Origin of the sequence: Desulfitobacterium sp. THU1 (genome assembly GCF_038181555.1) — a bacterium.
Classification (GTDB): Bacteria; Bacillota; Desulfitobacteriia; order Desulfitobacteriales; family Desulfitobacteriaceae; genus Desulfitobacterium.
Map to the genome: position 1 here is coordinate 1 of NZ_JBBWUA010000010.1, position 110493 is coordinate 110493.

93 protein-coding genes, 2 tRNA genes, 2 pseudogenes and 2 riboswitches are annotated in these 110493 nt (G+C 44.5%); of the genes and pseudogenes, 65 read left to right on the forward strand and 32 right to left on the reverse strand.

All coding sequences use genetic code 11. The features are described from left to right. Positions 1–132 precede the first annotated feature (132 nt). Positions 133–645, forward strand: a pseudogene (locus AAC978_RS09765) (HD-GYP domain-containing protein); the annotation flags it as partial. Between the two features lie 110 nt (positions 646–755). Here the strand turns inward: AAC978_RS09765 and AAC978_RS09770 are convergent. Further along, the gene (locus tag AAC978_RS09770; RefSeq protein ID WP_445900299.1) at positions 756–2855 is read right to left on the reverse strand and encodes a thioredoxin domain-containing protein; all 2100 of its coding nucleotides are present in this window, start codon (positions 2853–2855) and stop codon (positions 756–758) included. A 310-nt stretch (positions 2856–3165) separates the two neighbouring features. Between AAC978_RS09770 and AAC978_RS09775 the strand changes: the two genes are divergently transcribed. Together AAC978_RS09775 and AAC978_RS09780 are read left to right on the forward strand one after the other, a co-directional pair. Beyond that, a complete protein-coding gene (locus AAC978_RS09775) occupies positions 3166–3462 on the forward strand; it encodes a zinc-ribbon domain containing protein (RefSeq protein WP_341547851.1) in 297 nt (98 codons plus the stop codon). A gap of 191 nt (positions 3463–3653) precedes the next feature. After that, positions 3654–5486 (forward strand): ASKHA domain-containing protein, encoded by a 1833-nt coding sequence (locus AAC978_RS09780; RefSeq protein WP_341547852.1) that lies wholly within the window; start codon positions 3654–3656, stop codon positions 5484–5486. A gap of 110 nt (positions 5487–5596) precedes the next feature. On the opposite strand, the gene AAC978_RS09785 is transcribed toward AAC978_RS09780, so the two are convergent. Beyond that, entirely contained in the window at positions 5597–6286 is a 690-nt protein-coding gene (locus AAC978_RS09785; protein ID WP_341547853.1) for a TerC family protein, read from the reverse strand. A 494-nt stretch (positions 6287–6780) separates the two neighbouring features. On the opposite strand from AAC978_RS09785, the gene AAC978_RS09790 reads away from it, so the two are divergent. The 4 genes from AAC978_RS09790 (at position 6781) to AAC978_RS09805 (ending at position 11711) form a co-directional block, all read left to right on the forward strand. Next, positions 6781–7920: a glycerate kinase gene (locus AAC978_RS09790; protein WP_341547854.1), complete on the forward strand. Its 1140-nt coding sequence runs from the start codon at positions 6781–6783 to the stop codon at positions 7918–7920. A gap of 435 nt (positions 7921–8355) precedes the next feature. Further along, on the forward strand, positions 8356–9777 hold the full coding sequence (locus AAC978_RS09795; protein WP_445900297.1) for a GGDEF domain-containing protein: 1422 nt from the start codon (positions 8356–8358) through the stop codon (positions 9775–9777). Between the two features lie 135 nt (positions 9778–9912). Next, entirely contained in the window at positions 9913–10434 is a 522-nt protein-coding gene (gene lepB / locus AAC978_RS09800; protein ID WP_341547856.1) for a signal peptidase I, read from the forward strand. A 101-nt stretch (positions 10435–10535) separates the two neighbouring features. Then, on the forward strand, positions 10536–11711 hold the full coding sequence (locus AAC978_RS09805) for an aminotransferase-like domain-containing protein (protein WP_341547857.1): 1176 nt from the start codon (positions 10536–10538) through the stop codon (positions 11709–11711). Positions 11712–11797: 86 nt separating this feature from the next. Here the strand turns inward: AAC978_RS09805 and cobS are convergent, their stop codons facing one another. The 3 genes from cobS to cobT form a co-directional block, all read right to left on the reverse strand. After that, positions 11798–12550, reverse strand: coding sequence for an adenosylcobinamide-GDP ribazoletransferase (gene cobS / locus AAC978_RS09810; RefSeq protein ID WP_341547858.1), 753 nt, complete (start codon positions 12548–12550; stop codon positions 11798–11800). 3 nt (positions 12551–12553) lie between these two features. Then, on the reverse strand, positions 12554–13168 hold the full coding sequence (cobU, locus tag AAC978_RS09815; RefSeq protein WP_341547859.1) for a bifunctional adenosylcobinamide kinase/adenosylcobinamide-phosphate guanylyltransferase: 615 nt from the start codon (positions 13166–13168) through the stop codon (positions 12554–12556). A 64-nt stretch (positions 13169–13232) separates the two neighbouring features. Further along, the gene (gene cobT / locus AAC978_RS09820) at positions 13233–14384 is read right to left on the reverse strand and encodes a nicotinate-nucleotide--dimethylbenzimidazole phosphoribosyltransferase (RefSeq protein ID WP_341547860.1); all 1152 of its coding nucleotides are present in this window, start codon (positions 14382–14384) and stop codon (positions 13233–13235) included. A 100-nt stretch (positions 14385–14484) separates the two neighbouring features. After that, positions 14485–14662, reverse strand: a riboswitch (cobalamin riboswitch). Positions 14663–14824: 162 nt separating this feature from the next. On the opposite strand from cobT, the gene AAC978_RS09825 reads away from it, so the two are divergent. From AAC978_RS09825 to AAC978_RS09865, 9 genes are all read left to right on the forward strand, one after another. Next, positions 14825–16174 (forward strand): ATP-binding protein, encoded by a 1350-nt coding sequence (locus AAC978_RS09825; protein ID WP_445900300.1) that lies wholly within the window; start codon positions 14825–14827, stop codon positions 16172–16174. 216 nt (positions 16175–16390) lie between these two features. Continuing rightward, positions 16391–17491 carry a GerAB/ArcD/ProY family transporter gene (locus tag AAC978_RS09830; RefSeq protein ID WP_341547862.1) on the forward strand — a complete coding sequence of 367 codons (1101 nt, stop codon included), beginning with the start codon at positions 16391–16393 and terminating at the stop codon, positions 17489–17491. 2 nt (positions 17492–17493) lie between these two features. Continuing rightward, entirely contained in the window at positions 17494–19014 is a 1521-nt protein-coding gene (locus AAC978_RS09835; RefSeq protein ID WP_341547863.1) for a spore germination protein, read from the forward strand. Positions 19015–19035: 21 nt separating this feature from the next. Next, complete coding sequence (locus tag AAC978_RS09840) at positions 19036–20190, forward strand: Ger(x)C family spore germination protein (protein ID WP_341547864.1); 1155 nt, start codon at positions 19036–19038, stop codon at positions 20188–20190. A 100-nt stretch (positions 20191–20290) separates the two neighbouring features. Further along, positions 20291–21400, forward strand: coding sequence for a ParM/StbA family protein (locus AAC978_RS09845; protein WP_341547865.1), 1110 nt, complete (start codon positions 20291–20293; stop codon positions 21398–21400). Beyond that, entirely contained in the window at positions 21397–22074 is a 678-nt protein-coding gene (locus tag AAC978_RS09850) for a hypothetical protein (RefSeq protein ID WP_341547866.1), read from the forward strand. Before AAC978_RS09845 ends, AAC978_RS09850 begins: the two co-directional genes overlap by 4 nt. 130 nt (positions 22075–22204) lie before the next feature. Continuing rightward, complete coding sequence (locus tag AAC978_RS09855) at positions 22205–22576, forward strand: hypothetical protein (RefSeq protein ID WP_341547867.1); 372 nt, start codon at positions 22205–22207, stop codon at positions 22574–22576. Positions 22577–22646: 70 nt separating this feature from the next. Continuing rightward, positions 22647–23972: a hemolysin family protein gene (locus tag AAC978_RS09860; RefSeq protein ID WP_341547868.1), complete on the forward strand. Its 1326-nt coding sequence runs from the start codon at positions 22647–22649 to the stop codon at positions 23970–23972. 52 nt (positions 23973–24024) lie between these two features. After that, a complete protein-coding gene (locus tag AAC978_RS09865) occupies positions 24025–24882 on the forward strand; it encodes a zinc metalloprotease HtpX (RefSeq protein WP_341547869.1) in 858 nt (285 codons plus the stop codon). 83 nt (positions 24883–24965) lie between these two features. Here the strand turns inward: AAC978_RS09865 and AAC978_RS09870 are convergent, their stop codons facing one another. Together AAC978_RS09870 and AAC978_RS09875 are read right to left on the reverse strand one after the other, a co-directional pair. Beyond that, positions 24966–26123 carry a UxaA family hydrolase gene (locus AAC978_RS09870; protein WP_341547870.1) on the reverse strand — a complete coding sequence of 386 codons (1158 nt, stop codon included), beginning with the start codon at positions 26121–26123 and terminating at the stop codon, positions 24966–24968. A gap of 4 nt (positions 26124–26127) precedes the next feature. Continuing rightward, a complete protein-coding gene (locus AAC978_RS09875; protein WP_341547871.1) occupies positions 26128–26433 on the reverse strand; it encodes a UxaA family hydrolase in 306 nt (101 codons plus the stop codon). Positions 26434–26715: 282 nt separating this feature from the next. Here AAC978_RS09875 and AAC978_RS09880 point away from each other — a divergent pair, with 282 nt between their 5' ends. The 6 genes from AAC978_RS09880 (at position 26716) to AAC978_RS09905 (ending at position 32554) form a co-directional block, all read left to right on the forward strand. After that, positions 26716–27414, forward strand: coding sequence for a DUF421 domain-containing protein (locus tag AAC978_RS09880; RefSeq protein WP_341547872.1), 699 nt, complete (start codon positions 26716–26718; stop codon positions 27412–27414). Between the two features lie 36 nt (positions 27415–27450). Beyond that, positions 27451–27840 (forward strand): DUF4363 family protein, encoded by a 390-nt coding sequence (locus AAC978_RS09885; protein ID WP_341547873.1) that lies wholly within the window; start codon positions 27451–27453, stop codon positions 27838–27840. Positions 27841–28186: 346 nt separating this feature from the next. Further along, a complete protein-coding gene (locus tag AAC978_RS09890) occupies positions 28187–29146 on the forward strand; it encodes a hydrogenase small subunit (RefSeq protein ID WP_341547874.1) in 960 nt (319 codons plus the stop codon). Then, a complete protein-coding gene (locus tag AAC978_RS09895; RefSeq protein WP_341547875.1) occupies positions 29147–30700 on the forward strand; it encodes a nickel-dependent hydrogenase large subunit in 1554 nt (517 codons plus the stop codon). It abuts the gene before it with no gap. A 138-nt stretch (positions 30701–30838) separates the two neighbouring features. Further along, complete coding sequence (locus AAC978_RS09900; protein WP_341547876.1) at positions 30839–31696, forward strand: C-GCAxxG-C-C family protein; 858 nt, start codon at positions 30839–30841, stop codon at positions 31694–31696. Positions 31697–31969: 273 nt separating this feature from the next. Then, positions 31970–32554, forward strand: a complete 585-nt coding sequence (locus AAC978_RS09905; protein ID WP_341547877.1) for a hypothetical protein — start codon at positions 31970–31972, stop codon at positions 32552–32554. A 126-nt stretch (positions 32555–32680) separates the two neighbouring features. Here the strand turns inward: AAC978_RS09905 and AAC978_RS09910 are convergent, their stop codons facing one another. The 4 genes from AAC978_RS09910 to AAC978_RS09925 all read right to left on the reverse strand — a co-directional run bounded on the left by AAC978_RS09910 (position 32681) and on the right by AAC978_RS09925 (position 35769). Then, complete coding sequence (locus AAC978_RS09910; RefSeq protein WP_341547878.1) at positions 32681–33358, reverse strand: LutC/YkgG family protein; 678 nt, start codon at positions 33356–33358, stop codon at positions 32681–32683. Further along, on the reverse strand, positions 33358–34800 hold the full coding sequence (locus tag AAC978_RS09915; RefSeq protein WP_341547879.1) for a LutB/LldF family L-lactate oxidation iron-sulfur protein: 1443 nt from the start codon (positions 34798–34800) through the stop codon (positions 33358–33360). The genes AAC978_RS09910 and AAC978_RS09915 overlap by 1 nt, the downstream gene beginning before the upstream one ends. 2 nt (positions 34801–34802) lie before the next feature. Beyond that, positions 34803–35525 carry a (Fe-S)-binding protein gene (locus tag AAC978_RS09920; protein WP_341547880.1) on the reverse strand — a complete coding sequence of 241 codons (723 nt, stop codon included), beginning with the start codon at positions 35523–35525 and terminating at the stop codon, positions 34803–34805. 73 nt (positions 35526–35598) lie between these two features. After that, a complete protein-coding gene (locus AAC978_RS09925) occupies positions 35599–35769 on the reverse strand; it encodes a hypothetical protein (protein ID WP_341547881.1) in 171 nt (56 codons plus the stop codon). Between the two features lie 146 nt (positions 35770–35915). Here AAC978_RS09925 and AAC978_RS09930 point away from each other — a divergent pair, with 146 nt between their 5' ends. Further along, complete coding sequence (locus tag AAC978_RS09930; protein WP_341547935.1) at positions 35916–36116, forward strand: hypothetical protein; 201 nt, start codon at positions 35916–35918, stop codon at positions 36114–36116. A 169-nt stretch (positions 36117–36285) separates the two neighbouring features. Here AAC978_RS09930 and AAC978_RS09935 read toward each other — a convergent pair whose 3' ends face one another. Beyond that, positions 36286–36492 (reverse strand): alpha/beta-type small acid-soluble spore protein, encoded by a 207-nt coding sequence (locus AAC978_RS09935; protein ID WP_015262668.1) that lies wholly within the window; start codon positions 36490–36492, stop codon positions 36286–36288. Between the two features lie 191 nt (positions 36493–36683). Then, entirely contained in the window at positions 36684–37142 is a 459-nt protein-coding gene (locus AAC978_RS09940; RefSeq protein ID WP_341547882.1) for a YbjN domain-containing protein, read from the reverse strand. Positions 37143–37396: 254 nt separating this feature from the next. Here AAC978_RS09940 and AAC978_RS09945 point away from each other — a divergent pair, with 254 nt between their 5' ends. After that, positions 37397–38986: a peptide chain release factor 3 gene (locus AAC978_RS09945; protein WP_341547883.1), complete on the forward strand. Its 1590-nt coding sequence runs from the start codon at positions 37397–37399 to the stop codon at positions 38984–38986. Between the two features lie 156 nt (positions 38987–39142). Next, positions 39143–39685: a DUF2628 domain-containing protein gene (locus tag AAC978_RS09950; RefSeq protein WP_341547884.1), complete on the forward strand. Its 543-nt coding sequence runs from the start codon at positions 39143–39145 to the stop codon at positions 39683–39685. Positions 39686–39738: 53 nt separating this feature from the next. On the opposite strand, the gene AAC978_RS09955 is transcribed toward AAC978_RS09950, so the two are convergent. The 4 genes from AAC978_RS09955 to AAC978_RS09970 form a co-directional block, all read right to left on the reverse strand. Continuing rightward, positions 39739–40494: a C40 family peptidase gene (locus AAC978_RS09955; protein ID WP_341547885.1), complete on the reverse strand. Its 756-nt coding sequence runs from the start codon at positions 40492–40494 to the stop codon at positions 39739–39741. A 173-nt stretch (positions 40495–40667) separates the two neighbouring features. Next, complete coding sequence (locus AAC978_RS09960; protein ID WP_445900298.1) at positions 40668–41447, reverse strand: ABC transporter ATP-binding protein; 780 nt, start codon at positions 41445–41447, stop codon at positions 40668–40670. A gap of 1 nt (position 41448) precedes the next feature. Next, positions 41449–42489, reverse strand: a complete 1041-nt coding sequence (locus AAC978_RS09965; protein ID WP_341547886.1) for a FecCD family ABC transporter permease — start codon at positions 42487–42489, stop codon at positions 41449–41451. A gap of 104 nt (positions 42490–42593) precedes the next feature. Continuing rightward, the gene (locus AAC978_RS09970; RefSeq protein ID WP_341547887.1) at positions 42594–43559 is read right to left on the reverse strand and encodes an ABC transporter substrate-binding protein; all 966 of its coding nucleotides are present in this window, start codon (positions 43557–43559) and stop codon (positions 42594–42596) included. 151 nt (positions 43560–43710) lie between these two features. Next, a riboswitch (cobalamin riboswitch) is annotated at positions 43711–43853 on the reverse strand. A gap of 192 nt (positions 43854–44045) precedes the next feature. Between AAC978_RS09970 and AAC978_RS09975 the strand changes: the two genes are divergently transcribed. The 4 genes from AAC978_RS09975 to AAC978_RS09990 all read left to right on the forward strand — a co-directional run bounded on the left by AAC978_RS09975 (position 44046) and on the right by AAC978_RS09990 (position 47832). Further along, positions 44046–44345 (forward strand): phasin family protein, encoded by a 300-nt coding sequence (locus tag AAC978_RS09975; protein WP_341547888.1) that lies wholly within the window; start codon positions 44046–44048, stop codon positions 44343–44345. A 39-nt stretch (positions 44346–44384) separates the two neighbouring features. Next, a complete protein-coding gene (locus AAC978_RS09980; RefSeq protein WP_341547889.1) occupies positions 44385–46061 on the forward strand; it encodes an ABC1 kinase family protein in 1677 nt (558 codons plus the stop codon). Positions 46062–46148: 87 nt separating this feature from the next. Continuing rightward, entirely contained in the window at positions 46149–47237 is a 1089-nt protein-coding gene (locus AAC978_RS09985) for a GNAT family N-acetyltransferase (protein WP_341547890.1), read from the forward strand. Position 47238: 1 nt separating this feature from the next. After that, entirely contained in the window at positions 47239–47832 is a 594-nt protein-coding gene (locus tag AAC978_RS09990; protein WP_341547891.1) for a DNA-3-methyladenine glycosylase family protein, read from the forward strand. A gap of 192 nt (positions 47833–48024) precedes the next feature. Here the strand turns inward: AAC978_RS09990 and AAC978_RS09995 are convergent, their stop codons facing one another. Both AAC978_RS09995 and AAC978_RS10000 read right to left on the reverse strand, forming a co-directional pair. Continuing rightward, a complete protein-coding gene (locus AAC978_RS09995) occupies positions 48025–48258 on the reverse strand; it encodes a DUF2922 domain-containing protein (RefSeq protein ID WP_341547892.1) in 234 nt (77 codons plus the stop codon). A gap of 34 nt (positions 48259–48292) precedes the next feature. Continuing rightward, a complete protein-coding gene (locus tag AAC978_RS10000; RefSeq protein ID WP_341547893.1) occupies positions 48293–48517 on the reverse strand; it encodes a DUF1659 domain-containing protein in 225 nt (74 codons plus the stop codon). Between the two features lie 223 nt (positions 48518–48740). Here AAC978_RS10000 and AAC978_RS10005 point away from each other — a divergent pair, with 223 nt between their 5' ends. Further along, positions 48741–49625: a DUF3102 domain-containing protein gene (locus AAC978_RS10005; RefSeq protein WP_341547894.1), complete on the forward strand. Its 885-nt coding sequence runs from the start codon at positions 48741–48743 to the stop codon at positions 49623–49625. A 219-nt stretch (positions 49626–49844) separates the two neighbouring features. Here the strand turns inward: AAC978_RS10005 and AAC978_RS10015 are convergent, their stop codons facing one another. Continuing rightward, the gene (locus AAC978_RS10015) at positions 49845–50075 is read right to left on the reverse strand and encodes a hypothetical protein (protein ID WP_341547895.1); all 231 of its coding nucleotides are present in this window, start codon (positions 50073–50075) and stop codon (positions 49845–49847) included. Positions 50076–50232: 157 nt separating this feature from the next. Between AAC978_RS10015 and AAC978_RS10020 the strand changes: the two genes are divergently transcribed. After that, entirely contained in the window at positions 50233–50580 is a 348-nt protein-coding gene (locus AAC978_RS10020) for a DUF6954 family protein (protein WP_341547896.1), read from the forward strand. 85 nt (positions 50581–50665) lie between these two features. Beyond that, entirely contained in the window at positions 50666–52048 is a 1383-nt protein-coding gene (locus tag AAC978_RS10025) for an aspartate kinase (RefSeq protein ID WP_341547897.1), read from the forward strand. A gap of 86 nt (positions 52049–52134) precedes the next feature. Here the strand turns inward: AAC978_RS10025 and AAC978_RS10030 are convergent, their stop codons facing one another. Next, the gene (locus tag AAC978_RS10030) at positions 52135–53760 is read right to left on the reverse strand and encodes an FAD-binding protein (RefSeq protein ID WP_341547898.1); all 1626 of its coding nucleotides are present in this window, start codon (positions 53758–53760) and stop codon (positions 52135–52137) included. A gap of 177 nt (positions 53761–53937) precedes the next feature. On the opposite strand from AAC978_RS10030, the gene AAC978_RS10035 reads away from it, so the two are divergent. Beyond that, a complete protein-coding gene (locus AAC978_RS10035; protein WP_341547899.1) occupies positions 53938–54846 on the forward strand; it encodes a LysR family transcriptional regulator in 909 nt (302 codons plus the stop codon). A gap of 60 nt (positions 54847–54906) precedes the next feature. On the opposite strand, the gene AAC978_RS10040 is transcribed toward AAC978_RS10035, so the two are convergent. Then, positions 54907–56088: a THUMP domain-containing class I SAM-dependent RNA methyltransferase gene (locus AAC978_RS10040; protein WP_341547900.1), complete on the reverse strand. Its 1182-nt coding sequence runs from the start codon at positions 56086–56088 to the stop codon at positions 54907–54909. Between the two features lie 335 nt (positions 56089–56423). Between AAC978_RS10040 and AAC978_RS10045 the strand changes: the two genes are divergently transcribed. Together AAC978_RS10045 and AAC978_RS10050 are read left to right on the forward strand one after the other, a co-directional pair. Next, positions 56424–57080, forward strand: coding sequence for a lysostaphin resistance A-like protein (locus AAC978_RS10045; RefSeq protein WP_445900301.1), 657 nt, complete (start codon positions 56424–56426; stop codon positions 57078–57080). Between the two features lie 85 nt (positions 57081–57165). Then, the gene (locus AAC978_RS10050; RefSeq protein ID WP_341547902.1) at positions 57166–57441 is read left to right on the forward strand and encodes a hypothetical protein; all 276 of its coding nucleotides are present in this window, start codon (positions 57166–57168) and stop codon (positions 57439–57441) included. A gap of 192 nt (positions 57442–57633) precedes the next feature. Here AAC978_RS10050 and AAC978_RS10055 read toward each other — a convergent pair whose 3' ends face one another. After that, the gene (locus AAC978_RS10055) at positions 57634–57816 is read right to left on the reverse strand and encodes a DUF1540 domain-containing protein (protein WP_341547903.1); all 183 of its coding nucleotides are present in this window, start codon (positions 57814–57816) and stop codon (positions 57634–57636) included. Positions 57817–57946: 130 nt separating this feature from the next. Between AAC978_RS10055 and AAC978_RS10060 the strand changes: the two genes are divergently transcribed. The 5 genes from AAC978_RS10060 (at position 57947) to AAC978_RS10080 (ending at position 66003) form a co-directional block, all read left to right on the forward strand. Further along, positions 57947–60298 carry a type IA DNA topoisomerase gene (locus tag AAC978_RS10060; protein WP_341547904.1) on the forward strand — a complete coding sequence of 784 codons (2352 nt, stop codon included), beginning with the start codon at positions 57947–57949 and terminating at the stop codon, positions 60296–60298. Between the two features lie 135 nt (positions 60299–60433). Next, positions 60434–61138, forward strand: a complete 705-nt coding sequence (locus AAC978_RS10065) for a hypothetical protein (protein ID WP_341547905.1) — start codon at positions 60434–60436, stop codon at positions 61136–61138. Positions 61139–61256: 118 nt separating this feature from the next. Next, positions 61257–61820 (forward strand): TetR/AcrR family transcriptional regulator, encoded by a 564-nt coding sequence (locus AAC978_RS10070; RefSeq protein WP_341547906.1) that lies wholly within the window; start codon positions 61257–61259, stop codon positions 61818–61820. Further along, entirely contained in the window at positions 61821–62930 is a 1110-nt protein-coding gene (locus AAC978_RS10075) for an efflux RND transporter periplasmic adaptor subunit (protein ID WP_341547907.1), read from the forward strand. Next, positions 62920–66003, forward strand: a complete 3084-nt coding sequence (locus tag AAC978_RS10080; RefSeq protein WP_341547908.1) for an efflux RND transporter permease subunit — start codon at positions 62920–62922, stop codon at positions 66001–66003. Before AAC978_RS10075 ends, AAC978_RS10080 begins: the two co-directional genes overlap by 11 nt. Positions 66004–66034: 31 nt before the next feature. On the opposite strand, the gene rmuC is transcribed toward AAC978_RS10080, so the two are convergent. Then, positions 66035–67345 carry a DNA recombination protein RmuC gene (rmuC, locus tag AAC978_RS10085; protein ID WP_341547909.1) on the reverse strand — a complete coding sequence of 437 codons (1311 nt, stop codon included), beginning with the start codon at positions 67343–67345 and terminating at the stop codon, positions 66035–66037. Between the two features lie 164 nt (positions 67346–67509). On the opposite strand from rmuC, the gene htpG reads away from it, so the two are divergent. Beyond that, positions 67510–69351: a molecular chaperone HtpG gene (htpG, locus tag AAC978_RS10090; protein ID WP_341547910.1), complete on the forward strand. Its 1842-nt coding sequence runs from the start codon at positions 67510–67512 to the stop codon at positions 69349–69351. An 86-nt stretch (positions 69352–69437) separates the two neighbouring features. On the opposite strand, the gene AAC978_RS10095 is transcribed toward htpG, so the two are convergent. Continuing rightward, positions 69438–69782 (reverse strand): (2Fe-2S)-binding protein, encoded by a 345-nt coding sequence (locus AAC978_RS10095; RefSeq protein ID WP_341547911.1) that lies wholly within the window; start codon positions 69780–69782, stop codon positions 69438–69440. A 245-nt stretch (positions 69783–70027) separates the two neighbouring features. Between AAC978_RS10095 and AAC978_RS10100 the strand changes: the two genes are divergently transcribed. Next, positions 70028–72964 carry an FAD-binding and (Fe-S)-binding domain-containing protein gene (locus AAC978_RS10100; protein WP_341547936.1) on the forward strand — a complete coding sequence of 979 codons (2937 nt, stop codon included), beginning with the start codon at positions 70028–70030 and terminating at the stop codon, positions 72962–72964. Positions 72965–72997: 33 nt separating this feature from the next. Then, entirely contained in the window at positions 72998–74176 is a 1179-nt protein-coding gene (locus tag AAC978_RS10105; protein WP_341547912.1) for an MFS transporter, read from the forward strand. A gap of 151 nt (positions 74177–74327) precedes the next feature. Here the strand turns inward: AAC978_RS10105 and AAC978_RS16185 are convergent, their stop codons facing one another. After that, positions 74328–74411 carry a putative holin-like toxin gene (locus tag AAC978_RS16185; RefSeq protein WP_445900302.1) on the reverse strand — a complete coding sequence of 28 codons (84 nt, stop codon included), beginning with the start codon at positions 74409–74411 and terminating at the stop codon, positions 74328–74330. 201 nt (positions 74412–74612) lie between these two features. Between AAC978_RS16185 and AAC978_RS10110 the strand changes: the two genes are divergently transcribed. Continuing rightward, positions 74613–75431 carry a hypothetical protein gene (locus AAC978_RS10110; protein WP_341547913.1) on the forward strand — a complete coding sequence of 273 codons (819 nt, stop codon included), beginning with the start codon at positions 74613–74615 and terminating at the stop codon, positions 75429–75431. A gap of 281 nt (positions 75432–75712) precedes the next feature. Here the strand turns inward: AAC978_RS10110 and AAC978_RS10115 are convergent, their stop codons facing one another. Continuing rightward, positions 75713–77437 (reverse strand): GMC family oxidoreductase, encoded by a 1725-nt coding sequence (locus AAC978_RS10115; protein ID WP_341547914.1) that lies wholly within the window; start codon positions 77435–77437, stop codon positions 75713–75715. Positions 77438–78224: 787 nt separating this feature from the next. Here AAC978_RS10115 and AAC978_RS10120 point away from each other — a divergent pair. Beyond that, a complete protein-coding gene (locus AAC978_RS10120) occupies positions 78225–78413 on the forward strand; it encodes a hypothetical protein (RefSeq protein WP_341547915.1) in 189 nt (62 codons plus the stop codon). Between the two features lie 450 nt (positions 78414–78863). On the opposite strand, the gene pepT is transcribed toward AAC978_RS10120, so the two are convergent. Then, positions 78864–80096 carry a peptidase T gene (gene pepT, locus AAC978_RS10125; protein WP_341547916.1) on the reverse strand — a complete coding sequence of 411 codons (1233 nt, stop codon included), beginning with the start codon at positions 80094–80096 and terminating at the stop codon, positions 78864–78866. A 172-nt stretch (positions 80097–80268) separates the two neighbouring features. Here pepT and AAC978_RS10130 point away from each other — a divergent pair, with 172 nt between their 5' ends. The 9 genes from AAC978_RS10130 to AAC978_RS10170 all read left to right on the forward strand — a co-directional run bounded on the left by AAC978_RS10130 (position 80269) and on the right by AAC978_RS10170 (position 89255). Then, on the forward strand, positions 80269–82224 hold the full coding sequence (locus AAC978_RS10130) for an ABC-F family ATP-binding cassette domain-containing protein (RefSeq protein ID WP_341547917.1): 1956 nt from the start codon (positions 80269–80271) through the stop codon (positions 82222–82224). A gap of 102 nt (positions 82225–82326) precedes the next feature. After that, complete coding sequence (locus tag AAC978_RS10135; protein WP_341547918.1) at positions 82327–82479, forward strand: hypothetical protein; 153 nt, start codon at positions 82327–82329, stop codon at positions 82477–82479. Positions 82480–82492: 13 nt separating this feature from the next. Continuing rightward, positions 82493–83005, forward strand: coding sequence for a VUT family protein (locus AAC978_RS10140; RefSeq protein WP_341547919.1), 513 nt, complete (start codon positions 82493–82495; stop codon positions 83003–83005). 102 nt (positions 83006–83107) lie between these two features. Further along, positions 83108–83773 (forward strand): 7-cyano-7-deazaguanine synthase QueC, encoded by a 666-nt coding sequence (queC, locus tag AAC978_RS10145; protein WP_341547920.1) that lies wholly within the window; start codon positions 83108–83110, stop codon positions 83771–83773. Positions 83774–83922: 149 nt separating this feature from the next. Beyond that, positions 83923–84516 carry an HD domain-containing protein gene (locus AAC978_RS10150; protein WP_341547921.1) on the forward strand — a complete coding sequence of 198 codons (594 nt, stop codon included), beginning with the start codon at positions 83923–83925 and terminating at the stop codon, positions 84514–84516. Next, positions 84513–84947 (forward strand): YaiI/YqxD family protein, encoded by a 435-nt coding sequence (locus AAC978_RS10155; RefSeq protein WP_341547922.1) that lies wholly within the window; start codon positions 84513–84515, stop codon positions 84945–84947. Before AAC978_RS10150 ends, AAC978_RS10155 begins: the two co-directional genes overlap by 4 nt. Before the next feature lie 131 nt (positions 84948–85078). Next, the gene (locus tag AAC978_RS10160) at positions 85079–86590 is read left to right on the forward strand and encodes an IMP dehydrogenase (protein ID WP_341547923.1); all 1512 of its coding nucleotides are present in this window, start codon (positions 85079–85081) and stop codon (positions 86588–86590) included. A gap of 247 nt (positions 86591–86837) precedes the next feature. Continuing rightward, positions 86838–87176, forward strand: a complete 339-nt coding sequence (locus AAC978_RS10165; RefSeq protein WP_341547924.1) for a HesB/IscA family protein — start codon at positions 86838–86840, stop codon at positions 87174–87176. Positions 87177–87401: 225 nt separating this feature from the next. Next, a complete protein-coding gene (locus tag AAC978_RS10170) occupies positions 87402–89255 on the forward strand; it encodes an LTA synthase family protein (protein WP_341547925.1) in 1854 nt (617 codons plus the stop codon). 522 nt (positions 89256–89777) lie between these two features. On the opposite strand, the gene AAC978_RS10175 is transcribed toward AAC978_RS10170, so the two are convergent. Both AAC978_RS10175 and AAC978_RS10180 read right to left on the reverse strand, forming a co-directional pair. Then, the gene (locus tag AAC978_RS10175) at positions 89778–90302 is read right to left on the reverse strand and encodes a CarD family transcriptional regulator (protein ID WP_341547926.1); all 525 of its coding nucleotides are present in this window, start codon (positions 90300–90302) and stop codon (positions 89778–89780) included. A gap of 139 nt (positions 90303–90441) precedes the next feature. Further along, the gene (locus AAC978_RS10180; RefSeq protein ID WP_341547939.1) at positions 90442–90720 is read right to left on the reverse strand and encodes a hypothetical protein; all 279 of its coding nucleotides are present in this window, start codon (positions 90718–90720) and stop codon (positions 90442–90444) included. On the opposite strand from AAC978_RS10180, the gene glgB reads away from it, so the two are divergent. Genes glgB through AAC978_RS10215 form a run of 7 tightly spaced genes read left to right on the forward strand, consistent with a single transcriptional unit; the run spans position 90652 to position 104229 of the window. Continuing rightward, a complete protein-coding gene (gene glgB / locus AAC978_RS10185; RefSeq protein WP_341547937.1) occupies positions 90652–92502 on the forward strand; it encodes a 1,4-alpha-glucan branching protein GlgB in 1851 nt (616 codons plus the stop codon). The two genes, AAC978_RS10180 and glgB, sit on opposite strands and share 69 nt — an antisense overlap. 60 nt (positions 92503–92562) lie before the next feature. Continuing rightward, complete coding sequence (locus AAC978_RS10190; protein WP_341547927.1) at positions 92563–95010, forward strand: glycogen/starch/alpha-glucan phosphorylase; 2448 nt, start codon at positions 92563–92565, stop codon at positions 95008–95010. Positions 95011–95012: 2 nt separating this feature from the next. Next, positions 95013–96227, forward strand: a complete 1215-nt coding sequence (locus tag AAC978_RS10195; RefSeq protein WP_341547928.1) for a glucose-1-phosphate adenylyltransferase — start codon at positions 95013–95015, stop codon at positions 96225–96227. Beyond that, entirely contained in the window at positions 96224–97345 is a 1122-nt protein-coding gene (gene glgD, locus AAC978_RS10200; RefSeq protein WP_341547929.1) for a glucose-1-phosphate adenylyltransferase subunit GlgD, read from the forward strand. Before AAC978_RS10195 ends, glgD begins: the two co-directional genes overlap by 4 nt. A 12-nt stretch (positions 97346–97357) precedes the next feature. Then, the gene (glgA, locus tag AAC978_RS10205) at positions 97358–98767 is read left to right on the forward strand and encodes a glycogen synthase GlgA (RefSeq protein WP_341547930.1); all 1410 of its coding nucleotides are present in this window, start codon (positions 97358–97360) and stop codon (positions 98765–98767) included. 44 nt (positions 98768–98811) lie between these two features. Beyond that, the gene (gene malQ, locus AAC978_RS10210) at positions 98812–102561 is read left to right on the forward strand and encodes a 4-alpha-glucanotransferase (protein ID WP_341547938.1); all 3750 of its coding nucleotides are present in this window, start codon (positions 98812–98814) and stop codon (positions 102559–102561) included. A 12-nt stretch (positions 102562–102573) separates the two neighbouring features. Continuing rightward, entirely contained in the window at positions 102574–104229 is a 1656-nt protein-coding gene (locus tag AAC978_RS10215) for a glucose-6-phosphate isomerase (protein WP_341547931.1), read from the forward strand. Here AAC978_RS10215 and AAC978_RS10220 read toward each other — a convergent pair. Beyond that, the gene (locus AAC978_RS10220; RefSeq protein ID WP_341547932.1) at positions 104162–105241 is read right to left on the reverse strand and encodes a glucokinase; all 1080 of its coding nucleotides are present in this window, start codon (positions 105239–105241) and stop codon (positions 104162–104164) included. The two genes, AAC978_RS10215 and AAC978_RS10220, sit on opposite strands and share 68 nt — an antisense overlap. Before the next feature lie 123 nt (positions 105242–105364). Here AAC978_RS10220 and AAC978_RS10225 point away from each other — a divergent pair. Beyond that, positions 105365–107722 (forward strand): annotated as a pseudogene (locus AAC978_RS10225) (cyclic nucleotide-binding domain-containing protein). A gap of 16 nt (positions 107723–107738) precedes the next feature. Here the strand turns inward: AAC978_RS10225 and AAC978_RS10230 are convergent. Beyond that, positions 107739–109139 carry an MFS transporter gene (locus AAC978_RS10230; protein WP_341547933.1) on the reverse strand — a complete coding sequence of 467 codons (1401 nt, stop codon included), beginning with the start codon at positions 109137–109139 and terminating at the stop codon, positions 107739–107741. A gap of 201 nt (positions 109140–109340) precedes the next feature. On the opposite strand from AAC978_RS10230, the gene trmB reads away from it, so the two are divergent. From trmB to AAC978_RS10245, 3 genes are all read left to right on the forward strand, one after another. After that, on the forward strand, positions 109341–109979 hold the full coding sequence (gene trmB / locus AAC978_RS10235) for a tRNA (guanosine(46)-N7)-methyltransferase TrmB (RefSeq protein ID WP_341547934.1): 639 nt from the start codon (positions 109341–109343) through the stop codon (positions 109977–109979). Between the two features lie 125 nt (positions 109980–110104). Continuing rightward, positions 110105–110181 (forward strand) — tRNA-Arg (locus tag AAC978_RS10240). Between the two features lie 8 nt (positions 110182–110189). After that, a tRNA-Gly gene (locus AAC978_RS10245) sits at positions 110190–110263 on the forward strand. Positions 110264–110493 lie beyond the last annotated feature (230 nt).

Below are 110493 nucleotides of genomic sequence, written 5' to 3' on the forward strand. Positions count from 1 at the left end.
GCAGACGTTTGCTTTGCCATACCCAAATTCTCTGGATTAGGCATTTTATGCTAATTCTATCCTTGGTGAGCTAGTTTGATTAGTTAGGAATTCTATGAAAAAGCGAGAAATTTAAAGAAAATCATAAGATAATATAGGGAGGTTAAGAAACACGCAGAATATGGATTTGAGATTCTGCGCAAGAATAAAGATATCAATTTATTATCTGCCCACGTTGCCCTTCAACACCAAGAACGATGGGATGGTAGTGGCTATCCGCGAGGGTTAAAGGGTATGCAAATTCATGAATACGGACGTGTGGCTGCCATAGCAGATGTTTATGAGGCTTTAACCAGCAAAAGGGTCTATCGCGATGCTGTTCAGCCTTATGAAGCTTACGAATACGTTTTGGCCAATTCAAATAGACTCTTTGAACCCAGAGTCGTTCAGCATACTTTTTCCAAGTGTATTGCGCCGTACCCCACGGGTTCAGGTGTTCGACTCAGTAACGGATTTCGTGGTAATGTAGTTAAGCAAAACCAGCATCTTCCGACTCGCCCCCATGTGCGCATGACCCATGAAGGAGATATTCGCCTAATAGCTCCTATTGATTACGACTTAGCAGAGCATCCTTCTTTAATGATCGTTAGTGTTGAGAATAAGTAGGTTTTTAAGTTTAATGAAGAAGCAAAGCTAATTTAGCTTTGCTTCTTTTCGTTGGGAAGTTTATGTGGAGTATTATTCTTCGTTGCTTTTTTATCACATACTATTAAATGTCATGTGCTGAGCAATGAGGATAGTTCAGCTGCAGTGTGAACCGGTCTGTGACAGGAATGGTTTTGACAGACATAAGCAGTTGCTTGCTTGGAATCCTGAGGGTAATTCGTAAGCCAAGGAATGAGTTCGGTAAGGGTTCCTTCTTGGTAAAGAAGGATGGTATAGGGGCGGTATTCCGCAAAGATAAGTTCCTTCATTTTAGAGTGTTCGGCATGCTGTAGTGGTCCGGTGAGGACGATCTCCTGACTTTGGGCGAGGGCGTATTGAAGGGCTTGCAAAAATGCAGTATATCCTGCTGGATAAGTAGAAAGTGGGGACTTAAAGGCCATGAGTTGTTCATGTGCCCTTTTCTCCCAATGAGCATCACCTGTAAGACGTGCTAGGCGAATTAGGTTACAAGCGGATACTGAGTTGCCGGAGGGAATTGCCCCATCATAGATTTCTTTGGGGCGAATCAGCAACTCCTCTGCGTCATGGCCGGTTAAGAAGTAGCCCAGTTCCTCTGAATCTAAGAAAAGCTCATCCTGCGCTCTCTGCAGGCTTAGAGCAAAACCGAGGTAGTCCTTTTTTTCTGTAGCCAAATATAGCTCAATTAATCCCCAGATAAGAAAGGCATAATCATCGAGGTAGCCTAAGTGAGCGGAATCTCTATCGCGGTACCGAGCTAATAAACGTTGATCGGGGTATAAATTATTCATAATAAAACTTACTGCTCTCTGCGCGGCATCACTAAAGGTGGTATCGCCGAAGATTTGAGCACCTTTAGCCAGAGCGGCAATCATTAAGCCATTCCAAGAAGTAAGGATTTTATCATCCTTATGGGGATGAATCCTTTTCTCTCGTGCTTGGAAAAGAATCTGGCGAGCCTCTTCAAGCTGAAGTGAGAGTTCTTCGAGGGGAAGATTAAATTCCTCGGCTAAAGCCGCCCATTCAGTGTGAAGGAGGTTAGGGATGTTATGGCCTTCGAAGTTGCCATCTCGGGTAATGTCGTAAGCTCGACAATAAAGCTGGCCGGCTTCGGGTCCTAGGAGCTCGTGGATTTCTTGAGGAGTCCAGACATAAAATTTACCTTCTACCCCTTCGGAATCTGCATCCTCAGCAGAATAAAGCCCCCCTTCTGGAGCTGTCATATCCCGAAGGACATAAGCGAAAATCTCGCGGGCCGTTTGTTCATCTTGAGGGTCGTGGCGGACTTGATAGCTTTCCAGATAGGCAATAGCTAAGAGGGCATTATCATAGAGCATTTTTTCAAAGTGGGGAACTAGCCAATGACGATCAGTGCTGTAGCGAGCGAAGCCAAAACCGATATGATCATAGATCCCTCCCTGCCCCATAGCATCTAGGGTGTTGCGGACCATTTGAGCGGCTTGCTGGGCTTTCGGTTCCTGACCATGATCATGGGCATAGCGGAGAAGAAAAGTCAGATTGTGAGGCGTCGGGAATTTGGGCGCCTCCCTAAAGCCTCCATATTGAGAATCAAAGGATTTCTGGAAAGTTTGCATAGCTATTTCTATGATCTCTTTTGCCCAGGGTCTAAAGTCATCGTCTTGGGAAGAAATCATAGAGGGGGTAGGAGGTACCTTGCTGGCTATGACAGCAGTATAAATTGACTCTGCTGAATTATGGACCTTTTCTTCATCGGCTTTCCACAGTTCCCCAAGTTGATGCAAAATATCAACAATCCCGGGGCGGCCATAACGGCTTTCCTTCGGAAAATATGTACCCGCATAGAAGGGTTTTTGGTCAGGAGTCATGAGAATTGTCAAAGGCCATCCCCCGGAACCGGTAAGAGCCTGACAGAATTCCATATAGATATGATCGACATCCGGACGTTCCTCTCGATCCACTTTAATGGCAATAAAATAACGCTTAAGGAGATCGGCCACCTCATGATCCTCAAAGGATTCGCGTTCCATAACGTGACACCAATGGCAGGTGGAGTAGCCAATGCTTAGAAATATCGGTTTATTCTCTTTTTTTGCCTTGGCAAAGGCTTCCTGCCCCCACGGATACCAATCCACCGGATTATAAGCGTGTTGAAGTAAATAAGGAGATTTCTCGTTGACTAATCTATTGGCTTCTATATTCATGTTTCTCAGAAGGATCACCTCCACAAATAGCGTACTTTTATTATAACCTAAAAAAATTATTTAAAAGATATTATACTTAACGATATAGAGAGGATCCGCATTCGAGTCCATCCCAAGGTGGAATTTGTAGGACGATTATTAAAGTCTCCGTTACAAAGGATATTTCTTGTTGACTTTCTCTTAAATGACTGTTATGATAAACAAGTCCGTTCGAAAAATATTGGATTTGGTAAAACCTTCTTCTGTTGCCTAAAGCACTGGGAAGCAATGAAAATTCCTTTTGAGTGGCGGGTAATTTAAATGATGGAGGTTTTTTATTATGTACGAAGACAAAGTTATTACCTGTAAAGACTGTGGAGCAGAATTCGTATTCTCAGTTTCTGAGCAAGAATTCTACGCTGAAAAAGGTTTCACCAATGAACCTGGCCGTTGCCCTTCTTGCCGTGCAGCTAGAAAGCAACAAACTCGTGGTAATGGTGGATACCAACGCCAAGAACGCCAAATGTACCCTGCAGTTTGCGCTTCCTGTGGTGTAGATACCATGGTTCCTTTCCAACCTAGTGGCGACAAACCAGTATACTGCCGCGATTGCTTCACCCCACGCAGCCGTTACTAAGATCTAAGCAAGACCTTCTCAGATTTAACTCTGAGAGGGTCTTTTTTATTTGGTCCGAGGCACAAAGTCGTGAAAAGAAGATTTTGTCTTTATTTTGAGAATAGTTTAAAATAAACCTATGAAGCGTTTTGCTATTGTGTTAGATGGTTACGATAATTGAAATATGACAAAAGCTAAAGGAGGAGAGAGAAGTGGTGCAAGTTGCTTTTTTGCCGGGTCATACGAAAGTAGAGGTGCCCAAGGGGAGTACCATAATGCAAGCAGCTATCACAGCCGGTGTTCCCTTGGAAAGCACCTGCGGTGGGAGAGGGACCTGCGGAAAATGTAAGGTGCAAATCGATCCGGGAAAAGTTGATCCGGCACAAGATGTGGGGAAAAACTTTTTAAGCGACTCTGATAGGGAAGCGGGGTGGGTGTTAGCTTGCCGTGTCGCGGTATATGAGGATTTGGCTGTCAAGCTTAGTGAATCTAAAGATGCTCATCAAAGAAAGACTCAGCTCAATCAATTGATGGATGTTGAACTTGCTCCCGGAATCCAAAAGCTTTTTCTCCAATTAGCAAGGCCAACCGTAGAGGATCAGAGACCTGACTGGGATCGTCTTGTTGCCGCGTTACCTTCGCAAAGGATTTCCTTTAACCGGCGTATTGCCTCTCAGCTGCCGCAGGTGCTTCATCAAGCGAACTTCCAGGTGACAGCTGTTCTGGACGGAGATAAAGTATTAGCCGTGGAGCCAGGGGATACTACCTTGAGGAATTATGGCCTAGCCATCGATATTGGCACTACTACGACGGTAGTCTATTTAATGGATTTGCTTCAAGGAAAAGTCCTCGCCAGTGGTGCGGTGACCAATCCCCAACGAGCTTATGGAGCAGATGTTATCTCGAGGATCACCCATGCTGCTCGGGGTCCGGAACAGCTGCAGGAACTACAGATGTTGGTTATGGGAGGTTTGAATCAAATCATTGCTGAATTGTCTGCAAAAAGTCGCATAGGCAAAGAAGAGATTTATCAGGCTGTGGTCGTGGGAAATACCACCATGAGTCATCTGTTCTTGGGCATTGATCCAACTTATTTAGCTCCGGCACCCTTTATTCCTGTCTTCCGGCAAGAGGTCGAGGTTGAAGCAAGGGAATTGGGGTTGGATATTCTACAAACAGGGCATGTGGTTCTTTTGCCGAATGTTGCCGGGTATGTGGGAGCTGATACTGTCGGCGTGATGGTCGCCGCCAAGGTAGATCAATTGCCGGGATATACTCTAGCAATCGATATTGGTACCAACGGCGAGATCATACTTGCCGGTGGGAAGAGAATTTTAACCTGTTCGACTGCTGCCGGTCCGGCTTTTGAAGGAGCGGAGATTAAATATGGGATGAGAGCCGCGGATGGTGCCATTGAAAGGGTAACCATCAAGGATGATGTGGAATGTGCGGCCATCGGAGGGACTAAGCCCATTGGCATCTGTGGCTCGGGCCTGATTGATGCTATTGCCCAGATGGCTGAGTCGGGAGTCATCTATGCCAGCGGTCGAATCGTTAATAACCAAGATGATCTCGCCAAGCTTCCCCCGTTACTCCAACAGCGCATACGAAAAACTCCAGAAGGAAGCGAATTTGTGCTTGTCTGGGCGAAGGAGACAGGAATAGGTGAAGATATCGTACTAACTCAAAAAGATATACGCGAGATGCAGCTTGCGAAAGGTGCGATCCGTGCTGGCGTAAGTATTCTCATGAAAGAAATGGGGATCGGACTAGAGCAGTTGGATCGGGTACTATTGGCAGGGGCCTTCGGTAACTATATCAGTAAAGAAAGTGCCTTAGGCATCGGCCTGCTTCCCGATCTGCCGATTGAGAAGATTTCGGCTATTGGCAATGCGGCAGGTGATGGAGCTAAGATGGTTTTATTATCCCAAGCTGAACGGGTAAAGGCTACCGAATTTGCTAATCATGCTGAGCATCTGGAATTGTCCACACGCATTGATTTTCAGGAAGAGTTCATCGACGCTCTTTCTTTTGAACACCAGTAGAGCCATAGATCGCCTGAATGGTGCAATTTAAGTTGCATAGAAGTCAGATGCGTACAAGAAAAGGCAACCTCTCGGTTGCCTTTTTCGCATTCTTGGAAAGAGATATTATATTAAGCGGCGTTTTCGGTCGTATCCAAGGCTTTTTGCTTGCTTTTATTATGCCCAAGGAACAAAACTAAAGCAATGAGGACGGCGCTCAGACCCCATTCAATCCAGGCGCTCTCGCCGATGAGATTGACGACAAACTTTTCACCGGTCAGCATAGTGACGGCGGTGTGAGTGATGACTGCAGCTCCAAGAGGGATGATAATCGGAAAGCGGTTAATCGCCTTAATAACCAAGGTGCTTCCCCAGACTACGATCGGAATACTCACAAGTAAGCCGAAGATGACCAGTATGGGGTGACCATGAGCGGCTCCTGCCACCGCAAGAACATTGTCCAGACCCATTACGGCATCGGCAATAATAATGGTGCGAACAGCACCCCAGAAACTCGAAGCACTTTCTACATGTTCATCATGTTTTTCATCGGTGAGTAGCTTATAAGCCATCCACACCAAGAGCAGGCCCCCGGCAAACATCAGACCCGGGATTTTCAACAGATAGACAGCCACTAAGGTTGCTAGGGTACGAATTAGGATAGCTCCCCCGGTGCCGATTAATATGACTTTCTTTTGTTTATCTTTAGGTAGATTACGGGCTGCCATACCGATGACGATGGCATTATCCCCGCCTAAAACGAGGTCCATGAGGATGATGGCCAATAATGCCTGAAAAAACTCGGGACTGAATAGTTCCATTTTTTTCTTCCTTTCGCACTCAAAATATTTATCGTTTTCCTACGATTGGGGTATTATTGCATAAAAAAAGACCTTCTACCCTCCTTTGGGCAAAGGTCTTGCTTACAACAATGTTGTCAACAAAGCCGGGATTTTCATCCGTATTGACGACTTTGCTGTCCAGCTACTCCCCTTTGGACTATTACTGTTTTAGTATACCGTATAGAGTGCTTTAACGTCAATAAAAAATGATCTATAGAATATGAAGAAATCTAGATCAATGCCACCGATTCCTTAAAATTTGTTGCTGTATTTATTGTGTTTATTCACAATTTAGTTTAAAATTCGAATAAACAAAAGATGATGAGTAGAGCACAACATGATAAGTAGAACAGAAGAGATTAAATAGATCATGAGTTAATATGCGAAAGCTTGATTTTAGATTAGTTGTTTGAAATATGTTGTATAGTAATGGATGCTTTTTAATTAATAAGTTGTTATAGGAGAGAGATGTCATGCATGTACTTATTGCCGTAGATTCTTTTAAAGGAAGTCTAAGCAGTCAAAAGGCCGGGGAAGCAATAACCTTGGGTATTCAACGGGTCTTTCCGAAAGCAAGTACAGAGATTATCTCCATGGCTGATGGAGGTGAGGGAACCGTTGAGGCTATTGTGTACGCCACTAAGGGAGAAATATTAAAAGCCAAGGTCACTTCACCCTTGGGCGAGCCTCTTGATGCAATTCTTGGGAAGTTACCAGATGGCACCGTTGTCCTCGAAATGGCTTCAGCTTCAGGTTTGCCCTTGGTGCCACCAGAAAAAAGAAATCCCTTATTAACGTCAACAAGAGGTACCGGAGAGCTTATCCGAGCCGCCTTAGACTTGAATCCCAAAGAAATATTGATTGGTATTGGAGGAAGTGCCACAAATGACGGCGGTGCGGGTATGGCCCAAGCCTTAGGTGCGAGATTGCTAGATCGAGAAGGTCGGGAACTGATGCCGGGCGGAGGGGCTCTTGAGCATTTAGAGAAAATTGATATAACGGGCCTTGATTCACGTTTACAGACAACGAAGATTACTGTGATGTGCGATGTTGATAATCCCTTATGTGGCCCAAGAGGCGCTTCTGCCATATATGGTCCGCAAAAAGGGGCAGATCCGGAAATGGTTCAATATCTTGATCAAAATCTTGCTCGTTTTTCCCAAATTGTCCTGAAGGATCTGGGTATGGATTTAAAAGACGTCCCCGGTGCAGGTGCAGCCGGGGGACTTGGCATGGGTCTTCTCGCTTTTACCGGTGCGAAGCTAAAGACAGGTATTGAGGCCGTTCTCGATACGGTGGACTTCGACAATAAGCTTCAGGTCGCTGATCTAGTCATCACAGGTGAAGGGCGTATCGATGGACAGTCTATTTATGGTAAGGTACCCATGGGGGTGGCTAAACGAGCACACAGATCCGGTAAGCCTACCTTAGCTATCGTAGGCTCTATCGGGGCAGGATCGGAAGAACTCTATAACCATGGGCTGAGCTCGATTATTGCAATTGTCAATGGGCCTATGTCTCTTGAACAGTCAATGGAAAAAGCCTTTGAATTAACTGCGGACGCTACAGAACGAGGGTTTCGAATCTTACAGATTCCACTACGGTTTGATTAATGACTCAAGCTCGTGTTTGACCACTGCCTCTAGAAGGGCCAGGGGCGAAGTCTGGCTCAATCACTAGGAGGGGCGCTGCTAACTACTTGCAAAAAAGTAGTTGGGCGACGCTCCTCTTCTTGCGTTGAAAGATAAACAAATGATCATTCATCTTCACTTTTCATGTTAAGTACTAAGGAATCAAGTACTAAGTAATAAGACATTCAGATAGGAAAGATAGGAAAGAAATGTAGAATAGAAGGAGAATAGTGCAAGGTTAGTAAAATTTCCAAAAAAATTTGGAAAATTAGTTCTGAGGGGAATAGATGTGGTAAAATATCAGATGTACATATCATATTGAGCAAAGCCTCCAAATTTATTCAATTAGAAATTATCGCTTATGGAAAATCTATAGCTCAGAAAGTTCAATGCTCGTAGATGAAGGGTGAGGAGTCTGTGTTAGTAGAAAAAAATATGGCCAATGAATCCCTGATAATTGGTTCTTCTTATGCAGAGCCCTTCTTGACAACTATCCAAGAGATGAACCGTGAGGAGAACCTCTTGAGAGCCTTGAATCTCTTTACCCAGCGGAGTCTTGAGCTTTTTAAATGCAATATTGCGGCTATTTATCTGCTTAATCAAGGACGTTATCAATCTTTTTCAGTTGCCTATCGCGAGGATAAGCATCTCGACTCTTTGGAGTCACGGAGATTTCCTCAGGATTTTCCTATGATATCTACTCAAGTCAATTACTTGGATGATGAATGGGTTTTGCCACTTACTCATTTTGATAAAAACTTAGGTGCTTTGGTTCTTAGTGGCAACTATGCTCGGCCATCTGACCGGCGACTTGCTCTCTTTGTTGAAAAAGCGATCTCTATGATTTCTTCCTTCATTTTTGAAAGAAAGCTTAGAAGCGATTCCTTTGATCGGGAGCAGGCTTTGACACTGCTCTTACAAGGGACTGAAATTCTGGTCCGAACTGATTCGGAGGAACAGCTTCTGTCTGAAGCAGGAGAAATGGCTATGGAAATTCTGTTTCTACCCGGGGGTTTTTTCTTGTTGGAGGGAAGCGAAGGGAGTTGGGAGATCCGCTCACCTTTTGGGCGCCTAAGGCAAGCCATGGACTGGGATTGGCAGACATGGGTTAGGCAGTATATTTCCAAGGAAGAGTGCTGCCTGAGAAGTGCCACAGTACATTCTCTGGAAATTGAGGATAATCCTTTTCGGTGGGAAAAAGTTTGGATCTACCCTCTTCAGACCCATAGCGGAGTCGTGGGTGAACTTTGGCTTATGAATACCGAGGAGGATATCACCGACCAAAAGCGGGAAATTCTGGCTGCCTTTATACGTGTGATAGGGGTTGCCCTTGAGACAATTCGGCAGCGAGATGAGCTAGCACGTTTAGCGAATACCGACCGTTTGACAGGAATATTGAACCGTCAGGGATTTGAACAGCGTTTTCGTGAAGAAATGGCCAGCTCTTTACGAAGGAATTCAAACTTTCTCTTGCTGCTTCTTGATCTCGATATGTTTAAACAGCTCAACGATAGCCAGGGTCATCCGGTGGGGGACCTAGCCCTGAAAGAAATTGCTCAGAACTTACGGGCTGCAGTACGTGAACAGGATATTGTTGCTCGAACCGGTGGCGATGAATTTACCCTTGTTCTGACCGACATAGCGATGAGTGAAGAAGCATTGCACGTTATTGAGCGGATGAGAAAGAGCATGCATTTGGAGGAGTATGATTTAGGCGTGAGTATTGGCGTCGCTGAATTTCCCATGGAAGGCCAGACTTATGATGAATTATACCGTCTAGCGGATCAGAGACTTTACCGAGGCAAAAACTTGGGCAAAGGAAATATCATAACGGACTGACCCTCCAGACGGGGGGTCTTTTATTTGGGATGCCTTTCGTGTTATCCTATAACAGTATGGATTTTGAGATGGAATTAGATGATAACGTTCAGATCAAATGATTCTGTCAGCTAAACGAGCAGAGGGTGTGACTAAATGAAAAAATACGTACGCACGATTTTCGAATGGGGGATTTTGATTGTCATCGCTTGGGTTCTCTCCTTTGGTATCAGAACCTTTGTCCTTGACACGAGAATTGTTCCTACCGGTTCGATGCTTCCGACGATTCAACTACAAGATCGTTTAATATTTGATAAGCTTTTTTTTCGCTATGGTACATTGGAACGAGGGAATATCATCATGTTTACTGCTCCCGAGGGCTCCGGTGAGCACGATGACTTAGTAAAACGTATCATCGGCATGCCGGGGGAGACCTTAGAAGTTCGCGAGGGTAAAGTGTGGATAGATGGTCAGGCATTACTAGAACCTTATCTCAAGGAAGCTCCTAACTATGAGTATGGACCCATCGAAATTCCTGAAGATTCCTATTTGGTTTTTGGTGACAATCGTAATAACAGCAAGGACAGTCATGTCTGGGGCTTTGTTCCTATAGAAAATATCGAGGGACGAGTCTTGCTGCGTTATTGGCCTCTAGAGCAATGGGGTTCCTTAGATTAGATGTGAGCACAAACTTTGCTATAAATTGCCACATTTCAATGAAGTGATTTTCAATGAAATGATTTCTAAAGATATAATGATAAGAATGAAAGGTGAAAAAAATGAAGTATGCCAACTGGATGAAAAATGTAGGGGAAGGATTTATCGGGGAAATGCTAAGAGCAGCGCAAAATCCTGAGATGATTTCCTTTGCCGGAGGATTACCGGCCCTCGAACTTTTTCCAACCCATGAGCTTCAAGATGCATTTCAGCAGGTTTTTGAGGAGCAGGGTAGTTCTGCTTTGCAATACTCTCAGACTGCGGGATACCCTAAGCTAAGGGAATGGCTCGCCAGTCAACATCAAAGGAATGAAAGACCAGCACGTATCCAAGAAGTGATTATCACAACAGGTAGTCAGCAAGGATTAAGTCTCTTAGCCCAGACCTTTTTAGATCCGGGAGATACGGTATTCATGGAAACCCCCACGTATTTGGGTGCTATTCAAGCCTTTGAAGGCTTTCGCGCGAACTTCCAGATGATCCCCTGTGATGTGGAAGGTATTATTCCCAGTGAATTGGAGCGTGCCCTTCAGCATACCACGCCGAAGTTCCTTTATATTATACCGAATTACCAAAATCCTTCCGGAAAGGTTATGGGATTAGAGCGTAGAAAAGAGCTGCTCAAGGTGGCTCAGAAATATGATTTACTACTGATTGAAGATAATCCTTATGGCGAATTGCGTTATGAAGGTGAACCGCTTCCCCATCTTGCCGAACTGGGGGAAAATGTTGTCTATCTGGGAACCTTTTCAAAGGTATTAGCACCGGGACTGCGCGTCGGCTACGTACTTGCTGGCGAAGATATAATTATGCATCTGGAGCAGACCAAAGAGGGTGTGGATCTCCATAGCAATAATTTGACGCAAAGAGCAGTTTATGAGTATTTAAAGCAAGATCTTTTACCGGATCATATTCTCAAGCTACGTGAGGTGTATGATGTGCGTCGCAAGGCTATGGTAGAAGCTATCCATACCTATTTGGGAGAACAAATAGAGATGGTGGTTCCCTCAGGAGGACTTTTCCTTTGGGGCAAGCTCAGCGGAGTTCAGGATAGCTTTGCTTATGTAGAAGATATGATCAAACAAAATGTCCTCTACGTACCAGGGGCTTTGTTCTATGCTGATGGCCGGGTATCCAACGAGATGCGCCTTAACTATTCCTGCTCAACTCCTGAAGTCATTGAAGAAGGAATCAAGCGTCTTGCCAAAGGACTAAGCAAAGGACTAAGCAAAAGGTAAGCTATGTTCGATCCCTTAAAAAGATGCCCATCTGTGTTCGGCACATCGACTCAGGTGGGCATCTCTCGTTTAAGAAAAGTATTCCTTTAGGTGATAAAAGGAAAGGCACCCAGCAAGAAGAAAAGTTCGGACAGTTCAATGCTGGCTCCGTAAAGATCACCGGTCAGTCCGCCGAGCAGGCGTGAAACTTTACAGGTGAAGAAGAGGATGCCTAAAGTGGCTAAGACGAAACCGGCTATGCCTGACCAATGCAGAAAATAATAGGTTAGCAGTAGAAGCAAGAGACCTTGACCGAAGAAAACCCACTTGGTATTTCGGGAAGATTCATGAAACCCTTTACCCAGACCCTTTTCCCTAGCATAGGGGAAGAAATATACGCCGATAAGGAAAATCCAACGAGCGATGATGGGCATAAAAAGGACAAGGAAAAGGGCCGAAGCGGAACCGAGGGAACATAGCTCTACAAGCAAAGTGAATTTCAGTAGCAGGTAGGCTATGGCACCTAAGGCCCCGAAGGCACCCACATGGCTGTCCTTCATGATCTCCAGCATACGCTCCGGAGGACGGGCGGAAAGCAAGCCATCCATACTATCCATGAAACCATCCAGATGGATTCCCCCGGTTAAGATGAGTTCAAGGATGAGCACTAAAGCGGCAGTAATCAAAGGCGGGTAGAAGGGAAGCAGGAGTGTTAGAGATGCCCAAAGCACTCCTCCCACAATCAAGCCCACCAAAGGATAATAATGTTGGCTCAGAGTGAATTCTTCGGAGGTCACATTCGTCGGCTGGGGAAGAGGAATGCGCGTTAAAAAAGTCAGGGCGATCCATAATTTGCGCATGGCTTACTCCTCTTCTCTACGCAAGGAATCCAGCAGGGCCTGTCCGGCGGCTTTGATTTCTACGGGATACCCGGCAACCACAGAATAAACCTGGGATGCACTTCGACCTAAAACCTGATTGGCCCGACCGGCGAGATCTCGATATACTCGAGATAAGGGATTATCGGGAACGATACCATTGCCCACCTCATTGGTGACCATGATGACCTGTGGTGTAACCTCCTGTGCTAAGTCGGAGACGGTTTTCACTTGCTCCAGAATCCATAATTCTAATTCATGAAGGGTTTCCGTATATTCTCGCCCCTGGAGAACTTTTTCCTCAGGGTAGCGGGAGAGAAGGAGATTCGTCAACCATAGTGTGATGCAATCCACCAAAATGACACCCTTTTCTTGGCGATACCGTTCCAAGACTGCCGCAAGGGCCAGAGGTTCTTCGACCAAGGCCCAGTGGGAAGGTCGCTGATTCTGGTGTTTCTTGACGCGCAGAGCCATTTCTTCATCGTAGACTTGGGCGGTAGCAACATAGGTAACAGGCTGACGGGGATAGGCAGCAAGAAGCTCAGCAAAGCTACTCTTCCCGCTGCGGGCACCACCGGTAATAAGAACAAAATCCGACATAAATTACCTCCTAAGGCTTCAGCCTGCGTTAAAACAACGAGTGCGAAAGCAGTGCTTTCGTGGCTCAAGCCGGGTTTTCTTTATTGCTTACTCCTGCAGATTCAAAGGTAGCCATTTCTTCAAGAATATGGATGGAGGCATCCAAGAGATGGAAGGCAATCGCAGCTCCAGTGCCTTCGCCCAGTCTGAAGTCCAGGTGCATAATCGGTTTAAGCTCCAGTTGCTTCAGAGCAGCTACATGACCAATCTCCACCGAAGAATGAGACGGAATCAGGTAGAAACGAGCGGTGGGACAAATTGAGGTGGCGATGAGAGCGGCTGCTGTAGAAATTACCCCATCCAAAACGATAGGTACTTGGGAATGGGCAGCTTCAAGGATGGCTCCGGCTAGGGCGCCGATTTCCAGGCCGCCAATCTTACGGAGAACGTCTACGCCGTCCTGAGGATCCGGCTGATTAACTTGGATGGAACGGGTGATGACCTCTTGTTTGCGGATCAAGGCAGCATCATCGAGGCCGGTTCCGCGTCCGGTAACATCTTGGGCTGGTAGGCCGGTGAAGAAGGAAATAATCGCGGCACTGGGAGTAGTATTGCCGATCCCTACTTCGCCGGTAGCTAAGACTCGGAAACCGGAATCAATGGCCTGACGTGCGATTTTGGCACCTGTCAGCAAGGATTGCAGTGCCTCTTGACGACTCATGGCCGGTCCTTGAGCCATGTTATGGGTTCCGTTCATCACCCGATGACGCATAAGCTCCGGAGGGTCTAAGGGAAAAGCCATTCCTATATCGGTGCAGATAACCTCCGCCTTAGCATGACGTGAGAGCACATTGATACCGGCACCGCCGTTTAAGAAATTATAAAACATCTGGGGGGTGACTTCTTGAGGAAAAGCACTGACCCCTTCGGCCACGACTCCGTGATCCCCAGCCATAACCAGAACCGCTTTCTTCTCAATCTCCGGCCAGGGATTTCTTTGGATTCCACCTAAGCGTTTGGCGATCTCCTCTAATACTCCTAAGCTACCGAGGGGTTTGGTTAAGGAATCCAGACGTGCCTGCACAGCCTCCATAGCCTTTTCGTCTAGCCCTTGAATACCCTGGACTAGTTGCTTTAAGGCTGTTTCACATTCATCAAGTGTAGTCTCAGTCAAATTTTCACGAGCATAGACCTCATCTAGGAATAGTTTGTCTTGATTTAGTTCTGTTTTACTCATCTTTAATCCTCTCCTTTTTAATAAAAAAATAAAGTCCCGCCACAAATAATGTGGTCGGGACTTTGCCTTCGTCGCCGCTGCTTTCCAAATACCCCTGGAAAGGCTTTCCTCATTCTTGGCAGGTCTCCTGGCTTCGACTCAAGTGCCTTAAACCTCCTTCCCAGCAAGCGCCAGTGGAACTAGTCAAGGCTCATCGTTCACAGTGATGGGTGCGCACCGGAATTTCACCGGTTTCCCTATTCTCCCCAGTATGGGGCACCAAAGAATGGCTTCATCTTCACTTAGCTATAGATTACCAAAAGGAAAGTTTTTGTCAAGAGAAGATTTTGCTCTTTACTTCATGATTTTCAAGACTTATGATAATTTGCAAAGAGATAATAAGGATGTGCATCAAGGTGATCATAACAAAACTTGCCCGTGTAGCCCTTCTTATCGATGGCATGGTTATTTTTCACGGTCTAAAAGAAGATCCTGTCATCGCTTCACTTAAGTACCTTCTGCAAAAAGCAGCCTCTGCAGACTCTGATTTCACGGAAGTCTATCGCGAGTACCATCATTTATGCGCCTTAGCGATCCAGGTCCGTTGGCCGAATTATCTTTGGGAGCGCATTATCCGGGATGAAAATGAACTCACCCAACAGGTTATACATTATGGAGTGGAGCATGTCTCACCTGAGCTGCGAAAGTTGGCTGGACGTGATCTGCTCTGCTGGCGAGAGATTGCCCAGCTCACTGCTTCAGATATCAAGTCCGCAATACTTGCTCGGCTGGAAAACTTAGAGGCAGATTACCACGGTCTATGGCAAGAGGCTCCTTTGGCTCCACAGAGCTGGCCGACTTGGCCGAATGATGAGGATATGAAGGCAGGCGTTCAGGGGGGTGCCAAGGTAACGACGAATTCTGAAGAGAATTACGCGGAGCGTTATCTGCAAACTGCCCAAAGAAGGCTTCAAGATAGCCTTCGGGGCGGAAGTGCCGAGGCGATGGTTGAGGCTCTGCTTACTTATTATCGAGACATGGGTACGGGGTTGTTTAATCAAAGCATGGCCATTAAATGGCGTGGTGAAACAGGAAGACTCGAGGGGGTAAAAGCTGATCCCATGCGCAAGAGCCAGCTTATCAATCAGGAGCGCGAACAAGGGATTGTCTTAGAAAACACGGAATTTTTCTTAGATGGTTATCCCGCTAATAATGTGATTCTCTACGGCAATCGAGGTACGGGGAAATCCTCCTTGGTCAAAGCCCTACTTCAGGAATATTGTGAAAGGGGTCTGCGTTTAGTCGAATTATCAAAAACCGATTTACAGGATTATCCCAAAATCATTCGACTTTTAGGGAAGCAACCCCTCAAATTTATTGTCTTCATCGATGACCTTTCCTTCGAGGATACCGAATCGGATTACAAGAACTTGAAAACCCTGCTGGAGGGGGGCTTGGAAGGAAAGCCTGAAAATGTCCTTATCTATGCTACCTCGAACCGTCGTCATTTAGTCCGGGAAACCTTCGGCGAGCGGCAAGGAGATGAGGTGCATCGCCGGGATAACATGGAAGAAAAATTGTCCCTTTCCGATCGTTTTGGGATTACGGTAACCTTCCCAACCCCCGATCAAGCAGGCTATCTCAAGATTGTGACAGAGTTAGCGGCTCAGGAGGGACTGCTGATTCCTCAAGAAGATTTGCGGCAGCAGGCTTTACGCTGGGTCATGAATCATAATGCTCGCTCCGGGCGAACGGCCCGCCAGTTTGTGGATTTTCTAAGGGCAAAACAAGGTGCCATGTTGAAACAATGACGCTATCTAAAACAAAGAACAGAATGCTTAAAAAGATGATCGCTGATTTACAGGGATCATCTTTTTTTATATAACTGATTGCAATAAAGATCATAGTACTTCAACTATTTCTCACCTGGTCTTGCTACCTCATAATACTAAAACTACCAAATTAATGCATAAAATTGAGCAAGGTGCTTAAGCTAAGAACAGAAAATAGGATGATGAGAGTGAGAAATGATGAAATATCGGGTGTCCAATCGACAGGTCTTCTTTACCTTTGCCCTTACCATTGTTCTATCTCTTGGTATTCCAAATCTTATCTTACGCGAATTATCTCAAGATTTCTGGCAGCCCTTGTTGCTCGCTTTGCTTATCGAGGTATGCATCGCCTGGCTCCTCTATAAAATGGGACTTAAATACCCTGGGCTAACAATGTTTGAATACAACGAAAAGATCCTCGGCAAGTACTTAGGGAAGATAGGCACTTTTGTCTTTAGCGCTTTTTTTATTGTCGTGGTCATGGTGCTTGTTCAGATATCAGTTGAGTTTTATATTTCCATGATTATGCCAGATACTCCCGGATATGTCTTTATATTTTTTATTCTCTTGGTTAGTACGTACGCAGTTTGCTCAGGTATTGAGGTCATCATGAGTATGTCGGAGGTCATCTGCTTATTCGTAATATCCTCCTATCTCTTTATCATTTTCTTCAATGTTAAATTGTTTAATATTGATAATATGGAGCCGATGTTCCAGCATACCCCACTGGAAATAGTTAGAGGGGCCGTTCTACCGATTTCATGGCTCGGGGTCTGTCTCGTGATGGGCGTCCTCATGGCTTATCACAATAACCCAAAGGACATGTTTAAGATGAAGATGGGCGGGGTCCTGACCGGGGCAACAGTGCTGACGGCTGTTATCTTTACGATTATAGCGGTACTAGGGGTAGAGGTAGGTTCCAGACAAGTATACTCGATTCTGATTCTGGCCCAGATGGTCTCCGTAGGCGATTTCATTGAGCGAATGGAGGCTTTTCAAGTCGTATCCTGGATGGCGGGTTCCTTTTTCAGCATTGCCCTGTTTCACTATGCGGGAGCAGAGGGATTACGACAGCTTTTTGCAAAAAAGTTACGCAATGGATCAAGTCATGTGATCGCAATCTTTATTTTTTTTGTTTCCGTTTTTTTGTTGCCGACCATTCAAGACAAGACGTATTTTCTAATAAATATATTTACAAAATATGCTTTATGGGTAGAAGTTGGCGGAGTCGTAAGTCTCTTTGGAGTGTTTATGGTAAAAGAGAGATTTAAGAAATCTCTTAAGAAGAGGAAATAGCTATGAGTAATGACAAGTCGGTGCAAATTTCAGAGAGCCTTGAGGAGATTGAATGTCAGATACGCAGTAAATTTGGGAATAGTGCCGATCTGACTTTTCGTGAGTTCGGTTTAGGTCCCACTAATCAGGGCCTACTGGTCTTTATCGCGGGACTTGCCGGACATGAATATATTAGCATGTCGATACTTAAGCCCCTCATGGAGTTTGCATCTCTTCGAGCAGGTGATATTCCCCTCCAATCGCTCCTGGATGTGCTCCATAGGCAGGTATTGAGCAATAGCCAAATCGTAATGGTAAATACCTATGCTGAGGTGACTAAAGGGCTGTTGGTAGGGAAGACGGCCCTCTTCCTGGAACAGGCTGAGTCTGCCTTACTACTGGATACATTCGGCGGTAAGACGCGCAGTGTTGATCAACCAGAAACGGAGGTTACCGTACGCGGTCCACGGGAAGGCTTCATCGAGAACCTTGGTACAAATACCTCCTTACTGCGCAGGAAAATAAGTGATGAAAATTTACGTATTGAGTCCATGGTTTTAGGACAACGAACGAATACACAGATCAATCTAGCTTACATAGAGGGTTTGGCGAATCCCAAGCTTGTTGTGGAATTAAAAAACCGCCTTAAGTCCATTGATATTGATGCAATATTGGAAAGTGGTTATATCGAGCAATTGATCGAGGATACTCCCCAGTCCATCTTCCCGACTGTGGGCTCTACCGAGAAACCGGATAAGCTGGCGGCCAAACTTTTGGAAGGGCGGGTGGGGGTATTAGTGGATGGGACACCCTTTGTCTTGACGGTGCCCTATCTTTTTGTGGAGGCCTTCCAGAACCCTGAGGATTATTATGCCCGTCCCTATTACACCTCGATCATTCGTTTGATTCGCTCCCTGTGTTTTTACTTCTCAACGATGCTCCCAGCCTTTTATGTAGCGATCCAATCCTTTCATCAGGAGATGCTACCCACGAGCTTATTGATTAACATGAGCGCCGGGCGCGAGGGGATCCCTTTCCCGGTCATTGTCGAAGCCTTATTGATGGGCCTTATGTATGAGATCCTTCGGGAGGCTGGGGTGAGGATGCCTCGCACTGTGGGTCAGGCAGTCAGTATTGTGGGGGCCTTGGTTCTTGGTGAGGCTGCAGTTCAGGCCGGTATTGTTAGCCAGGCCATGGTCATCGTCGTGTCCCTAACAGCTATTTCTGGTTTTTTGATTCCGCCACTCACTAGTTCCATGTCACTTTTGCGTCTGTATTTTTTAATTGCTACCGGATTTTTAGGCATGTTCGGTTGGTTGATCTCTATATTAGCGCTCTTTATTCATATGGCGAATATTCGTTCCTTTGGGGTTATTTATCTGTCTCCCCTTATACCATCCAATGTCGGTGATTTAAAGGACAGTATGGTGCGATTACCACTCTGGTCAATGATCTCCCGTCCATCATTATTGGGGGGCACTAGGCGACAAGGTAAAAAAGGTATGATGCAGAGATTAGCAAAGTTAAAAGGAAATAAAAATTAAAGACTTTAGGGAGTTAAGAATATGGACATTTCAAGCCTGAAAAGATGGTTAAGCTTGATTTCTTGCGTGCTTTCTTTGCTTCTTCTCACGGGATGCTGGAGTCACCGGGAGCTCAATGCAATGGGGATTGTTAGTGGGGTAGGTGTGGACCTAACCGAGAATGGTCAGATCCAGCTGACGGCTCAGGTTATCACTCCAACAGGCGCCAAAGCCAAGGGTCAAGAAGGAGGAAAGGAATCAGTCCGCGTGCTGACCAGTGTAGGGGATACTTTCTTTGATGCTCTTCGCGGTTTTATGAATAAATCCGGAGATAGGCTTTTCTATCCCCATACTCAGGTCATCGTCTTTGGCGAGGATATGGCCAGAGCAGGCCTTGGCCCCGTATTGGATTTTATGCAGCGAGATCCGGAAATTCGTATGTTGACTTGGCTTTTAGTGGCGGAGGGAAAGGCTGAGGATGTCATTCGGGGCAAATCAAGGGAGGATAGCATTTCGGCCATGCATATGAGCCGTTTAGTTGATGATTATAAGTCGGCTTCCCAGAGCATTCCTGTAAATCTATTGGATTTTATAAATATGATCTATGTGGATGGCTATGAGCCTACTCTAGGTAAGGTCAAATACTATGAGGAAAAGGGAGAACCGACTTTTAATGTGGAAGGGGGCGCCGTCTTTAAAGGAGATAAGCTCATCGGTTGGTTGGATGGGAAGGAGGCCCGCAGCTATCTTTGGGCTATGGATCAAGTCAAAGGGGGTATTATCACTTATATCCCAGATGAAAATAGCCTCGAAGATAGGATATCTTTTGAGATTATCCGAACCAAGGCTAAGGTGAAACCCATTCTGGAGGAGGATGGAACCTTGCGTGTAGTGGTGGAAGTAGAGGCGCAATGCAACCTTGGGGAGCTCATGAATCATGGAGAAATAAAATCGACGGATGAATTCCAGAAATTAGAGCAGATTTTAACTCAATGTATAATCAATGAAACCAAAGTCATTGTCGATAAATCCCAAAAGGAATTTAAATCAGATATCTTAGCCTTTGGTCTGGCAGTTAAACGTAATTATCCTCTGTATTGGAACGAGCATAAGACGGAATGGGACACTATTTTTCCTGAGCTCGACGTAGAAATTCTCGCCCACGCCCAAATCAACTCCCGTGGTTCTATACGTTAGGAACATAGAGATAGGGGATGGACTCCAAGTAAATTGTGGTATACAATTGAAAATAGTAGATATATCAAGGAAAACTAAGAATTTGCAAGGAGGAACACCTGTGTTTGAAAATGATATTCTTGTAGCCGGGGGGGATCCTGGATTTGGCGCCATTAAGTTGGACGCAGGGGACACCAAAGTATTATTTCCCGCGGTCATCTGTAAAGGCAATGAAAGAATCTTTTCGACTTTAGGCAATGTGAATGTGGGCAGAGGATCCGATGAAGAAATGCAGATTGCCTCCTTGGATGTCATAGTCACCAATCATTCCACTGGAGTATCCCGCCATTATTTCATGGGGAGCTTGGCCGAAAGCCTAAATCCCAATGAAGCGCATTATTGTTGGGATGAAGATAAATCCACAGATGAAGAGGCTACTGCTTTGTTGGTGGTGGCTTTAGCTATCGCTCAGAAACAGCCCAAGGCCAATATTTATTTGGGAACAGGGGTTCCGGTGAAGTATTACGCAGCCTTGAGGGATAAATATGAAGCAGAGCTTAAAGGAACCTGGTCGGTTGCTTTTCGATCCGGTCCTTTTAAAGGTCAGACTCGCCAGATGACCATTATTCGCTCTCGTGTTCTTCCCCAAAGCTATGGTGTTTTCATCAAAGAAACTCTCAATGAATATGGAATCCCTATTAGTCCCAAGCTTTTTAATGGTTATGTAGTCGTCATCGACCCCGGCTTTAGAACCACCGATGTGGCCACCTTCTATGACGGATTGATGCTAGACCCACCCAATTCCTTTAGCCTTGAAAAGGGCTTAAAATGGGCCTATACAGGCGTCGCCGAGAAATTAAAGGAAATGACCGCAAATCATGAAAACCCTATCGAAACTGATGATAAAGAATTAGATAAAATTTTCCGAGTCAATAAGGGTATGTATCCTTGGAATACCGGTGCCATTAATCTTAATCCTGTCATGGATGAGATGCTCAAGCAGTTGGGTACGGATATTTCTCGGGAGATCAAAAAATCTCTGAAGCCGATGATGGGCAAGATCCATACGGTCCTAGTAGCCGGCAAGGTGGGGGAAATGATTTTTGATCATTTACAATTTGAGAATAAGGTACTGATTGATAATCCTCAGTTTGGCAATGCCACGGGCTTTAGAATTATGGCCGCCAATCTGGTCAATAACCTGACGAAAAAGGTCAATGAGAATCCATGAGTAAACTCATCTCCTTAACCCTTGATTTGGGGAGAGAGGAAAAAGATGAAGGCCTGTGGGAACTTCTAAGAGGGCTTTCCGAAGAGCAGAGGGTAGATGTTATTAAAACAGCCCTAGATATGTACATGGCGACATTTGTTCAAAAGAGTAAAACTCAAAACAGTTGGTCTCTAGAGGATTTATTTGTGGCCACCACTTTAGGAGCTGCTCCGGAATCCTCTCCAGAATCATCCCTAGAGTCCTCTCTAGTGTTTTCACCAGAGTTTTCACCAGAGTCTTCTCTAAAAAGCAAGGCAGCAACCGGCGAGAACGCAGTTGAGCGTCAAGCAAGTGAAAAAGCTGAATCCGTGAGCCCCTTGAGTCAGCTTTTTGAACTTATTGGGGAGGAAAATGATCAGGACGTGCTTGAGTTCTTTCGTACTCCATCTGGGGCCACTTCTACTCAGCCTTCCGATAGCGGAGAAGTAAGCTCCCCAGATGATGAGGAAGCTCAGGTTAGGAAATCAGAAATGGCGACGGTAGATAAGGTGAAAGACTCCATGGTTGCATTTGCTACTCCTAGAGATGATCAAGGTAATAACAATAAGGGATTGGATTATATTCTTAATCAGGTGATTGGGAGAGAAGAAGATCCAGAGGTCCTCAGCTTTTTTAGAGGTCAAGCGCCTTCTTAACTTGCGAAATCTTAGCTGAGTGGCAACAAATTTATTCGTGAAAAGTTCTCTCTTGACGATAGGGATATCTATACTCTATAGTATATATTAAGAAGAAAATAAAGAGAGTGGATATTGAGGAGAGACCATAGTGGAAGACGACCCGTTACCTGCGCCTACTATAAATTACTGTGCTATTTTAGAGAGAATGGAACAACGCAAGTTGAAGAAGTGCGTTGCTATTATCGTCTGCATATTTTTAGGCTTAGCCTTATTGCTGTGCCCCTCCGTGGTTTTCGAAGAATCACACTCTGGAATGTGGATTTTAAAATTAAATACGAGCATTAATCAGGCGCCAAGAGCTTTTTTCTTCGGCGCCTTAGCTGTTTTACCTCAAGAGGTTATTTTGGATAATGTACCCTTATCACCTATGTTGCAGATTGATCGCGGAGCAATTGAAGGACTTGCCCAAAATCTGAAATACTGGTTAGTCATGGTTTGGTTTGGGTCTACTTATGTCTAAGTGATTAGAGAAATGTATAGAATAAAAGGAGGAGAATCTAATCGACAGTATATTTTGGAGCATTGCAAAAGTGGTTGCAGCTTTGTTCCTAGTCGCTTTAAATGCATTCTTTGTGGCAGCTGAATTTTCTTTGGTCAAAGTGAGGAAAACCCGACTTGCCGAGCTCTCCGAAACAGGGTCGAAGAAGGCTTCGGCTGCTCTTGAAGTAACTTCTCAGCTGGATGCCTATCTTTCGGCAAGCCAGCTAGGTATAACTTTGGCATCCTTAGGGCTGGGCTGGTTAGGAGAACCGGCCATTGCGACCTTGCTAGCGCCGCTCTTTGCCAACCTAGTGGAGTGGGATGGAGTTCTAACTCACACTGTTTCGGTGGTTATTGCTTTTCTCTTGATTACGTTCTTGCATATTGTTTTAGGGGAGTTAGTTCCTAAATCCATTGCCATTCAAAGAGCAGAAGACACGGCATTGTGGACCGCTGGCCCCCTAAAGACTTTCTACAAGTTCTTTTACCCAGTGATTCGTTCTCTTAATGGACTTGCCAATATGATTCTTAGGCGCTGGGGTATATCTCCTGCCAATGAATCGGACCTTGCTCATACTGAGGAAGAACTACGGATGCTTGTGGATGCCAGTCAACGTCATGGAATTTTGGATACGATGGAAGGAAAACTTTTGGATAATGTCTTCGAGTTTTCGGACCGTGTGGTCAGTGAGGTTATGGTTCCTCGACAAGATATGGTGTGCCTCTACATCCAAGATTCTTTGGAGGAAGTCATGGAAACAGTAAAGACATCGGGGCACACGCGCTACCCCCTATGTGATGATGATAAGGATAATGTTATCGGTTTAGTTCATATGCTGGATTTGCTTTGTCTCCCTGAAGAACCGGCAACGAAGAATATTGTTAACTTGAAGCGAGATATACTCATTGTGCCGGAAGGAATGCCGATTTCGCATTTAGTACAAAAAATGCGCGCCCAGAGAACCCATCTTGCAGTAGTAGTCGACGAGTTCGGGGGTACTGCCGGAATGGTGACCATCGAGGACCTTATCGAGGAATTGGTGGGAGAGATCTATGATGAATTTGAGAGTAAAGATCAAGCGGATATCATCAAGAGTTCAGAGGGAGAATATCTAATTAACGGGCGGGTCTTGCTTGATGAGCTCGTTGATTTACTGGGAATTGAATTTGAAGATGAGACCGTCTCTACCTTAGGTGGTTTTGTTTTCAATCGCTTAGGTCGTAAACCGGTCAAAGGCGACCGGATTGATTTTCAGAACTATAGCTTTTCGGTAATTGAAGTCGTTGGTTTTAGAATTACCCGGGTGAAAGTGACTAGCAAGCCTGCTGAGAACTCTTTGCCTGCACCTGTAGATACACTAGAGGATATGGCATAATAAGCGCTTAACCTAGCCTGTAATGCTGACATAATTGAAAGGGGATGTTTTGATGAGTGGATTCGGAAATCAGTTGAAAACTGTTCTTCTGATGAGTTTATTAACTGTACTTGTGATTTTAGCCGGAGGTGCACTAGGTGGCCGGGGCGGTATGCAAATGGCTTTCTTATTTGCCCTGGTTATGAATTTTGGTAGCTATTGGTTTAGCGACAAGATGGCTCTAGCTATGACTAAAGCTGTTCCGCTTAGCCGTGAACAAAGCCCAGAGCTCTACGACATGGTGGAAAATCTTGCTGATAATGCCGGACTACCCATGCCAAGGCTCTATATGACTCCTTCACCACAGCCCAATGCCTTTGCTACGGGAAGGAATCCTAATCACGCGGCCATTGCCGTGACCCAAGGCTTGATGCAAATCCTGAATCGTGAAGAGCTGGAAGGTGTATTAGCCCATGAAATGGCTCATATCAAGAATCGGGATATCCTCATCAGCACCCTTGCGGCAGTCTTAGCCGGTGTATTGACTATGCTTGCCAATTGGGCTCAGTGGGCATTGATGTTTGGAGGCCTAGGTGGGGATGATGACGAGGGCGGTTCTAGTCTGGCGGCCCTGCCAATGATTATTCTGGGGCCAATCGCTGCCATGCTGGTTCAAATGGGGATTTCCCGTTCTCGAGAGTATCTTGCTGATTCTACCGGTTCGGAGATTGCCGGTAACTCATATGGCTTAGCTAATGCTCTGCAAAAGCTGGAACGGAGCGCGCAAGCCATTCCCATGAATGTTAACCCTTCAGCAAGTCATATGTTTATTGTTAACCCTTTGAAGGCCAAGCGAGTGGCGAATTTATTTAGTACGCACCCACCGATCGAAGAGCGGGTAAAACGTCTCTATGATATGGAACGCAGGTAACCTAATGCAAAGAGGGCCGAGGCTGCATCACAACAGCCTCGGCCCTACTGTTTATTCTTATCATACATCCGCGCCGCTCAGTTTTAAAAGGTTGCGCCGATGCGATAAATCCCGAATTCTTGATGCCCTAAACTTTCGGACTTGGTCAGTTTCCCGTTGGCGACTTCGATAATCTCCTCAAAGATACGTTGTCCAGCTTGCTCGATAGTTTCCTCACCGGAAATTATGGCGGAAAGATCAAGATCTATATTATCCTCCATATTTTTAAAGGTCTGTCCATTGCCAGTGACTTTAATGACCGGGGCAATGGGTGTACCTGTAGGTGTGCCACGTCCTGTGGTGAAGACTATGATCTGGACACCTCCTGCCAGCATTCCCGTATTAGACTCGACGTCTTGCCCGGGTGTATCCATAACATAAAGGCCTTTTCCTTGAGGAGCTTCGCCATAGGACAAAATATCTTGGATGGTGGAGTGGCCTGCTTTATAGATACAGCCTAAGGATTTTTCCTCGATGGAGCTTATTCCTCCAGCAATATTTCCAGGAGTGGGCTGGCTGCCTCTCAAATCGACATGTTGCTGTTTTGCTCGATCCTCTGTTGCTTTGACAATCTCCATGAGTTTTTTGGCAACCTCGGGTGATTTGGCACGTTTAGCAAGAACATGCTCTGCACCGATAAATTCAGTAGTTTCGGAAAGCATGGCAGTCCCACCGGCTTTCACGAGAAGATCGGAGGCAGTTCCTGCTGCAGGATTTGAGGCTAAACCGGATGTGAAGTCTGACCCCCCACATTCTACGCCTAAAGAAAGCTCGGTTATCGAGGCCTCTACGGGCTTGATTAAAGAAATCTGGCGAGCCATTTGGCTAGCAATTTGTACACCCAAAGCAGTAGTTTTAAGAGTGCCGCCATTTTCTTGAATGACAATGGCTTGTACAGGCTTCCCTGATGTGGAAATTTCAGCGGCCGTTTCTTGGATGGGAATTCCCTCGCAGCCTAAGCCCACAACGAGCACTGCCGCCACATTGGGGTTTTTTCCGATCCCGATCAATGTACGCAGGGTTTGCTCGTAATCTGTACCTACCTGACAGCATCCGTGTTGATTAGGAACGGCAACAGCCCCAGGAACTTGGGCAGCTATATTAAAGGCCACGGTGGTTGCACACACTGAAGTGGGAAGGATGAGCAGGTGGTTGCGGATTCCCAATTGTCCATCTGGACGACGATAGCCTAAGATGTTCATGTTTTTATTCCTCCTTGCCCTGCTCTAAATCGCCCCGACCGCGTTTGGATTCGAGGTTATGCACATGAACGTGCTGGCCGGGTTGGATATCTATCGTAGCAACCCCAATGCTCTCTGCATATTTCAGTACATCTTCATTTTTAGCGATGGTACGAATAGCGACTTTATGCCCTAAAGGGATATCTTGTCTGAGTACTACTTGCTCTTCGCTACCCCCTAGAAAGAAGGAAATGGTTGTTCCAGCGGTAAAATGATCGACACAGGTAGCCACATTATCCAGTTCGTGAATGACAACGGCTTGTTTTCTCATAGTTATCCTCCATTCAAAGTAAACGATCTATAGTATAACAATGCTTATTATAGCATAAGATTTGCCTTGTTGTGTTAATACAGATTACCAAAGTTGAGTCTGCTTTAGGGTAGATATCTTCCCAGCAAGGAAATGAATAGTTGCGCATAATAAACACTGATTTAAGAAATAATATAACCATTCGTGTCTTGATACCCTCGCGCTTCAGAGAAAAGTCACGATTAGAGATTAACGACATTTTGACTGAAATAATATACCTGAAAGGAGTTGCCACATGGAGCGATGCTGATTATTGCCATAAGAACCTTTATTCTTTATATGATTGTCATTATGGCCTTACGCCTCATGGGAAAACGAGAAATTGGTCAATTGCAACCCTTTGAGTTAGTCGTTATTCTTATGATATCGGATATGGCGGCTATCCCTAGTGAGGATATTGGGATTCCTCTTATCTCCGGAATTATACCCATTATGGTTTTGGTGTTGATGAGTGTTGCCTTGTCTTATCTGGAGTTAAAGAGTGAGCGCGCTCGTGATATCTTGAATGGGACACCCTCGATACTAATCGAACGTGGTCGAATAGTTGAGCATGAATTGGTGCGCAATCGACTGCCCTTAACAGATTTGATCGAGGAGCTAAGAATGCGGAGCATACCGAATATCGCGGATGTAGAATTTGCAATTCTGGAGACAAATGGGCAAATCAGTGTTATGCCTAAAGCAAACAAACGTCCCGTGACGCCGGATGACTTGAAGCTCCAACCAGAATATGAGGGATTACCGGTCGTATTTATCATGGATGGCCTCTTGAATAAACGAGCCTTTGCTTTATCCGGTAAAGATCAAGCCTGGCTGGATCAAGAACTCCGGAAGCGTCATTTGAAGGGAATTGAAGAGGTCTTGTTTGCAAGCCTTGATTCGTCAGGACAATTATATCTTCAAGAGAAACATCGCAGGCGTAGAAAGAGCTCCGGTAAGTGAGCTTACATAAAATACTTTGCCGGCTAGAGAGGAGAGATGATCGTGCTGAGAACCTATCTTACAGTTGGCATAATTATCCTGATGCTTGGCTTGGGAAGCTATTGGCACAACCAATACATTAATTCCTCCACATTCTCTTTAGAAGGGATGCTCATTGCGGTGGAAGACCTTATCCAGTCTAGACATTGGGATAAAGCTAATCAGCAAATGGATCAGCTAAAAAAAGAGTGGGATGAAACAAAAAAACTATGGAGTATTCTGCTCGATCACCAAGAAATCGATAATATAGACCTAAGCTTGAAACGTGCTGAAAAATACATCTTGGAAAATGAAGCAGCTCTAAGCCTAGGGGAGGTTGCGGCCTTACGTTTATTATTCAATCACATTGCCGATACCGAGACGATTACTTTCCAGAATATTCTTTAACACGCTGAAATCGGGACTCTCCTTGTCAAGACACAGAAGAGATTCCTGATTTTTTGCAATTTGCCCTTTGATTAACAATAATAAATATGAGATGCTGCCATATAGAAAACTTATAGTTATAATTAAAAAGAATTATTGAGATTTATTATAGAAATGTCTAGATGTGGAATAAAAATGGGTGTATGATTAAGAAAACACAATTGAAAAAAGATTCACATAATTATTTTTCTAATTTACTTAATACTTTTATCTACTCTTATTTAAACACATGTGTTTTAGTATCATATTTCACATTTTAATATCTCATCGTACTATAATTTTTAAATTCTTAAAAATATTTAACGAGGTGAGGATTGTGAAACGAGAGGGTAACCCGGCTGAAAGTGGATATCAACTTCTCGAAAGAAAAGGGATATCCAGAAGAGACTTTCTGAAAATGTGCACAATCACATGCACAGCACTTGGACTTGATTTAGGTCTGGCGCCCCAGATTGCGGAGGCAGCAGCAGCAAACCTGTCCAAGAAACCTTTAATTTGGATGCAGGGACAAGGATGTACAGGGTGTAGTGAATCATTATTAGCTTCCCTTGATCCGAGTCCGGACCAAATTATACTTGATCTCCTTTCCGTACGCTACCATCCTACTTTAATGGCAGCCTCCGGAGAGCAAGCAGTTCAAAGCATGGAGGAATGTATCGCCAAAGGAAAATACATACTGGTTCTTGAGGGATCAATTCCAACGGCCGATCCCCGCTATTGCATGGTGGAAGGTAAATCCTTTATTGACCAATTTAAGAAGGCTGCTGCTAAGGCTGAAGCTGTGATTGCTGTAGGTTCGTGTGCTTGCTTTGGCGGCATCCCACGGGCAGGCTTCACGGGTGCAGTGGGGGCGCAAGATGTGCTTAGTGGGGTTAAGATTGTAAATCTACCGAGTTGCCCGGTTAAGCCGGATCGTTTAGTCAGCGTAATTCTGTACTATTTGAGCGAAAATGCTCTACCCCTACTGGATGAACTTAAGCGGCCAGTAGCCTATTATCGCTATACCTTACATGATAGTTGTGATCGCCGGTTGCACTTTGAAAAGGATGAATTCCTAGAGGATTGGAATGACGCCGAGACAACAGACTATTGCCTCTACCATAAGGGGTGTAAAGGACAAGATACTTACACCACTTGCGCCGCTTCATGGTGGAATGATGGAGTGAGCTATTGTGGTCATGCAGGGTCACCCTGTGCCGGTTGTAGTGAGCCTGAGTACTATGATGGATTTGCGCCCCTATTTGTGAATCCTAAGGAGGAGAAGTAGATGGCTAAGAGAATCGTAGTAGATCCTGTAACAAGAATCGAGGGCCACTTAAGGATTGAAGTGGAAATTGATAAAGGTGTCGTTACGAAAGCCTGGGCCCAAGGGACCATGTATCGAGGTATTGAAGACATCCTTCGTGGCAGAGATCCCCGTGATGCAGTATATATTACGGAACGAGTCTGTGGGGTATGTGTGGCATCCCATGGCTGGACGTCGGCGATGGCAGTTGAAGATGCTCATGGGGCAATCGTTCCTCGGGCAGCTCAGCTCGTTCGCAATTTGCTGACCGGTGCTTTATGGCTGCATGATCATCCCTTGCATTTCTACCATCTTTCCGCTTTGGATTATCTGGATGTGCTAGCGATTGATCATTATAAAGGAAATGATAAAGAGCTATTGGCTGTTAAGAATAAAATTACGTCTTTAGTCAAAGCGGGAGATACTGCTCCCCTGACGCCGAGATATCAACCTGATGGTTATTCTATACGCGATCCGGAAATCGTCACTACCGCTCTTGCTCATTATCTAGAAGCTTTAAAGGTTCAGGCTAAAGCAAAAAAAATGTCTGCCATTTTGGGAGGGAAGCAACCCCATCAATCCAGTATCGTTGTAGGTGGGGTGACAATCTACCCTAAGAAAGAGCAGCTAGATAATTTTAAGACGATATTAAATGAGGTTGTAGCGTTTGTTGAAACTGCCTATGTCCCTGATGTGGTTAATATTTGTACAGGTCCACTGGGTCAGTTAGGAAGGGCCGGAGTCGGTGCCGGGCCTGGGAGTTATCTAGCTTATGGTGGTTTTCCGATGGATGATCTCGGTAAGGATAAGTTATTTAAAGGTGGCTTTGTCAGCAGCAAGTCACCGGGTGTTGTCCAAGAACTGGATATCAGTAAGATCACTGAAGCGGTAGCGAGTTCTTGGTACAGTGATGCAGAACCGGCTAATCCTTGGGAAGAGAATTCGGAGATCGATCTTGATAAAAAAGGCGCTTATACCTTCGTGAAATCTCCCCGCTATCATGGCGAAGTTTCCGAAGTAGGACCGCTGGCCCGCATGATGGTAATGCAACATCCACCCTTGCTCAACATCATGAGTAAGTACGGGATTAAACCTGGGTCGGTGGCTCGTCACCTTGCACGGGCACAGGAAACGCTGCTTATAACTGAGGCCATGTATCGTTGGCTTGAAGAATTAGAGCAATTACTTAGCAGCAAAACGATCCGTCCGGCTATTCACGACCATGAGCACTGGGATTCACCGAAGCAGGGCCAAGGGGTGGGGCTTAATGAAGCTCCGCGCGGTGCCTTGGGACATTGGATAAACATTGATAACCATGTTATCAGCAATTATCAACTCGTTGTTCCCACAACGTGGAATGTATCCCCGCGTGATGATTATGGTTTAGCTGGACCCATTGAACAGGCGCTGATCGGAGTTGCGGCGGATCCGGATAATCCGGTGAACGTTGTTCGAGTGATTCGTTCCTTTGATCCTTGTATGGCCTGCGCAGTACACCTTATTGATGCCGACGGGGTGAGAATGTTCAAAATTTGAAGGAAGTCTCATTCAATACAAATACTCAATATACATAAGAAATAAAATAGGTGAGGTGATAAAAGAGGTCATAGCAATCATTAATATTAGAAGTCTAGGTTAGAAGGAATTGCTAATCGAGAAAGGGAGGGCTTTTTGATGAATGATGAAAAAGACTTATCGAGGAGAAAATTTCTCAAATCAGGAATCCTGGCGGCGGGAGCGCTGGCCGTTGGTTCAAGTATCTTTAATACCACGAAAGTGGTAGAGGCAGTAGAAACTAAACCAGCCCCCTGTGAGAGTAATTGTGAAGTCCCGAGTTTTCCATACCCTTATGTGCAACTCGACCCCGAAAAGGCGAAGCTAGACGGTTATGCAGGCTATGGCAAATCAAAATGCTCCTATGGTGTGTTTGAGGCCGTTATTGGACAGCTCAAGGATAAGGTGGGATATCCTTACACCATGGTTCCGACCCAAGTTCTAGGCTGGGGGGGAACCGGAGGTGGCGGTTGGGCCACACTATGTGGGGCTTTAATCGGTGCATCGACAGCCATCAATTATACCATGGAAAAGAAAGATGCCGATAAAGTGGTAAGTGAATTATTTGGTTGGTATTGTGACTTTTCCTTCCCTGAATTCACTCCAGCCCCAGGTAAAGCGCTGGAATATGATGGGATAATGGAGAAAAGCGTTGCCGGGTCTCCACTCTGTCATGTTTCCGTAAGTAACTGGTGTGATGCCAGTGGTCTCAAAGCTGAAAGCAAGGCCCGCAGTGAGCGTTGTGCTCGAATCACCGCCGATGTGGCTGCTAAAACGGTAGAGCTATTGAACCAATTCCACAGCAAAACCTTTAAAGTAGCCTATAAAAATGAATCTGTCGATGACTGCATGCTGTGCCACGGTAAAGGTCATTCCTTAGAAAATACTCGCGGATTGATGGATTGTGATCAATGTCATAGCGACGTTGACCCTAATAACCTCGTTGATCATATTAAAAAAAGTTGGGATATTAAGTAATAAGATAGTCAATGGAAAGATAAAGCTAACATACTAAACGAATATTAAATTGATGCTCCAGAGAGGCAGTGCACTATAGGTACTGCCTCTTTTGTACGTATAGGCAAGCTCTAAAGCCTTTGTAAACAGTATTATCAAAGTCATCTCCCTGAGCATGTAATTGAAATTTCATCTTCAGTGGCATGTAATAGAATATACCTCCGCAAACATGTATATGAAGCTAAAAATGTAGAACACTAAAGGGTATTGTCTGAGGAGGTGAAGTAGTAAGGAATGGGTTATTACGGAGAGAAATTTGCGAAGTGGAGTAGCATTATTGCCACCATCGGCACATCAATCTTGGCAATTACGGCCACGATTACAGTAACGGTCACCCTAAATGCCTGGAAAATAGATCGGGAATCCTCCCGGCCCTACTTATCTCTTCAGGAATCGCCCAAGATTGAAGTAAAGTCAGGATTAAGTATGGAGTTCAAATTTAATAATGTGGGTATTCACCCTGTAGTTAATCTGGCCAGTAGAACCCTTGTAATTGAGCAAGAGCTTAAAAATAAACCCCTTCAAAATGATACCTATTATCTAGCGAATGAAATACCGCAAAACATGGCATCAAGCTTACTGATTAAGTTCAAATCTTATGAAGTCGATAGTAGTGAGCCCGACGTAAGGCCCTATTACATCGTGCTTCACCTTGAATATACTGATCCGTTTATTAACCAAAAGTATCAACAAACCTTGTATTACCGCTGGGATGGTATTGCCAGAAGCGAGGTTCAGCCTGTAGTGCATGTGGAGGTCTGGGAAAAAGAAAGCATCCTTGACTACCTTGAAAACCAAAAAGTCGATGTACAGCTGTAACCTTCGAGAACAAATGATGCCAAAAGTTAGAATTGCACAAAGAGAGAACTCGACCCTATGTCGAGTTCTCTCTTGCTAAATCATAGATAAATCATAGAATGCTTCTACCCTTGAAAGGGGATGAGGTTATTGATTATCAATAACGATACAATAGATTTCCACGGGACCATGGACGCCAATCGATAAATCCATCTCAATATCCGAAGTACGGCTGGGTCCAGAGATGATTTCAATCGCTGCCGGAATAGAGGACTCCTTGAGTTCTGCGAGCACTTGGTCTAAACGATCTCGAATCGCCGAGGCTGGTATAAAAGCGAGATGACGGATGGGAACTAAGCTTACGGCTCTTCCTCGCTTGGCGTTGCTCTTTAGAACGAGGGAACCGGATTGAACGATGCCATAGTCGGCTCCGGTAATGCCAAGTTCAGCTTTATCCATAATGGCATAGCGTTCCTCACGATTAGCAGGAAGGTCGGCGTAAATTCGTGCAGGCCATCCTAACTCTTCAAGACAGGCTCGAGCCATGGTGGGGAGCTCATTCCAAGTGACGACTTTATTGGCATCTAACCACTCGGGCTTTTCACCAAACCATGTCTTCAGGGCCTCGGCAGCTTCAGCAGAAGTGGCAGCTTTAGCCACCTTGCCGCCCATGGTTTCAAACATCTTAAGGAATCCTTCCAGCCGTCCCTCAGGGGAGTTAGTCTGAAAAAGTGGATAAGTCACTTCTATAGGTGTTACTGAGCTTGGGGTAGGACGACCGAGCTTTTTAGCGATATTTGCGATAAATTCTTGACGATTGCTCATTATTTATCACCTCGCTTCATATTCTGCAAATTCTTCTCCAGCTCAGGCCACTGATCCCGGAAAGTCTGTTTAGCTACCATAGGTAAGGTCTTGCTATTTGTCCAATTAGAGAGTGGTGGCGGTCCTCCGGTAATTCTACCGTTACGCACTAAGACAAATTGGAATTTAGCACCTAAGCGGATAAATTTGTTGAGAGTTTTCGGACGGGAGAAGTAGTAACCATAATATTTGAATATTTTCTTCTCAAGATTAGGGGTATAACCCTTGAGGACCTTGCGGTCGCGATGCTTGACGATTAAATCATGGAGGGGAATCCGTACCGGGCAAGCTTCAGCGCAAGCCGCACAAAGGGAGGAGAAGTAGGGGAGGTGTCCCCATTTCTCATAATCTTGTTCCAACAAAGGGGTAATTACGACGCCGATAGGACCGGAATAGACGGAACCATAGGCATGGCCGCCGACTTGGCGGTAGACGGGGCAAACATTAAAGCAAGCACCGCAACGGATGCAACGGAGTGAGGAACGGAATTCCTCGTCACCGAGAATCTCCGAACGATTGTGATCAAGTATAACTAAGTGCCATTCCTTGGGGCCATCCAAGTCCTCTTCGTGTCGGGGTGGGGTTGTCAAGGTCGTATACACTGAGAGACGTTGTCCGGTCGCACTGCGAGCGAGAAGATTCAGGAGCACACTAAGCTCTTTGAAGGATGGAACTATCCGCTCCATGCCCATCATGGTGATTTGAACTTCAGGGATGGTACTGGTCATGCGACCATTGCCTTCGTTAGTAACCATGGTAACGGTCCCAGTGTCGGCTACAGCAAAGTTGCAGCCGGTGATGCCGATTTTGCTAGCCATGAACTTTTGGCGTAATTGCTCACGAGCAAATTTGGTCAGGGTAGGAGTATCGGAGTCTAAGGGATGACCAGCAATGGGTTCGAAGAGCTTCGCGATCTGATCCCGGTTTTTATGCATTGCGGGAACAATAATATGTGAGGGTGGTTCGTTGGCGATCTGGATGATGTACTCGGCTAAGTCTGTTTCCACAACCTCGATGCCGTCTTTTTCTAAGGCGGGATTAAGATGGATCTCTTCCGTAATCATGGATTTAGATTTGATGACGGATTTAAAACCATGTTTTTTGAAAATATCCTTAGTGATATTTACGGCCTCTTCAGGAGTTTTAGCTAGATGGACAATGCCGCCATTTTTCTCAACATTATCGATAAGCATATCTAAGTAATAATCTAAGTTGAGAACGACATGGTTGCGGATTTTCTCACCGGCTTGTCGCCATTCTTCCCAGTTACCCAGTTCGTCAGTGATTGCTTTTTTATTATTTCTTAACCTATCCGTTGCCCGGCGGGTGGCCTTCCGTAAAAAATCGTCGTTTAAAGCTTTATCGAGAGCTGCATTTACATCATAGTGATTATCCAATGACATGCTTACATCCCCTTCCCGAGCAATTGTATGATATGCATGGCTGGTATGGAGCGGCCATGTTTCTCCATATATCCGGAGATATTCATAAGACAGCCCATATCTAATCCTGTCAGGATATCCGCGCCGGATTCCAGAACGTGGTGAGCTTTTTCAGCAACCATGGCTTCCGAAATGCGTGGCATTTTAACCGAAAAGGTACCGCCGAATCCGCAACACAGATGAGCTTCCGGGAGTGGAACGACTTCTAGATCTTGGATATGTTGTAATAAGGTCAAGGGCTCCTCTTTCAATCCTAATAGACGAGTAGCATGACAGGAGGGATGGTATGTAACTTTAGCTTTATAACGAGCACCGAGATCTGGTGTTTTAAGGACATTAACGATAAACTGGGAAAATTCATAGCTCTTGTCGATAAGCGCTTTGGCCTTTTTCGAATAAATCGGATCGTCCTTAAAGAGGTCTGGATAATTATGATGGATCATACCGATGCAAGAGCCGCTGGGGCCAACTACCACTTCGCTGTCTTCGAAAGCGTCAATAAGGGCGCGGGCTACAGTGCGGGTATCCTCCATATAACCGGAATTAAAGGAAATCTGTCCGCAACAGAATTGCCCTTCAGGGAAATCAACGGTATGTCCTAAACGGGTAAAAATCTTGGCCATGGTTACACCAATATCAGGAAACATAGTGTCTCCCAGGCAAGTAATAAAGAGCGAGATTTTCATGAAGCTACATTCCCTTCGTTTGAAGCTTAATTTTCTTATTAGTATGGCATGGACTATTTGGGTTTATCCTAATTCATCCTAGGAAAGGAACATTGGGTTCTTCATACCAAATGCTAACCAAATGGGTTTGAGCAGAGCTCTGAGTTATATTTACGATTTTGACCCAACTCGTGTCCTCTAACCATTGATTGACTTCTTTCTCGAGAAGACGGGGGTCAGGAGAGCTGAAAGTTTTAACTCGCAAATTCAACCTCCTCACTTTGCTAAAATTCTTCTTTTTTTTATATTATATCAAAGTGGCATAAATTACTAAAGTCCTTTCCGAAAAAACTGCCTTTTTTGAGTATCTTGATCAGTGAAGAGGGCAAAAATAATAGCGAGGTGATGATGATGCCTAGAAAAGACGGAAATAAAAAGCAGAACGAAGATTTAAAGAAGATTGAGTTAACCTTAAACAACATCCAGAAGAATGAGCAATTTCTTGCTGAAAATGCTGAAGAGCTCTCGCCCCATCAGCTTAAGGATGTGCGAAAACACTTGGATTCTAAAAAGAAGTTTCTTGTCGAAACAGATGGGACGATCAAGTATTGAAAAATGAGCGGGGCCCCCGCTCTTTTTATTCAATCTGACTTATGAGCAATTAATCTGAGCCAATTATGAAATGAAAAGTTTGTCGGGGTCGAGTAGCTTATGGGTTACGACTATATGAAGATGAATTTAAGAGAGGTATCCTTGCGGATACCTCTCTTAAGTAATGTATTTAGATGCGGGTACCTCTTTTGAGGTTTTCTTCAGCAAATTGAATCATGCGTTTGGTCATTTGACCACCAACAGAACCGTTTTCACGGCTGGTGCGGTCGCCGCCCAATTGAACACCTAATTCATTAGCGATTTCATACTTGAATTGATCAAGTGATTGTGCAGCACCAGGGGCTGCTGGTTGGTTAGTACTTCTTTCTCCTGCCATGTAGGGTCCCTCCTTAAATGTCTTAAATATTGGTTAGTGAGACAATCTTATTATCTGAAGTCGTGGTATAAAATAAACAGGTAATTGCTGGTGGCAGATTCTTCAATATGCTAGTATCGCCAAATAAAGGAAATAACCTGCTTTCGTTCCTCGCTAGCAAGGGAAAGCAGGTTACCTTAATACATTGCATTTTAATCATCATCTTGAGTGCAAACGTTAACAGCTTCTTCGGCTAAATAATCTTCTACAATGATTTTAATAAATCCGGGATAATAGATATCAAAGGTTTGCGCACCATTCCATAAGAGATTGAGCAATTGTTCTCGGGACGGTTCCGAATTGGCAGAATCTAAGTAAGTGCGAAAGCGAATTTCGCCATCATCCATATCCATCTCGAAATTGCCAATCGCCAGCTCATAATTCACTCGATTCATAAAGTTACAAACCTCTAAGCGCTTCGCAAAGGGAATTTTCTGCTTAATGTGAGTATTGCAGAGTAGTGATTCTTGCTCCTCATCGACAATAATAAATGAGACAAACTCAGAATTAATTCCCCGAATCTCGATACGAAATAATTCGTTTTTCTCATCATATTCAAAATTCCAGCCGTCCTGTTTAAGTGCCCTATAGAGAATTTCAAATAGTGTCATAGCAGGTACCCTCCTTTACATCATAAATATTTCCACATCTTATGAGGGAATCCTGCTACAGCAAAAAAGATAATAAGCTTGAATCCTGTCCTTCTGAGTCAAAATGATAGCTTTTTTCGTAGAATCTATTGTGATATAATAATAAGCTGGATGTTTATAATCACCAATAACGTTTAATGTAGATGACAGTTTTTAATGTAAATGACAATCATGAGATCCAATGATCTTAATCTATACAGTAAGGAGTTAATTCTGTGAGCCTATCTCTTCAAGAACAGATCTGTTCTCGAAAAACTTTCGCCATCATCTCTCACCCTGATGCTGGAAAGACAACCTTGACGGAAAAGCTACTGCTATTTGGGGGAGCCATTCACTTAGCGGGTAATGTTAAAGCAAGGAAAACTCAACGCTATGCTACCTCAGATTGGATGGAGCTTGAGCGACAAAGGGGTATTTCTATTACCTCAAGTGCCATGCAATTTAATTACAAGGGATATGTCATTAATATATTGGACACCCCCGGCCACCAAGATTTTAGTGAAGATACCTATCGTACCTTGACTGCTGCGGATAGCGCAGTTATGCTCATCGATTCGGCGAAAGGTGTGGAGATGCAGACCATTAAACTATTTGAGGTCTGTAAAAAACGCGGTATTCCGATCTTTACATTCATTAATAAAATGGACCGTGAGGGCAAATCCCCTATTGATCTCATGGACGAGGTGGAGAAGGTCCTGGGCATCGAGTCTTACGCCATGAATTGGCCCATTGGGGGAGGAGCAGATTTTAAAGGAATCTATGACCGCCAAACGGGAAACGTCGAACGGTTTACGGCTGAGCTACGCAAAGGCAATGATGATGTTCGCCAATCCGGCCATATCGATGAGGCTGAGACAAGAGAATGGATCGGGGATGAATTGCTAAATCGCCTAAATGATGAGATTGAGCTTCTAGATATGGCGGGGAACGCTTTTGACAAAGCGCGAGTCGATAGAGGTGAAGTTACCCCTGTGTTCTTTGGGAGTGCCCTCAACAATTTTGGGGTTCCAAACTTTCTCGATAGCTTCTTGACACTGGCCCCGGCTCCGGCCCCTCGGTTGTCCAATCAAGGAGTATTAGAACCAACTCAACCTGAATTTGTCGGCTTCGTATTCAAGATACAGGCTAACATGAATGCCGCGCATCGGGATAGGATTGCCTTCATTCGTGTGTGCTCGGGTAAATATGAACGGGGAATGAACGTGATTCATAACCGAACTCATCGTAAAATGAGATTGGCACAACCCCAGCAGCTTTTTGCTCAAGAACGGACAATCCTTGATGAAGCCTATGCCGGAGATATTATTGGGGTTCATGATAGTGGGAGCCTCCGGATTGGTGATGTTTTGGCAGAAAAAGATGGCATTGAGTTTGAAGCCATGCCCTTCTTCAGCCCTGAGAATTTCGCCCGTATTAGCATTGCTAATGCCCTGAAAAGAAAGCAATTTATCAAGGGTATTCAAGAGCTCCAAGAAGAGGGGGCCATTCATGTCTATCGGGATTTGAATATCGGAGTGGAGGCACCCATCGTTGGAGTCGTCGGGCAACTTCAATTTGAAGTCCTTGAGTATCGTTTGCGAGATGAATATGGGGTAGAAGTTCAAATTAACAGTCTGCCTTATGAAGTCGTGCAATGGATACCCAAGGATGAGGAGAAGATCCGTATTCTTAAGGATTCCAGCATGAGTATGGTCGTTTTGGATCAAGATGAAAATTATGCTGTGCTCTTGTTAGATAAGTGGAAAGCCAATTGGCTAAGTGATCGATATGATATCGTCTTCCATCCACAACCAATTAAAGAGTAACTATAATAAAGCTCAGGACAATGTGAACTGCCCCTTGTCTACTTGACAGGGGGCAGTTCAACGATGTCTGAGCTTTTTGCGTTGTCCAGTGGGATTTAACACCACAACTCTTCATGCTATAATTGGAAATGTAGACTAAGGCGGAGGTGCTTTGCCATGAGTTATGAGCATGGAAATGGACATTTCAAGATCTATGATGAGCAAGAGCTGCTGAAACGGGAAGAACAGGAATTGTTGCGTTTATACATAGGGAAAAATGCCGATTATTATCTGCGCAAGTGGAGTAAGAAGACCGCTCCGGGAACTGCCCTTTCTTGGAACATGGCAGCTTTTCTTTTCAGTGCTTTATGGGTCGGCTATCGACAAATGTACGCTTATCTCGTCATGCTGGTCGGAGCTTTGCTGTCCGCTGATCTTATCTATATATTCGTCTTAAAGATGGAACCGGATGTTCGGATTACTATTCTTATCTCTTGCCTTATGGGAGCTTTCGGCAATGCACTTTATTATCGCTTTGTTCAAAATAAAATCCTTCAGTTGAAGGCTCAAGACCTCGAATTCGAAGAAATGAAGAGGAGAGCAGCCACAGCGGGTGGACCGAATTGGCGGGGAATTTTGGCGACGGTACTCTTGTTTTTTCTATATAATATAGCTTTAGGATACTTTACCTCTTTGTTTGCTGGCCAAGTCCTTGTTTAAAAATGAACACCGAATGATTTCTTGAAAGAAAATCATCCGGTGTTTTCTTGAATCTAGAGGACGCGCTTCGCTCCGATGAAATGAGATTGCCAATAGGAGCCCAGGTTATAAATGGTGACGCCCTTTGAGCTGGAAGCATTGATGAACTGTCCGTTGCCAATAAAAATCCCGACGTGGTCGATGACTTTATCACCATCAAGGGAGAAGAAGACTAAGTCTCCGGCTTTCAGGTTGTTAAAAGAAACAGCTGTTCCCACCTTGTATTGATCCTTGGACACTCTGGGCAAGGAAATCCCATGCTGGGCAAAAACATATTGGGTATATCCTGAGCAATCGAAGCCTTTGGTTGTGGTACCGCCCCAAACATAAGGTACACCAATATATTTTTTGGCTGTATTAATAACTGCGGTTGTCTTTGAAGTGCTACTCGGAGAGGTGCTTGCTTTAGCTGGAGCTGTTGCTTTAGCAGGTGCCTTTGGTTTAGCGGGCGCAGTTGTTGCATTGTTCGTAGAGCTTTTAGGTTTTACAGGAGTGGTGGTTGGCTTGCTCGGAGCAGAACCACCACGGGATACCTCAGCGGTCTGGGTAGTTGGGCTAGGAGTGATGTTCGCTTTCGCTGCTTCTCTGGTCCTAGCTAAAATACTTGCTGACGACTCTGTTGGGGGGACATTTTCAGCCACCACCACAGGCTGAGTAATGGTTTGCGGATAGGCGAATAGAGTCGTGGTGAATAATCCGATAGACAAAACGGAGACAATTCCTATCCTGATCATTTTATTATTGCTATTACGATTAAATATCTTTTTCATAAATGCTCCTTTCAATTACCATTTGAACTGCAAGCGATAAGGTAAGCAATATCATAAAAAACAAAGAGACAACCTATCAATCGCTGATGGGTTGTCTTCAGTATAAATTATTTAATTCACATTTTCCTTAGTGAAAGCTTGGTTACTTTTCTAAGTATTGTAAGGTTCAGGATTTATTTGCCACTTAATAGAAATTGTGGCACACCTAGTTTTGGATGGAGTACTTGAACCAAATCTGCTTTGTACACTTGGGCTAAAACTTCTGCCGACATGACTTCATCTTTGTTACCCCATGTCACGATTTTCCCTTGATCAAGGAGAAGGACATGATCACAATACTGCCCAGCGATATTGAGATCATGCAATACCATGATAATAGAAATCCCCAGCTCGTCATGCCATTGACGTACATGATCCATGACTAAGAGCTGGTGTCCGATATCTAGATAAGTGGTGGGTTCGTCTAAAATGAGAACTTGAGGCTCTTGCGCCATAGCTCTGGCTAAAGAAACGAGTTGTCGTTGTCCGCCGCTTAGGGTGTTAATCTTTTGAGCACGCTTTGGCCAGAGATTTAATTTCTTCAAGATGTTTTCAACCACAGCTTTATCGTGTGGTCCCAAGTCGGAAAAAGGCTTTAACCAAGGATAGCGTCCCATGGAAACCACTTGCTCGACAGTAAAGGGCAGGGCTGGGGTGCCGTCTTGTTCTAAGACTGCGATCTGAAGGGCCAATTCCTTAGCTGAGTATGCGGAGAGGGGGCGCCCATTGAAAAGAATACCTCCAGAGGTTGGAGGTAGTATACCACTGATGGTGCTGATCAAGGTTGATTTACCACTACCATTAGGGCCGATAATACCGAACATATCCCCTTGACCTATGGTAAGTGAGAGATCCTGCAATACAGCATGTGCCCCATAGTGTTGATTAAGGTCTTGAATCTCAAACAAATTCATCTTAACTCCTCCTTAAACCGCTTTTTAACAAGTAGGCGAAAAAGGGAGCGCCGACAAAGGCGGTAATCACTCCAATGGGGATCTCTTGAGATTGAAGAAGGGTGCGGGCAATCGTATCAGACCATAAGAGAAAAATAGCCCCCGCAAGGGTAGACACAGGCAAGAGAATTCGGTGGTCCGGTCCCACAAGGAGACGCATGAGATGAGGGATAATTAGTCCAACGAAGCCGATAATTCCGACCATAGATACAGCCGCGGTGGCTAACAAAGATCCCACCACAAGGATTGCTAATTTTTTTCGTTCGACATTAATCCCCAGATGGGTAGCGGCCCGCTCGCCTAAAGCGATTACATTGAACTCTCTTTTCTGGAAGTGTAGATATGTCAGTCCAAAAAGCAGATAGGGGAGAAGGATGAGGACATCCTGCCAAGTGCTACTGGCCAAGCTTCCCATCATCCAAAAGATAATTTCTTGCATCTGCTGACCGGAAACTGCGATTAAGAAGGAGAGGAATGCTCCTAGTAAAGCCTGCACGACTACTCCGGCCAGAATTAGGGTTTCGCGTTCGAATTGACCATTTTGCCTGGACAAGGAGAAGACAATGGCCAAGGAGATCAGACCACCGGTAAAAGCGAAGAGAGGTAAGACCGATTGACCGAGGACTGAGGAGTCGCGAATAAAGAGAATAGCTGAGGCTGCGCCAAGGGCGGCCCCGGAGGATACGCCGAGGATGTAGGGATCAGCTAGGGGATTTCTCAAAATGCCTTGAAATGCAACTCCTGAGGTTGCTAACACGGCACCCACGATTAAGGCTAAAAACACACGGGGGAGGCGTAAATTCCAAACGATAGATTCTTGAGCCACAGACCAGCTGGGATCAAGATTAATCAAGGGCAACTGATTCGCAATTATTTTGAAGGTCACAGGCAAGGGAAGAGAAACCGATCCCATCATGACAGAAAAAACAATGGAGAGTAAAAGGAGTAATGTTAAGCCCAATGTCCAAGTCAGAGCTTTGGGGGACTTGTTTTTTAAGTTCAAGCCTTGTCATCCTCCTTTTTATGGTAAAGCTCATTTCGGAAGTATCAAGGATATTTAAGAGTGTTTATAATCATACAGGGCATTGATAAGGGTTCTTCGCGTCTTTAGAAGAGTTCAGGATAGAGAGTTTGGGCGATGCTGGCCAAGCCATCAATGATTCTCGGTCCAGGTCGAGTGACCATATCACTATCCAGAGTAAAGACCTTGGCATTTTTTATCGCATCGATGGATTGCCAAGCCGGACGTGCTAAGATGGTGTCTTTCACATTGTCCATATAATAAGAATAGGTCTCAAGAATGACTTGAGGATTTTTGGCAATGATTTGCTCCTCGCTATATTGTGCCCAATCCTTCACATCATGGGCAATATTGATGCCACCGGCTTTAACAATTAATTCATTGAGGAAGGTCCCTTCACCGGCGGTAAACAGTCCGGGGTCCACCTCAATCCATACATTAACTCGTTCCGAATCTTTGAGGGAGCTTATTTTATCGGCAATGTTCTGTTCCTTATCTTTCATCTCTTGAATTATTTTTATTGCCTGCTCCTGAGTATTTGTCAGATAACCCAGCTTCTCAATGGCTTGGTAAGTTGCGGCGATGCTTTGAGGGTTAAGCTGAACCACTGGAAGGTTCATATTGCGAATGGCTGAAACGAGTTTCTCATCATGCATTCCCATAACCACTAAATCAGGGTTAAGCTGGAGGATCTGTTCCATGTTCGGATTCAAACTATCTACAAAAACAAACTCAACTTTATCTTGAATTCCTACGGGATAAGTATCATAGGCGGTTACAGCCGCGAGCTTGCTTTCAAGACCCAAAGCGCACAGGATTTCTGTTGATGCAGGAGCTAACGAGACAATGCGCTGGGGCTCTGTGGTAAGAGTTGATTCCGCAGCGGAATCGTCTGTATATTTCAAGGGATAGCTTGTTTGTTGTGCCATCTCTTGCCCAGCTGTAGATTGCGGGGTCGGGGGAGTTTTAGCATCGCTCTGACAGCCGCTGATTATAAGAAAAGAAATAGAGAGGGCAATGAAGGCGAAGAGAGACAGAGCTTTTTTATGCATAGATGTGTACTCCTTTGATTTGTTCAACTTATAGTGGTTCAACCCCCTTGGGCCATGGCAGGATAGGAAAAATAAAAAACCTTTCACCATCAGGATAAAAGGTTTTGCTGCAGATCGATTATTACCGCTGCGCCTAATCCCTGCCTCGAGGATGGTCGCTCATGATTAGGCAGGTTCCTGACTTTAGAATGATGCTTCACTCTATTCACAGTGGCGGGACCGTGCCGGAATTAAACCAGCTTCCCTTTTAACTCTTCCCCTAAGGGATAGAGAACCTAATCGCTAGAATTATGTAGTTAAGCCAATTATAAAGCATTCGGCAATTAAAACCAAGATAATCTTAAGTTAAGCACAGCTTTATATGAATAGCTTTATATGAATACCTTTTCATGAATACCTCTATTAGTAATTCTACGAATCTTTTGTGGTCATCTTGAGAATACTAAGCTATAGTTTTCACTCGGCATCGTCAGGAGGTAGTAAAAGATGAAGGAATTGTTAAAGAAAGGTCTGGCTCTAGGTTTAGGATTTGCTGTCGTAAGCAAAGAACAAATCGAGAAGACGATTGATGAGTTGGTAAAGAAAGGTGAGTTATCGGCTAATGAATCCAAGGAACTAGTCAACGAGCTTATCGAAAAGGGCAAAGAACAGCAAAGTGAAGTTAATACGAAGCTCAAAGAGCAGGTTCAGCAGATTTTGAGCGAGCTTAATCTGCCCAGTAAAGCGGACATCGAGAGACTGGAAAATCGCCTCACCCAATTAGAAAAGGAACCAACACAGGAGTAAATTATTAATTAATTATACCGGATGGCTAGAGGAACCGAGATGATTAGTAGAAGAATTCGTCATGCTCATCGTTATCGTGAAGTCGCAACAATCCTTGCTCGCAATGGTTTTGGCCTCATCCTTGAAGAGATGGGGCTTATTAATTTAATTTCATTTTCCAGGAGAATTTTGCATAAGGAAGAAGAAGTGGATTCCAGAACCCTTGGTCAACGTCTGCGCAATGCACTTGAAGAGTTGGGCCCTACCTATATTAAAATCGGCCAAATTGCCAGCACAAGGCCTGATTTGATACCAGAATATCTCATCAGGGAACTGGAAAAACTGCAAGACCAAGTTCCGCCCTTTTCTTTCGTTGAGGTAACGCAAATTATCCGCGAGGAATTGGGAGGGGCTCCTCAGGAGATTTTTCGACATTTCGAGGAGAGACCGCTGGCTGCGGCCTCCATCGGCCAGGTTCACTATGCTGTGCTTAAAACGGGGGAGAAGGTGGCAGTGAAAGTCCAACGCCCCTTGATCAACGATACCATCGAGACTGATCTGGAGATTCTCTCGGATCTGGCGGCCTTAGCAGAAAGACGAATGGACTGGGCAGCCTTTTACCATGTGCGCGATATGGTCGAAGAGTTTGCCGCCTCGTTGCGTAATGAATTGGATTATGAAATTGAAGGTAGTAACGCAGAACGAATCAGCAGACAATTCGTTGAGGATTCGTCGATTTATATCCCTAGAGTTCATAAAGAATATTCTAGCAAGAGAGTATTAACCCTTGAATATATTCAAGGCGTAAAGCTCAGTCAATTTCAAGACCTAGCTGAACTTGGTTATGATCGTAAGGTTCTCGCCGAGAATCTGATCAAAGCCATGTTTAAGCAAATCCTTATTGAAGGCTTTTTTCACGGGGATCCTCATCCGGGGAATATCTTTGTTCTACCAGGGCAAGTGATTGCCTTAATCGACTTCGGTATGATTGGCAGACTTTCCCCCGATATGAAGGATCATTTTGCATCTCTTGTTATCGGTATGATGCGACGCAAGACCGAGGACATGATCGAAGCTGTATTTGCTATGGGGATTGTGCCTGAGGATATCGATCGTAAAATTCTGTTTCGGGATGTGGATCTCTTACGGGAAAAATATTTGGATGTACCCTTGAGCGAGGTACATCTCGGTACTGCCGTCAATGATCTATTTAAAGTGGCCTTCAAGCATCGGATTATTATCCCCACTGATCTGGTGTTACTGGGTAAATCCCTGCTGAGCCTTGAAGGAATCGTCGAGCAGTTGGATCCCGAGATCAGCATTATCGATATTGCTGAGCCTTTCGGTGAGCAGCTATTCTTCGAACGCTTAAATCCCCGTTTTATTGCCGAAAAGAGCTATAGACATGTCAAAGAGTACTTAGAATTGATGCTGGATCTCCCAAAACAAGCCAGGGGAATTTTCAATAGTATCCAACGGGGTAAGATCCGGGTGGAGATTTACCTGCCTGAGTTAGCTACTTTTATCCGCAAGCTAGACCGCATAAGCAATCAGCTTTCTTTCAGCATCCTCTTATTGTCCTTTAGCATTATGATGACCGGTTTGATTATCGCCTCAGCTCTGGGCAATGAGCCCCTAGTCTTCTGGAGAATTTCGGCCATCGAGGCCGGCTTTATTGTGACTGGGCTAATGTTCCTTTTACTTCTTGTGTCAATTCTACGTTCAGGGAGATTTTGAACATACAGAAGTGACAAAAAAGATCAGGCAAGTTACAATTGAAGCAATACCCTTGAGGTTAAGACGACTTAAAGGAGCAACAAGCTAATGATTAAAGGGATAATCTTTGATTTAGACGGAACTCTTGTGGATTCGCTGGTGGATCTTGCTGATTCGATGAATAGAGTTCTCAAGAATAAGAACTACCCTACCCATTCCTTGGCAGAATACCAATACTTCATCGGCAATGGGATTCGCAATCTGGTCCGCGAGGCTTTGCCAGAGGCTGCGCAAGATGAGGTGGTAATTACTCAGTGTTTTGAAGCCATGATGGAGGATTATACCCAGCACTGTTTAGATAAAACAAGGCCATATCCGGGAATTATTGAACTTTTGGAGCAGGTCAATCATAAAGAAATAAAATGCGCGGTCCTTTCTAATAAAGTAGATGATTTAACGAAAAAGATTGTCCGTGAACTCTTTCCGAAGCAAAGGTTCGAGGAGGTCATCGGGACGAGATTTGACATACCAAGAAAGCCTAATCCGGAGGGTGCCCTCTTGATCAGTGATAGCTTGCAAATCCCGACTTCGGAGCTATTATTCGTGGGGGATACCGGGGTGGACATGAAAGTTGCCCAGAATGCCCAGATTCGCTCTGTGGGTGTAACCTGGGGTTATCGAACCAGAGAAGAATTGGTGGAACATGGCGCTCAGCACCTTATCAGCGACCCCAGTGAACTGTTACAGTTATTGAATGGAGAATATCAGATGAGAGTAGTTGAAATCAAAGGTAATGAACGAGAGGATGCCTTTCAAATTCGCAGAGAAGTCTTTGTTGAAGAACAGAGGGTTCCTTTGCAGGATGAGTTCGATGAGTATGATGAGCCGGGAGCACCTGCCCGTCATATTCTTGTAGAGTATGAAAATAAGGCAGCGGCCACAGGTAGGGTACGCTGGGTAGGAGATACAGCCAAACTGGAGCGGATATGTGTCCGTGCCTCTCTGCGAAAATACGGTTTAGGCAGTGTCGTTGTGCAAGCCCTAGAAAAAATCGCCCAAGAGGAGGGCTTCCATAAGGCCAAGATTCATGCTCAGACCCAAGCCCAAAGCTTCTATAATAAACTAGGCTATGTCCAAGTATCTGAGGAATTCATGGAAGATGGGATTCCTCACATTGTGATGGAGAGGAAATTGTAGAATGATTTTTCCATACGGCTTAAAAGAAATTGAATACTTAAAAGCTCAGGATCCGGTTCTAGGGCAAGCTATTGACCAGATCGGCATGATTGAACGGGAGGTTACCCCACAGCTCTTTGAAGCCTTGATCTCCAGTGTGGTCAGTCAGCAGATTTCTAAAAAAGCCGCTGAGACCGTATGGAACCGGCTGCAGACCCTCCTCGGAGAAGTCAATGCCGAACAGATCGACCGAACTGAGCTAGAGGCTATTCAAGGCTGTGGTATGTCCATGCGCAAGGCTGGATATATCAAAGGGATCGCTGAGGCCGCCCAGAGGGGTGAGGTGGATTTCGAGAAGCTTCCTACCCTAAGTGATGAGGAGATCATCAAATTATTGCCTGCTCTACCCGGAGTGGGAGTGTGGACAGCAGAGATGTTGCTCATTTTCTCCCTTTGTCGACCTGATGTGGTGAGTTTTAAAGACTTGGCCATTCGGCGGGGAATGATGAATTGTTATGGACTGGATGAGCTGACCAAGGAAACCTTTGAGCATTACCGTCAGAAATACTCGCCCTATGGCTCAGTGGCTTCACTTTATCTTTGGGCCTTATCTTAGTGGAATGAAGTTCCTGAACTTTATACGATATATTCTTGATCTCTTCCAACTGTCCATGACCGTATAAGAAATAAAAAGCAGCCCTCTTTGTCAGAGAGTGCTGAGTATTAACTGCCGGCCAAGTTACTTGTCCGGCAGTTTGCTTCTTTGGCATATTACATGGGAATTAGTTGCCAATACAGTCAGTTAAGCTTAGGGCGCGTCAAAAAGGTCGTTTGTTGTTGTATCTATAATTTTGACATCCCTTGTTCCTGTAAGAGCACCGCCGGACGTAAAGAAAATATCGCTACTGACAATCGTATCCATAACGGTTAGGACCTCAGCTTGGGTTAGGTCTTCCCGAGGGTTGGAAATTGTAATCGAAAATGCTTGACCGCCAACAGTGGAGAAACTTAATCGTGCCACTTTGCTTGTGGTGATAGCCATGAACTTGCCTCCCTTCTCAAGATTTTATTTCTGGTTACTCATCGGAGAGCTGGAAGTTTCTACTAAGATTTACATCGATTACTGGGTGCAACGTCAAGCTAAATAAAGCCTGTGCCACATCATAGAGAGCTTGTTCCGAGGCATCATGCCGCACATTAGTTAAGCCTTTTTGTCTAGTTATTGGGGCACCGGCGGGAGTGGTCCCGCTCTGATACACAACGACTAGAGTAGAGGCCAGGGGTGTTGAAACAACAGCCATCGCTTTCGCTCCTTCCTTTTTTAATGACAGACCGCTTCAATGAAATCCGGCATGTCCGTATATTCTATGATTTCGCATGTCCAATGGTTACGGTTTGAAAATATTAGGACCTGTCCCAGAATGGACAACGTTGTCCATTCTGGGACAGGCCTTGATGAGATTTTCACTTTAGTCAGGTTACCGCCATATGATGTGATTAAAGGACAAGAGAGGATGGGGTAACTTGAGCAATTTAAGCATAGAACGTACACCGCTGGTTATCGCAGCAGAGATAAATACAATTAAATATCAGATGGAAAAGATCTTTCTCGCTCACGCTATCGAGATTGGGCGTCGGCTGAAGGAGGCTAAGGATCTACTTCCCTATGGGGAGTGGGGTAAATGGCTCCAAGAGTCGGTGAATTATTCCCAGAAAACTGCTGATCGATTTATGCTTGTTTTTGATGCCTACGGGAGTAATCAGTTTCCTTTAACCGAAGGCAATGGCGCACAAAAACAGGCACAGACACAAGTACAGGCTCAGGGAATGCCGAATTTGACTTCCTCGCAGGCCTTGATTCTCTTGGGGCTCCCGCAACAGGATAGGGCCCAGTTCATGATCGATATGGATGTGGAAGGCATGAGCACCCGTGAGCTAAAAAAGGCGGTTGACAACTGGAAACAAACCCAAGTGGAAAAGGACCAAGCTCTTGAGGAACGGGATCAGGCACGGCTGAATAATGCGAATCTCCAGCAAGGACTGAACGAGGAAAAGGATAAAAACGCTGAGCTGGCAGGGGAACGCGATATGCTGAGGGCTGAGGTGGATCGCCTAAAGAAGGACAAACAGAAGCTTGAGCAGGATATAGAGAATAAACAGGCGGCCTATGACAAGCTTAAAGAAAGAATAGGCTACAAGAATATCGAAAAAATGAGTGTCAGCCTTACTGAAGCGTATAACAAGGCGGAAGCCAATAAAATTGCTTTCTTATACGACAGTCTGGACAGAACATTTAAGGAACTAGCCTATGAGATGACTGGGTTAGCAGCTAAGAATCCGGAGGTGCATAGTATGTATAAAGAAAAGGTGAGAGATTTTCTACTCAAGGCCATGAAAGAGAAGTGGTGAGCGAGTTGGATACCTGACGTATTAATGCTGTCTCGTGTCTGGGTAGAAATATGCTACCAGCGCCTCGTATTGATCTTGTGCCGACAGGCAGGTATCCATGAGATATCCCTTTTCTACTTTGAATCCTTTGAGCCCACGGTAATAAAACAACGTATGCTCGTGAGCAATGATAAAAATTTAAAAGAGGTGGTTCCCATAAGTGGAACCACCCCAGGTTATTTATCCTCTAGAACGACGGGTAGGGAGATTCTCGGTGAAGGTCTGCTGTTGAACGGGTGCTTGTTGAACATTTAAGAATTGAGTGCTCTGTTGAACGGCATAAGGGGGGCGAGCAAAGCTCTGAGTTGGTTGAACGTTGTAGAGTTGAGCGTGTTGGCCGTGTTGGCCGTGTTGGCCGTGTTGGCCATGATGGCAGGGATGGGGGACGCAGCATTTGTTAAAAAGATGCATTAAGATTCACTCCTCTATTCAAAATAAGATGAACTCAAAAAATCAGTTCCTTCTAGTGGCAATATATGGAAATATATCCTCTTGGAAAGTTGACCACCGTGATTATTTTGGATAGGATAGTAGAAACCCTGTAAAACTCAAACCAAGGAGTGAGATGATGAAGAAAGTATTTTGGTATCTGATTGCTTTTTTACTAGGAATATTGCCTGGATTCTTTATTGTTTTTAACTCAGTCTTTTCCGACCCCAGCGGCAACATCTCGGAGCGACTCGTTACCTATCTGTTGGTGATTGTGTCCTTTGGAGTTCTAGGCTTCTTATTGGGACGTACTCGGGAAAACCCATGGATGATGGGGACGATGCTCAGTTTGTTTTCGATAATTATTCTCGTTTTCTATCTATTCAAGGAACCGGGTTCACTGCTGTTGATCCTTAGTTATTTAGTACTCACCTTTGTATCATCCTATCTAGGTGCAAAATTGGGGGTTCCGAAAGCAAAAGGTTGAAATTGCATCTTGTTGGTGGATAGTGACTGTATTATAATAATGGATATTGTTATTTAACAGTGATCTTAATCTGATGAGGTGTTTTATGTTAACGGTAGAAAAAATCGGGGGTACTTCGATGTCCCAATTTGGGGATGTTTTGAAAAACATTATTGGGGAACCGGGTTCACAGCGTTTTAGCTTTGGCAGAGTATATGTTGTCTCTGCCTACTCTGGTGTAACCAACAAACTTTTAGAGGATAAAAAGACCAAGGCTCCGGGAATCTATCGCCATTTTATCGGCGGAGAAGATTGCGAAGAAGCATTAAATCTATTATTGCAGGATCTACTTAAGGTTAATGAAGGATTCATTAGCATTGGTTTAGATTATGAAGTGGCTAAGGAGTTTTTAACCGAACGAATCAATCAGACCAAATCCTATTTGCATAGTATGCATGAGATTATTTCCTCAGGTTATGTGGATCGGGAGAATATATTCTCAGCAGCTCGGGAGCTTTTGGCTTCACTAGGAGAGGCTCATTCGGCTTTTAATTCCGTCAACATCCTGCAAAATCGCGGGATACCCGCTCGACTTGTGGACTTAACGGGTTTTCGTGATTCCCGCCAATTGACTATTGAGGAGCGGATTACAAAAGCCTTTAGAGATGTGGATCCCTTCAAGGAGATCGTCATCGTCACCGGATATACCAAGGGCAAAGAAGGCATTATGCGTCAATTCGAGAGGGGCTATTCGGAGATCACTTTCTCACGAATCGCAACTCTTCTCCAAGCAGACGAAGCCATCATTCATAAAGAGTTCCACTTATCATCTGCCGATCCCAAGATTGTGGGCGTGGGGAAAGCTATTCCTGTAGGTCGTACCAACTATGATGTAGCTGACCAGCTGGCAGATATCGGTATGGAAGCCATCCATCCTAATGCATCGAAGCCTTTGGAAATGGCGGGAATCAATCTGCGTCTGAAGAACACCTTCGAGCCGGACCATCCGGGGACATTGATATCCAAGGATTATATTGGCCCCGAAGCAAAAATTGAGATTATTGCCGGATCGGACAAGGTTGTGGTGGTGGAAATCCATGACTCCTTAATGGTCGGGGAAGCAGGTTACGATAAGCGGATCATGGAGATGTTCATGGAGCATTCCATAAGCTATATCATGAAAGCTACCAACGCCAATAGTATCTCCTTGGTGATCTGGGAGCACGATTTGGCCGAGGATTTGGTTTCCGAGTTGAAGGAGGCATACCAAACCGTCACCGTTCTACCTGCAGCCATCGTCTGTGTGATCGGTTCCAATATTGCTGTTCCTAATATTTTGGCACGGGCTACAGGTTCCTTAGCTAGAAATCATATCAACGTGAACTGCGTGTCTCAATCTCTCCGTCAGGTGAATATGCAATTTGTCATTGACCGGGATAAGTACACCAATGCAATTTACCATCTGAATGAAGATTTGTGCGTAGGTTAAGTTTAAAATTAAGGTTTAAGTGCGTTAATACAAAAGGCCGTTGCAAACGAACTAGAATGTTCGCAAGCAACGGCCTTTTTGAATCCTTAGATTTTCTTTAGTTCAAACATATGATTGACTGCTCGATATGCCCCATAAGATCCTGGTCCAATGGAAGATCCAGCACCTGGATAAGCACCACCCAGAGGATTCGTTGCGCTAGTACCACTAGCATAGAGACCTTTAATGGGATTCCCATTAACATGAAGGACTTGGAAATCGGTATTAACCCGTAGTCCACCCCGGGTTCCGAGAGAAGAGGTGGTTAAGCGAGCAACATGATAGGGTGCGGTAATTTTTCCTAGGCAACGATTTTTAAGGTCGTTTGCAGCTACGTTGTTATTTTCATAAACCCCTGCGCCACGGCCAAAGTCTTCATCCACGCCAGTTTCGCAGAAGGTATTAAAACGTGCCACTTCATCTTTAAGAGCTACCGCATCAATGCCATAGTGCTCAGCTAAGGCGTCTAGTGTATCAAAGCTTTCTACAAAATCAGGTTTTTCTTCTTTGCCCATGGGCCAAGGTTTTCCGAGCTCTTTAAACCCTTCAGAGAAAATTACGAATCCTGGAATGTTGGCAAATGCAAAAGTCTTCATATCATAAGCAGAGAAGACTTCTTTCATAGTGCCATAGCAATGGGATTCATTAGCAAAGCGACGACCACGCTTGTTGACGATCATGGAGTAAGGAGCGAAGGGTCCCCAAGTCCAAAGGGTTGTACGGTCACGTTCGGTAGCATCTTTAGGAACATAAGCCATACCACCATGGGTTTGGGTCATGCACTCAAGGTCAGCTCCGATAGTCATACCCATTTTAATAGCATCGCCGGTGTTTGTTTTAACAACCATGCTACCATGTATTGGGGTGCGTAAGAACCTGCGGCACATATTTTCATTACGGTCAAAGCCACCAGCAGCCATGAGTACCCCAGTTTTTGCATGGACTTTGATTTCCCCGCTGGCAGTTTTTGCTTTAACACCGATAACAGCTCCGGCATCATCGAGAATCAGCTCAGTTACTTCGGTTTCGAGAAGAATTTTTGCACCGCCTTTTTCAAGTTCGGGTTTGTAGATTTTTTCCCAGAGATCGATAGCAGGAAGGGGGCCATCTCCGTCGAGATTCTTCCATTGCATGCAACGACGACGATCATCTTGATGGAAGGGGAGTTCGTAAAAGTCCCCTTTACCAGAGTTAGCAACAAATTGGTATCCCCAGTCTTTTTCGACGTTTTCAAATACTTTGGGAGCATTGCGAATGTAGTCAAGCTTTTGATCATCTGTTGTGTCACCATATACATCGGCTTTTCGCAAATATTCGAGGACCTCTTCTTCAGAGAAGTCAGCACCAAGATCCCCAGTGCCTAATTTATGGTTACGAGGTACCCACATGGTGTTACCACCGGACATAATAGTCGTTCCGCCAATTGAACCCGCTTTTTCGAGAATAATAACACTTTTGCCATTACGAAGTGCTTCAACAGCCCCGAAAACACCAGTACCTGAGCCTACAAGTACCATATCTGCCTCATGATCCCATGTGATTGCATCAGTTGATTTTCCAGCATCAGATGCACCAGATGCAGTGCTGCAACCGGTTAAGGTTGCTGCTACAAGTGCAGTTGTCCCAAGTGCAGCCTTCGATAAGAAACTACGGCGATTCATTGAGTTACTCATTTTACATCTTCTCCTTTACCACTTTCGCAGAGTTAAACTACTTTTAGTCTTTTTTCTACACAATCTACCTAGATTGTACAAAACTTTACAATTTACATGATAACAATTATAATTATTAAGTACAAACAAATCAATTTTGCAATATTGCAACTTTCAGTTGAAGGTCGGTGGGTAATAATGGATATTAGACAGATTCATTATTTTGTTGAAACAGCAAAATACGGAAGCTTTTCCCGTGCCGCTAAAGGATTATTTGTTTCTCATCAGGCTCTTAGTAAATCCATTAGCCTATTGGAGAAGGAGTATCAATGTCAACTTTTTATTCGCATGAATAATCGCTTGGTCCTTTCTGATGCAGGTCAGCAAGCTTTACCCCGTGCTAAGAAGCTGTTAGAGTCTTATCGTGAGCTTGATCATTCCTTCAAGAAGTTAGCAGAGGCTGAGAAGGGGGTTTTTAGGGTGGCGGTTGCCCATAATGTGCTGACTCTTCTCAAGATCGATATGTTTAATGAGTATAGTCTTAAGTATCCGCAGCTCAAGCCGGATTTTATAGAATTACCTGACAAAATCGTGGATATCTATATAGAAGCGGACCAGGTTGACGTTTGCTTTAATATCAACACCTTGCCTAACCAAGAGGACTATGAATCGATCTTGCTTTTGGAAAGCGAGCTTTGTGTTTTTGATACTAAAGAGGAACAGCACTCAAAAGGTGGGAATTTTGCCCAATTAGAGGAATTGAAGAATAAGAAAATTGTGATGCAGGGTGATTGGTATAAAGCCTTTGATATCCTGATGAAGGATGCCCAGGCTGAACAAATTGGCTTGAATGATGTTTTAAAAACTGCGGATACGGCACTAACAGTGGAAATGATGTCTTTACCTGGATATGTATCAGTGGCTCCCTATGCCTTTTTTGGTATACGCAAGAATTGTTGCGAAAGGGCAGTACCTTTTAGGCCTTCTCTCCCTTGGAATGTTTATCTGAGCTATAAGAAGTATAAGGTGTTACCGAAACCCGTCGAGAAGTTTATTGATAATCTCAAGCGCAGTTATCCTGTGCAGAACCGCCTTGCTCCTAGGTAACAGAAGAGCCTGCGTTAAAAATCTTCAGACAGAAGATTATTGCGCAGGCTTTCTCTATAGCTACTCTTTGATTAAAGGAGAAGATGACACTTCTTCATTTTCGCGAGGGCGTCTGGGAGGCTTAGGTCCGAAGAACTGATAATAATGGCACTCCAAGCGGCCATTGTAGAGCTTTCTGCTTTTATCCCAGCGGCGACCGATCAGAAGCTCAGGATGCTTGTCTGTTGTGATCATATGCAAGGACCAGGTCTCTAACTGTTTGAAGGTTTCACCCAGGTCGCGATAGAGTTGTTTAACCTCTTCTTCTTCACCTAAGCGTTCCCCGTATGGGGGATTCGTGATGATATGACCATATTGAAAACGAGAGCGGACTTCAGCGGCAGGTAGGCGTTGAAAGAAGATTTTATCGGTAAGTCCGGCATCCTCGCAATGAGCTCGGGCTAGCTGGAGGGCTTTGGAATCGATATCCGAACCGTAAATATGGAGCTCCTGATCCCGCTTATAAAGATCTTCAGCCTCTTCGCGAGCTTCTTGCCACAATTTCTCCTTAATCGTGGGCCAAGTCTCGGCGACGAATTCACGCTTAAGACCGGGTGCACGATTTAGGGCGATCATAGCAGCCTCGATCGGAATCGTACCTGTGCCGCAGCAAGGGTCGATTAAGGCGCGATCTGCCTTCCAGTAGCTAAGGTTTATCATAGCTGAGGCTAAGGTTTCCTTCAAAGGAGCTTGACCTGCTAGCTTACGATAGCCGCGCTTATGTAGTCCGGCACCGGAGGTGTCGATGGTTAAAGTGGCAATGTCCTTTAACAAAGCGACCTCGATCTTGTACTTGGGACCGGTTTCTTTAAACCAACTGATGCCGTAAACCTCTTTCAGCCGTTCGACGATTGCCTTTTTGACGATGGCTTGACAATCAGAAATGCTAAAAAGCTTCGACTTGATAGATTTTCCCTCCACGGGGAATTCAGCATCGATGGGTAGCCATTGTTCCCAGGGGAGGGCTTTGGTTTGTTGGAAGAGCTCTTCAAAGGTCAGCGCTTTGAATTCGCCCATTTTTAGGAGCACACGCTCTGCTGAACGCAACCAAAGATTACTTCGACAAACTCCTAGTTCATTGGCCATAAAGGTAATCTTGCCGTTTTCAACTTTCGTATCTGTATAGCCAAGATTATGGAGCTCTCGATTCACTATAGCTTCAATGCCAAAGGCGCTGGTGGCAATTAGTTCGATTTTAGCCAAGCTGGTATCACCCTTCATTCAATAAATTCTTCTTCTATCATAATGACTGAAACGCAGAAAGGCAAGTCAAGCACATTTATTTGGGTAATTTATAAAGTAGGAATTCGCTTGTCAACTAACGCAAATCCAGATAGGATAAGCATAGGGTAATACAGGGGTATAACAGACTACGGCAGGGATAAGATAGAGCATTGCGACGATAAGACAGAGCACAAAATATATGAGACAGAGCACTAAGTAGATAAACACAGAGTAGTAGTACGGGGCTAAAACAGTGTATAGCGAAGATAAGCTTACAGCACCACGTGTACAAAGGAGGAAATACAGTGTCCAATATGGAGGACGATCATCATCAGCTTCAGCAGGAGACTCAACTTCAGCAGGAGACCCAGCTTCGAGCGGCTCTACTTCCTTCTTTTTGGCTTACGCAGCTTTTGCTCTTGATTCCCGGAGGAGGACTCTTTTGGCTATTCTATCTTCGGAAGGGCTACACTTTACAGAATTTCTTCTCTTGGGATAATGCTGTGGGTATTTGGATTCTAGGAACTGCAGTGGCGATTTTGGGAATGGGCATTCAACTCGTCGCATGGCGAGTTTTTCCGGTGGATGCTTTCGATGACGGGGGAGTAAATCGGCTCTTATTGGAGTTGCCAACCTCGACTCTCGGCCCCATGTTTTTGGTCGGTGCCTTCTCGGAGGAGCTTTTGGTGCGTGGAGTGGTTCAAACAGGCCTTAGCACAGCATTCGGACCGATCCAAGGGATCTTTTTCACTAGTCTCTTATTTACTGCCATGCATATGCGCTATCTGAAAAAACCGGTTCTTATGAGTGGGGTATTTCTCATCAGTTTGATCCTATGTTCGCTCTACGGCTTGACCGGCACCCTTTGGGCCACGGTCTGGGCTCATTTTCTCTACAATTTGGGAGCCTCCATCTTAGCCAAAAAGTACTATCTGCCCTTTCTACAAACCAGCCAAACGCCCGAAGATTAGAGTCAATTGACAAACATTCCCTCTATAAGTCTTTGCCTAGCCTAAGGTATAATTAAGAAAAGAGGTACAAGATGAGGGGGATTTAATGTTTAGTCAAATGATGCTACCCGGTCTATTGCTGGCCATTGGCTTTGCTGGATTGATATGGTGGATTTTAGAGCACTTTACCTCATTAAACCCCTCGAAGATCGATGGAATTGCTGTAGTTGGTGGATTGGCCGTGTCCTTTATCATCTCATTAAGCATGCGAGGTCTCCTGAGTCAACCGATTCAGGTCGTTTCGGCAGTGTTCGTTCTTGTCTTTAGTTATGGATTTGTTCAATGGCAACAGCGGCGGAAAATGACCCGTGATCAACAGTAGGTTAGTGGGGATCACTTTTGGATGACAAGATGATCTGCATAAGGGATAAGATAATTTGTATTAGAAGTATTCAGATACACGAACAAAAAAGAGCAAGGCCATCTGAGCTGAACCCAGCTCAAATCCTTGCTCTTTTCTGTTTTAAAAGGGTTTTGGCAACTCAGGATGGAATAATCATTTATTGTCGAATGATTACTTCAAGGTCCCATTAGGAACGAAGGTTGCGCAGTCGGTCATTTCAGAGGTTTTAGCATTGGGAGCTTGAACTTCGATTTCTTGAGCATAACAGTGGTCATTTCCCCAATAATGGCAGCTGTTCACTACACATTTGACTCCTTGAAGATGGGAACTTATTTTGTCAATTCGTCCAGGCATTAGCATGTCCTCCTTTTTTCTCAGGCATTAATACACGCCTGATACACTACATAATCTCCCACAAAGTTTATTTTTTATGAGAAGAAAATATTAGCTGAAGGAAATTTTAGATATTTGAGGTGGAAGAATTTTGGGCAAGACCTTACTTGTTGCCGAGAAACCCTCCCAAGCCAGAGAATATGCCAAGACTCTTGGCGTAAAGGGCAAAGGAGAAGGATATTTTGCGAATGAAGAGTACATCATTTCCTGGTGTATTGGTCATCTCTTTGAGCTGAAGTCTCCCGAGACCTATATGGATCTCGATAAGGTTGGCAAGCGTTGGGGTATCCACCGCCTACCGGTACTACCGCAGGTAGGGGAATTTAAGCACGGTTTAAAGCTCAGCACCCAAAAGCAATTTAAGGTATTGGAACGTCTTCTTAAATCGCAGGAGATTGAACAGGTTATCTGTGGGACTGACGCCGACCGCGAGGGACAGTTGCTTTTCCAAGAGGTTTGGGATGCGGTTGGCTGCCAGAAGCCGCTTTTTCGGCTCTGGATTTCGTCCTTGACCCAAGAGGCTATACGCGAGGGTATGGCGAAATTGCGCCCCTTTCACGAAGTAGAGGGCCTGGCGCAGGCAGGCTATGGGCGCTCCTATGGGGACTGGGATTTCGGGATGAATTTGACGGAAGGATTTAGCGCCCTTTTTGGTAGCTTTGATCCGATCAGAAAAAAACCCAATGTGATCTCCATGGGTCGAGTACAGACTCCGACCTTAGCCCTTGTTGTGGAACGAGAGTGGTCTATTCAGAACTTTGTACCCGTTTCCTATGTGGAGATTGAAGCAGAGTTTACAAGTGATAAGGGCATTTACAAAGGAAAATGGTTTGATCCGGCTGCAAAAAAGTCGCGAACAAGCAAAGGTCAAGCTAAGAGCCCAGAGGATAACCAGGAACAAGAGAAATCCTCCTTAGACTTAGCTCGGGGAAATGAGATCATCGACAAGGTTCAAGGGAAAATGGGAAAGGTCCATTCGATAAAAGAGAAGGAGAGCATGGAGCATCATCCTTTGCTGTTTGATTTAACATCTTTGACAGTTGCAGCTTCTAAACGCTATGGCTTTGGAGCGGAGAAGGTGCTAAAGATTGCGCAATCCCTCTACGAGAAGAAAGCGATTACTTATCCCAGAACGGATTGTAATTTCTTGCCCCCCGATTTATTACCTAAGCTTAAAGCACATGTACAGGCACTGCAGAACGGACCCTATGGGCAGTGGGCCGAGAAAGCTTTGGCCCTGCCTCTTCCCAAAGGGAAACGGGTCATCAATGAGATTACGGCTCACCATGCGATTATCCCAACCACGGAAAAGGTTGGCTCAAACTTAAGTCCGGATGAGGTAAAGATCTGGGAAATGATTGTGTTGCGGTTCCTAACCATCTGGTTTCCGTCGGCCCGCTACGCAGAAAAAGAGATCGTCACAGTAGTGGATAGCGAGTCGTTTATGACCAAGGGAAGGGTTTTACTGGAGGCGGGCTGGAAAGAGGTTGAAAGCTCAGCAAAGCATCCGGCTTCCTCAGGCAAGAGCAAGGACGAAAAAGAAAACGATGACCAACCGTCTGGGCTACTTCCCAATATGCTTAAGGATGACGAGGTTTTAGCCAAAAGCTGTCAGGCTCTCCAGAAGGAAACCAAACCACCGAAACGCTATACCCAAGGGGATTTGATCAAAGCCATGGAAGGTGCCGGTAAAGAGATTGAAGACGAGATGCTGCGTCAACAATTAAAAGGTAAAGGCTTAGGAACTGTGGCCACCCGGGCAGCGATCATTGAAAACCTTTTAGATCGGGAATATCTGGTTCAACAACAGAAGGTTCTCGCACCTACAGAAAAGGGTGTCGAGCTAATCGGCTTGATAAAAGAACGCTTGCCACAGGCACAGTTGTTAATCAGTGCGGAAATGACCGGACAAATGGAATATGAATTGGCGCAGGTGGAGCGGGGTGAAATTCCCTTAAGCCACTATATGTCAAGGGTAGAACAAGCCATACGCAATATTATTGAAGAATTGCGTCGCTTTGAATCCACCTATGGGAAAAAGCCTATTGCTTTTGGGGGAGATACAAAAAAAGGAATGCATAGTGAGAGGGCAACGAACATAAAGAGTACTCTACCGGAAAAAGAGCCTTTAAAGGGACAGGTGGTTGAAGTGCTGGGGATTTGTCCGAGCTGTGGCGGTGGAGTCGTCGAACGGGAAAAGGGCTATGGCTGTCAGAACTGGCAAACGGGATGTCCGTTCATAGTTTGGAAAAATTCAATCTGCGGGAAAGTACTAACCCCCACTCAAGTAAAAAGTCTCTTAGATAAGGGAAAAACTCCCTTGATTCAAGGATTTCGCTCCAAGACCGGAAAGAGCTTTCAGGCCTATCTGGTTTGGGAAAACCCTTCAACTGGAAAGCTGCGCTTTGAATTTGAGAAGAAAGGCGATATAGGGAGAAGGTGACAATTGACATTAATTTTGCTAAGATAAATTTAGATTAGAAAATGCTTTTTTTCTATAGAAGTGGAAAAAAAGCATACTCATTCGAATAAAATGAAGCAGGCTACCTTTGCTGTAGACATGAAGGGGGGAGAGAATATGGGAAGTAGCTGGGAAAGTATCGCTGTTGCTATTGTTATTATCCTCTTATTCTATTTTGGAAAGCGTTATGCCCCTCAAATCAAAGAGAATCAAAAACGAGTCAAAGTAAAACAACCCAAAGAGGAAAGTAAAGCCTTGGAAATGATTCTATCGAAAAAGGAAAATAAAGTTACCCAATCGAGGGCTTCTCATACATCAAGTACAGTGGCTAGCCTTGTTCTGCATCCCCACACCTTTGAGCGAGCCAAAAGAGAGTATTTACAACATGCACAGCGCTTTTTGGGTGCCTATGAGCTGTTATATTTATCCTGCTATGGAAATTTAGGCGGAGAAAGAAAAGTGCAGTTATTAAAGAATTGGGAGGAAGGAATCCTCAGCACAGACGCTCCTAATTTTATTCTGGCATGGAATACATGCGTTCAAAAACATTGTGGTAGGAATTTTTACAGCAAAGGAAATCCTAAAGGCAATACAATGGGAAATTCTAAGGAAAAAATTGATTATGAAGTGGTGGATCTGATTCTCCAAGATTGGCTTAAGCTTTTGCTCAAATGGGGACTTCATCGGGAACCCAGAGGGTATACCCAGTCTGAGTTGCAGGGGGGGGAACCCTTAGGAGCTACAGAACTAAATTATTACTGGCTACTTAATGGAGAGGTTCTCGAAGAAGGGCAACTAAAAGCACAATCTTCGGGACAATAAGCTCCGGGGTAGTAAAAAAGATGTTGATTAAAATCAACATCTTTTTGTTCTTGACAGGTAAAGAATCTCATAGGAAACTATAGATACTGATATAGTTTCCGCAGGGGAGGAGAAATATTTGCGCGATCGCATATTAGGAAAAGCTTATGAACTGATCCAGCGCTATGGCTTGCGTGGGTTCACCATGGATGATGTGGCCAGTGACCTAGGGATTAGTAAAAAGACGATTTACAAAGTCTTTCAGTCCAAAAATCAACTGATTAGCGAGCTGGTGGATAATATCGTTGAGATGGAAAAACGGACTTTTTGTGAAGCCATCGCTGAGCAAGCGACTTGGTTAGAGAAGTTTGAGGCCATGCTTACTATGTATACTCCAGAGGATATCCCTTTTCGACTGGTGGATGAGCTTTACCGTAACTATCCTCAAGAAAAAGAAAAAATTGAGAGATTGGCAGAGTTTCGACAAGCCATACTTTATCCTCTCATTGAAGAAGGTCAGGAGGAGGGGAAGATTCGCGCGGATCTCAATCCGGTGATTATCGTGGCCATGATCCATAATCTGTTTATGACACCGGCTGATTCGAAAATGCTGGAATCCCAAGATATTACGATTAAGCAGCTTCTTGAACAAATGAAGAATCTCTTTTTTCATGGGATTCTCAAGAATGGGGAGGACAACTAGATGTTTAGGACAAAAGCGTGGACCTTAACTTCATTTTTCCTTATCTTTACCTTCATACTCGCAGGCTGCACAGAGCAAGCGGCGGTGATCACTCCCGAAAAAGAAAAATTGATCCAAGTTCAAGAAGCTAAAGAAGAAAAGTTTCCTCTTGAATTACGCTATACTGGGCTGACCTCTTCTGGGGAGGTGGCGAAGCACAGCTTTAAGATTCCCGGCAAACTAAGTGCCATAACTGTAGAAAAAGGTAGTGCAGTAAAGGCCGGACAAAGGCTTGCTTCCTTGGATACCACGGAGTATAATTTGGCACTTCAAGCCGCGCAACTCGATGTCACCAAGTCGGAGAAGGCCTATCAAGAGGCTCAGAACAATTACCGAAAAATGGAACAGCTCTTCCAAGCTGGTGCCTTGGCGGAAGCAGATTTAATCAAGCTTAAGCTGGACCTTGATGTGAAGGAAGCAACCTATCAGCAAGCAAAGATTGGCCATCAAGCCAAACAAGTACAGCTTAACGATGCTCAGCTCTATGCCAATAAGGAAGGCTATGTAGTGGATATTCTTTTCCGTGAAGGTGAGATTATCGCCGCCGGCTATCCTGTGGTGGTGATTCGTTCCCCTGAACAGAAGGTTACGGTAGGAGTGTCCCAAAAGGACATTCAGAAGGTTAAAGTGGGAGATGCCGTCGAGGTTTCAGTTGATGGGAAAACGGTCAAAGGAAAAGTAGAACGACTTGATGCCGTCCCCGATGCACAGACCCGCACTTATAATGCAGAGATTCTTATCACTGAACCGTATCCCGAGGATTCCTTTTATCTGGGGGCCACGGCAGAAGTAAAGTTTGCTCAAGGTGAGGCTGCCGGAGTTTGGGTTCCTTTGGCTTGTGTCCTTAACGATGGTGAAGATTATATCTTTATCGTGGAGGACGAGCGGTCCGTTAAAAGAAACATAAAACTCTTGGATGTCCAAGGGTTCAATGTGCGGGTAGAGGGGTTGAAGAGCGGAGAGCAGTATGTAACCAGCGGCATGAAAACCTTAAAGGAAGGAAATAAAGTGAAGATCCAAAGTGAGGTTAGCCCTAATCAGCAAAGTGAGGTTAACTCCAATGAGCAATAAGAAGGGAATCATTTACCAAATTATTAAGAATTGGCGTTTTACGATTTTCTTTACGATGATTGCCATTGCTTTGGGCTTTTACAGCTATTATTTAGTCCCCAAACAGGAGAGTCCGGATGTATCGTCTCCTTATGCAGTCATCACTACCATTTATCCAGGGGCTTCTCCCGAGGATGTGGAAAAACTAGTAACCCGGGTAATTGAAGAGGGAATCAGAGAAGTGCCGGGCTACAAAACCTCGCAATCCATTACGAAAAACAGTTTGTCGGTTGTGGTGTTGGAGTTGGACTATGATGTGGATGTGAAGGAGGCTTGGAATGAGCTCGGGCAGATTATTGACGATGCCCAAGGAGATATTCCCGCGGAATGCTTAGACATAGAAGTCGATACAGAGCTTGTGGAAACGGCAGGTATGATTATCAGCCTTTCCGGTGAAGGGTATTCCTATGAGCAATTAGCAGATTATGCTGACCAATTCAAAAGCAGGCTCGCCAAAATTGATGGAATTTCCCGTTTTACCGTATCCGGGGTTCAAAATAAAGTGGCCAAGATCGAAGTCATGACCACGGAGTTAAATAAATACGATATCTCTCTCAATGAACTGGTTAGTCTAATCCAAGCCCAAAACCTACAGATTCCTGCTGGCTCCTTAAGCGATAATAAGGTGAAGGTTAATGTCACCTCCCCGGGTCTCTTCACTTCACTGGCAGATATCGAAAACCTGATCGTGGATGTTTCCAAAGAGACAGGGGCCCCCATCCGCTTGAAGGATGTGGCAAAAATCGCTTGGGATATCGAAGACTCCAGTTATCAACTCAAGCACAACGGGCAAAATGCGATTATGCTCAGCGGCTTCTTTGAGGAGAATCGCAATATTCTTCTCACAGGGGAAGAGATCCGGACTGAGCTGGATCAGATTAAAGCCGAAATGCCAGCTGGATTAGTTATTGACGAGATCGTTTACCAGCCTACAGATGTAGATATAAGTGTAGCCAAGTTTTTTAGAAATCTCCTAGAGGGTATGGCTTTGGTTCTCATCGTCGTCTTTCTGGGGATGGGTTTCCGGAATGCTTTGGTGGCTTCCACTGCGGTTCCTCTCTCCATAATTCTTACCTTTATTGCTATGTATCTATTGGGAATACAGCTTCATGAAATCTCCATTGCTGCTCTGATTCTGGCTTTGGGAATTTTAGTGGATGATGCCATTGTGATTATCGATGCTATACAAGTTCATATTGACCAAGGGTTAGAAAAAATGGAGGCCTGTATCAAGGGTATGAAACAGGCCGTGATTCCGGTTTTTTCTGCCACCTTAACCATCGTGGCAGCTTTTTCACCCATGCTTTTTGTCCCCGGTCCGGCAGGGGAATTCCTCAGGTCCTTACCCCAAACTGTTATTATTTCCGTCGTGGCGTCGTTTTTGGTCGCTATTACGGTTACCCCGGTTTTAGCCTATTTGTTCTTCGATAAGTTAAAAGAAGATAGCGGTAAAAAAGCGATCCTCCGTCGTTTTTATGAGTACTTCCTAAGAATTGGCATGACTTATAAGAAGACGACGGTTCTTGCCTCCGTTCTGCTCATTGCCTTAGCGAGCTATAGTGCCATGCAGCTTCATATTGAGTTCTTCCCTAAGGCTGATAAAAATGTCTTCTATATCAATCTTCATTCGGAAAGTGCCTCAGATATCGGGGCTACGGCAAAGCTTGCTAAGCAGGTGGAAGAGATTCTGCAAAGCAATGAGGAGGTCATCAGCTATTCTACAGCAGTGGGGGAGGGTTTGCCCAAGTTCTATATTACTTTACCCAAAGCTACCCCCTCCAAGGACTTTGGCCAGATCATGCTGAAAGTGAATCTGGAAAACAGTGAATTTACGAATAATGAAGAATTAGCTCTCCATATCCAAGAGCAGCTCGACGGGCAATTAGTTGGCGGAACGGCGGATGTGTTGCTCTTGGAGAAGGCTTTCCCCGGGGCTCCTCTGGAAATCAGAGTCAGTGGCGAGGATCCTTTGCAAGTTAGAGATGCCGTGGCCTTGATTCGCCAAGAGCTTGAGGGAATTGCCGGGTCCATGAATGTGGAGGATGATTACGCCGCCAATGAGTATGAATTTGTCGTGGATGTGGATACAGAGCGGGCCATTTCCATGGGCATGACCAATTATGATATTCAACGGCAGATCAATATCGCTCTAAGCGGCGTAGAAGCTTCCGTATTCCGCCTTGCCGGCAATGAGTACTCGATTATTGTCCAAGGGGATATAGAGACTAAGGAAGACTTAGAAAACCTAGCCATCAAATCCTCCCTAACCGGCAATAAGATGCTCCTGAAGCAATTAGGGGAAATCCATCTTCAATCCACTGTGCCGACAATTAACAAGTATGACGGGGTTCGGGCGGTGACGATTTCCGGTAAAGTTCAACCAGGCTTTAGTGCCGTGACCATCGAGAACACCCTGAAGCAAAGGCTGGAATCATCAGGCTTCGATTTTTCAGAGCTGACTCTGAGCTATGAAGGGGAAGCCAAGGATATCAAGGATAATTTCGGTAGTCTGGGCATCACCGCGATTTTTGCGCTCTTCCTGATCTATATCATCCTGATGATCCAGTTCCGCTCCTTTTTGCAGCCGGCAATCATTTTTATTACCATACCCTTATCCATCATCGGCGTAGTTGCCGGACTGATTTTATTCAGCCAGCCCTTATCCTTCACCGCTTTGGTAGGGGTAGTCAGCCTCATGGGTCTGGTTATTCGGAACGCCATCCTGCTTATTGAGTTTATCAAGTTAGCCCGGGAAGAGGGAATGACCATCGACGAGGCCTGCACCTTCGCTGTCCATCGTCGTTATCGTCCCATCATTCTGGCCGCGGTGACCACTGTGATCGGTCTGGTACCCTTGGCCCTTTCGGGAAGTGATTTATTCACCCCCATGTCCGTGGCCTTGATGTGCGGACTCCTAGTCTCAACACTCTTTACTCTAGTAGTTGTTCCGGTACTGTATAGTCTCCTCGTTAGGGAAGATAAAGAAAAAATATCTACTCCGTTGGGGAATCAGGACTTGGGGCAGTCTGTTTAGCTCTCCTAAGTTCCTCTAAGTGCTCCCAAGCTTATTCTTCTTCCCCTGCCGCCAATAAAGCAGCGCTTTCTTCCACAGGCAGGCTCTGTACATCTTTGAGCTTGCGACCGATGGACCGCGACTTACGAGTCGCGGTTTCTATCGTATTACTAGCTTCTTGGAGCTTTTTCTGGGTTTTTTCGAGGATCTCGGTAAACTTACCAAACTCGGTCTTTACGGCACTGAGAAGGTTCCAGACTTCACTGGAACGTTTTTCGATGGCCAGGGTTCTAAAGCCCATTTGGAGGCTGTTGAGCAGAGCGGCTAAAGTCGTCGGACCGGCAATCACGACTTTATAGTCTCTCTGCAACATTTCACAGAGACCGGGACGACGGAGAACTTCCGCATAGAGCCCCTCAATGGGGAGGAAAAGAATAGCGAAATCCGTGGTGTTCGGTGGATCGATATATTTCTCGTGTATGGATTTACCTTCGGCTTTAATGCGGTATTCTAAAGCTTTTTGAGCTTCGGCAATACGAGGAAGATCACATTGCTCTTGGGCATCGAGTAGACGGTCATAATCTTCGATAGGAAATTTCGCATCGATAGGTAGATAGATAAGGCGACCCTCACCGTCTTTAGCCGGGATATTGATGGCAAATTCTACACGATCCTTGCTCCCGGCCTTGGTAACCACGTTTGTGGAATATTGGTCGGCGGTGAGGATTTGTTCGAGTAAAGTACCCAATTGAACCTCACCCCAGGTTCCCCGAGTTTTCACATTGGTTAGGACTTTTTTCAAATCCCCGACACCTGAAGCCAGCGTTTGCATTTCGCCGAGCCCTTTATGGACTTGTTCCAGACGATCGCTGACCATTTTAAAGGATTCGCCAAGTCGTTGTTCTAGGGTAGAGGTCAGCTTTTCATCGACGGTGACCCGCATGAGCTCAAGCTTTTGAGCATTATCTTGCTGGATAAGCAGGAGCCGTTCTTCAAGAGTTTTACGCATAAGCTCAAGCTTCTGCTCAGTAGTCTGGGAAAGGGTATTCATTTGTTTGGCGAAGATATCCAGCTGGCTGCGCTGAAGGCTAGCAATCTCTGCCATCTGAGTCAACTGAGAGTCGTTGAAGCGTTTTAGGGATTGGCTCATTTCCTCTCTGCCTTGTCGGGAGAGGGAGTGGCTTTCCTCCCGGTTCCGCGCTAATTCTTCCTGAGAAAGTCGTTCCTGACGTTCCAAGTTTTTTTCCAGGTGAGTCATTTGATTTTCTAAGTGTGTCAGCTTTGCTGTCTTAATTAAGAGTAGGATAAGTAAAAGGATGGCAAGCGCGGCAAGAGCACCATTCACAATAGGCAAAAAATCCATTAGGTTCCCTCCATATAATTAGGCCTGGTGGCCCTTGTTCTCTGAGTCCATCTCATTTTACCATAATTAGTTGACGTTTTTATGAGTAGCTTGCACCTCTGACCAAATTTGATTAAAATATAGGTAGTACACATTAATTACATATTTTGGAGGGTTTAAACACAATGAGTCAGATGGAGACAAAAGAATTTCAAACAGAAATTAGGCAGCTACTTGATATCGTAATTAATTCTCTTTATACAGATCGTGAGATATTTCTACGCGAGCTTGTATCGAATGCTGCCGATGCTTCTGAAAAGCTGAGGTATATTCAACTTACTGGACAGGAGCTCAAGGACCAAGATCTGCCTTTGGAGATTCGGATTACTTCTGATGAGAACGCCCATACCTTAACCATTGCTGATTCTGGTATTGGTATGACGAAGGACGATTTAATCGAAAACTTAGGGACGATTGCCCATTCAGGATCGAAAGCCTTTGTTCAGCGTTTAGCGGAAGCGGGAGATAACAAGGATGTGAATCTGATTGGTCAGTTCGGGGTCGGCTTTTATTCCGCCTTTATGGTAGCTGATAAAGTAACTTTGACCACTCGCTCCTATCAGCCGGAGGCCCTAGGTTACCGCTGGGAATCGGATGGGAGAGGGGATTACAGCATTGCTGAGGAAGAGGATCTCCCTCGGGGAACTCAGATTACCCTTCATCTCAAGGAAGATGCCGAGGATTTTGCGAAGGCTGACACAGTGAAGCGTATTATTAAGCAGTACTCCAGCTTTGTACCCTATCCCGTCTTCGTCAATGATGAAAAGATCAATACGGTCCAAGCATTGTGGACCAAGAATAAAAATGAAGTCTCAGATGAGGAGTATACTGAATTCTATAAGTACATTGCTAATGCCTTTGATGAGCCTTTGCTGAAAATGCATTTTTCCTCGGATGCCCCCATTAATATTAATACCTTGTTGTTCGTGCCAAGTTCGAATATGGAGAAATTCGGCTTTGGCCGGATGGACACCGGTATTAATTTGTATTGCAAAAAGGTTCTCATTCAAGAAAAGGCCAAGGACATTCTCCCAGAATGGTTGCGTTTTGTGCGCGGGGTCATTGACAGCGAGGAGCTTCCCTTGAACATCTCCCGGGAAACCATGCAAGATAGCGCTTTAGTAGCCAAGCTAAATAAAGTGGTGACCAGTCGTTTTCTGAAGTTCTTAGATGAACAGGCGAAGAATGAGCCGGAGAAATTCAAGACTTTCTGGAGTGAGTTCAGCATTTTCCTTAAGGAAGGCGCCGCCAATGACTTCACCCATCGTCAGGAGATTTTGAAGCTCTTGCGTTTTGAGTCCTCAAAAACTGGGGAAGGCGAGTTAATCTCCTTAGGGGATTATGTGAGTCGGATGAAGGAAGGTCAAGAGTCGATTTACTTCATCAATGGGCCAACTCGCGAGATTATTGAAAAGGGTCCCTATTTGGAAGTATTCAAAGATAAGGATTATGAGGTCATATATACCTATGAAGGCATTGATGACTATGTCTTTGATATGATTCGTGAATATGAAGGAAAACGCTTGATTTCTGCTGACCATGATGATTTGAAGCTGACAGATTCTGAGGTGAAGGAAGGGGAGCAGCTCTTATCTGAAGAGGAATTGCAGGCCTTTAATGGCTGGCTCAAAGAAATATTGGGCGCAAAAGTCACGGAGGTTAGGGAGTCAAAGCGTCTAGTGGACAGCCCGGCAATTATCCTGAGTCATTATGGCACACACAGTATGCAACGGATGATGCAGCTTATGAACCGAGATCTGCAGGATGTTCCTCCCGGTATTTTGGAAATTAACCCGAAGCATGGCTTAATTCAACGTCTCAATGAATTGAGAAAGCAGGAAGATTCCTTTGCTCCACTGGCAGCTGAACAGCTCTTCGCCAATGCTCAGATTGCAGCCGGAATCATCGTGGATCCCCGTAGTATGGTCAATCGCTTAAATGAGATTTTGGAGAAAGCTTTAAATTAAGAGAATTAAATTTACATGGTAACTCTATCGTGTATATAGCCAAAATAGCCAGGGGGCTGATACCCCCTGGCTATTACTATAGAAACTTATCTTCCTAAATCAATGATGTTTTGAATTAAGCCCTTACACTTCCCACATTCCTCACCAGTGACCTCGTCTACTCCTGTACCCGCTCCGGTAACCTCGCTAACTTTTTCCACAGTATCGGCACCTGCTTTAACTGCGGCGACTACAGTTGCTAAGGAAACCTTTTTACATCCGCAAACAGAGCTAAGAATAGTTTCTAATTCGGATTGACAGCCCTCACATTCAGTACAAACTCCTGCACTGGCGGCTATTTCTTCTTTTGTCCTTGCTCCTGCCGTCATTGCCTTTCTAATTGACACGTAGTCGACATTATTCTTAGTGCAAATTATTCTATTACCTGCCATATTAATATCCCCTTTTTGACTGTTTCTGCTCTTTTCTATTATAACATACTAAGTTTTTACCAGCCAGAACAGTTAGCTGACTACAATTCATTGTAGATTATACTTATACGAAAATTAAAGTTGTAATTATTTTAAAGGATATTCAGGATAAAAATAGAATGAAATATGAAGCTTGTCATAAAGGAGAATCTTCGATCGAAAATTGGCTAAAACTAACCTATCAGATAAAGGAAGGACGTGAAGTCATGACTCATTGGCAAAGTGGAACGAAGTCAATCAATTATGATTTGAATCCAAGTGACCCCCGTAACCTAAAACAGAAGGAAGAAGATCTGAAAGGGCTTCCTCAAGAATATCAGAGTTTTTATCGTGAGGTCGCCCAATTCATACCCTATCAGCGGATTTTTATTGATCCCTTTTATACCTTGGGTTATGGTATTGATGCCAGCTTTTACCGACTCATTCCGAAGATTGTTATTCGTGTGCAGAATGACGCCGAGATAGGAGAAATTCTTCGTCTTTCCCAGAAAACAAAGATCCCCGTGACCTTTCGCACAGCGGGTACCAGTCTATCCGGTCAGGCTTTGACGGATTCCGTGCTCTTGGTGCTCCAAGGGTCTTGGCGGCATTATCATGTCCACGAGGGAGGGAAGAAGATTAGCTTGGAGCCGGGTATTCTCGGGGTCGAAGCGAATCGTTATCTCCGCTCCTTTAAACGTAAAATCGGACCCGACCCCGCTTCCATCGATCACTGTATGATTGGGGGGATTGCGGCTAACAATGCCAGCGGGATGTGCTGCGGTACTGCCGACAACAGCTATAAGACTGTGGAAGAGATGCGGATTATTTTTGATGATGGGACGATTTTGGATACTGCGGATACCGCTTCCCGTCAGTATTTCATGGAGCGTAAGGCTGATCTCATCCGTCAAATCGAGGCAATACGCGATGAGATTAATGCTGACCCAGACCTCGTAGCGATGATTCACAAAAAATATAAGATCAAAAATACAACGGGATATAGCATCAACGCTTTTGTTGATTTCCATGATCCGATCGAGATTATTAAGCATATCATCATCGGCTCAGAAGGGACCTTAGGCTTTATATCTCAAATTACTTATAAAACAGTCATTGATTATGACCATAAAGCCTCAGCCTTAATCATTTACCCCGATATGGATCATGCTTGTCATGCGGTGATGAGACTCACCCGAGATTTAGTAGCAGCTGCGGAAATGATGGACCGTGCTTCCTTAAGGTCTGTTGAAGATGCACCGGGAATGCCGGAGTATTTAAAAACCCTTTCCGATACGGCGACGGCCCTCTTAGTTGAAGTGCGTTCGGCGAAACCAGAGGAGCTCGATCAATACATAAAGAAGACAACCTCTGTCTTAGAAGATATCCCCACGGTATTTCCCATTCAATTCACGGCAGTTAACTCAGAATATGAAACGTTCTGGAAAATTCGCAAGGATATTTTTCCCGCAGTAGGTGGGGTTCGTCCCCAGGGGACAGCGGTGCTCATTGAAGATGTGGCTTTTCCTTTGGATCGCTTAGCCGAGGCTACAGCTGATCTGCGCAATAGTCTCAACAAATTTGGTTACACCGATGCCATCATCTACGGGCATGCCTTAGATGGCAACTGGCACTTTATCTTTACGCCAAAGTTTGATACCGATGCAGAAATCGCTCGCTATGAGGGCTTGATGAACGAAGTCAATGAGTTCGTGGTTAAAAAATATAATGGTTCACTGAAAGCAGAGCATGGGACAGGCAGGAATATGGCTCCCTTCGTGGAATTAGAATGGGGAAGCAAAGCCTATGAGCTGATGCGTCGACTAAAGTCTGCCTTTGATCCCCACAATCTTTTAAACCCCGGGGTCATCATCAATGATAATAAAAACGTTCATCTTGAGAACTTGAAAGTCATGCCTCAGTCTCATGAAACCATCGATAGCTGTACTAACTGTGGCTTCTGCCAGGACATCTGTCCATCCAAGCACTTAACGACCACTCCGCGCATGCGCATTATTCTCCAACGGGAGATATCTCACCTGAAACGAACCGGTAAAGACCCAGAGCGGCTGATGCGTTTACTTAAGGATTATGACTATGCAGGGAATGCGACCTGCGCGACGGATGGCCTTTGTGCTACTTCCTGTCCTCTCAACATCAATACCGGGGACAGTTCCAAATATCTGCGTTCACAGGCCATTACCCCGGCTACGCGTAAGATTGCTACAGCTCTAGCCAAGAATATGAATGGGGTTACTGGCATCATGCGTGTCGGGTTAGGTGTTGTTGATGGGACCCACTCCTTACTAGGTAGTCGCCTAATGGGTAGTTTGGCAAAAACCGCCCGTGGGGTTTCTCAAAGCAAGATTCCTTTGTGGAATTCATGGATGCCTAGCAAAGGCCATGGCAAGGTGAAGCCTCTGCACCCGATTTACACCGCCAAGAATGGGGAAGTGCTAAAGGTAGTGTATTTCCCAAGCTGTATCAGTCGTTCCATGGGACCGGCTCGCAAGGATAAGGATCAAAGACCCTTGAGTGAAGTGATGTGCTCCATCCTTGCTAAGGCAGGTTATGAAGTGATTATTCCGGCGGGTCTAGATAAGCTCTGTTGCGGAATGCCTTGGGAGAGTAAAGGCTTCTTTGACATCGCTGATGAGAAAAGTGCGGAATTAGAAAAGGTTCTGCTTCAAGCCAGCGAAAATGGCAAATACCCGATTGTCTGTGATACCAGTCCCTGCCTGTATCGGATGAAGCGAGCTTTTAAATCCGGTATTGAGCTTCATGAGTCCGTGGAATTTACCCATGACTTTTTGCTGCACCGCTTGCATTTTCAACCGGTTCCGGAGACAATTGCTATCCATGTGACCTGCAGCTCCATTAAGATGCGCCTAAGTGAAAAATTCAAGGCTGTGGCGGAGGCCTGTGCCGAAAAGGTAATTATTCCGGATGATGTGCATTGCTGCGGTTTTGCCGGGGATAAGGGCTTTACTTATCCCGAATTAAATCAAGCAGCCTTAGCCGGGTTGAGTCAAGCCATTACTGACGATTGTACCGGTGGGTATTCCAACAGCCGGACCTGTGAGATTGGTCTTTCGGCTCACAGTGGAATAAGCTATCAATCCTTAGTCTACCTCGTGGATCGTTGCTCGAGTCCGCTACGTTAAAACAGGTTGCGCTAAAATGACGGGAGTGTCTTCATGAAGAAAGAATTCGTTCGTCCCATGATCATCTTGATCCTCATTCAGTTTTTAGTGATGGTAGGATTCGGGATTGTAATTCCCATTCTTCCCTTTTTGATTAAAGAGCTGGGAGGGGGAGCATTTTCGCTCGGGTTATTTATGTCGGCTTATTCCATCATGCAGTTTTTCTTTGCTCCCTTCTGGGGGCGTTTATCTGATCGAATTGGCAGGCGCCCCGTCCTTCTCATCGGGCTCAGCGGTTATGGGATAACGTTCTTTCTCTTTGGTATGGCCGGCAATCTCCCACTTCTCATTGCTTTTCGTGCTTTATCCGGGATGGTCTCCTCGGCGACTCTGCCAACAGCGATGGCCTATCTGGCGGATATAACTGAGGGAGCTGATCGGTCTAAGAGCATGGGAATGCTCGGTGCAGCTATGGGACTAGGCATGGTCTTTGGTCCAGCCCTAGGCGGATGGCTAGGACATTATAGCTTTACCTTGCCTTTCTATTTTGCCGGAACGTTAGCACTCCTTGTTCTGCCCTTTGCCTGGAAGCTGCTCCCTGAGACGCTGAAAGAGCCAACTAAAGAGTCTAAGGCAAAGGTGCGGTTGCATTTCGGGGTGGTACGCGATGCTTTATTTCCTCTATTCGTCTTTGGCTTTGTCCTTAGTTTTACTATGGCCATGTTTGAAACCACCTTTACCTTGTTTGCGGCCGAGCGGGTGGGCTTCGGACCCAAAGAGATGGGCATGGTATTCATGATTATCGGAATTGTTGGCGTGATTGTTCAGGGTATGCTGATCGGGAAGGTGGTGAAGCGCTTTGGGGATGCCAAACCCGCTAAATTCGGAGCGCTTCTCTGTGCCTTGGCTTTTCTTTGGATGCTTTGGGCTCCCAACGCAGTTCTTCTGGTTTTGGGAACAATGGTGTTCATGGTAGGCAATTCTTTAATGACTCCGACCAGTTCCAGCTTAGTCACAAAGAACAGCCATAATCAGCAAGGGGCATCCCTAGGAGTCTATCAATCCTTCGGCAGCTTAGGGCGAATCCTTGGTCCGCTGATCGGAGGGGGTATCTATGAATTATCCATGAATACACCCTACATCATCGGCATGGGAACCTTGGTCCTATGTTTAATCATCTTTGGCTCAAAAATTCAGGACCGAAAAGCAGAGGAGACTGGCTTTTCAGCATAAAAATTACATCAAATAGTGATGCTTTCAATAAATATGTGGTATACTAAGATCAAATAGGAGTTATGCTTTAACATAACTCCTAGTAACAGCCGCTTGAAGTGCGGTCGGCTATAGGGTATACGGATAGACCGAATCCTTGAGCAGGGGCGGTCTATTTCCGTTTACTGGAGGTAAGCAATAAAGCAACTAATGTTCCAAAGGAGATCATTAGTGTTAAAGCTTCATATACTTCCATGGCATCACCTCCCTTCGGAGGAATGCCGACCGCCCTGCAAGCCTTTACTGTTACAAGATAAATTATAGCATAGTAGCACTCCAAATGGAGTGCTTTTTATTATGCCTCTAAACCACGGGTGCTAAAAATGGCGAGTGAGTCATATGAATTTATGGGAGACAAGCTTGTTATTTTTTAGCCTGATGGAAATGAGGTGGACCAGTGGAGGAGTATGTCAGTGAAGAAGTGTATCCAATCCTACAGGGTCAGGATTTGTATCTTGTGAAGGGCAAAGCAATTTCCTACAATTCAAAAGCCTTTAATCAGCTTAAATTAGATTTGCGAGAGTATGAGCTGTATTTTAACGAAAAACGCTGTGAAAATTTAGATATGGTGGGGACCTACCGACCTTGCCATTTTAATAAGGATAGTTTTGGCTTATATATTTATGCCGAGATGTTTGGGATGTATCTCTTCAGTATCCTCAGGCAGACCCAGATGACGTTGCGGGAGGCTCACACTATGGCGCTGGATTCGCTCTTGACTCATGGATCTTTTCATTATCTCGTGGAACGTTACTGCATTTTAATCGATGATGTCGGCAATGAAAGCGATGGTCTCTACCCAACTTATAAAAAGAAGATATATAGTCAAACCTGGGGGACCCGGGATTGTCTTGAAGAAACACTAGCCAATGCCTTTGTTTTCGAGGCTTATCCACAGTGGGACGAGGCTAGGAAGAATTATGTTCAGTCATTATATGCGCGGCAAAGGGATGGCTATCATCAAGCTTGTGAGCTAGAGCCTGAACACTATCGGGAACTCTTTCAGACCTTAGAGGGGCAGATCAAAGCTCAAGGGAAGGGGAAGGGATATGATAGTGAGGGTAACTCGAAAGTGAGTGATATACCAACTCTCTACGATTTTGTCTATAGAAATAGGCTTTTTCGCTTTATCGGACTGCCGGTGTATTTAGTCAATGATTGCCGCAATCTTGAGGATTTCATTCATATTATTGAGCTTTTATTTCCTCAGATATGACCCGGCCACTCTTTCGAGCAGTCAGGTTTCTCTAATTTTGCCGAATTTTGAGAGGGTCAGACCCCGGGGGGAAGGTTGACCGAATGGAAAACTTTCCTCGAGCACAAATAATGCCCTCAACAATTCCTACTGGGAACGTCAAGGGCTTAAGAGTCTACTTCATCGTTACTTGGAAATTCGTGAACCTTTAGGAACCGCCTAGTGCGGACCCGCATGCTAGGTGGTGTGAGAGGACGGGGGCTAGTCGCCCCCTCCTACTCGATTTCTAAGGCCTATTAGGCTTAGCTATCGATAATATTCTCAGCTTCGCCATCATCTAATGGATAGGGACAAGGATCTTCACGAAGGAAACGCACAGCATTTAGACCAATGATTTGAGCCGGTATAGTTGTATTCCCATCTGGTAAGATAGGTGAAATCGATAGATCGGCAACCTTTAGATTCTCGGTACCGAAAACATTGAGGAAGCCATCGACGACTCCTTCTTGAATATTCCTTCCCATCCTACATTGCCCTCCGAAGTGCTGAATATTCCGGTAAGAAGCCCTGACATATTGTGCAAGTTGTCTGCGTTTTTCCTCATCATTCGCAATGAGGAAAATATTCTCAGACGGATATACAATTCGATAAATGCCTTCTGGATCAAGATTACGAGCTTTCTTCATGATCTTATAAATCTTAAGATAGTAATCGATGATAAAATCAAGGTCGTTAGGGTCCCCCAGTGGATTCAGGTCGATAGACGGATACGCTTCGGGGTCACTGTGAGCGACCATAATCGTGCCCCTAGTTCTTGGGTTTAGGTCGAAAACGCCAATACTCATGATATTGGTTGGCTTGGTTGGGCTAAAACCCCATCCGTTTATCGTGACAACGGGAACCGGGAGAAATGAGGGTGTCACAGATCCATAGAGTTGAAGGCGACGTCCTCCGGTTACATCCGCTTGAAAGGCACCAAGTGGGAAGGGTTGATCGGGATCGGCAGAGATTACCTGCTGCAGGCGGGAGGTTTCAACTTCGATTCCGATTCCTGCTGTAAAATGAGCCTGGAAATTGTGCCCTACGTTAGGACTCTCTACCAGGGTTGTGATCCCTGCTCGAGCTAAATCGGTTGATCTTCCGATACCGGAACGTTGAAGAATAACGGAAGAGAAATTACCTGCAGAAACAATGATCCCTTTTCTCGCAAAAGCTCTTTGAGAAGATCCATCCTTGACGAACTCAACTCCCGCTGCGATGTTGATCCTTCTTCTGCGTAGGAATAGAATTTTATCTACAGTTGCTTTGGTTAAAACGATTAATTCTCTTCCGCCAATCCCGAATTCATCTGGTTGGAATTCGTTTCCTTGGGTTACAATATTCTCGTTAAGATAACCTGTTGCCGTGGATGAACGAACGAATTTGCCGTTAACTTCTTGGCTTAAGAATTGGGATCGATAGAAGGTGCAATCGTTGATCCCTGTATTATAATCTTTAACAATAGGGATACCGAGAACCTCTGAAGTTGCAGTGGCTAAAGTTACAGTGAGTCCATTCGGTGGAATGTTTTGTTGTCTTATAAAAACTGGGCCATTGGTTCCTCGTTCTTCTGAGTTTTGAGTTGCCCCTATATAGGTCTCATTATCAATGAAGAGTTGACGAAGATTTTCATAACTCCATTGAGGTCCAACGAGTTTAGCCCATTCATCATAAAAGTCGCTACTTCCACGGACAGCATACATAGCATTGTGCTCAGAGCTTCCTCCGATCGCTCGACCACCGGCTATTCTGAGTTGCCCCCCGATAGCCGGCTGGGCTTTAGTCATAACATTAAAAGAGTACTTGTTATCAGAAGCTAAAACTCCTGATCCTGCATTAGAAGCACCGCTTAGCTCCTGCATCATATTCGTTCCGGGTTCTAGAAGAAGAACTTCAGTGCGGTTGTCATCTGACAACTCTTTGGCAATTACACCTCCGGCGGTTCCTGCTCCTATAACGATATAATCAAAAATGCGCTTGTTTATCATTAACCCTTTCTCCTTCCTTTTTGGATAAGTCTCCTATTTTAAAATATGAGAAAGAGATGGATAAGGTTAACAAGCCATAGAAAATTTTGAAAAGTTGGTTCTTAGATGAGGGAAAGGGAGCAATCCCTTTTCTTTAGTCGATTATTGCTCCTACGCTTACCAAGAAAACTCAAGGAATATGGTTATACTTGCAGTATGTCACGGAAAGGGAACTGTTGGGATAAATCTTAGTTTTTTTCCGGCTGTATTATATAGTTCATTAAAAGGGATACGTTTAAGTTCACCGCCTACTAATCTGTATACCTTACTACCAGCTCTTTCAAGTGACTTAATAAGCGGCTTAGATAAAGTTGTCGTTTCGTTAATCACCAAATGAAATTTGCCTCAAACTCGTCTCACTATCATAGACATAGCTGGTATAACGTATAGGAGAATATATTTAGAGCCCCTAATTTGTACCACAATTCCACGAATTTTTTCTTATCATTTCCCTTAGCTATTCTTGCCTCAATAAGCTTATTCTCACCAACACTTGCAACTTCATTAAACAAAATAGAGACGTCATTTTCATCACCTAAGAATAAATAATCTTTGTTTATTACCAGACTGAATTCTTCGGTTTATATTGGAAATGCATCAATTCCAACTGGTATTGATACTGTCAAAATGTCCGGTAGCGACTTGCAATTTTATGTTTTAGAGGGAAGTACTTGGGGCTCAGCAATAGTTCTATCAGGTCCAGTCACAATAAACTAATTATAAATTTAGTGAGGACATAGAAATAAGCATGAAAAGTAATAAAGAATTATTAATAAAAAAACATAAAGCAACAATTACACCTATAGTTAAAAGCATTGAGGAATTAATAGGATACCTAAAGTCTAAAATAGATATAGAAGAGATAGACGCAAATGGTTTTATAAGATTTTTCCAACCTCATATCCCTTTTAATGTTGTAAATAGTATTCTAAAATAATGAAAAGAAGTTTACTGCTGAAGAGTTGCATTTTATAGCAGTTAAACTTAAAAGAACCACCAGTAATGGATCATATTATAACCATAATTATACACATATTGCCGAGAATCATGAAGAAGATATGATTTATATTATTTTTGAAGAGAAAACCGGATATATCCACTCGAATTCTAATAAATTGCTATTGGAATTATTATTAGAACGTGGCGTTAGTCAAAATGACTATGATAATGATACTTTTTTGTTTTTGTCGTATTTATCACACTTAGATCAATATTTAAATAAGGAATATTAGAGGAGGAAAGGTAAACTTGCACCCTCTATGCCCCTTTTCAAGCGATTCCTGATCCTAACATAATGTAATATGAAGGCCTGTACTTAAATACGACTGCGCTGTCGTATTTGAGTACAGGCCTATTTTGGCAGGATGTTTCATGCGGTTTTGCTATCTTAACGGAGATCCTCTTTAGCATAGAGCTCAATAATCTTCAAGATGACCTCAACAGATTTTTCCATGGCGAAGGTGGGAATAAATTCATAGCGGCCATGATAGTTATGTCCACCGGTAAATAGATTGGGAGTGGGAAGCCCCATAAACGACAGACGCGCTCCGTCTGTTCCTCCACGTATAGGCTGGATTAGGGGTTTGACGCCTACGGCCTCCATGGCAGCTTGGGCCTTTTCCACAATATGCATAACGGGGAGGATTTTTTCCTTCATATTTTGGTATTGATCCGTGATCTCAATAGAGAAAGTACCTGCTCCATAGGTTTGATTTAAATCCTCGGTTAAGCTCCGCATAGTTTCTTTGCGTTTAGCAAAGGAATCTTGGTCAAAATCCCGGATGATGTAGTAAAGAGTGGTCTCTTCCACATCTCCTTTAATATCATTAATATGATAAAAGCCTTCATAACCTTCCGTTGTTGCCGGTGTTTCCTGGGAGGGAAGCTTAGCGATGTATTCATTGGCAAGTAGGATGGAATTGATCATTTTGTTCTTGGCATTGCCGGGATGAACATTTCTGCCTTTGACCTTCACGATCGCCTTGGCCGCGTTAAAATTCTCATACTCTAATTCGCCGATGGGTCCGCCATCCACAGTATAGGCGAAATCAGCGCCAAAGCCAGCTACGTCAAAATGATCGGCCCCACGACCTATCTCTTCATCAGGGGTGAAGGCCACACAGATTTTCCCATGCTCCACTTCGAGGTGTGTTGCCAGGTATTCCAGTGCTGTCATAATCTCAGCAATACCTGCTTTGTCATCTGCTCCTAAAAGAGTGGTTCCATCGGTTGTAATCAAGTTTTTACCTATGTAATCCTGCAATTCCGGAAAATCTTGAGATGAAAGAATCAGATTCAGCTCCGAATTTAACACGATATCCTGACCATCATAGTTCTCAATGATTTTGGGCTTGACATTTTCGCCGGAAAAGTCTGGGCTAGTATCCATGTGGGCGATTAAGCCTAGGGCGGGGATAGCCTTTACCGAATTAGCCGGTAAGGTTCCGTAAACATAGCCTTCTTTTATTCTAGCATCCGTCAAGCCAAGATCCTTTAATTCTTTTTCCAGAAGCTGTGCTAATTGCAACTGCTTGCTCGTACTGGGTGTAGTTTGAGAATCTTCGCTGGATTGGGTGTCGATCTGAACATACCTTAGAAAACGGTCAATAACTTGTGACATGGTCAACCTCCTCATTCTTCTTAGAACTTGATAATAACACTATAAGCTATTTTTAAGTCTCATTCAAATAGGGTCAGACTCACGCTTATGAATTTGCGGTTCACGAATACTCTCAGAAGTGATATACTCAAAAGATGACGCATTCAAGTTCGGATAGTTAAGGGGAATCGCAATGAATCTGTTAACAGCTGAATCGCTCACCAAAAGCTATGGTATAAAGTTTTTATTTAAAGATATCTCACTAGGCATAGAAGAAGGCCAAAAGATCGGTATCATCGGGGTGAATGGAACAGGGAAGACGACCTTGCTGAAGATCCTGGCGGGTATGGAGCAGCCGGATCAAGGACAGATTGTCACCAACAATACCTTACAGTTAGAATACCTTCCCCAGGAGCCAAATTTTGATCAGGAAGCTACCGTGCTGCAACAGGTTTTTCGCGGGAATTCCCCGTTGATGCAGCTTCTGAGAGATTATGAAACTGCTTTAGAACGCTTGAATCAAGATCCAAACAAGGTCGAATATCAAAATACCCTCCTCCAACTAGGACAGAAGATGGACAGCCTTAACGGGTGGCAAATCGAAAGCGAAGCCAAAGCTATTCTGACCAAGCTAGGGATAACTCAATTTGATATAGCGGTTGGGACCTTGTCCGGTGGGCAGCGGAAGCGAGTAGCACTAGCTAGTGCCCTGATTCAGCCTTCAAATCTCTTGATTCTTGATGAGCCAACCAACCATATCGATAATGAAATGGTAGATTGGCTTGAAAACTATTTGAATAAACGCAAGGGTGCCCTTTTGATGGTGACCCACGATCGTTATTTTCTCGACCGGGTAGTGAATCGAATGTTTGAACTGGATCGGGGAAAACTCTATTCATACCCTGGAAATTATAGTCGCTACCTGGAATTAAAAGCGGAGCGGGATGAGCAAGAAGAAGCTTCCGAAAAGAAACGTCAAAATACCTTGCGCAATGAGTTAGCTTGGATCCGTCGGGGGGCTAAAGCTCGCACGACCAAGCAAAAAGCAAGAATTGATCGTTTCGAGCAGCTTCAAGGGGATAAGCCAGAGGAAAAGTCAGGGAAGGTGGATATCTCAGCGGGAGCAGCCCGTCTAGGGAAAAAAGTCATTGAGTGCTCCCACCTTCATAAGGCCTACCCTAACCGTGGAACGGTGATTGATGACTTTAGTATCATCCTGTCCAAGTTTGATCGGATTGGGATTATTGGTCCCAATGGTAGCGGAAAATCCACCTTGTTAAATATTTTGGCTGGACGGATTCAAGCTGATCAGGGAGTGATTGAGTGGGGGTCCACAGTTAAGATAGGGTACTTCGCTCAAGAATGTCGAGAGTTTGAGCCGCAGACTAAGGTTATCGAGGTGATTAAGCAGGTGGCGGAAGTGATTCCTACGGCAGAGGGTGGAGTCATCACAGCCTCGCAAATGCTGGAGAGATTCCTTTTTAACCCAGCTCAGCAATGGACCCCTGTCGAAAAGCTTTCCGGTGGAGAAAAGCGGCGACTTTATCTCTTACAGATCTTGATGGATTCACCGAATGTATTGCTCTTAGACGAACCGACCAATGATTTGGATATCCAAACCCTTGGTATTCTTGAAGAATATCTTGAGGATTTTCCTGGGGTTGTCATAACAGTATCCCATGATCGCTTTTTTCTGGATCGTGTCGTCGAGCAGATCTTGGCTTTTGAAGGACAGGGGAGAATTCGTTCCACTGTCGGTAATTACACAGACTACCGGGAGCAGATGGAAAAGCGAGCTCAGGAGGAACAATTATCTGAAGAAACTCTGACTCAAGGTCAGAAAAGCTCTGGTCGAGTCCCAAATCAGGAGGGAACAGCGGATACGGCTCAACTGAGTAAGCCCAAAGAGCGTCCTTTAAAGATGAGTTACAAAGAACAAAGAGAGTATGAGCAGATAGAGGATGTCATTGCCGATTTCGAGAGTCAATTGGAGCGTGTGGAGCAAGACATGATGGAAGCCGGGGGCAATTACGGCAAGCTTAACGACCTTGTGAAGGTCAAGGATGAGCTAGAGAAAAAGCTGGCAGAATCGCTGGAGCGATGGACCTATCTGAGTGAGTTGGCTGAAGAGATTGCTCGGCATAAGTAGCAAAATGAGTAAAATAAAGTGAGTGAGTTGAGCCTTATGTTGAGCCATTATCAATGGTCCTAGCTTGAGATGGTATGTGCTTTTGAAAAAATGGAGGTAATTATGGATAAGAATGTTGAGCTAATGAAAAAGATTATCGAGGAAAAGAAGAAGAAAAGCGCCCAACAAGGAGGGCCCAATAAAGCAACTGCTAAAATTGGGCAGACTCGCGGTGGAATAAAGAGTTATAAAAAGGGTGGACTTTTTGATAAGTAATGGAGGAGTGTTCATGTTGATCGTTTTAGCCTATTTGGCTGCCAATGTAGCAGCCAATTTATCGGTCACGCATTTCGGCCCGATTTCAACGCCGATTAATGCATTTTTGCTGATTGCCTTTGACTTAGTTGCTCGGGATAAGCTCCATGAACAGTGGAGTCGCAAGCATCTCTGGCCGAAAATGTTATTGCTGGTCGGGGCAGGGGCCTTATTGTCCTGGTTTATTAACCGCAATGCCGGACCAATCGCTACGGCTTCCTTTATCGCTTTCTTGCTGACGGGAATAACGGATACAGCTGTCTATCAAGCTTTGAAAAAGCATCCACGCTTTGTGAAGGTTAATAGCTCCAACATTGTATCGGCAGCAGTAGATTCTATTGCTTTTCCTACCTTGGCCTTTGGTGCCTTTATACCCTACGCTGTATTTGGTCAATTCTTCGCCAAAGTCTTCGGCGGTTATATTTGGTCCCTGATCCTTTTCCGGAAGGATCGACCGAAATTCGATGATGGTCTGAAGACTACGTAACTTGGCTATCAGACTTACAAGTAGCTTGTGCAGCATCTTAAAGATGAAAATTTTGTCTGGGTCGAGTAGCTTTCGGGTCACTATCTTAGAAGGAGTTTGGTCATGAAAAAATCAGTTGTATTACTCTCTGGCGGTTTGGACAGTACCACATGTATGAGCGTTGCCGCTAAGACGGGCTATGAATTATATCCACTATCCTTTGATTACGGTCAGAGGCATGGGCGGGAATTAGAAGCGGCCAAAGCGGTTGCACGATTCTATCAGGTCAAGGAGCATCGGATCATTACCATTGATAATGTGGGAGGAAGTGCCTTAACGGATCCTTCGATTCAAGTTCCGGATTATGCAGAAGATGGTCAGATACCCGTGACCTATGTACCAGCGCGCAATCTTCTTTTTCTAAGCTATGCCTTAGGTTATGCCGAGGTCATTGGTGCAGAGGCAATCTTTATCGGGATCAGCTCTGTGGATTACAGCGGTTATCCTGATTGTCGACCGGAGTTTTTAGAGGCTTTTCAAAAGGTTGCCGAAGTGGGTACTAAGGCCGGTGCGAATGGACAAAGGATTGAGATTAAGGCGCCGCTGATTCACCTTTCAAAAGCGGATACAATCCGTTTGGCAAGCTCGGACGGAGCCCCCTTGCATTTAACCACAAGCTGTTACCGCGGTGGGGAAAAGGCCTGCGGAACCTGTGATAGTTGTAAACTGCGCTTAAAAGGATTTGCTGTGGCTGGGATAGCTGACCCTGTACCCTATATGGAGAACTAACCGCTGAAGAGAGATTGGTTCATACAAACCGACTCTTTTATGCAGTTCTAGACCCCTGATGAAGAAAGGATTAGTCTGGGTCTAGTAGCTGAGCGGTCAATATTTTGATAGGGAAGGTTTTTAACTGTTTCAGAAGGAGATGGAGTCAAATGATCAGTGAAAGAATGGAGAAACAAATCCAATTTATTGTGACGATTGATGAACTCAAGAATATTACCCGCCAAAGTGTTACCATCAGAGATCGGCGCCATGAGAATGATGCCGAACACTCTTGGCATTTAGCGGTGATGGCGATGATCCTCTCGGAATATGCAGAGGATAAGAATGTCGATGTCTTTAAGGTGATCAAAATGGTGCTGATACACGACCTGGTGGAGATCTATGCCGGGGATACCTACTGCTATGACGAAAAAGGCTATGAAGATAAGGATGAGAGAGAGCAAGAAGCAGCTGATCGTTTATTTAATATGCTCCCAGAGGATCAAGCACAAAAGATGATGGCTCTGTGGCGTGAATTCGAAGAGATGGAGACCGAGGAAGCGGCTTATGCGGCAACCCTGGATCGTTTCCAACCTCTACTATTGAATTACAATACTGAAGGACATACCTGGCAAAGGCCTGGAATCACCAGTGCTAAAGTATTGAAGCGCACTGCGGTGGCCAAGGCAAGAGTTCCCCAGCTCTATGAGTACATCGAAAGATTGATCCAAAGTTCAATAGAAAGAGGATTTCTTAAGCCATGAAGATTCTCATTGATGCGGATGCCTGCCCCAAAGGCGTTCTCCAAATCTGCTTGAGTATGGGTCGTCAAAAGGGTATACCCGTCTGGACTGTGGCTAGCTTTAATCATGAAATTAGTTCAGATCACCACATCGTGGTGGGGAATTCTTCGCAAGAGGCAGATCTAAAAGTGATGAATCTTTGCGAAGCAGGAGATATCATCGTGACTCAGGATATTGGCTTAGCAGCCATGGTCATCGGTAAGGGTGCCAAAGCTCTTGGTCCTTCCGGAAAAGAATATCGTCCCGAAACCATGAGCATCATGCTTGAGGAAAGAGAGCTCAAGGCTAAATACCGCAGAGCTGGGGGAAGAACAAAGGGCCCAAGTAAACGCACCTCCGAGGAAGATCGACTCTTTGAACAGACCTTGGTGAGCTTGTTGAGTGAAAGGTAAGTTAGAGATAAGTTAAGCTAGATATAAGTTAAGCAAGCAATACATATTTATATTTTTAGAGTGCTTGTCTTTAACTAGGAGATAATGGTAAGATTAAAGATAAAAGTTTTAGGAAAGTAGGAGTGATTGAAATGGCCTTTTATTTTGACGAACCTTCACGGACTTTTGGGGAATACCTTCTGGTCCCAGGATATTCTTCTACAGAATGTATGCCGGCTAATGTGAGCTTGAAAACACCGGTAGTGAAGTTTAAAAAAGGGGAACAATCCTCCTTGACCATGAATATACCCTTGGTATCAGCCATCATGCAATCCGTTTCGGATGACCGCATGGGTATCGCCTTAGCAAAAGAGGGGGGCATTGCTTTCATCTATGGCTCCCAGACCATTGAGAATCAAGCGCAAATGGTTTCCCGAGTGAAGAACCACAAGGCGGGCTTTGTCGTCAGTGATTCAAACATTAAGCCTGAAGATACCTTGGGCGATATTTTAGCTTTAAAAGAAATTACCGGGCACTCAACCATGGCAGTTACCGAGGATGGTACAGCTAACGGGAAATTATTAGGGATCGTCACAAGCCGGGATTATCGTGTCAGTCGTATGTCAACCGATACTAAGGTGTCGGAATTTATGACGAAATTCCAAGACCTTATCTGTTCAGATGATAAAACGACCCTCAAGGAAGCCAATGATATTATTTGGGAGCATAAGCTGAATGCCTTGCCTTTAATTGATAAAGACCAACGCTTAAAAGCGATGGTTTTCCGCAAGGATTATGATTCGAATAAAGAAAATGAAAATGAGCTCTTAGATAACTCCAAGCGTTACGTCGTAGGAGCCGGCATCAATACCCGAGATTATGCAAAGCGAATTCCTGCTTTAGTGAATGCCGGGGCGGATGTCCTCTGTATTGATTCATCAGAAGGCTTTACCGAATGGCAGAAAATAACCATCGACTGGGTTCGGGAGCATTACGGCGATGATGTCAAAGTGGGAGCCGGTAATGTGGTAGATCGGGAAGGCTTCTTATTCTTAGCTAAGGCCGGTGCTGACTTTATTAAAGTAGGAATCGGCGGCGGCTCCATCTGTATTACCCGAGAACAAAAGGGTATTGGACGTGGGCAAGCCACAGCAGTGGCAGAAGTGGCTAAAGCACGAGATGAGTATTTTGAGGAGACGGGAATCTATGTTCCGATCTGCTCTGATGGCGGAATCGTCTATGACTATCATATGACCTTGGCACTTGCTATGGGCGCAGACTTTATCATGCTTGGGCGGTATTTTGCACGCTTTGATGAAAGTCCAACCAATAAAGTCAACATCAACGGTAGCTATATGAAAGAGTACTGGGGTGAAGGCTCTAATCGAGCAAGGAACTGGGAACGCTATGACATGGGTGGAGATAAGAAGCTTTCCTTCGAAGAGGGTGTGGACTCTTATGTTCCCTATGCCGGTAGCTTAAAGGATAATGTAACCCTTTCTTTAAATAAGGTTCGCTCAACCATGTGCAACTGTGGTGTTCTAAACATTCCAGACCTGCAAAAGCAGGCAAGGATTACGCTAGTTTCGGCAACGAGCATTGTCGAAGGCGGTTCCCATGATGTAGTTCTCAAAGATAGTAATATGTTCGAATATATGAAATAAACCATTCGCTAGAGGACTTCAGAAAAATTCTGAAGTCCTTTGTCATATCTTTTTAAAATTTTAATCACAAGAATATTGAAAGAGACGGCCTTTTCTTTACTAGGTAGCGATGGTATAATTAATAGTGTATAAGGTGTAATAATTGTTGACAATAAATGTACTAAATAAATGTACTAGACCTACAAAATAAGGTATGTAGCATAAAACACTAAGAATACCTAAGCTAAAAAAGAAGGAGATGTGAAGTATGATTAACATATCAGAACTCGCGGCAGAAAAGATCAAGGAAGTTCAAAAAGCTCAAAATAAAGAAGGTTCATATCTTCGTCTCTATCTGGCGGGATTTGGTTGTGGTGGCCCAAGCTTTGGGATGACCTTAGAGGACGCTAAAACTGACGTTGATGTCCTCGATGAAGAATTCGGTGTGTCCGTCATTACCGCCAGCACCTTATCTGAGTATTTAGAAGGCGCCTTTATTGACTTTTTAGAAAACGAAGAAGCAAGTGGCTTTGAAATACGCTTAGCAAAAGATTTTGGCGGTCAAGGCTGCGGCAGCAGCTGCGGTAGTTGCGGAGGAAGTTGTTAATTCGACTGTAAATTGCCCAATCAGAGAGCTCAGTTTGAACTGAACACAGTTCATCTGAGCTCTCTTTTGTATTATGGAGGAAAAGCAAGTATGGTATGCTCTGTTAACATGAGGGGAGGGTGAGGGCGAGATTTCATCCTTTTAGGGAGAGTTTAAGGGTTGCCATGGTATGCTATAATTAATACTGCTGTTTAGGAGCAAGTATCTAATAATTAAGGTGATTGAATGTCTGCCCTTCAATATCAAACGATAAAAAGAAATCTGCGCCTCATTAGTGAACTCTTACCAGATCCTTATTGGTTAGGATCTTTTCTTTTGGGATATATCAAAGTCAAGGTCTTTATGGGACTAACGACTTCCTGGAATAGCGCTTGGAATTTTTACTTCGAGCACGACTATGAATTGTCAAGCAGTATAGCCCTTTGCTTCACGCTACTTTTTTTCTCGGTGGCACTCTTATTTAAGGGACGAAGCCGTCTTTGGGCTACTTGGCTGCTTAGTGCGACACTTTCTATCATATTGATTGCTGATCTGGTGTACTTTCGTGGCTTCGGTGACTATATCAATTTACACCTTCTCAAACAAATCGGGAATTTAGAGGACCTGGGGGGTACAATCTTTTCATTATTCTTTATCCAAGATATCTTCTTTGTTTTAGATTGCGTCTTAGGGCTGTTCATACTGCTCAAGAAGAAGGGGTTGGGTAAAGGAATCTCTCGCCAAATCCCATGGTTTATGATGTTCTGTGTACTGGCTGTCGGATTTATTTATTCTGCTCACTATCGTTATGATCTTGCCGAGAATGGGGAGAATCAGATGGTTTTCCGAATCTGCTGGGCACCCACGGATACCATGAGGAATCTATCTCCTTTGGGCTATCACTTTTATGACAATTATGTCTATCTGAAGGAAAATCAGACCCTTGAATTAACACAGGAGCAACAGGAGGACATCCAAGCTTGGTTTGCCCAAAACCAAGAGGATACGCCCTCTAATGAGTTGAAAGGAATATTTGCTGGGCAAAATCTAATCCTTCTTCAGGTTGAATCTCTTGAGAACTTCGTTGTAGGGCAAAGCTTTGAAAACCAAGAAATAACCCCGACTTTAAATAGGTTATTGAAGAACAGCATCTACTTTCCCAATTTTTATGAACAGGTGTGGAATGGCACCACATCAGATGCTGAGCTTTTGGGTAACGCATCGGTATACCCTGTGCGCAGAGGGAGTACTTTCTTCCGCTATCCTCTTAATGAGTATTATTCCTTACCCATGCTTCTTGCCGAAAAAGGGTATACAACGCGGGCTAGCCATCCAGATAATGCGGGTTATTGGAATTGGGTTGAAGCTTTGACTTCAATAGGCTATGCAAATACCTTGGATATAACGGATTTCCATGAGGATGAGAAAATTGGTTTGGGCTTAAGTGATGGGAGTTTTCTGCGCCAAATGCTGCCTGTCGTTGGCGGGGAAAAACAGCCATTTTTGGATTATATCATTACCATGTCCAGTCACGGTCCCTTTGATCTTCCCGCGCAATACCGAGAGCTGAAAATCGATCCGCAGATCGATAAGACAAAGCTGGGTGGATATTTCCAGAGTATCCATTACACGGATCAGCAAATCGGGGCTTTTCTCGATAGCTTAGAACAAAAGGGAGTTTTAGATAATACAGTAGTTGTTATTTACGGAGATCATGGCGGGATTCATAAATACTATAATAGCGAGCTTGCCAGCATCCAACCGCAAGAAGAGTGGTGGAGTGTTGATGATCATAAAGTACCCTTTATTATTTATAAAAAGGGAATGGATGCCCAGGTCATTGAAACCACCGGAGGACAGATTGACATTCTGCCTACAGTTGCCTATCTGATGGGAATTGAAGATGAAGCATATGCTCAAAAGGCCCTAGGCCGGAATTTGCTTACTACGGAAAGAGATTATGTGGTTTTGGCCGATGGAACTTTTATCGGAGATAGTGAAGAGTTTAAGGAACATGCTGTTCAGGGCTTAGCTATTGCTGATTTGCTCATCCAAAGTAATTATTATGCTGATAGCCTTAAGCAGAATTCCACGCCGTAATACGGCACCACTGGTGAATGAAAAGTACATCTGGGTCGAGTAGCTTATCCACTCCGTGGATAAGTCAGCTAGGGCTTCTGTTCATTCTTCACACAAGCCGAGCTTCCTATAACATACATCCGCGCCGCTCAGGCGCTCCAGGGCTAGCGTCCTTGTTTCCCTAGCAGAACCCCCGGCGGGAAAGCATCATCTGTGGATTCCGCCGAGGCGAAAATGTCCACCGGACACTTTCGACGCCAAACCTGAGGGTTATACCTGAAGTGAACCGTGGCTCCGCTAATGCTATGGAAACGTCGTCCGCTCGACGCCCCTCAGCGCTAAAGAAAGCTTGGCTTATGGCGAGTGAAGCGAGGCAGAAGCCTTAGCTGCCTTATACACAGTGAAATCGCTCTCTACTGTATGTTAAGCTACGCTCTTGGGTCCTTTAGGGGATCAGGAGTAGTGAGTAGGGAATATAGCAACAGAAAAAGAAACCAGCGTCTCAATATGAGATGCTGGTTTCTTTGTTATAGCTTTGGTGAGTTATCCTAATAACTCTTGCTTTTCATGTTCATCTTTAGCACGGGTAATAATTTCCTGAAGCATTTCGACGGCTTCTTCCATCTCAATGCCTTTGGCTTGAACAATTTCGCTGGTTATGATCTGGCAGGCGCTGTTCAGCATATTATTATCTTCCATGCCGAGCTTGTGGAGCTTGCTTTTTCGTGTTAAATCCCGAATGATCTCGCACTCTTGAAAGATATCCCCGCTTTTCATTTTCTTCTTATTGATATCACGGTAAAAGCGGTTATTGCTTTCGAAAATTACAGGGTCTGTATCTCCCTGAAATAAGAAACTCAACACATCATCGATGATTTCGCTGTTGACCACTTGCCGAATACCCAAATCCTCAGCTTTTCCGACAGGAATCATAATTTCCATATGGACATGAGGAATGTTCAAGAGGTAATACTGTCCTTTAACACCTAAGACCTCTTTTTCTTCGATGGAATCGATAATTCCCGCCCCATACATGGGATAGAGAACCCTATCACCCACTTGAAACATCGAGTCACCCCCCAAATGATTTACTTTTAATAGTATAGCACAAAAACCGAGGATTGTAAAATTCTATATGATATCATAGGTAATACAGCTGTGTCAATACATTTTAATGCTGGACTTACCTGTATTTGCCCCATTTTGCTCATAATGCAATTGCTCGTTCTAAAGCAAGACGGAAAAGCATAGAATTTAGTGAATTACAGACAAGCATCATACAAATCTCGGCTTGATGGAGATAGCTCCATCTATGATGCAGTCGTTCGTTTAGTCCAGGATTTTTCCACCCATTCACCGAAAGGAGGCAGATAGTATAGAACTTCATAAGAACGATTCTTTGCTCACCCCAGAAGAGATGGTTCTTTTTAATCGCGGTGAGTTTTATCATAGTTTCCTTAAATTCGGTGCACATTTTATAAGGCATCAGGAGCGATGGGGAACATTTTTCTCCTTATGGGCTCCCCATGCAACTCATGTCTCAGTCGTAGGGGATTTTAATGACTGGTGTGGTGTAAATCATCCCATGAATAAATGGGAGGACCATGGGGTATGGACTTTATTTATCCCAGGCTTAGAACAAGGCGAGATTTACAAATACGAAATCTTGACTGCTGCTGGAGAAAGAGTGCTGAAAGCGGATCCTTTTGCCTTCTTCTCCGAAGTGAGGCCCAATACAGCTTCAGTAGTATATTCCCTAGAGGGTTATCTCTGGCACGACCAGACTTGGCTGGACAAACGCAAAACTATCGACTATAAGCTGATGACCTTATCTATTTATGAAATGCATCTCGGTTCTTGGAAACGTAAGGAGGGAGGTGGATTTTATAGTTATAGGGAAATTGCGCCTGAGCTCATTAGCTACTTGAAAAAAATGGGCTATACCCATGTGGAATTTCTGCCCTTGCTGGAGCACCCCTATGACGGGTCGTGGGGTTATCAGGGAACGGGATACTATGCTAGTACCAGTCGTTATGGTACTCCCCAGGATCTGATGGCTTTGATTGACCAATGCCATCAGGCGGATATCGGCGTGATTATGGATTGGGTTCCGGGCCATTTTTGCAAGGATGCCCATGGCTTAGGAAACTTTGACGGAAGTGCTCTCTTTGAGAAGGAAGTTCACGAGCATTGGGGTACCTATAAATTTGATTATACTCGGTCGGAAGTATGGAGCTTTTTGATTTCTAATGCTATCTTCTGGCTGGAGATTTATCATGTGGATGGCCTACGAGTGGATGGGGTAAGCAGCATGCTCTACCTGGATTATGGCAAGGAAAATAAAGCCTGGGAGCCCAATGTTTTGGGGGGGAGAGAGGATTTAGCGGCCGTTCAATTTCTGAGACGTCTTAATGAAACTGTAGATGCTCTCTTTCCTGATGTGCTGATGATTGCCGAAGAGGCTACGGATTGGCAGGGGGTAACAAGGCCTCTAGAAGAAGAAGGGCTAGGTTTCTCATTTAAATGGAATATGGGCTGGATGAACGATACCCTGCGTTATATCTCCTTGGATTTTGAGCAAAGAAAAGAGCATCATCAGCTATTAACCTTTCCCATGATGTATGCCTATTCAGAAAGCTATATTCTGCCATTATCCCATGATGAGGTAGTCCATGGTAAAAAGTCCTTATTGAATAAGATGCCCGGAAATTACGAGCAAAAGTTTGCAGGATTAAAAGGCTTAATGACCTATTGGCTCTGTTGCCCTGGGAAGAAGCTGCTCTTTATGGGAGGTGAGATTGCCCAATTTATTGAATGGCGAGAGGATCGGGAGCTAGATTGGTTTCTTCTTGAGTTTGACAGGCATCGGCAGTATCACCTTTTTCTTCAACACCTTCAGGCTATCTATGGAGAAGAAAAGGCTTTATGGCAAAATGACCTGAGTTGGTCGGGATTTGAGTGGATCGATGTGCATAACCATGAACAAGGGATCCTCGTGTTTTGTCGTAAAGGCAAAGAACCTCAGGATCGTTTGGTGGTGCTCATCAATTTCCAACCCCACAGCTATACTCAATATCGGATCGGAGTGGAAAAAGCCAAAGGATATAGGGAAATCATCAATACGGACAGAGCAGACTACGGTGGTCAAGGGGTGAATAATACAGGAATTATCATGGTGGAAAGGGTTCCCTGGCATGGACGAGAGTATTCGTTGGAACTACGGGTTCCTGCGCTAGGAGCTATCCTTTTAAAACCGGTACATGCATAAATATTGGGGCGAAGAATAGACATTGTAATACGTCGGTTTTTGAAGGAGAGAAAAATTAAGATGTTTTCAGATAAAAATAGCTTTAAGGATGCTTATCAGGAGAAATTTGCTGAGATTAAGGGGAAGTCCATTGAAGAAGGAACCCTCTGGGATAAATATCACACCTTAGTAGTACTTCTCAAGGAAGAGATAAGCCTCTGCCGAGCCTTTACCAACTATACAGCAGATCAAAAACAACCCGCTAAGCAGGTCTACTATTTTTCCATGGAGTTCCTCATCGGGAAGCTGCTGAATAATTATCTGATTAATATCGGCATTGAAACTATTGTTTGCGAGGGCTTAGCAGAGCTCAATATTGACCTAGAAGACCTGATTGCTCAAGAAAGCGATGCCGGCTTAGGGAATGGGGGGTTGGGTCGCTTAGCAGCCTGTTTCTTGGATTCAATGGCTTTTCTCGGGATCGTCGGCCATGGTAACGGTATTCGTTATAAGTACGGTCTGTTTGAACAGAAAATCATCAACGGCCAGCAAACAGAGATAGCCGATCATTGGCTGAAGAACGGATATCCTTGGGAGACCAGAAAACCAGATAAGGCCATCGTTGTCAAGTTTAAAGGCAACATTAGGGCTGAAAGGGTCAATGGGAGACTCGTATTCCATCATGAGAACTATGAACCGGTGTTAGCAGTGCCCTATGATATCCCCATCTTCAGCTATGAAAATCCCTTTCTCATCAATAATTTAAGACTCTGGAGTGCGGAACCCTTATCCTCTGAATTGGATTTGGCTTTATTTAACCAAGGAAACTTTACGCAAGCTTTAAGCTACAAGTCAGAAGTTGAGTCTATTTCTTATATCCTCTATCCGGAGGATAGTAACCTTGCTGGAAGGGAGCTGCGGCTCAAGCAAGAGTATTTTTTCGTGGCTGCGGGACTCGGAGCGATCGTGCGTAGCTATAAAAAACGCAATGGAACCTTAAAGGACTTTTCTCAGGGTGTAGCAATTCATATTAACGATACCCATCCTGCCCTCTGTATCCCTGAATTGATGAGGATTTTCATTGATGAAGAGGGAATGGATTGGGAGGAGAGTTGGAATATCACGGTGGATGCCATTTCCTATACGAACCATACGATTATGCCGGAGGCTCTTGAAAAATGGCCGGTTGGCTTACTTGAGAATCTTCTGCCCAGGATCTATCTGATTATTGAAGAGATTGACCGACGGTTCAAGGAGAAGCTTTTAAGGCGCTTCTTTAACTGTGAAGAATTGTTAAAAAGTACACCTATCATAAGAGAGGGTCAGATTTGCATGGCAAATCTGGCTATTATCGGTAGTCATTCTATCAATGGTGTCGCTAGGCTGCACACGGAGATTCTAAAGCACCATGTCTTTAAGGACTTTCACCGTATCTTCGGATATAAATTCACAAATTTAACTAATGGCGTTAATCATCGGCGTTTCCTTTTAACGGCTAATCCTGCCCTCTCTGGGCTTATCACTGAAGCCATTGGTCCAGGATGGAAGACGAATGCGAGTGAGCTCAGAAAGCTTCACCACTATCAAGAAGACGCTAGTTTTATGGAGCAATTAGGTAAAGTGAAATACCAAAACAAACAAAGATTGGCGCTGATGATTCAAGAAAAGCAGGGAATATGCCTAGATCCCCATTCCCTTTATGATGTGCATGTCAAGCGGATTCATGCCTACAAGCGCCAGCTTCTCAATGTGTTTAAGGTCATGGATCTCTATAATCGTCTGCAAATGGACCCAGAGGCCGTTCAAAGTTCGTATTCCTTTATCTTTGGCGGGAAAGCTGCGCCTGGCTATCACTATGCCAAAAGCATTATTAAGCTGATTCATGACCTTGCGCAAAAAATTAATAAGGATCAGCGCATGAAGGAAAAATTAAAAGTGGTTTTCCTAGAGAATTTTAACGTCTCCTTAGCGGAAAGAATCTATCCGGCAGCGGATCTCAGTGAGCAAATCTCAACCGCCAGCAAGGAAGCATCCGGTACGGGGAATATGAAGTTTATGATGAATGGGGCCCTTACCTTAGGAACTCTAGATGGGGCTAATGTAGAGATTAGTGAGGCCGTAGGAGATGAGCATATCTTTATTTTTGGCCTCACCGCAGATGAAGTGATCGAGTATAACAGAAATCGCAGCTATAAGTCTTGGGATGAGTATCATACTAATCCGCGCTTAAAGAAGATCCTTGAGCAGCTGAATTCTAATTATTTATTAGAAAACACACAAGAATTTCGAGCAATCTACGATAGTTTGCTTCTCTATAATGATGAATTCTACGTTCTCAAGGATTTTGAATCCTATATGATGACCTTCGAAGAAGCGTCAAAGCGTTTTCTCGATCAAGAAAAGTGGCTTCAATCTTCTCTACACAATATTGCGGAATCGGGAGTTTTCTCCAGTGATCGGACCATACGGGAATATGCCCATCAGGTTTGGCGAGCACGCTGTCGGAGAATTGAGGAGAAAGAGGAGTAGCTATGCGAAAAAAAGAGTGTATAGCCATGTTATTGGCGGGGGGACAAGGGAGTAGGCTAGGAAGTTTAACTCGCAATATTGCCAAGCCTGCTGTGTCCTTTGCGGGTAAATATCGGATTATTGATTTTAGCCTAAGTAATTGCACACACTCAAATATTGATACGGTGGGTGTCCTGACCCAGTATAAACCCTTTGTGCTGAATTCCTATATCGGCAAGGGTTCGGCTTGGGACTTGAATTGCTTAAATGGTGGGGTTCATATCTTGCCACCATTTTTGGGTGAGAATCAAGGCAGCTGGTATAAAGGAACAGCCAATGCGATCTATCAAAATATAGATTTCATTAATTTCTATAATCCGGAGTACATTTTGATTCTTTCCGGTGACCATATCTATCAGATGGACTACTACGATATGCTAACCTTCCATAAACAAGCTCAGGCAGAAGTCACCCTATCGACTATTGCTGTCCCCTGGGAGGAAGCTTCACGTTTCGGTGTTATGACGACGGATGAGAGCGGGAGAATCAGCGAATTTGCCGAGAAACCAGTGCATCCCCAGAGCAACTTAGCCTCCATGGGCGTCTATATCTTTAACTGGGAGGTGCTTAAAGAAGCCCTTTGGGAGGATGAAGCCGATGTGAATTCTGAAAAGGATTTTGGCAAGAATGTGATACCTCGCCTTTTGCAACAGGGGAAGAGGATCTATTCCTATCTATTTCATGGCTATTGGCGTGATGTGGGCACCATCGAGAGCTATTACAATGCCAATATGGAGGTTTTGCGTGAAGAAAAGATTGATAAATTTTTTGAACTCAAGCAGAGGATTTTTTCTAATGAGGAGATTTTGGCCCCCCACTATATTGGCGCTGAGGCAAAAATCCAAGACAGTCTGATCGGTAATGGGTGCACGATCCTTGGGGAGGTCCATCATTCCATTATTTCGGCGGGGGTCTATGTGGGAGAAGGGAGCTTTATTGAAGATTCTATATTGCTCCCCAATGCTGAGGTCCATAAGAATGTTAGGCTGTGGAAAACCATCTTAGGGGAGAATGCGACAGTACAAGATGATTGTTGTATTGGCGTAGAGGGTGAGGATGAGCCGGCTCAGGAAGGGATTACGGTGATTGGGGACCATTTGCAAATACCGAGGGGAGCGGTCATCGGCGAAGGAAAGAATGTCACTAAGGATGATGTAAGGAAGGAGGGGGGACAGTGAGTAGTGCTATCGGTATTATTTCGGCGAATATGAACTCTAGTGTCTTGCAGGGTTTAGCGCAAGAACGTCCCATAGCAGCGGTCCCCTTCGGTGGTCGCTATCGACTCTTAGATTTTGCTCTTTCCAGTATGGTGAACTCAGGAATCCGAACAGTTGGCTTAGTCACCCCTCAGCAATATCGCCCTATGCTTGACCATTTAGGAGCAGGAAAGGATTGGTCCTTAGATCGCAAATCTGGGGGATTGTTTATTCTGCCCGGTGCTATCCATAGCTTGGGTCATTATGATATTCGGTTTAGCTTGAAGGATATCGCCTTGAATATAGAGTTTCTGGAAAAGGATTGTGCCCGAAACGTTATTATCAGCAGTTCGGATCATGTTTTCAATGCGGATTTTCGGCCCATCATCGATCATCATGACCAGGTAGAGGCTGATGTTACCTTGGTCTACAACCAATCCGATCGTCCCTTCGAAAGGGAAGACCTAATCTATCTTCGGGGAAAAGAGGATGGAAGGATAACTGGGTTGGGTAAGAATTGCGAGATGTCCGGACCAGATACTCCTTGTAAATATTTTATTGATCTATTTATTATTCGTCGTGAACTTCTGCTGCAGATGATTGAAGGTTACCGAAGCGTTGAAAATATTGAGTTGATTGAGATCATCGCCCAGCATCTTGGCGAACTTAAGGTTCATGGATATTTTTTTGGTGGATATGTGGGTCGCATTCACTCCGTCAGTGACTATTTTCAAAGCAACCTTGCTTTGCTGAGGGAAGAAATACGTAAGGATTTATTCATCAATACCCAGCCTATTCGCACTAAAATAAGAGACAATCCCCCCGCAAAATATGGGAAGAAGGCACAAGTGAAGAATTCTTTAATATCTAGTGGTTGCACGATCGAGGGTACTGTAGAAAATACCATCCTTTCCCGAGGGATAGTGATTGAAGAGGGCTGCGAGATTCAAAATTGCATTATCATGTCAAAATGCGTCATCGGTAAGGGTTCGAAACTGCAAAATGTTATTCTCGATAAATTCGTGGCGGTAAATGAAGGCAATGTCCTCCAAGGACAAGTCAATCAGCCTTTGGTAATCTCCAAGAAAGCAATCATCTAAGGAGTTGTGCCAATGAAAGTGCTTTTTGCCTTAACCGAAGCGGATCCCTTTATTAAGACGGGGGGACTAGGGGAGGTAGGCGGTTCGCTACCTCTAGCTTTGCAAGAGCAGGGGGTTGAGATTCGGGTCATTCTACCCAAATACAGTAGTATAGCAAGTAGCTACCGCCAAGCAATGAAACCCCTAGGTAATTTTACAGTGCCCTTAGCCTGGAGGAACCAGTACTGCGGTTTAGATGAGTTGAAATACCAGGGCATCCATTATTATTTTTTAGATAACGAATACTATTTTCGGCGCTCTAAGTGCTATGGCGATGAGGATGAAGGTGAGCAATATGCCTTCTTCAGCCGGGCGGTTTTGGAAAGCCTTCGCTATCTTCCGGATTTCAAACCAGATATCATTCATTGTCATGATTGGCACACGGCCTTGATTCCTCTCTTTCTCGAGGCCTTTTATGCCCAGGATACCCTTTATTACAAGCTAAGGACCCTATTCACTATTCATAATTTAAAGTATCAGGGGATCTTCCCTAAAGAAACCTTGACTGATGTATTGGGATTGGGTTGGGACTATTTCACCCCGGAGGGGCTTGAATTTAACGGGGCTATCAACTTTATGAAAGCAGGCATTCGGTATAGTGATCGTGTGACGACGGTCAGTCCAACCTACGCGGAGGAAATCCAGCATCTATACTGGGGAGAAGGACTCCATGGGGTGATTCATGAGCGGAAGGATTCCCTTATCGGTATTCTTAATGGTGTTCCTGCACCGAAGGGTGAGCATAGTCTGGCAGCTAAAAGAGCGAATAAAAAGGAATTGCAGGCTCAACTGGGCTTGTTGGAATCGGAAGATATACCGATTCTTTGTATGGTCTCACGGCTTGTTGAACAGAAGGGGTTGGACCTACTTCTTCATATCCTGGAGGAGATCCTTGCCCTAGACATTCAATTGATCATTCTGGGCAGTGGCGACCCCCATTATGAAAAGAGGATTAGAGAATTTAGAGAGCGGTTCCCGCATAATTTTAGGGCTCTGCTATGCTATCAGGATGACCTTGCCCAAAGCATCTATGCAGGGGGGGATGCTTTTCTTATGCCCTCGCGTTATGAACCTTGCGGTATTGCCCAGATGATTGCCATGAGCTATGGGAATATCCCCATAGTGAGAGAAACAGGAGGATTAAAGGATACTGTCAAGCCCTATTCGGTTACAACAGGAGAAGGCAATGGTTTTACCTTCACCCACTACAATGCCCATGAGCTTCTCTACGCTATTCAAGAGGCGGTAAAAATGTTTCGAGAAAATAAGGCGGCTTGGCAAAAGCTACAGGAAAATGCGCTGAACTCAGAATTTAGCTGGAGTCGCTCGGCTGCAAAATATTATGATGTCTATGAAGATGTCTATTATTTTAAAACAAAATAAGAAAAACAGATTAAGATAATCGGAGATTTTAAATTATGGGAGAGATGCCTGTGGAGGTTCTGGCTTACCATCATTCTCACTCTGAATTGTTTCGCACACCCTTTGGGGCAGCTCCTAGTGGAAGCAGAATTCGGTTGAGTATTCATATTAAGACGAAACACCGGATTGAAGAATGCTTTTTGCGTCTATGGGAGGGAGGCAAGGAGGCTTTGCTGCCGATGGCCTGTGCTAAGGTAGGCGTAAGCAGTCTCCTGGGCGAAGGAGTAACCTTCCAAGTAGATTATCGGGTACCGGATGAACCTGGGCTTGTCTGGTACTTTTTTATTTTTAGGGTAAGCGGGAAAGTCTATTACTACGGGAATAACAAGAATCGATTGGGCGGTGAGGGTCGGATTTATGATCAAGAGCCTCCGGGATATCAAATTACCGTGTATAAGCCCATGTGCTTGCCCGACTGGTATACTCGTGGGATCATGTATCAGATCTATGTAGATCGCTTCTTCAATGGAGTCGAAGGAGGCAAAGTCCTGAATCCTCGCCCGAAGGCCCTCGTGCATGGGGACTGGTACGATACACCTTTTTATATCAAAAATGAGAAAGGTGAGGTCCTGCGTTGGGATTATTTTGGCGGGAATCTACTGGGAGTTCTAAAAAAGCTACCCTACCTAAAGGAACTGGGGATAAGCATCATCTACCTTAACCCGATCTTCGCTGCCGCAAGCAATCATAAGTATGATACGGGGGATTATCTCACCATCGACCCTATGTATGGAGATTTGTCCAGCTTTAACGCATTGATAAGTGAAGCAGGTCGTTTAGGAATTGCGATTCTTCTGGATGGGGTCTTCAGTCATACCGGCGACGATAGTATTTATTTCAATCGTTATGGAAATTATCCCAGTATAGGGGCCTATCAATCTCCTGACTCACCCTATTTCTCTTGGTATAAGTGGCAAGAAGAGGGGGAATATTCCTGTTGGTGGGGAGTTAGAACCCTACCGGAAGTAAATGAACTTGACCCTTCTTACCGAGATTATATTATCCATTCCCCCCAAGGGGTATTGCAGACTTGGCTGAATCGTGGAATTAAGGGCTGGCGCTTGGATGTAGCTGACGAGCTGCCGGATGAATTTATCCAGGAATTCCGTCAGGCGATGAAAACAAAGGATTCTGAGGCGGTCCTGATCGGTGAGGTCTGGGAAGACCCTACTAATAAGTCCAGCTACGGAAAATTGCGCCAATACTTTTGGGGATCGGAATTGGATGGCACCATGAATTATCCGTTTCGGGAGATTTTTCTGGGTTTTTTACTGGGGGATCAAAATGCCTACCAGGCTCATGCGCGGATTATGAACCTTTATGAGAATTATCCCCAGGAGAATTTCTTTGGCCAAATGAACCTAATCGGTAGCCATGACCGGGCTCGCATTTTAACCCTGCTGGGTGAAGCACCGGCTCGGGAAGGTCTTAATGTGTATGAACAGGAAGACTATCGCTTACCCCCTCACCAACGTTGGTTGGCCACCCAACGTTTAAAGCTTTTTACCCTGATTCAAATGAGCTTCCCGGGAGTGCCTTGCTTGTATTATGGGGACGAGGCGGGATTGGAAGGGTATCCAGATCCCTATAACCGAGGAACATTCCCGTGGGGGAGAGAGGATCAAGAAATTCTGCACTGGGTTAAACGAGTGCTGCGTTATCGACAGGAGTATGATGTGCTTCAACAGGGTGATTTTGAATCATGTCCCTTAGAGAAGGATGTTTATGCCTTCAAACGTAAGGGAGAAAAGGAAGAAATTATTACCTTAGTTAACCGTAGTTGCTCGGAGACGAGAGTAGTGAAAATCGAGCTGGAGCAGAATGTACAGCAGGTTATTGATCTGTTTGAGGGGGATGTCATCTTCGCAAAGACTGATTCCACTTCCAAACCTACTCTGACTCCTAATATTAATCCTACTCCTAATCGTGATTCTGAGCTTGATTCTGATCCTAATGCTAATTCTAATTCTAATTCTAATCCTCATCCTCATCCTCATCCTCATCCTAATGCTAATGCTAATCAGAATCCTTGTAGTGGCTCTCGTATACAGATTGAGGCAAGAATCAAAATAAAACTCACTTTGCCCCCCTTGTCAGGCCAGTCTTTATTCTGCCAGAAGCATTCCATTGACCAATCTTTCAAAAAGGAGCTAATGACTCGCTCTTGCGGTGTCCTGCAGCCCGTTTCCTCCCTTCCATCAGCTTGGGGAATTGGTGATTTTGGGAAAGAAGCCTATGCTTTTATCGATTTCCTGGCTGAGGGAGGACAAAGGGCGTGGCAGGTACTGCCCCTAAACCCCCCAGATCAGGGAGATTCACCCTATCAGAGTGAATCGGCATTTGCCGGCAGTCCGCTCTATATAAGTATAGGACTGCTGATTGAGGTAGGGCTGTTGAGGGAAGAAGAAGCGCGAAGAGAATATGAGCAATATTATGAACAAGATTATGAACAGTATTTTGAAACTGATAAGGGGAATAACTTCGCATGGGTGAAGGCCTATAAAGATAATCTGCTAAGACTGGCTTACCAGCGCTTTAAATTGGTGATGTCTCAAGGGGGACCTTGGGAGTCCGTGGAGCCTGTTGAACCTGGGGAAACAGATGAACCTGAGGAACCTGGGGTGACTGATTCTGATCACAAGAAATACCTCAATCCCAGCCGCTTCCAAGCATTTATCCAAGAGAATCAGGTGTGGCTTCAAGATTATGCTTACTATAAGTGCTTAAAGATAAAATATCAGGGTTTGCCCTGGTATGAATGGGAAAAAGAGTTTTGCATAAGAGATTCAGAAGCTATGGAAGCCTTAGCCATGGAAATGGCAGAGGAAATAAACATGACGAACTTTGTTCAATATACCTTTGCTTACCAATGGCAAAAATTAAAGTGTTATGCCAACACAAAGGGCATCATCATCATGGGGGATATCCCGATCTTTGTGGCTTATGACAGTAGTGATGTCTGGGCCAATCGAGAGTTCTTTAATCTTGATGAAGAAAATATCCCCCAAGGCACTGCTGGGGTCCCTCCGGATTATTTTAGTCCTAAGGGGCAAAATTGGGGTAATCCCTTGTATGATTGGGATGCTTTGGCTAAGATGGATTATGTATGGTGGAAGGATCGCCTTAGACAAGGGTTAGAGCGCTTTGATGTGTTGCGCCTGGATCACTTTCGTGGATTTGAAGCCTACTGGGAAGTCCCAGGAGGAGCAAACTCTGCGGAAGAAGGCCGTTGGCTGAAAGGGCCGGGGAAACGATTCTTTGAATCCTTGATTCAGGAATTTGGCCCCTTGTCTCTCATCGCCGAAGATTTGGGCACGATCACCCCAGAAGTGAAGGTGCTCAAAAATATCTTTGGATTTCCGGGGATGAAGGTCTTGCAGTTTTCCCCATTGACGGAAGAAGGTGTAGCAGAAGAGCGTGCCCAAGGGATAACCGGTCAACCATGTATTTATTACTCTGGAACACATGATAACGACACCCTCTTAGGCTGGTTTCTATCCCAGGGCTATGACGAGGTTCAGGCTCTCCAGCGTGTCGAGGAGAGTATTGAAGAGCTATACAAAAGTCAAGGAACTTGGGTTATACTTCCCTTGCAGGATGTTTTAAAACTGGATTCTCGCGCAAGAATGAATAAACCGGGTACAAATGCAGGGAATTGGAACTGGCGTGTGGAAAAAATGTCCTTAACCGAAAATGTAAGTGCTAAGCTAAGGAGTTTAGCAAAAAAATATAACCGTTTGACTGAGTACCAATAACAGAGACAGGAGTTGGTGGTTATTAAATCGTGGGAACGCTTTCAACACTATTTATATAATGATGACGAGCTGGGATTGCTTTTAGATATCAGTCGAATGAATTACTCTGAGCAATTTTTCAGCGAGATGGCGAAGGATATGGAGAAAGTATATGGTGAGATGGAGCTTCTGGAGAACGGTGCTCTTGCCAATCCTGATGAAGGAAGGATGGTAGGACATTATTGGTTGCGCAATCCAGATATTGCTCCATCTATGGAGATTTCTCAAGGCATCCAAGATAACATTGAGGATATCCTTTGCTTTGCGGAGCAAATACATCATGGAGAAATTGCCGGGGAAAAGGGGCAAGCCTTTCGCAATATCCTAATCATCGGAATAGGTGGTTCAAGTTTAGGTCCCCGCTTTGTGAGTTCGGCCTTAGCTTCTCCTAGGAATAAAATGAAATCCTTTTTTATCGATAATACCGATCCCGATGGGATTGATTACGTGTTAGGAGAGATTGGGAATGAATTAGATTCCACCCTCTGTATTGTCATTTCTAAGAGTGGCGGTACGATTGAACCGCGTAATGGTATGCTGGAAGTTAAGGCTCGTTATCAGGGGCTAGGGCTCTCCTTTCCTAAGCATGCAGTAGCGGTTACCCAAGTCGGTAGTCAATTGGCCGAAACCTCTCACAAAGAGAATTGGCTTAAAGCGTTCCCCATGTGGGATTGGGTGGGGGGGAGGACTTCGGTTCTAAGCTCTGTAGGACTACTTCCTCTTGCCTTGCAAGGGATTGATATCAGCAATCTATTAGAGGGTGCCAAGGACTGTGATGAACGAACTCGGTGTACGGACACTCAGCACAATCCAGGGGCCCTTCTGGCCTTAATGTGGTATTACGCCACCCAAGATCAACAGGGAAAACAAATGGTGGTACTTCCCTATAAAGATCGTCTGGAGTTATTCACCAAATACCTCCAGCAATTAGTCATGGAATCGCTCGGGAAGGAAAAGAACCTGAAAGGCGAAACGGTCCATCAAGGTATTGCAGTATTTGGTAACAAAGGGTCAACGGATCAACATTCCTATGTACAACAGCTTCTTGAAGGACCGGATAATTTCTTTGTCACGTTGATTGAGGTTTTAAAGGATCGGGAAGGGACTTCACCCATAATGGCTGAAAATAGCACAAGTGGGGAGTATTTGCAGGCTTTCCTTTTAGGAACACGGGAGGCACTGACAGAAAAAAGGCGCGAATCGATTACCATTACAGTAAAAGAAATCAACGCCTACACCATCGGAGTATTAATCGCCCTGTTTGAGCGGGCTGTAAGTATTTATGCCCTTTTGGTGGGGATTAACGCTTATCACCAACCGGCTGTAGAAATGGGCAAAAAAGTTGCAGGAGAAGCGATTGAGCTCAAGAACAAAGTCCTAGACTTTTTGCAACGCCACCCCGGGAAAGGGTTTTCGGTCCCCGAAATCGCTTGGGAAATCCAAGCAGCGGAACAGCAGGAGATGGTTTTTAAGATTTTGCTTCATTTGGCGATTAATCCGGAACATGAGGTGAACCTGGAACAGGGGCATTCTTTACTAAAGAGTAGATTTTTTATTGGTACTAATTCTTCGGATATTCAGCTGTTGCCGCAAGGTAGGCAGCTCCCAGCAAAGGCGCTCTTTCATTGAGAATCACATAGATAGGAATGGTGGATAGAAGGTCCCGAAAACGGCCTTTGGCGAGAAAGGCCTCCATGAAACCACCCTCTTGTAGCTTGGGGAGAATTTTGGGGGGGATCCCCCCACCCAGGTATATTCCCCCATAGGCCAGGGTCATTAAAGCGAGATTGCCTGCTTCCGCACCCAGGATTTTAATAAAGAGCTCTAGTGTTTCTGTGCAGAGTGGACAGATTCCGGCTAGGGCTCTTTTTGTGATTTGTTCAGGAGTAGGGAGGGGATCACGGAGAGAGTGGGGATGGGCTTCCCAGCGCAGAAAATGATAGATATTTGCCAGCCCGGGGCCAGACAAAATTCTTTCGTAGCTAATATGATCGTATTTTTGGGTTAAAAAACGCAACAATCGTATTTCCTGTTCTGTGCGGGGAGCATAATCCCTATGGGCACCTTCTGTGGCATAGATCTGGTGATCACCTAGGATCATGGCCTGACCCAGGCCAGTACCGGGGGCAATCAGTGCCCGATTCAGAGAAGATGGGGAGATGGATTTGGAGGTAGAGGTAGGAGCAGAAGTAGAAGTAGGAGTAGGGCTAGAGTTAGAGGAAGAATTGAATACTGAAGGGTTAAGACAGAGCAAATCCTCATTTTCCAGAACCATTAAGCCCTGTCCCATAGCCTCTAGGTCGTTGACAAAAAGCAAGGGTCTTTGAAAATTAAGGGTGGAAAGCAAGGATTGGAAGTGAATAATCCTGTTCAAATTGGTGAGCAGACACGTTTCCTCAGTAATAGGGCCAGCCAGACTGAGACAGCCCCCGGTTATGTCTTCGGGGGTGAGTGTCATCTCATCTAAAAATCCTTGAATAAGTGGTGTTAAATCATCCCACTCCCTGCTAGAAAGTTTTCTTTCCCTGACTAAGGAAAGCGCGGTGCCTTTTAGGGAATAAAGCCCTAAGAGAGTTTTAGTTCCGCCGATGTCTCCGGCCAGATATAAGGGATAGCCTTTTACAATTTTTTCATAAGGCATAGAAATCACCTCCCATGTATCATGTATTCTTATTTCTTGTGAATTTTTAATCGTTGGCAGAGATATTTCATATCGCGTATAGTAGATTTAACTTAAGCGCATCGGTTTAGGGGAGGTGAGCCCATGAATGAAAAACTTAAGCTTCTCTCAGAAGTGCCATTTCTAACTGACTTAACACAATGGGATCAAATGGAGTGTGCCAATGAGTTTCACTGGGAAACCTACCCAGAGGGCTCGCTGATTATCGAAGAAGGGAAGAAACCTACTTCTGTCTATATTTTACACGAAGGGGCACTGGATAGTGACGGTAAAGTTTTTGGGGTAGTCTCTTTGGTTACTGGAAAACCTTCGACGGTAACCGTCCGCAGTCTGGGATCAGTTCGCCTATTAGCAATCAGCGCCGAAGACTTTGCTCGTATTCTACTCCGTTGGCCTCAAATCTATGGCACAATCATCGGACAGTTAAACGACACCCTTGTTGAAGCGAATCAGGTGCTTTCCTTCAACCGATATAAGGAAGTGCTTCGTTCAGCTATCCAGCTAACCCAATATAAAGATAAGTTTTATGGGATATGGGGTAGTGTGAAAACGACCCATGAGGTAGAACGTTTATTTGCGATGCTTGAAGAACATGAAGGCCATTTGTTGATTCGTGGTGAAAGAGGAACGGGGAGACAGATGGTTGCTTGGTATGCTCACCAAAGACTCTTCGGAGAGACGGCTCCCTTTGTGGTCCTTGATGGTCAGCGTTTTGAGCAGCAATGGGGCTATTTATTAAACGATGAACAACACGAAGAAGGTGGCTCCTATCCGACCTATAATCTGATGGATATTGCAGCCGGGGGAACCCTCTTTATCCAAGGGATTGAGCGCATTACCCCGCAACAGCAGGTAAGACTGGCGGAGGTTTTTGCTAACGCTCAAACCAAATGCTTGATTATTGGCAGCATTCAAGAGGATGCAAATCACGAGGAATTTCATCTTATGCCAGAATTGGCCGCTTGCTTCACCCATAGCTACCTTATTTCACCTATCCGTGACCGTAAAAGAGATATTCCGATTATTGCTCAAGGAATTATTGAGAGTCTGGCTCAAAAAAATGGCCGTAAGGTGCCGGTTTTGACACCTGAGGCAACTCAACTCTTGTTATCGCATAATTATCGTCAAGGGAATGTAACCGAACTCATTCAGGTCATGGAGAGAGCCTTTTTTCTCGCTGATTAGGACATTATTGGGTTGGAACAAATCTTCTTTGGGCCTACAGCTAAAAAACTGGGGAGTAAAATCAATCTTTTACAGTGGGGAGTTTTTAAGAGTATCTTCCTGAAAAGAAGGTTTCTCAACGGCCTACAATGGATTTCAGCAGGATCATTTCTTTTGCTGATTATCGGTCTGCTTTTTCTTCCTCAGCTATCGATTACCATGAAAGCCTTCATTCTTGTTTGGGGTTTTTGGTGGCCGGCGTTAGCGATTTTATCGCCTTTCTTAGGTAGGCTCTGGTGTACTTTTTGTCCATTTTCTAAGATTATGGAATTTGTTCAGGATCGCTACCACCCGAAAAGACCCTTGCCTGCTCTATTTGTAAAATATGATTACCTCATTGTGAGTGCTCTATTTGCTTTGATTTTCTGGGCGGAAGTCTTTTCTAACATGCGCTCCCATATGCTGTATACGGCTGTGTTGCTCATCGTCATTCAAGGGTTGGCCATCCTTGTGAGTGTGCTCTATCCCCGCCATGCCTGGTGTCGACACTTTTGCCCATTGGGTGGATTTATTGGCACGGCCTCGATTGGTTCAATTTTGGAAGTGCGAGCGGATGCTGCCGTCTGCCTCAATAAATGTACAACCTTCGATTGTTATGTGGGTAGAGATGGGGTCAAAGGCTGCCCGATGAGTCAGCACCTTCCCTACCTGGACAATAATTTGGACTGTAAGCTGTGTTTCAACTGCGTCCGCAACTGCCAACATGAAAATGTTCAAGTTAATCTCCGTGTGCCTTCACGGGAAGTTTGGCATATAACTCGTGTTAACCAAGGCTATGTAGTCTTTATTGGGGTTATTATTGCTATTATTTTTCCGATCATGTATTTTGAGCCTCTCCATAATGTTTTGCCAAGGAATCAGTGGAATCTTTGGTTTACCTTGGTCTACTTTTCTGCTGCAATCCTCGGAGGATTTGCTGGTTGGTGGTTGGGCAGACCTTTTAAGACTAAAGCGGCTTCGCAACGGATTAAGCTGGTCTTTGCTTTTATTCCTATAATTATTGCAGGGCACATTATTTACCAGATCGATTTCATACCGGGACTTAAAACCTTAGCTTTGGGGCTTGGCGTTAATGGAGAGAATGGACTGAGTACAGTGTTTATCCCCGCCAATACTGTAGCTTACGGATTGGCAGCAATAATAGGATTGATGTTAACAATTATTACTGTTGGCGTAACTCTCTTACACGGAAGTCGAACTAAAAACACGAGCAAATAACAATACAGCTACGGAATTAGGAATTTGGGGTATCCATATCAACTTTTTTGCCACGTGCTAGGGAGGCAAAAACTCCGAAAGCACACAGTATGGAGAATACTGTAAAGGAGACCTTAAAGCTTGCCATGAAAACCTGAGGATATTCACTGGAATTTAGGCTTATATTTCCGATAAAAGCTGAGGTAATGAGGGATACAGCAGCCATACTTAAGGTCTGGCCTAATAACCTCATGGTTCCTAGAGTAGAAGAAGCAATGGAATAGTAACGTTTATCCACTGAACTCATAATCGCATTGGTATTAGGTGAGGAGAAGATACCAAAGCCAATACCGATGAAAACCAAGTTAGCAATTATGAGTATGATGGGAGTTGTCGGTTGAAGGAAGATGATAAAGAAGAGTCCTACAGCGGTGATCCCCATGCCAAGGGAGGATAGGATGCGTGGTTCCATTTTATCCGACAGTCTTCCGGCAAAAGGAGAAATTATGGCCATCAGGACGGGTTGAGAGAGCAAAATCAATCCTGACACGGAACTTTCCAGTCCTAATACGAGCTGTAGATAGAGTGATAAAAGATAGCTTAAGGCGAAAGTAGCGCTATAATTGATGACCGTGGCCAAATTTGAAAAGATAAAGGGAGTATTTTTGGCAAAGACTCGGATAGCAAAGATTGGAGAGCTTGTTTTTAGTTCAAGTCGCACAAAGAAAATTAACAGACTGATGCCGATGAGTAAAACAATAATATAGAGGGGGTTTAAGCTCAAATTTGACAAGGCTAATAATACCAGAGCCAAACCTGATGCCCAAAGTGCACTTCCGGTATAATCAAAAGCCTCACCGTCAGCAACCTTCCATTCGCCATTGAGTTTGGTGAAGATGAGGAGCAGAATGATCAAATCGACAACAAAGCCAAAAATGAAAATCCCTCTCCAGTTGATCACTTGAATAATCAACCCTCCCAAGACTGGTCCGAGGGAAAGACCGATGTATACAGCTGCCGAGGTAATCCCCAAAGCTTTACCGCGCTCTTGGGGGGGAACCACAGAGGTTAGGATCGCCATGGAAGTACCTGTTACCATAGCATTGGCAATTCCTTGCAGGAATCGGAAGAAAATCAAGGAATTTAGAGAGAAGGCCATGCTACAGCCTAATGAGCTAAGACCAAATAACCCGATGCCTAACATAAAGAGTTTTCTACGGCCAAGAATATCGGCTAACCTACCAAAGGGTAAAGATAAGGCAGCGCTGGTTAAAAGATAACTGGTCACGACCCAGTTTAAATGAAGCTGAGTTCCAGCGAAGTCAAGTGAAATTGCGGGAATGGCAATGTTAACGGAATTAACCATGAAGGGCGCGATAAAGGAAGTTAAGAGACAAATAATCATGGTATTACGGATGAAATCTTTACTATAGCTCATAAATATGCTCCTTCAGTTCAATTAATACTCAGATAAACTTATGCTCGGATAACTTACACCCTGATGGTTGGTTGAGATGTATGTATCTATTGAATTAGTGATACTCTTTTTGTATACTTCATTAATATTAAGTAGGATATTCAGATTATTCTATCGCGGTTGCTATCTATAGTCTTCTGCGACTATTTAAGGAGAAATTAAATGAGACTTAGACGAAAAGCTTGGGCAAGACCCGAGTTGGAAAACGATGACTTGGTGATTATCAACCCTAACGACTATAAAGGTAAGTGGCGGGGGATTTTTGATAATGATCTGCCGATCCATCTGGAATTAGGATGTGGGCGAGGACAGTTTATTAGTCAATGCGCAGAACTCAAAAGCCAATTCAATTATATAGCTATTGACCTCTATGATGAAGTATTAGTTATAGCATTAAGAAAAATTAATGAAAAGAACTTAAATAATGTACGGATTATTCCCATGAATATTGCCAAGCTAGAAGAGATTTTTAGTCCGGATGAAATAGAGAAAATCTATATTAATTTCTGTAATCCCTGGCCTAGCCGTAGGCATCACCACAAACGACTTACTTATCCTAACTTTTTAAGAGTCTATAAAAAAATCTTGAAAAATCGATCTGAGATTTGGTTTAAAACGGATGATGATGAACTTTTTAAAGATAGCTTAAAATATTTCGAGAATGTGGGCTTTCGGGAAAAGCTAGTCGATTTTGATTTACACCAAAGCAATTTTCAGGAAAATATCATGACGGAATACGAAGAAAAGTTCAGCAGGCAAGGAATAAAGATTAAGTTTGGCATATTTGAAGTTGAGAAATAAGTTCAGAACACTTCTAGGGTGACATATCATAGAACAACAATAAAAGATCAATTGTGTGATTGACTTTCTTTATATTTATCGGTTATAATTAGTAACTGTTGACGCAGAAATACTGTGAATAACATGCGCTCGTAGCTCAGCTGGATAGAGCGTCTGACTACGAATCAGAAGGCCAGGGGTTCGAATCCCTTCGAGCGCACCATGCCTTTTGCGGGTGTAGCTCAATGGTAGAGCGCTAGCCTTCCAAGCTAGTTACGTGAGTTCGATTCTCATCACCCGCTCCAGTTAATTGCTCAACTGAAAATTAGCGGTTGACGAAATTCGTCAAAAGTGCTAATATAAATCTCGCCGCTGAAAAGCGGTGGAAAACCAAAATGGTCTTTGAAAACTAAACAACAAGGAACAGCCAATGACTCGTCAAATGAGTAAAGACAATTTGAGCAATCAAATTTTCTTCATAAATTTTATGGAGAGTTTGATCCTGGCTCAGGACGAACGCTGGCGGCGTGCCTAA

Bases quoted from the DNA above. Each gene is read 5' to 3' on its own strand.
- AAC978_RS09775 (WP_341547851.1), top strand. From the start codon at position 3,166: ATGTACGAAGACAAAGTTATTACCTGTAAAGACTGTGGAGCAGAATTC.
- AAC978_RS09785 (WP_341547853.1), bottom strand. From the start codon at position 6,286: ATGGAACTATTCAGTCCCGAGTTTTTTCAGGCATTATTGGCCATCATC.
- AAC978_RS09790 (WP_341547854.1), top strand. From the start codon at position 6,781: ATGCATGTACTTATTGCCGTAGATTCTTTTAAAGGAAGTCTAAGCAGT.
- lepB (WP_341547856.1), top strand. From the start codon at position 9,913: ATGAAAAAATACGTACGCACGATTTTCGAATGGGGGATTTTGATTGTC.
- AAC978_RS09805 (WP_341547857.1), top strand. From the start codon at position 10,536: ATGAAGTATGCCAACTGGATGAAAAATGTAGGGGAAGGATTTATCGGG.
- cobS (WP_341547858.1), bottom strand. From the start codon at position 12,550: ATGCGCAAATTATGGATCGCCCTGACTTTTTTAACGCGCATTCCTCTT.
- cobU (WP_341547859.1), bottom strand. From the start codon at position 13,168: ATGTCGGATTTTGTTCTTATTACCGGTGGTGCCCGCAGCGGGAAGAGT.
- cobT (WP_341547860.1), bottom strand. From the start codon at position 14,384: ATGAGTAAAACAGAACTAAATCAAGACAAACTATTCCTAGATGAGGTC.
- AAC978_RS09825 (WP_445900300.1), top strand. From the start codon at position 14,825: ATGGTTATTTTTCACGGTCTAAAAGAAGATCCTGTCATCGCTTCACTT.
- AAC978_RS09830 (WP_341547862.1), top strand. From the start codon at position 16,391: ATGATGAAATATCGGGTGTCCAATCGACAGGTCTTCTTTACCTTTGCC.
- AAC978_RS09835 (WP_341547863.1), top strand. From the start codon at position 17,494: ATGAGTAATGACAAGTCGGTGCAAATTTCAGAGAGCCTTGAGGAGATT.
- AAC978_RS09840 (WP_341547864.1), top strand. From the start codon at position 19,036: ATGGACATTTCAAGCCTGAAAAGATGGTTAAGCTTGATTTCTTGCGTG.
- AAC978_RS09850 (WP_341547866.1), top strand. From the start codon at position 21,397: ATGAGTAAACTCATCTCCTTAACCCTTGATTTGGGGAGAGAGGAAAAA.
- AAC978_RS09865 (WP_341547869.1), top strand. From the start codon at position 24,025: ATGAGTGGATTCGGAAATCAGTTGAAAACTGTTCTTCTGATGAGTTTA.
- AAC978_RS09870 (WP_341547870.1), bottom strand. From the start codon at position 26,123: ATGAACATCTTAGGCTATCGTCGTCCAGATGGACAATTGGGAATCCGC.
- AAC978_RS09875 (WP_341547871.1), bottom strand. From the start codon at position 26,433: ATGAGAAAACAAGCCGTTGTCATTCACGAACTGGATAATGTGGCTACC.
- AAC978_RS09880 (WP_341547872.1), top strand. From the start codon at position 26,716: ATGCTGATTATTGCCATAAGAACCTTTATTCTTTATATGATTGTCATT.
- AAC978_RS09885 (WP_341547873.1), top strand. From the start codon at position 27,451: ATGATCGTGCTGAGAACCTATCTTACAGTTGGCATAATTATCCTGATG.
- AAC978_RS09895 (WP_341547875.1), top strand. From the start codon at position 29,147: ATGGCTAAGAGAATCGTAGTAGATCCTGTAACAAGAATCGAGGGCCAC.
- AAC978_RS09900 (WP_341547876.1), top strand. From the start codon at position 30,839: ATGAATGATGAAAAAGACTTATCGAGGAGAAAATTTCTCAAATCAGGA.
- AAC978_RS09905 (WP_341547877.1), top strand. From the start codon at position 31,970: ATGGGTTATTACGGAGAGAAATTTGCGAAGTGGAGTAGCATTATTGCC.
- AAC978_RS09910 (WP_341547878.1), bottom strand. From the start codon at position 33,358: ATGAGCAATCGTCAAGAATTTATCGCAAATATCGCTAAAAAGCTCGGT.
- AAC978_RS09915 (WP_341547879.1), bottom strand. From the start codon at position 34,800: ATGTCATTGGATAATCACTATGATGTAAATGCAGCTCTCGATAAAGCT.
- AAC978_RS09920 (WP_341547880.1), bottom strand. From the start codon at position 35,525: ATGAAAATCTCGCTCTTTATTACTTGCCTGGGAGACACTATGTTTCCT.
- AAC978_RS09930 (WP_341547935.1), top strand. From the start codon at position 35,916: ATGCCTAGAAAAGACGGAAATAAAAAGCAGAACGAAGATTTAAAGAAG.
- AAC978_RS09935 (WP_015262668.1), bottom strand. From the start codon at position 36,492: ATGGCAGGAGAAAGAAGTACTAACCAACCAGCAGCCCCTGGTGCTGCA.
- AAC978_RS09940 (WP_341547882.1), bottom strand. From the start codon at position 37,142: ATGACACTATTTGAAATTCTCTATAGGGCACTTAAACAGGACGGCTGG.
- AAC978_RS09950 (WP_341547884.1), top strand. From the start codon at position 39,143: ATGAGTTATGAGCATGGAAATGGACATTTCAAGATCTATGATGAGCAA.
- AAC978_RS09955 (WP_341547885.1), bottom strand. From the start codon at position 40,494: ATGAAAAAGATATTTAATCGTAATAGCAATAATAAAATGATCAGGATA.
- AAC978_RS09960 (WP_445900298.1), bottom strand. From the start codon at position 41,447: ATGAATTTGTTTGAGATTCAAGACCTTAATCAACACTATGGGGCACAT.
- AAC978_RS09970 (WP_341547887.1), bottom strand. From the start codon at position 43,559: ATGCATAAAAAAGCTCTGTCTCTCTTCGCCTTCATTGCCCTCTCTATT.
- AAC978_RS09975 (WP_341547888.1), top strand. From the start codon at position 44,046: ATGAAGGAATTGTTAAAGAAAGGTCTGGCTCTAGGTTTAGGATTTGCT.
- AAC978_RS09980 (WP_341547889.1), top strand. From the start codon at position 44,385: ATGATTAGTAGAAGAATTCGTCATGCTCATCGTTATCGTGAAGTCGCA.
- AAC978_RS09985 (WP_341547890.1), top strand. From the start codon at position 46,149: ATGATTAAAGGGATAATCTTTGATTTAGACGGAACTCTTGTGGATTCG.
- AAC978_RS09990 (WP_341547891.1), top strand. From the start codon at position 47,239: ATGATTTTTCCATACGGCTTAAAAGAAATTGAATACTTAAAAGCTCAG.
- AAC978_RS09995 (WP_341547892.1), bottom strand. From the start codon at position 48,258: ATGGCTATCACCACAAGCAAAGTGGCACGATTAAGTTTCTCCACTGTT.
- AAC978_RS10000 (WP_341547893.1), bottom strand. From the start codon at position 48,517: ATGGCTGTTGTTTCAACACCCCTGGCCTCTACTCTAGTCGTTGTGTAT.
- AAC978_RS10015 (WP_341547895.1), bottom strand. From the start codon at position 50,075: ATGCATCTTTTTAACAAATGCTGCGTCCCCCATCCCTGCCATCATGGC.
- AAC978_RS10020 (WP_341547896.1), top strand. From the start codon at position 50,233: ATGAAGAAAGTATTTTGGTATCTGATTGCTTTTTTACTAGGAATATTG.
- AAC978_RS10025 (WP_341547897.1), top strand. From the start codon at position 50,666: ATGTTAACGGTAGAAAAAATCGGGGGTACTTCGATGTCCCAATTTGGG.
- AAC978_RS10030 (WP_341547898.1), bottom strand. From the start codon at position 53,760: ATGAGTAACTCAATGAATCGCCGTAGTTTCTTATCGAAGGCTGCACTT.
- AAC978_RS10035 (WP_341547899.1), top strand. From the start codon at position 53,938: ATGGATATTAGACAGATTCATTATTTTGTTGAAACAGCAAAATACGGA.
- AAC978_RS10045 (WP_445900301.1), top strand. From the start codon at position 56,424: ATGGAGGACGATCATCATCAGCTTCAGCAGGAGACTCAACTTCAGCAG.
- AAC978_RS10050 (WP_341547902.1), top strand. From the start codon at position 57,166: ATGTTTAGTCAAATGATGCTACCCGGTCTATTGCTGGCCATTGGCTTT.
- AAC978_RS10055 (WP_341547903.1), bottom strand. From the start codon at position 57,816: ATGCCTGGACGAATTGACAAAATAAGTTCCCATCTTCAAGGAGTCAAA.
- AAC978_RS10065 (WP_341547905.1), top strand. From the start codon at position 60,434: ATGGGAAGTAGCTGGGAAAGTATCGCTGTTGCTATTGTTATTATCCTC.
- AAC978_RS10075 (WP_341547907.1), top strand. From the start codon at position 61,821: ATGTTTAGGACAAAAGCGTGGACCTTAACTTCATTTTTCCTTATCTTT.
- AAC978_RS10080 (WP_341547908.1), top strand. From the start codon at position 62,920: ATGAGCAATAAGAAGGGAATCATTTACCAAATTATTAAGAATTGGCGT.
- rmuC (WP_341547909.1), bottom strand. From the start codon at position 67,345: ATGGATTTTTTGCCTATTGTGAATGGTGCTCTTGCCGCGCTTGCCATC.
- htpG (WP_341547910.1), top strand. From the start codon at position 67,510: ATGAGTCAGATGGAGACAAAAGAATTTCAAACAGAAATTAGGCAGCTA.
- AAC978_RS10095 (WP_341547911.1), bottom strand. From the start codon at position 69,782: ATGGCAGGTAATAGAATAATTTGCACTAAGAATAATGTCGACTACGTG.
- AAC978_RS10100 (WP_341547936.1), top strand. From the start codon at position 70,028: ATGACTCATTGGCAAAGTGGAACGAAGTCAATCAATTATGATTTGAAT.
- AAC978_RS10105 (WP_341547912.1), top strand. From the start codon at position 72,998: ATGAAGAAAGAATTCGTTCGTCCCATGATCATCTTGATCCTCATTCAG.
- AAC978_RS16185 (WP_445900302.1), bottom strand. From the start codon at position 74,411: ATGGAAGTATATGAAGCTTTAACACTAATGATCTCCTTTGGAACATTA.
- AAC978_RS10115 (WP_341547914.1), bottom strand. From the start codon at position 77,437: ATGATAAACAAGCGCATTTTTGATTATATCGTTATAGGAGCAGGAACC.
- AAC978_RS10120 (WP_341547915.1), top strand. From the start codon at position 78,225: ATGAAAAGTAATAAAGAATTATTAATAAAAAAACATAAAGCAACAATT.
- pepT (WP_341547916.1), bottom strand. From the start codon at position 80,096: ATGTCACAAGTTATTGACCGTTTTCTAAGGTATGTTCAGATCGACACC.
- AAC978_RS10130 (WP_341547917.1), top strand. From the start codon at position 80,269: ATGAATCTGTTAACAGCTGAATCGCTCACCAAAAGCTATGGTATAAAG.
- AAC978_RS10135 (WP_341547918.1), top strand. From the start codon at position 82,327: ATGGATAAGAATGTTGAGCTAATGAAAAAGATTATCGAGGAAAAGAAG.
- AAC978_RS10140 (WP_341547919.1), top strand. From the start codon at position 82,493: ATGTTGATCGTTTTAGCCTATTTGGCTGCCAATGTAGCAGCCAATTTA.
- queC (WP_341547920.1), top strand. From the start codon at position 83,108: ATGAAAAAATCAGTTGTATTACTCTCTGGCGGTTTGGACAGTACCACA.
- AAC978_RS10150 (WP_341547921.1), top strand. From the start codon at position 83,923: ATGATCAGTGAAAGAATGGAGAAACAAATCCAATTTATTGTGACGATT.
- AAC978_RS10155 (WP_341547922.1), top strand. From the start codon at position 84,513: ATGAAGATTCTCATTGATGCGGATGCCTGCCCCAAAGGCGTTCTCCAA.
- AAC978_RS10160 (WP_341547923.1), top strand. From the start codon at position 85,079: ATGGCCTTTTATTTTGACGAACCTTCACGGACTTTTGGGGAATACCTT.
- AAC978_RS10165 (WP_341547924.1), top strand. From the start codon at position 86,838: ATGATTAACATATCAGAACTCGCGGCAGAAAAGATCAAGGAAGTTCAA.
- AAC978_RS10170 (WP_341547925.1), top strand. From the start codon at position 87,402: ATGTCTGCCCTTCAATATCAAACGATAAAAAGAAATCTGCGCCTCATT.
- AAC978_RS10175 (WP_341547926.1), bottom strand. From the start codon at position 90,302: ATGTTTCAAGTGGGTGATAGGGTTCTCTATCCCATGTATGGGGCGGGA.
- glgB (WP_341547937.1), top strand. From the start codon at position 90,652: ATGGTTCTTTTTAATCGCGGTGAGTTTTATCATAGTTTCCTTAAATTC.
- AAC978_RS10180 (WP_341547939.1), bottom strand. From the start codon at position 90,720: ATGCCTTATAAAATGTGCACCGAATTTAAGGAAACTATGATAAAACTC.
- AAC978_RS10190 (WP_341547927.1), top strand. From the start codon at position 92,563: ATGTTTTCAGATAAAAATAGCTTTAAGGATGCTTATCAGGAGAAATTT.
- AAC978_RS10195 (WP_341547928.1), top strand. From the start codon at position 95,013: ATGCGAAAAAAAGAGTGTATAGCCATGTTATTGGCGGGGGGACAAGGG.
- glgA (WP_341547930.1), top strand. From the start codon at position 97,358: ATGAAAGTGCTTTTTGCCTTAACCGAAGCGGATCCCTTTATTAAGACG.
- malQ (WP_341547938.1), top strand. From the start codon at position 98,812: ATGCCTGTGGAGGTTCTGGCTTACCATCATTCTCACTCTGAATTGTTT.
- AAC978_RS10220 (WP_341547932.1), bottom strand. From the start codon at position 105,241: ATGCCTTATGAAAAAATTGTAAAAGGCTATCCCTTATATCTGGCCGGA.
- AAC978_RS10230 (WP_341547933.1), bottom strand. From the start codon at position 109,139: ATGAGCTATAGTAAAGATTTCATCCGTAATACCATGATTATTTGTCTC.
- trmB (WP_341547934.1), top strand. From the start codon at position 109,341: ATGAGACTTAGACGAAAAGCTTGGGCAAGACCCGAGTTGGAAAACGAT.